Annotated in this window: 114 protein-coding genes and 4 pseudogenes (2 of these 118 running past the window's edge); 56 read left to right on the plus strand and 62 right to left on the minus strand. The window is 69.8% G+C overall.

From position 1 onward, the window contains the following. A protein-coding gene (locus MFF26_RS04065) for a YihY/virulence factor BrkB family protein (RefSeq protein ID WP_373324353.1) crosses the window boundary here: on the minus strand, positions 1-226 show its 5' portion. The gene continues 878 nt to the left of window position 1, outside the view; the window shows 226 of its 1,104 coding nt (coding positions 1-226); the start codon lies at positions 224-226; the stop codon falls past the left edge of the window. 563 nt (positions 227-789) lie between these two features. On the opposite strand from MFF26_RS04065, the gene MFF26_RS04070 reads away from it, so the two are divergent. After that, the gene (locus MFF26_RS04070; RefSeq protein ID WP_308447729.1) at positions 790-3,084 is read left to right on the plus strand and encodes a PAS domain-containing protein; all 2,295 of its coding nucleotides are present in this window, start codon (positions 790-792) and stop codon (positions 3,082-3,084) included. Positions 3,085-3,122: 38 nt separating this feature from the next. Here MFF26_RS04070 and MFF26_RS04075 read toward each other — a convergent pair whose 3' ends face one another. The 5 genes from MFF26_RS04075 to MFF26_RS04095 form a co-directional block, all read right to left on the minus strand. Next, positions 3,123-4,865 (minus strand): methyl-accepting chemotaxis protein, encoded by a 1,743-nt coding sequence (locus MFF26_RS04075; protein WP_238307540.1) that lies wholly within the window; start codon positions 4,863-4,865, stop codon positions 3,123-3,125. Then, the gene (locus tag MFF26_RS04080; RefSeq protein WP_238307541.1) at positions 4,862-5,236 is read right to left on the minus strand and encodes a hypothetical protein; all 375 of its coding nucleotides are present in this window, start codon (positions 5,234-5,236) and stop codon (positions 4,862-4,864) included. Before MFF26_RS04080 ends, MFF26_RS04075 begins: the two co-directional genes overlap by 4 nt. 73 nt (positions 5,237-5,309) lie before the next feature. Next, positions 5,310-7,697 (minus strand): bifunctional diguanylate cyclase/phosphodiesterase, encoded by a 2,388-nt coding sequence (locus MFF26_RS04085; protein WP_238307543.1) that lies wholly within the window; start codon positions 7,695-7,697, stop codon positions 5,310-5,312. A 141-nt stretch (positions 7,698-7,838) separates the two neighbouring features. Beyond that, positions 7,839-8,030: a type 2 periplasmic-binding domain-containing protein gene (locus MFF26_RS04090; RefSeq protein WP_012452097.1), complete on the minus strand. Its 192-nt coding sequence runs from the start codon at positions 8,028-8,030 to the stop codon at positions 7,839-7,841. A 12-nt stretch (positions 8,031-8,042) separates the two neighbouring features. Continuing rightward, positions 8,043-8,555 (minus strand): DUF892 family protein, encoded by a 513-nt coding sequence (locus tag MFF26_RS04095; protein WP_238307545.1) that lies wholly within the window; start codon positions 8,553-8,555, stop codon positions 8,043-8,045. 259 nt (positions 8,556-8,814) lie between these two features. Between MFF26_RS04095 and MFF26_RS04100 the strand changes: the two genes are divergently transcribed. Continuing rightward, the gene (locus tag MFF26_RS04100) at positions 8,815-9,963 is read left to right on the plus strand and encodes an acyl-CoA dehydrogenase family protein (protein WP_238307546.1); all 1,149 of its coding nucleotides are present in this window, start codon (positions 8,815-8,817) and stop codon (positions 9,961-9,963) included. After that, positions 9,960-10,529 (plus strand): cytochrome b, encoded by a 570-nt coding sequence (locus MFF26_RS04105; RefSeq protein ID WP_373324354.1) that lies wholly within the window; start codon positions 9,960-9,962, stop codon positions 10,527-10,529. Before MFF26_RS04100 ends, MFF26_RS04105 begins: the two co-directional genes overlap by 4 nt. Positions 10,530-10,560: 31 nt before the next feature. Here MFF26_RS04105 and MFF26_RS04110 read toward each other — a convergent pair whose 3' ends face one another. Beyond that, positions 10,561-10,773 (minus strand): hypervirulence associated TUDOR domain-containing protein, encoded by a 213-nt coding sequence (locus MFF26_RS04110; RefSeq protein ID WP_238307548.1) that lies wholly within the window; start codon positions 10,771-10,773, stop codon positions 10,561-10,563. 216 nt (positions 10,774-10,989) lie between these two features. Between MFF26_RS04110 and MFF26_RS04115 the strand changes: the two genes are divergently transcribed. Both MFF26_RS04115 and MFF26_RS04120 read left to right on the plus strand, forming a co-directional pair. Then, a complete protein-coding gene (locus MFF26_RS04115) occupies positions 10,990-12,510 on the plus strand; it encodes an ATPase domain-containing protein (protein ID WP_238307549.1) in 1,521 nt (506 codons plus the stop codon). Further along, complete coding sequence (locus MFF26_RS04120) at positions 12,507-14,558, plus strand: ATP-binding protein (protein WP_238307551.1); 2,052 nt, start codon at positions 12,507-12,509, stop codon at positions 14,556-14,558. The genes MFF26_RS04115 and MFF26_RS04120 overlap by 4 nt, the downstream gene beginning before the upstream one ends. Positions 14,559-14,568: 10 nt before the next feature. Here the strand turns inward: MFF26_RS04120 and MFF26_RS04125 are convergent, their stop codons facing one another. From MFF26_RS04125 to MFF26_RS04155, 7 genes are all read right to left on the minus strand, one after another. After that, positions 14,569-15,372: a Crp/Fnr family transcriptional regulator gene (locus MFF26_RS04125; protein ID WP_238307552.1), complete on the minus strand. Its 804-nt coding sequence runs from the start codon at positions 15,370-15,372 to the stop codon at positions 14,569-14,571. A 667-nt stretch (positions 15,373-16,039) separates the two neighbouring features. After that, positions 16,040-16,858, minus strand: coding sequence for a universal stress protein (locus MFF26_RS04130; RefSeq protein ID WP_238307554.1), 819 nt, complete (start codon positions 16,856-16,858; stop codon positions 16,040-16,042). A gap of 71 nt (positions 16,859-16,929) precedes the next feature. Next, entirely contained in the window at positions 16,930-17,922 is a 993-nt protein-coding gene (locus MFF26_RS04135) for a glucokinase (protein WP_238307556.1), read from the minus strand. Between the two features lie 31 nt (positions 17,923-17,953). Then, a complete protein-coding gene (locus tag MFF26_RS04140) occupies positions 17,954-18,202 on the minus strand; it encodes a hypothetical protein (protein ID WP_238307557.1) in 249 nt (82 codons plus the stop codon). Continuing rightward, entirely contained in the window at positions 18,202-18,588 is a 387-nt protein-coding gene (locus tag MFF26_RS04145; protein WP_238307558.1) for a c-type cytochrome, read from the minus strand. The genes MFF26_RS04140 and MFF26_RS04145 overlap by 1 nt, the downstream gene beginning before the upstream one ends. Then, the gene (locus MFF26_RS04150) at positions 18,585-18,962 is read right to left on the minus strand and encodes an SPW repeat domain-containing protein (protein ID WP_238307560.1); all 378 of its coding nucleotides are present in this window, start codon (positions 18,960-18,962) and stop codon (positions 18,585-18,587) included. Before MFF26_RS04150 ends, MFF26_RS04145 begins: the two co-directional genes overlap by 4 nt. Before the next feature lie 63 nt (positions 18,963-19,025). Further along, positions 19,026-19,265 (minus strand): biotin/lipoyl-containing protein, encoded by a 240-nt coding sequence (locus MFF26_RS04155; RefSeq protein ID WP_238307562.1) that lies wholly within the window; start codon positions 19,263-19,265, stop codon positions 19,026-19,028. A gap of 189 nt (positions 19,266-19,454) precedes the next feature. Here MFF26_RS04155 and MFF26_RS04160 point away from each other — a divergent pair, with 189 nt between their 5' ends. From MFF26_RS04160 to MFF26_RS04190, 7 genes are all read left to right on the plus strand, one after another. Continuing rightward, entirely contained in the window at positions 19,455-19,973 is a 519-nt protein-coding gene (locus tag MFF26_RS04160; protein WP_238307563.1) for an ion channel, read from the plus strand. Positions 19,974-20,056: 83 nt separating this feature from the next. Then, entirely contained in the window at positions 20,057-20,272 is a 216-nt protein-coding gene (locus MFF26_RS04165) for a hypothetical protein (protein ID WP_238307565.1), read from the plus strand. 10 nt (positions 20,273-20,282) lie between these two features. Next, on the plus strand, positions 20,283-20,540 hold the full coding sequence (locus MFF26_RS04170) for a hypothetical protein (RefSeq protein ID WP_238307567.1): 258 nt from the start codon (positions 20,283-20,285) through the stop codon (positions 20,538-20,540). Then, the gene (locus MFF26_RS04175; protein ID WP_238307568.1) at positions 20,537-21,862 is read left to right on the plus strand and encodes an NRAMP family divalent metal transporter; all 1,326 of its coding nucleotides are present in this window, start codon (positions 20,537-20,539) and stop codon (positions 21,860-21,862) included. Before MFF26_RS04170 ends, MFF26_RS04175 begins: the two co-directional genes overlap by 4 nt. A gap of 70 nt (positions 21,863-21,932) precedes the next feature. Beyond that, a complete protein-coding gene (locus MFF26_RS04180) occupies positions 21,933-22,388 on the plus strand; it encodes a response regulator (protein WP_238307570.1) in 456 nt (151 codons plus the stop codon). Between the two features lie 49 nt (positions 22,389-22,437). After that, entirely contained in the window at positions 22,438-23,085 is a 648-nt protein-coding gene (locus MFF26_RS04185; protein ID WP_238307571.1) for a BON domain-containing protein, read from the plus strand. Between the two features lie 81 nt (positions 23,086-23,166). Next, a complete protein-coding gene (locus MFF26_RS04190; RefSeq protein ID WP_238307572.1) occupies positions 23,167-23,979 on the plus strand; it encodes a universal stress protein in 813 nt (270 codons plus the stop codon). 336 nt (positions 23,980-24,315) lie between these two features. Here the strand turns inward: MFF26_RS04190 and MFF26_RS26555 are convergent. The 6 genes and pseudogenes from MFF26_RS26555 to MFF26_RS04225 form a co-directional block, all read right to left on the minus strand. Further along, positions 24,316-25,177, minus strand: a pseudogene (locus MFF26_RS26555) (universal stress protein). Between the two features lie 13 nt (positions 25,178-25,190). After that, on the minus strand, positions 25,191-25,523 hold the full coding sequence (locus tag MFF26_RS04205; protein WP_238307574.1) for a c-type cytochrome: 333 nt from the start codon (positions 25,521-25,523) through the stop codon (positions 25,191-25,193). Beyond that, entirely contained in the window at positions 25,523-26,338 is an 816-nt protein-coding gene (locus MFF26_RS04210; protein WP_238307575.1) for a universal stress protein, read from the minus strand. Before MFF26_RS04210 ends, MFF26_RS04205 begins: the two co-directional genes overlap by 1 nt. Before the next feature lie 251 nt (positions 26,339-26,589). Next, the gene (locus MFF26_RS04215) at positions 26,590-26,844 is read right to left on the minus strand and encodes a hypothetical protein (RefSeq protein ID WP_238307576.1); all 255 of its coding nucleotides are present in this window, start codon (positions 26,842-26,844) and stop codon (positions 26,590-26,592) included. A 62-nt stretch (positions 26,845-26,906) separates the two neighbouring features. Then, positions 26,907-28,586, minus strand: coding sequence for a methyl-accepting chemotaxis protein (locus MFF26_RS04220; protein ID WP_238307577.1), 1,680 nt, complete (start codon positions 28,584-28,586; stop codon positions 26,907-26,909). A gap of 257 nt (positions 28,587-28,843) precedes the next feature. Continuing rightward, a complete protein-coding gene (locus tag MFF26_RS04225; RefSeq protein ID WP_238307578.1) occupies positions 28,844-29,902 on the minus strand; it encodes an HD-GYP domain-containing protein in 1,059 nt (352 codons plus the stop codon). A 229-nt stretch (positions 29,903-30,131) separates the two neighbouring features. Between MFF26_RS04225 and MFF26_RS04230 the strand changes: the two genes are divergently transcribed. Then, positions 30,132-31,226 carry a PAS domain-containing protein gene (locus tag MFF26_RS04230; RefSeq protein WP_238307579.1) on the plus strand — a complete coding sequence of 365 codons (1,095 nt, stop codon included), beginning with the start codon at positions 30,132-30,134 and terminating at the stop codon, positions 31,224-31,226. Between the two features lie 81 nt (positions 31,227-31,307). Here the strand turns inward: MFF26_RS04230 and cydX are convergent, their stop codons facing one another. The 3 genes from cydX to MFF26_RS04245 all read right to left on the minus strand — a co-directional run bounded on the left by cydX (position 31,308) and on the right by MFF26_RS04245 (position 34,299). Next, on the minus strand, positions 31,308-31,439 hold the full coding sequence (gene cydX / locus MFF26_RS04235) for a cytochrome bd-I oxidase subunit CydX (protein WP_238307580.1): 132 nt from the start codon (positions 31,437-31,439) through the stop codon (positions 31,308-31,310). 51 nt (positions 31,440-31,490) lie between these two features. Continuing rightward, positions 31,491-32,645, minus strand: coding sequence for a cytochrome d ubiquinol oxidase subunit II (gene cydB / locus MFF26_RS04240; protein WP_238307581.1), 1,155 nt, complete (start codon positions 32,643-32,645; stop codon positions 31,491-31,493). A 64-nt stretch (positions 32,646-32,709) separates the two neighbouring features. Next, complete coding sequence (locus MFF26_RS04245) at positions 32,710-34,299, minus strand: cytochrome ubiquinol oxidase subunit I (protein WP_238307583.1); 1,590 nt, start codon at positions 34,297-34,299, stop codon at positions 32,710-32,712. 98 nt (positions 34,300-34,397) lie between these two features. On the opposite strand from MFF26_RS04245, the gene MFF26_RS04250 reads away from it, so the two are divergent. Together MFF26_RS04250 and MFF26_RS04255 are read left to right on the plus strand one after the other, a co-directional pair. Next, on the plus strand, positions 34,398-36,047 hold the full coding sequence (locus MFF26_RS04250; protein ID WP_238307584.1) for an ATP-binding cassette domain-containing protein: 1,650 nt from the start codon (positions 34,398-34,400) through the stop codon (positions 36,045-36,047). After that, positions 36,044-37,672 (plus strand): ATP-binding cassette domain-containing protein, encoded by a 1,629-nt coding sequence (locus MFF26_RS04255; RefSeq protein ID WP_238307586.1) that lies wholly within the window; start codon positions 36,044-36,046, stop codon positions 37,670-37,672. The genes MFF26_RS04250 and MFF26_RS04255 overlap by 4 nt, the downstream gene beginning before the upstream one ends. 133 nt (positions 37,673-37,805) lie before the next feature. Here the strand turns inward: MFF26_RS04255 and MFF26_RS04260 are convergent. The 3 genes and pseudogenes from MFF26_RS04260 to MFF26_RS04270 form a co-directional block, all read right to left on the minus strand. After that, positions 37,806-38,789, minus strand: a pseudogene (locus MFF26_RS04260) (zinc-dependent alcohol dehydrogenase family protein). Between the two features lie 9 nt (positions 38,790-38,798). Then, on the minus strand, positions 38,799-39,446 hold the full coding sequence (locus tag MFF26_RS04265; protein WP_238307587.1) for a BON domain-containing protein: 648 nt from the start codon (positions 39,444-39,446) through the stop codon (positions 38,799-38,801). 26 nt (positions 39,447-39,472) lie between these two features. Continuing rightward, positions 39,473-39,673, minus strand: a complete 201-nt coding sequence (locus tag MFF26_RS04270) for a hypothetical protein (protein WP_238307588.1) — start codon at positions 39,671-39,673, stop codon at positions 39,473-39,475. A gap of 132 nt (positions 39,674-39,805) precedes the next feature. On the opposite strand from MFF26_RS04270, the gene MFF26_RS04275 reads away from it, so the two are divergent. The 3 genes from MFF26_RS04275 (at position 39,806) to MFF26_RS04285 (ending at position 43,836) form a co-directional block, all read left to right on the plus strand. Beyond that, positions 39,806-42,358: a phosphoketolase family protein gene (locus tag MFF26_RS04275; protein WP_238307590.1), complete on the plus strand. Its 2,553-nt coding sequence runs from the start codon at positions 39,806-39,808 to the stop codon at positions 42,356-42,358. A 9-nt stretch (positions 42,359-42,367) separates the two neighbouring features. Beyond that, positions 42,368-43,519 carry an acetate/propionate family kinase gene (locus MFF26_RS04280; protein WP_238307592.1) on the plus strand — a complete coding sequence of 384 codons (1,152 nt, stop codon included), beginning with the start codon at positions 42,368-42,370 and terminating at the stop codon, positions 43,517-43,519. A 119-nt stretch (positions 43,520-43,638) separates the two neighbouring features. Beyond that, positions 43,639-43,836, plus strand: a complete 198-nt coding sequence (locus MFF26_RS04285; protein WP_238307593.1) for a polyhydroxyalkanoate synthesis regulator DNA-binding domain-containing protein — start codon at positions 43,639-43,641, stop codon at positions 43,834-43,836. Positions 43,837-43,936: 100 nt separating this feature from the next. On the opposite strand, the gene MFF26_RS04290 is transcribed toward MFF26_RS04285, so the two are convergent. The 4 genes and pseudogenes from MFF26_RS04290 to MFF26_RS04305 form a co-directional block, all read right to left on the minus strand. Next, on the minus strand, positions 43,937-44,131 hold the full coding sequence (locus tag MFF26_RS04290; RefSeq protein ID WP_238307594.1) for a hypothetical protein: 195 nt from the start codon (positions 44,129-44,131) through the stop codon (positions 43,937-43,939). Then, positions 44,128-44,601 carry a hypothetical protein gene (locus MFF26_RS04295; protein ID WP_238307595.1) on the minus strand — a complete coding sequence of 158 codons (474 nt, stop codon included), beginning with the start codon at positions 44,599-44,601 and terminating at the stop codon, positions 44,128-44,130. Before MFF26_RS04295 ends, MFF26_RS04290 begins: the two co-directional genes overlap by 4 nt. 11 nt (positions 44,602-44,612) lie before the next feature. Further along, on the minus strand, positions 44,613-45,263 hold the full coding sequence (locus tag MFF26_RS04300; protein ID WP_238307711.1) for a BON domain-containing protein: 651 nt from the start codon (positions 45,261-45,263) through the stop codon (positions 44,613-44,615). 210 nt (positions 45,264-45,473) lie between these two features. Continuing rightward, positions 45,474-45,725 (minus strand): annotated as a pseudogene (locus tag MFF26_RS04305) (ATPase inhibitor subunit zeta); the annotation flags it as partial. Positions 45,726-46,158: 433 nt separating this feature from the next. Between MFF26_RS04305 and MFF26_RS04310 the strand changes: the two are divergent. Further along, positions 46,159-46,575: a heavy-metal resistance gene (locus tag MFF26_RS04310; RefSeq protein WP_238307597.1), complete on the plus strand. Its 417-nt coding sequence runs from the start codon at positions 46,159-46,161 to the stop codon at positions 46,573-46,575. A gap of 41 nt (positions 46,576-46,616) precedes the next feature. On the opposite strand, the gene MFF26_RS04315 is transcribed toward MFF26_RS04310, so the two are convergent. The 6 genes from MFF26_RS04315 to MFF26_RS04340 form a co-directional block, all read right to left on the minus strand. Then, complete coding sequence (locus MFF26_RS04315) at positions 46,617-47,789, minus strand: phospholipase D-like domain-containing protein (RefSeq protein ID WP_238307598.1); 1,173 nt, start codon at positions 47,787-47,789, stop codon at positions 46,617-46,619. 228 nt (positions 47,790-48,017) lie between these two features. After that, entirely contained in the window at positions 48,018-48,704 is a 687-nt protein-coding gene (locus MFF26_RS04320) for a helix-turn-helix domain-containing protein (protein ID WP_238307599.1), read from the minus strand. A gap of 122 nt (positions 48,705-48,826) precedes the next feature. Then, positions 48,827-49,045, minus strand: a complete 219-nt coding sequence (locus MFF26_RS04325; protein ID WP_238307601.1) for a hypothetical protein — start codon at positions 49,043-49,045, stop codon at positions 48,827-48,829. Between the two features lie 265 nt (positions 49,046-49,310). Beyond that, positions 49,311-49,703 (minus strand): response regulator transcription factor, encoded by a 393-nt coding sequence (locus MFF26_RS04330; protein WP_238307602.1) that lies wholly within the window; start codon positions 49,701-49,703, stop codon positions 49,311-49,313. A 94-nt stretch (positions 49,704-49,797) separates the two neighbouring features. Next, a complete protein-coding gene (gene fixJ, locus MFF26_RS04335) occupies positions 49,798-50,406 on the minus strand; it encodes a response regulator FixJ (protein ID WP_238307604.1) in 609 nt (202 codons plus the stop codon). Then, positions 50,396-51,946, minus strand: a complete 1,551-nt coding sequence (locus MFF26_RS04340; RefSeq protein WP_238307605.1) for a PAS domain-containing sensor histidine kinase — start codon at positions 51,944-51,946, stop codon at positions 50,396-50,398. The genes fixJ and MFF26_RS04340 overlap by 11 nt, the downstream gene beginning before the upstream one ends. A 232-nt stretch (positions 51,947-52,178) precedes the next feature. Here MFF26_RS04340 and MFF26_RS04345 point away from each other — a divergent pair, with 232 nt between their 5' ends. Further along, the gene (locus MFF26_RS04345; protein WP_238307606.1) at positions 52,179-53,039 is read left to right on the plus strand and encodes a universal stress protein; all 861 of its coding nucleotides are present in this window, start codon (positions 52,179-52,181) and stop codon (positions 53,037-53,039) included. 294 nt (positions 53,040-53,333) lie between these two features. Here MFF26_RS04345 and MFF26_RS04350 read toward each other — a convergent pair whose 3' ends face one another. The 3 genes from MFF26_RS04350 to MFF26_RS04360 form a co-directional block, all read right to left on the minus strand. Further along, entirely contained in the window at positions 53,334-53,663 is a 330-nt protein-coding gene (locus MFF26_RS04350; protein ID WP_238307607.1) for a c-type cytochrome, read from the minus strand. Beyond that, positions 53,663-54,475, minus strand: a complete 813-nt coding sequence (locus MFF26_RS04355) for a universal stress protein (protein ID WP_238307608.1) — start codon at positions 54,473-54,475, stop codon at positions 53,663-53,665. The genes MFF26_RS04350 and MFF26_RS04355 overlap by 1 nt, the downstream gene beginning before the upstream one ends. Positions 54,476-54,566: 91 nt before the next feature. Further along, positions 54,567-56,489, minus strand: a complete 1,923-nt coding sequence (locus MFF26_RS04360; RefSeq protein WP_238307712.1) for a heavy metal translocating P-type ATPase — start codon at positions 56,487-56,489, stop codon at positions 54,567-54,569. Between the two features lie 129 nt (positions 56,490-56,618). Here MFF26_RS04360 and MFF26_RS04365 point away from each other — a divergent pair, with 129 nt between their 5' ends. After that, positions 56,619-57,479 carry a universal stress protein gene (locus MFF26_RS04365; protein ID WP_238307610.1) on the plus strand — a complete coding sequence of 287 codons (861 nt, stop codon included), beginning with the start codon at positions 56,619-56,621 and terminating at the stop codon, positions 57,477-57,479. 281 nt (positions 57,480-57,760) lie between these two features. Here MFF26_RS04365 and MFF26_RS04370 read toward each other — a convergent pair. The 3 genes and pseudogenes from MFF26_RS04370 to MFF26_RS04380 form a co-directional block, all read right to left on the minus strand. Beyond that, a pseudogene (locus MFF26_RS04370) lies at positions 57,761-58,036 on the minus strand (IS21 family transposase); the annotation flags it as partial. A gap of 192 nt (positions 58,037-58,228) precedes the next feature. Then, positions 58,229-58,732, minus strand: coding sequence for a hypothetical protein (locus MFF26_RS04375; RefSeq protein WP_238307612.1), 504 nt, complete (start codon positions 58,730-58,732; stop codon positions 58,229-58,231). Positions 58,733-58,913: 181 nt separating this feature from the next. After that, positions 58,914-59,195: a hypothetical protein gene (locus tag MFF26_RS04380; RefSeq protein WP_238307614.1), complete on the minus strand. Its 282-nt coding sequence runs from the start codon at positions 59,193-59,195 to the stop codon at positions 58,914-58,916. Between the two features lie 44 nt (positions 59,196-59,239). On the opposite strand from MFF26_RS04380, the gene MFF26_RS04385 reads away from it, so the two are divergent. After that, positions 59,240-59,506 carry a hypothetical protein gene (locus MFF26_RS04385; RefSeq protein ID WP_238307615.1) on the plus strand — a complete coding sequence of 89 codons (267 nt, stop codon included), beginning with the start codon at positions 59,240-59,242 and terminating at the stop codon, positions 59,504-59,506. 12 nt (positions 59,507-59,518) lie between these two features. Here the strand turns inward: MFF26_RS04385 and MFF26_RS26440 are convergent, their stop codons facing one another. After that, the gene (locus tag MFF26_RS26440; RefSeq protein WP_283207389.1) at positions 59,519-59,641 is read right to left on the minus strand and encodes a hypothetical protein; all 123 of its coding nucleotides are present in this window, start codon (positions 59,639-59,641) and stop codon (positions 59,519-59,521) included. Positions 59,642-59,988: 347 nt separating this feature from the next. On the opposite strand from MFF26_RS26440, the gene MFF26_RS04390 reads away from it, so the two are divergent. From MFF26_RS04390 to MFF26_RS04405, 4 genes are all read left to right on the plus strand, one after another. Continuing rightward, on the plus strand, positions 59,989-60,327 hold the full coding sequence (locus MFF26_RS04390; protein WP_238307617.1) for a type II toxin-antitoxin system RelE/ParE family toxin: 339 nt from the start codon (positions 59,989-59,991) through the stop codon (positions 60,325-60,327). Between the two features lie 17 nt (positions 60,328-60,344). After that, positions 60,345-61,439 (plus strand): HigA family addiction module antitoxin, encoded by a 1,095-nt coding sequence (locus MFF26_RS04395; protein ID WP_238307619.1) that lies wholly within the window; start codon positions 60,345-60,347, stop codon positions 61,437-61,439. A 107-nt stretch (positions 61,440-61,546) separates the two neighbouring features. Further along, a complete protein-coding gene (locus MFF26_RS04400; RefSeq protein ID WP_238307620.1) occupies positions 61,547-61,738 on the plus strand; it encodes a hypothetical protein in 192 nt (63 codons plus the stop codon). A gap of 288 nt (positions 61,739-62,026) precedes the next feature. Beyond that, positions 62,027-62,320, plus strand: a complete 294-nt coding sequence (locus MFF26_RS04405) for a hypothetical protein (protein WP_238307621.1) — start codon at positions 62,027-62,029, stop codon at positions 62,318-62,320. Positions 62,321-62,471: 151 nt separating this feature from the next. Here the strand turns inward: MFF26_RS04405 and MFF26_RS04410 are convergent, their stop codons facing one another. Both MFF26_RS04410 and MFF26_RS04415 read right to left on the minus strand, forming a co-directional pair. Then, positions 62,472-63,035, minus strand: a complete 564-nt coding sequence (locus MFF26_RS04410) for a hypothetical protein (protein WP_238307622.1) — start codon at positions 63,033-63,035, stop codon at positions 62,472-62,474. Between the two features lie 72 nt (positions 63,036-63,107). Beyond that, on the minus strand, positions 63,108-63,698 hold the full coding sequence (locus MFF26_RS04415) for a hypothetical protein (RefSeq protein WP_238307623.1): 591 nt from the start codon (positions 63,696-63,698) through the stop codon (positions 63,108-63,110). A gap of 153 nt (positions 63,699-63,851) precedes the next feature. On the opposite strand from MFF26_RS04415, the gene MFF26_RS04420 reads away from it, so the two are divergent. The 13 genes from MFF26_RS04420 (at position 63,852) to MFF26_RS04480 (ending at position 70,218) form a co-directional block, all read left to right on the plus strand. After that, complete coding sequence (locus MFF26_RS04420) at positions 63,852-64,046, plus strand: hypothetical protein (RefSeq protein ID WP_238307625.1); 195 nt, start codon at positions 63,852-63,854, stop codon at positions 64,044-64,046. Then, positions 64,039-64,512 (plus strand): hypothetical protein, encoded by a 474-nt coding sequence (locus tag MFF26_RS04425; RefSeq protein ID WP_238307627.1) that lies wholly within the window; start codon positions 64,039-64,041, stop codon positions 64,510-64,512. Before MFF26_RS04420 ends, MFF26_RS04425 begins: the two co-directional genes overlap by 8 nt. Continuing rightward, entirely contained in the window at positions 64,482-64,904 is a 423-nt protein-coding gene (locus MFF26_RS04430; RefSeq protein WP_238307628.1) for a hypothetical protein, read from the plus strand. Before MFF26_RS04425 ends, MFF26_RS04430 begins: the two co-directional genes overlap by 31 nt. Then, positions 64,901-65,245 carry a hypothetical protein gene (locus MFF26_RS04435; RefSeq protein WP_238307629.1) on the plus strand — a complete coding sequence of 115 codons (345 nt, stop codon included), beginning with the start codon at positions 64,901-64,903 and terminating at the stop codon, positions 65,243-65,245. The genes MFF26_RS04430 and MFF26_RS04435 overlap by 4 nt, the downstream gene beginning before the upstream one ends. Before the next feature lie 40 nt (positions 65,246-65,285). Then, positions 65,286-66,029 (plus strand): hypothetical protein, encoded by a 744-nt coding sequence (locus MFF26_RS04440; RefSeq protein ID WP_238307631.1) that lies wholly within the window; start codon positions 65,286-65,288, stop codon positions 66,027-66,029. Positions 66,030-66,104: 75 nt separating this feature from the next. After that, positions 66,105-66,929 carry a hypothetical protein gene (locus MFF26_RS04445; protein ID WP_238307633.1) on the plus strand — a complete coding sequence of 275 codons (825 nt, stop codon included), beginning with the start codon at positions 66,105-66,107 and terminating at the stop codon, positions 66,927-66,929. 176 nt (positions 66,930-67,105) lie between these two features. Further along, positions 67,106-67,684, plus strand: coding sequence for a hypothetical protein (locus tag MFF26_RS04450; protein WP_238307635.1), 579 nt, complete (start codon positions 67,106-67,108; stop codon positions 67,682-67,684). Beyond that, on the plus strand, positions 67,684-67,935 hold the full coding sequence (locus MFF26_RS04455; RefSeq protein WP_238307636.1) for a hypothetical protein: 252 nt from the start codon (positions 67,684-67,686) through the stop codon (positions 67,933-67,935). The genes MFF26_RS04450 and MFF26_RS04455 overlap by 1 nt, the downstream gene beginning before the upstream one ends. Next, positions 67,928-68,449: a ribosomal protein L7/L12 gene (locus tag MFF26_RS04460; RefSeq protein WP_238307637.1), complete on the plus strand. Its 522-nt coding sequence runs from the start codon at positions 67,928-67,930 to the stop codon at positions 68,447-68,449. Before MFF26_RS04455 ends, MFF26_RS04460 begins: the two co-directional genes overlap by 8 nt. Positions 68,450-68,607: 158 nt before the next feature. Next, a complete protein-coding gene (locus MFF26_RS04465; RefSeq protein ID WP_238307638.1) occupies positions 68,608-69,021 on the plus strand; it encodes a hypothetical protein in 414 nt (137 codons plus the stop codon). Between the two features lie 134 nt (positions 69,022-69,155). Next, entirely contained in the window at positions 69,156-69,593 is a 438-nt protein-coding gene (locus MFF26_RS04470; protein WP_238307639.1) for a hypothetical protein, read from the plus strand. Between the two features lie 11 nt (positions 69,594-69,604). Then, a complete protein-coding gene (locus MFF26_RS04475; protein ID WP_238307641.1) occupies positions 69,605-69,904 on the plus strand; it encodes a hypothetical protein in 300 nt (99 codons plus the stop codon). Further along, a complete protein-coding gene (locus MFF26_RS04480; protein WP_238307713.1) occupies positions 69,904-70,218 on the plus strand; it encodes a hypothetical protein in 315 nt (104 codons plus the stop codon). The genes MFF26_RS04475 and MFF26_RS04480 overlap by 1 nt, the downstream gene beginning before the upstream one ends. Positions 70,219-70,275: 57 nt before the next feature. Here MFF26_RS04480 and MFF26_RS04485 read toward each other — a convergent pair whose 3' ends face one another. After that, positions 70,276-70,878, minus strand: a complete 603-nt coding sequence (locus MFF26_RS04485; protein ID WP_238307642.1) for a metallophosphoesterase — start codon at positions 70,876-70,878, stop codon at positions 70,276-70,278. A 580-nt stretch (positions 70,879-71,458) separates the two neighbouring features. On the opposite strand from MFF26_RS04485, the gene MFF26_RS04490 reads away from it, so the two are divergent. Beyond that, entirely contained in the window at positions 71,459-71,659 is a 201-nt protein-coding gene (locus MFF26_RS04490) for a hypothetical protein (protein WP_238307643.1), read from the plus strand. Here the strand turns inward: MFF26_RS04490 and MFF26_RS04495 are convergent. Then, positions 71,656-73,269 carry an integrase arm-type DNA-binding domain-containing protein gene (locus MFF26_RS04495; protein WP_238307645.1) on the minus strand — a complete coding sequence of 538 codons (1,614 nt, stop codon included), beginning with the start codon at positions 73,267-73,269 and terminating at the stop codon, positions 71,656-71,658. The genes MFF26_RS04490 and MFF26_RS04495 overlap by 4 nt on opposite strands. A gap of 288 nt (positions 73,270-73,557) precedes the next feature. Beyond that, on the minus strand, positions 73,558-73,887 hold the full coding sequence (locus tag MFF26_RS04500; RefSeq protein WP_137830150.1) for a hypothetical protein: 330 nt from the start codon (positions 73,885-73,887) through the stop codon (positions 73,558-73,560). 229 nt (positions 73,888-74,116) lie between these two features. Here MFF26_RS04500 and fabD point away from each other — a divergent pair, with 229 nt between their 5' ends. From fabD to mltG, 5 genes are all read left to right on the plus strand, one after another. Beyond that, entirely contained in the window at positions 74,117-75,049 is a 933-nt protein-coding gene (fabD, locus tag MFF26_RS04505) for an ACP S-malonyltransferase (RefSeq protein WP_137830151.1), read from the plus strand. 21 nt (positions 75,050-75,070) lie between these two features. After that, entirely contained in the window at positions 75,071-75,811 is a 741-nt protein-coding gene (fabG, locus tag MFF26_RS04510) for a 3-oxoacyl-[acyl-carrier-protein] reductase (RefSeq protein WP_137830152.1), read from the plus strand. A gap of 260 nt (positions 75,812-76,071) precedes the next feature. Then, on the plus strand, positions 76,072-76,308 hold the full coding sequence (locus tag MFF26_RS04515; RefSeq protein ID WP_003599981.1) for an acyl carrier protein: 237 nt from the start codon (positions 76,072-76,074) through the stop codon (positions 76,306-76,308). 109 nt (positions 76,309-76,417) lie between these two features. Next, complete coding sequence (gene fabF, locus MFF26_RS04520; RefSeq protein ID WP_137830153.1) at positions 76,418-77,680, plus strand: beta-ketoacyl-ACP synthase II; 1,263 nt, start codon at positions 76,418-76,420, stop codon at positions 77,678-77,680. Positions 77,681-77,860: 180 nt separating this feature from the next. Further along, on the plus strand, positions 77,861-79,270 hold the full coding sequence (mltG, locus tag MFF26_RS04525; RefSeq protein ID WP_137830154.1) for an endolytic transglycosylase MltG: 1,410 nt from the start codon (positions 77,861-77,863) through the stop codon (positions 79,268-79,270). Positions 79,271-79,315: 45 nt separating this feature from the next. Here the strand turns inward: mltG and MFF26_RS04530 are convergent, their stop codons facing one another. Next, positions 79,316-80,086, minus strand: coding sequence for an NAD kinase (locus MFF26_RS04530; RefSeq protein ID WP_137830155.1), 771 nt, complete (start codon positions 80,084-80,086; stop codon positions 79,316-79,318). A gap of 101 nt (positions 80,087-80,187) precedes the next feature. Between MFF26_RS04530 and cutA the strand changes: the two genes are divergently transcribed. Then, on the plus strand, positions 80,188-80,514 hold the full coding sequence (gene cutA / locus MFF26_RS04535) for a divalent-cation tolerance protein CutA (protein WP_137830156.1): 327 nt from the start codon (positions 80,188-80,190) through the stop codon (positions 80,512-80,514). Between the two features lie 55 nt (positions 80,515-80,569). Here cutA and MFF26_RS04540 read toward each other — a convergent pair whose 3' ends face one another. Next, positions 80,570-80,731: a hypothetical protein gene (locus tag MFF26_RS04540; protein WP_238307646.1), complete on the minus strand. Its 162-nt coding sequence runs from the start codon at positions 80,729-80,731 to the stop codon at positions 80,570-80,572. A 307-nt stretch (positions 80,732-81,038) separates the two neighbouring features. Between MFF26_RS04540 and MFF26_RS04545 the strand changes: the two genes are divergently transcribed. The 3 genes from MFF26_RS04545 (at position 81,039) to MFF26_RS04555 (ending at position 83,506) form a co-directional block, all read left to right on the plus strand. Continuing rightward, positions 81,039-81,425: a PilZ domain-containing protein gene (locus MFF26_RS04545; RefSeq protein ID WP_238307648.1), complete on the plus strand. Its 387-nt coding sequence runs from the start codon at positions 81,039-81,041 to the stop codon at positions 81,423-81,425. 188 nt (positions 81,426-81,613) lie between these two features. Further along, positions 81,614-83,092 carry a glucose-6-phosphate dehydrogenase gene (gene zwf / locus MFF26_RS04550; protein ID WP_137830158.1) on the plus strand — a complete coding sequence of 493 codons (1,479 nt, stop codon included), beginning with the start codon at positions 81,614-81,616 and terminating at the stop codon, positions 83,090-83,092. Between the two features lie 168 nt (positions 83,093-83,260). Then, positions 83,261-83,506 carry a DUF6894 family protein gene (locus MFF26_RS04555; RefSeq protein ID WP_137830159.1) on the plus strand — a complete coding sequence of 82 codons (246 nt, stop codon included), beginning with the start codon at positions 83,261-83,263 and terminating at the stop codon, positions 83,504-83,506. Positions 83,507-83,597: 91 nt separating this feature from the next. Here MFF26_RS04555 and MFF26_RS04560 read toward each other — a convergent pair whose 3' ends face one another. Continuing rightward, positions 83,598-86,039, minus strand: a complete 2,442-nt coding sequence (locus tag MFF26_RS04560; RefSeq protein ID WP_137830160.1) for a PAS domain-containing sensor histidine kinase — start codon at positions 86,037-86,039, stop codon at positions 83,598-83,600. 185 nt (positions 86,040-86,224) lie between these two features. Further along, the gene (pepN, locus tag MFF26_RS04565; RefSeq protein WP_137830161.1) at positions 86,225-88,870 is read right to left on the minus strand and encodes an aminopeptidase N; all 2,646 of its coding nucleotides are present in this window, start codon (positions 88,868-88,870) and stop codon (positions 86,225-86,227) included. A gap of 155 nt (positions 88,871-89,025) precedes the next feature. Between pepN and MFF26_RS04570 the strand changes: the two genes are divergently transcribed. Further along, positions 89,026-89,466: a VOC family protein gene (locus tag MFF26_RS04570; RefSeq protein WP_137830162.1), complete on the plus strand. Its 441-nt coding sequence runs from the start codon at positions 89,026-89,028 to the stop codon at positions 89,464-89,466. A gap of 168 nt (positions 89,467-89,634) precedes the next feature. Here MFF26_RS04570 and MFF26_RS04575 read toward each other — a convergent pair whose 3' ends face one another. Next, a complete protein-coding gene (locus tag MFF26_RS04575; protein WP_171015496.1) occupies positions 89,635-89,799 on the minus strand; it encodes a hypothetical protein in 165 nt (54 codons plus the stop codon). A 103-nt stretch (positions 89,800-89,902) separates the two neighbouring features. Then, complete coding sequence (locus MFF26_RS04580; protein ID WP_238307650.1) at positions 89,903-90,415, minus strand: hypothetical protein; 513 nt, start codon at positions 90,413-90,415, stop codon at positions 89,903-89,905. Between the two features lie 597 nt (positions 90,416-91,012). Between MFF26_RS04580 and MFF26_RS04585 the strand changes: the two genes are divergently transcribed. The 3 genes from MFF26_RS04585 (at position 91,013) to MFF26_RS04595 (ending at position 96,504) form a co-directional block, all read left to right on the plus strand. Then, positions 91,013-94,687: a PAS domain S-box protein gene (locus MFF26_RS04585; RefSeq protein WP_238307652.1), complete on the plus strand. Its 3,675-nt coding sequence runs from the start codon at positions 91,013-91,015 to the stop codon at positions 94,685-94,687. A gap of 159 nt (positions 94,688-94,846) precedes the next feature. Further along, entirely contained in the window at positions 94,847-95,902 is a 1,056-nt protein-coding gene (locus tag MFF26_RS04590; protein ID WP_137830164.1) for a sensor histidine kinase, read from the plus strand. A gap of 170 nt (positions 95,903-96,072) precedes the next feature. Beyond that, entirely contained in the window at positions 96,073-96,504 is a 432-nt protein-coding gene (locus tag MFF26_RS04595) for a SufE family protein (protein ID WP_137830165.1), read from the plus strand. A gap of 30 nt (positions 96,505-96,534) precedes the next feature. Here MFF26_RS04595 and MFF26_RS04600 read toward each other — a convergent pair whose 3' ends face one another. Both MFF26_RS04600 and MFF26_RS04605 read right to left on the minus strand, forming a co-directional pair. After that, entirely contained in the window at positions 96,535-97,392 is an 858-nt protein-coding gene (locus MFF26_RS04600; protein ID WP_137830166.1) for a DUF6456 domain-containing protein, read from the minus strand. Between the two features lie 407 nt (positions 97,393-97,799). Next, positions 97,800-98,237 (minus strand): Ros/MucR family transcriptional regulator, encoded by a 438-nt coding sequence (locus tag MFF26_RS04605; protein ID WP_137830167.1) that lies wholly within the window; start codon positions 98,235-98,237, stop codon positions 97,800-97,802. Positions 98,238-98,653: 416 nt separating this feature from the next. On the opposite strand from MFF26_RS04605, the gene MFF26_RS04610 reads away from it, so the two are divergent. The 3 genes from MFF26_RS04610 (at position 98,654) to MFF26_RS04620 (ending at position 105,047) form a co-directional block, all read left to right on the plus strand. Continuing rightward, a complete protein-coding gene (locus tag MFF26_RS04610) occupies positions 98,654-100,813 on the plus strand; it encodes a S9 family peptidase (RefSeq protein ID WP_137830168.1) in 2,160 nt (719 codons plus the stop codon). 295 nt (positions 100,814-101,108) lie between these two features. Further along, positions 101,109-101,501 carry a hypothetical protein gene (locus tag MFF26_RS04615; RefSeq protein WP_137830169.1) on the plus strand — a complete coding sequence of 131 codons (393 nt, stop codon included), beginning with the start codon at positions 101,109-101,111 and terminating at the stop codon, positions 101,499-101,501. Positions 101,502-101,696: 195 nt separating this feature from the next. Next, positions 101,697-105,047, plus strand: coding sequence for a hypothetical protein (locus tag MFF26_RS04620; RefSeq protein ID WP_137830170.1), 3,351 nt, complete (start codon positions 101,697-101,699; stop codon positions 105,045-105,047). A gap of 284 nt (positions 105,048-105,331) precedes the next feature. Here the strand turns inward: MFF26_RS04620 and fliQ are convergent, their stop codons facing one another. The 6 genes from fliQ to flgK form a co-directional block, all read right to left on the minus strand. After that, positions 105,332-105,598, minus strand: a complete 267-nt coding sequence (fliQ, locus tag MFF26_RS04625; RefSeq protein WP_137830171.1) for a flagellar biosynthesis protein FliQ — start codon at positions 105,596-105,598, stop codon at positions 105,332-105,334. An 11-nt stretch (positions 105,599-105,609) separates the two neighbouring features. Continuing rightward, entirely contained in the window at positions 105,610-106,029 is a 420-nt protein-coding gene (gene flgD, locus MFF26_RS04630) for a flagellar hook assembly protein FlgD (protein WP_137830172.1), read from the minus strand. After that, positions 106,026-106,601 (minus strand): flagellar biosynthesis repressor FlbT, encoded by a 576-nt coding sequence (gene flbT, locus MFF26_RS04635; RefSeq protein WP_373324358.1) that lies wholly within the window; start codon positions 106,599-106,601, stop codon positions 106,026-106,028. Before flbT ends, flgD begins: the two co-directional genes overlap by 4 nt. Before the next feature lie 8 nt (positions 106,602-106,609). Continuing rightward, positions 106,610-106,960 carry a flagellar biosynthesis regulator FlaF gene (gene flaF, locus MFF26_RS04640; protein WP_137830173.1) on the minus strand — a complete coding sequence of 117 codons (351 nt, stop codon included), beginning with the start codon at positions 106,958-106,960 and terminating at the stop codon, positions 106,610-106,612. Positions 106,961-107,007: 47 nt separating this feature from the next. Then, positions 107,008-108,042 carry a flagellar hook-associated family protein gene (locus MFF26_RS04645; RefSeq protein ID WP_137830174.1) on the minus strand — a complete coding sequence of 345 codons (1,035 nt, stop codon included), beginning with the start codon at positions 108,040-108,042 and terminating at the stop codon, positions 107,008-107,010. A 107-nt stretch (positions 108,043-108,149) separates the two neighbouring features. Next, positions 108,150-108,783, minus strand: the 3' portion of a protein-coding gene (gene flgK / locus MFF26_RS04650) for a flagellar hook-associated protein FlgK (RefSeq protein ID WP_238307654.1). 836 nt of this gene lie beyond the right edge of the window; the window shows 634 of its 1,470 coding nt (coding positions 837-1,470); the start codon falls outside the window, past its right edge; its stop codon occupies positions 108,150-108,152.

Below are 108,783 nucleotides of genomic sequence, written 5' to 3' on the forward strand. Positions count from 1 at the left end.
TGTCCTTCCACCCCTTGGCCGGGATTTCGGAGGGTGTGTCCGCCTGCCGCCCGCGCCCCGGTTCGGCCTCCGCAACGCGCTCGGCCGCGGCGCCCTCGTGCGAGACGGGCCCGTCCTCGGTCCCGAGCTTTTGGCCGCTATCCTGAGTGCCTGTCGCAAGCGTCAGCGGTTCCGCCCGCCGCTTCGGCAGCGCCACCAAGCCGACAAGGGCAACGCCCAGGAACATGGTCCAGAGGATCGAGGAGGACTGCTCGGTCCGGGCGGAAGGAAGCGGAGGGGGAGTTTGTTCCGACATGGCTCACCGTGGCGCAGGGCTCACGGCCGGCCCTGAGGCATCGTCACAACGGCAACGGACACGCTTTGGTGCCCTGGAGGACGCCGCGTTTCGAGAGCCAAGGCGATGCAGCCTTGCGAGGGAGCGGTCGTTTGCCTGCGTCCGCACTATCTAGCGGGGCGGACCGAACAAGCGTGGCAGGCCAGGACGCCAGCCGGCGCCCGACCGAGAGGTAATGCCACCACGATGCCACGCTGGCTTCCCCGTTGCGCGATGCCCTCGGCCGCCCTGGTCCGTCCCAGTACCACGAGCGCCTCTCCGTCGCGTTGCGGAGGCGCCGGGATGCGGGGCCGTGCGCAGCATGGCTGACGCCTTCTCGTTCCTGCCCACCGGTGGACTGACCGACGCCGAGATCCGCTCCCGCGATTGGTCCGAAACCTCGCTCGGCCCGCCGGAGGGCTGGCCCCCAGCACTCCGCAATACGCTCTCGCTGACGCTGTCCCTCCCCCACGGCGATGTTCCTCGCCTGGGGGCCGGACCTGCTCTGCTTCTACAACGACGCCTACCGGCCGATCCTCGGCTACCGGCTGGACACGGCGCTGGGGTGCCCTTTCCGCGAGGTCTGGGCCAGCATTTGGGACGAGATCGGGCCGCTGGTCGACGCCACCCTGGCGGGCGAGAACCAGATCCTGACCGACGTCATGCTCGACCTCTCGCGCCAGGGCGAGCCCGAGCGGAGCTGGTGGTCCTTCACATACTCGCCCGTCCTCGACGAGTCCGGAGCCGTCAACGGCCTGTTCTGCGTCACCGCCGAGACCACGAACCGGGTGCTGGGCGAGGCGCGCTTACGCGAGAGCGAGGACCATTATCGGCATACGGTCGAGCTCAACCCGCAGGTACCCTGGACCTGCGACCCGGACGGCAACATCACCTCATACTCGAATCGCTGGCTCGAACTGACGGGCCAAGCCGCGGGTGAGCCGGACGGCTCCGGCTGGGCGAGATCACTCCACCCCGACGACGTGCCGTGGACCATGACGGCCTTCTCGGCGGCTCTGACATCCGGCGAACCGGTGGACGTCGACTATCGCATCCGCGTGGCGACTACCGGCGAGTACCGCTGGATGCGGGCCCAGGCCCGGCCGCGCCGGAACGAGGGCGGCGGCATCGTCCGCTGGTACGGCGTCGTCGAGGACATCCACGACCGCAAGCTCGCCGAGGAGCGCTTGCGCGAGATGAACGAGACGCTGGAGCAACGCGTCGTCGAGGCGCTCGCCCAGCGCAAGCTCTGGGCCGACGTGTTCGAGACGACCGACGCCTTGGTGAACGCCCTCGACATGGATTTCCGGGTGCTGGCCATCAACGGCGCCTGCGCGGACGAGTTCGAGGCGATCTACGGGGTCCGGCCGCGGGCGGGCGACAACCTGATTGATCTGCTTGCGCACAAGCCCGAGCATCAGGCCGCGTCCCGCGAGGTATGGGCACGCGCGCTGTCGGGGGAGGAGTTCACGCTCGCCGGCGAGTTCGGCGACCCGGCCCGGAGGCGGCGCTGCTACGAGCTGAGGTTCACCACGCTGCGGGACGGCGCTGGCAGGAGGGTCGGTGCCTTCCAATACGGCACCGACGCCACCGAGCGGCTGCGCGGCCAGGAGCAGCTCGCCCGTGCCGAGGAGGCGCTGCGCCACGCGCAGAAGATGGAGGCCGTCGGGCAGTTGACCGGAGGCGTCGCGCACGACTTCAACAACCTGCTCACCATCATCCGCTCGTCGGTCGAGTTCCTGCGCCGTCCGAACCTCGCCGAGGAGCGCCGAACCCGCTACCTAGAGGCGGTGGCGGACACGGTCGACCGCCCCGCCAAGCTGACGAGCCAGCGACTGTCCTTCGCACGGCGGCAGGCGCTGAAACCCGAGGTGTTCGACCTGCGGGAGCGCGTGCGGGGCATCTCGGAGATGCTGAACTCCGTTACCGGCGCGCGCATCCGCATCGTGACCGAGGTGACGGAAGGGCCATGCCACGTGCGGGCTGACACGAGCCAGTTCGAGACGGCGCTGGTGAATCTCGCAGTGAACGCCCGGGACACCATGGACGGTGAGGGCACGCTGACGCTCCGGCTCACCTGTGGCGAGGCGTTGCCCTCGATCCGTGGGCACGCCGGCGCACCTGGGCCCTTCGCGGTGGTGTCGGTCTCGGACGAGGGTGTCGGCATCGTGCCAGAACTCCTGGCGCGCATCTTCGAGCCGTTCTTCACGACCAAGGAGGTCGGCAAGGGCACGGGGCTCGGCCTGAGCCAGGTCATCGGCTTCGCCAAGCAGTCGGGCGGCGACGTGGACGTGGCGAGCGAGGTGGGGCGCGGCACGACGTTCTCGCTGTACCTGCCTCATGTCGACCCGCCGCAGGAAGGATCTGAGGCCGGCGAGGAGGAAGCCGACGAGCAGGAGGTGGGGCGGCCTCTGTGCGTGCTGGTCGTGGAGGACAACCTCGACGTCGGGCGCTTCTGCACGCAGCTCCTGGAGGATCTCGACCACGCCACGGTCTGGGCGCACAACGCGGAGGCCGCGCTCGCGGAGATGGAGCGTGTGCCGTTCCGCTTCGACGCGGTGTTTTCGGACGTGGTGATGCCCGGCATCGGCGGCGTCGAACTCGCTCGCCGGCTCCGGAAGGACCACCCGAGGCTGCCGGTCGTCCTGACGACCGGCTATAGCGACGTGCTGGCCCGCGACGACGCCCATGGGTTCGAACTCGTGCGCAAGCCCTACTCGGCCGAACAGGTCGCGCGGGCGCTGCAGCGGGTCACCGGCCGACGGTCCTGACAGGTCCGCCGAGCTCGCCGAGGGACGCGCGCCTCGGCTCAGGCCGTTAAGCCGGTTGCCCCGCCGAGGGCCGGGTGGCGGAGGCCGACGCGCACGTCGAGGCCCGCCGCCCCTCCTTCGCCCCAGGCAATTGTCGCCGGCATGCGGGCCCCGCCGGCGGTCTCGAACTCGACCTTGTCGCCGGGCGCGAGGAGCGGGCCGCCGGCGATGCGGGCGCCGTGGGAGGACACCTCGACGAGGCGCACCGGGTGCCGTCGGCCGCCCACGTGCAGGAAGCCCGCCTCGTCGACCGCGACGCGCACGTTGCCGCGGCGCTCCTCCAGGTCCGTCGTGACCCGTTGTACGAACAGGCCCACGGACGCCGCGAGGTCCGCCGCGACCGCCTTGAGGGATTCGGACGCGGACAGGGCGCCGTCGGCATGGCGCCGCGTCTCCTGTGTGGCCCGCGAGACCGACACCGCGCCGGCGTGCGCCTCCGAACTGCCTTCGGCGACCTGCGCCACCGTGCGGGAAATCTCCTGCGTGGCCGCCCGCTGCTGGTCCACCGACACGGCGATGGACGTCGTCAGCGCGTTCACCTCCTGGGTGGCGGAGGCCATCGCGTGGACGGAGCCGACGGTCCGCCGCGTCGAGGCCTGGATGGCCTCGACCTGGGACACGATCTCGTCGGCCGCCCTCATGGTCTGGCCCGACAGCGCCTTCACCTCCGAGGCGACCACCGCGAAGCCCCGGCCGGCCGCGCCGGCGCGCGCCGCCTCGATGGTGGCGTTGAGCGCCAGGAGGTTGGTCTGGTCGGCGACCGACTTGATCAGGCCCGTGACGGTGCCGATCCGGTCGGCCACGACCGCGAGCTGCTCGACCTCGTCGTTCGTAGTCCGCGCGATCTCGGTCATGTGCGCGATGAACTCGCGCGCCCGCTCGGTCTGGCCGGCGATGTCCGAGATGGAGGCGCTGAGTTCCTCGGCGCCCGCGGACACGGAGAGCACGTTCTGAGCCGTCGCCGACGCCGTGGCCTCCGACGCGGCGGCCTGACGGCTGGACCGCTCGGCGACGCCGCTGAGGGCGAGCGCGGTCTCGCGCATGCCGCCGGTCTCGCGCTCGACCTTATGCTCGATCTCGACCAGGGCGTCGCGGAACTCGGCGACGACCTCGCCGAGCCGGCGCTGGCGGTGAGCCTCCAGGTTACGGTCCTGACCCGCCGCTGCCTCGGCGCGGCGCTGGGCCAGCACGCTGTCGGCGGCTTGCCTGGTCGCCTCCTCGGCCGAGGAGAGGGCCTTGGCGAGCTGGCGGGCGGCCAGCACCAGGGCGGCGGCCTCGGTGACGAGGACGACGGCGTGCAGGACCACGCGCAGGTACTCGGCGCCGTTCGGGAATACGGCGACCGGGTAGAGCACGTTCAGCGCGAGGTGGTGGACGGCGACGACGCCGGCCGCCACGAGGATGGAGGACCAGCAGCACCAGCCCGCCGCAACCGCGAGGGCGGCGAAGAAGACCATATGCACGTCGATCTGGAGGTGCGTGCCCGAGGAGGCTAGGACCAGCAGGCCGACCAGCATCATCAGGGAAGCCGAGGAGAGGTGGCGCGTGATGGCCGTCGCCCCGTGCTGGCGGGCGGCGGCGAGGGCCGCGCCGGGTAGGAGGACCGCGAGGACCGTCACGGGCACGGGCATGACGTCCCGCCACCAGGCGAGCGTCGTGACGATGGCGGCGAGGACGCCGAGAGCGCCCAGCATGACCGGCAGGAAGGCGAGGCGGAGGCGGTCGAGGCTGCTTTCGGTCATGGCGTGGACGGTCCGGTGAGGTTGGCGGAGGGCCGGTAGCTTGGAAGGCAGGTGCCCAGGGGCCCGGCGGCGAGGACGAGGAGGGCACCGGCCCGGCGCAGGTGGGCGGCGACGTCGCGCCCGGGGGCGTAGAGCACCGCGACGTGCCCGCCGGCGGAGAGCCACAGGATGGGTGCGCCCGAGGCTGTGACGGCCTTAGGGACCGGTGCGTCCGGGAAGAGGGTGATGACGGCCACGGGCTCGCCGGGGCGTGGCGCGAGCGTGAGGGCGACCGGGGCGAGGCCGCAGCCGACGATCAGGGCGCAGGTCACGGCGGCGGCCCGGAGCGACGAGAGGGCCGGTGATGGAGTAACTGCCGTTCGCCCCCTCATCCTCCGCCTCCATCCCTGCCGATCCGACATCCGTTCACGGGCGAGGTTGACGCTTGCCCCTTCACCGACTGTCTCAGGCGCGTTTGCGGTCATCGGAGGTGACGGGAATCGTGCCATGCGTATGCCTGGCGAACTGCGCGATGGGTGACGGGCGGCCCATCAGGTAGCCCTGCGCGGCGTGGCACTGCTCGGCGGCGAGGAAGCCGAGCTCGGCCTCCGTCTCGACGCCCTCGGCCAGGACCGGCAGCCCGAGGCCGCGGCCGAGGCCCAGGACCGAGCGCACGATGGCCGCCGTCTGCTCGTTGCTGTCGACGGAGCGCACGAACGAGCCGTCGACCTTGATCTTGTCGAACGGGAACGAGCGCAGGTTCGACAGGGACGAGTAGCCGGTGCCGAAGTCGTCCATGGCGACGCGCAGGCCGAGCGATTTCAACTGCCGGAGGGTCAGGAGCGCCCGGTTCGGGTCGCTGATCAGCGCCGTCTCGGTGACCTCGACCTCAAGCCGGTGCGGGGCCAGCCCGGTCCTGAGCAGCACCTCGTGCACGAGGCCGACGAAGTGCGGGCTGTGGATCTGCACCGCCGAGACGTTGACCGCGATGGACAGGGGCTGCGTCCAGCTCGCGGCCTCCCGGCAGGCCTCGCGCAGCACCCACTCGCCGATCTGCAGGATGGCGTCGCTCTCCTCGGCGATGGGGATGAACAGGGCGGGCGAGACGTAGCCCCGCTCCGGGTGCTTCCAGCGCAGCAGCGCCTCGAAGCCGATGACGGCTCCCGTGCCGACGTCGGTCTGGGGCTGGTAGACGAGGTGCATCTCGCCGCGGGCCACGGCATGGCGCAGGTCGTGCTCCAGCAGTCGGCGCTCGCGCACCTCAACGCCCATCTTCGCCTCGAAGAAGCGGTAGGTGCCGCGCTCTTCCGACTTGGCGCGGTAGAGGGCGGTGTCGGCGTAGCTGAGGAGGGCGGCCCGCTCCTGCGCGTCGTCCGGGTACAGGGCGATGCCGATGCTGGTGGCGACCTGCGGGCCGTTGCCCCCCGCCTTCCCTGCGCGCAGCGCCTCCAGGATGCGCTCGGCGAGGCGGCCGGCCTCGGAGGGCCCGTCGCAGGGCGCCAGCACCGCGAACTCGTCGCCGCCCAGGCGGGCCACCATCTGCGCGTCGTCGAGTTCGGCCGAGACGATGCGGGCGACGCTCTCCAGCATGGCGTCGCCGGCGGCGTGGCCGAACAGGTCGTTGACCTCCTTGAAACGGTCGAGGTCGAGGCACAGCACCGCGAGCTTGCGCCCGCCCGCGTCGGCGGCGCGCATCTCCTGGTCGAGGCGCTTGCCGAAGCTCGCGCGGTTGGCCAGTCCCGTGAGGGCATCATGGTGGGCGAGGAACTGGATCTGGCTCTCGGCCTGGCGCCGGGCGCGGAGGTCGCGCACGGCCACCGCGTAGTGCGGACGGCCGGCGTGCTCCACCGGCTGCATGATGACCTCGACCGGCACGAGCGTGCCGTCGGCCTGGCGGAGCTCGGCCTCGACCGGGCGGTCGGGCTGGCCGGCCAGGGCGAGCCGGGCCGCGTCGCCCGGCAGGTACGCCGACAGGGCCGTCCCCACGAGCGCACCCTGCGGCAGGCCGACGAGCTTGGCGAAGCTCCGGTTGGCGCTCACCACGGTGTCGTCGGTGCAGACGACGAGCCCCTCGACGGCGGCGTTGGCGAGGCTGTGCAGGCGCTCCGCCTCCAGCTTGGCGTGACGACGGTCACGCACGTCGAGGGCGAGCGCGGCGCCGGCCAGCAGCAGGATGGCGAAGCTCGCGAGCGCCACGGCCACCGCAAGCCAAGCATTCGGGACGGCGGATGCCGACACCGCGAGCGTCGGGTCGGGCGTGACGGTGACGGCGCCCATCGCAGTGAAGTGGTGGCTGCAGATGGCCAGCAGCAGCAGGAGGGCGGCGGGCAACTGGCGGGCGAGCCCGCGGGCGCCGACCTGGGCCGCGAGCGCCGCGCCGCCGAGGATGCCTCCCAGGGCGAGCGAGACGCCGACCGTGGTCGGGTCCCACGCCTTCTGGCCGGCGACATCGTAGGCGGCCATTCCGGTGTAGTGCATCGCCGCGATGCCGAGGCCAAGGACCGCGCCGCCGGCCCAGGCCGCGGCGCGCCCGCCGACGAGGACGGCGAGCGAGAGGCCGGAGCCGGCGAGCGCGACGGCGATGACCAGCGAGAAGCCGGTGAGAACGACGTCGTAGCCGCTCGGCACGCCGGGCGCGAAGGCGAGCATGGCGATAAAGTGGGTCGCCCAGATGCCCGAGCCGCCCGCCGCCGCCGCGACGGCGAGCCAGCCGCCTTGCGCCCAGCCCTCCGCCCTGCGGGCGTGGCTGACGATGCAGACCGTGGTGAGCGCGGCGAGCGCGCAGGTGGCGGCCGCGAGGGCGACGAGGCGGAGGTCGTGGGATTGGACCAGACAACCGACGACGGTGAGCATGGGACGGCCCCGGGTAGGTTCGAATCCCCACCTTGGGCGAAGGCCGTTGAGACCGATTTAATGGAGCGCGACGGACGCGCGAATCCACAGGCGAAACGCTGGTGAGCAGATGCGGCGTGCCGCCGCGGGGCTCGCCCGCGCTCAGGCCCCGGCGACCGCCCCGAACGCAGCGAGCGCCTCCTGCCCGGCCGCTCCGGCGTCCTCCGCCGTAGCGAAGGGTTCGGGCGAGACGCAGATGGACACGCCATCCGCGTCGGTCAGGTGCCAGCGGAAGCGCTCGTGGCTGTCCCCGCACGCCTCTACGGTGACGGCGACCGGCATGGGGTCGTCCATGGCGCCCGCCCCTCAGCTATCCGCCTTCGCACCGCTGAGCGTCAGGTCGAGGTAGGTCTTGGTGACCGGCTCGATCAACCCTGAGATCTCCTCGGCGGCCTTCGTCTCCTCGTCGACTGCCGCGCGGAAGCCAGCGACCTTGTCGGACTCGCCCGCTCGTTCCGCGATGACAGCGAGCGAGCGGTAGGCGGCGACCTGGTCGTACTGGTAGGCGTAGCCCGCGTAGAGGTTCTTCAGGGTCTCGTCCTGCGCCACGGCGTGCACGGCCGCGCCGATGGTGCCGGCGACGCTGGTCGCGGTCTCCTTCAGAGTCGAGGCGGTCTCCCCGACGGCCTCCAGCGCCTGGTCGAGGCGGGCGATCTGCCCCTTCGTGGTCTCGACGTGACGACGCAGGACCGCGGCGTAGTCCGGGTAGCGCTCAAGGCCTGAGAGTTGGCGCTCCATCTGCTCCAGGCCCTGCCGCTCCAGGGCGCGCGTGTTGCGCAGCGCGCCCGCGTAGATCGTGCCGATGTCCGTGCTGGCCATGCCTTCGTGGCTCCTCGTCGGTGTGGGTTCGCCGGCCAACGTGGGCAGGATGGCGCCGTTCCTGGGCACCCCTGCGGCGGAAGCGCCGCGCCAAGCCTGTTCCTCAGGCAGACTGTTTGACACGGGCCCAGCCACCCCGATGCACGAGCTTTCGGTCCGACGACCATATGTCGCCCTACGGCCGAGGTGTGCCTCATGTCAGGATCGACGCACCCGGACGGGCTTAGCTCCGCCGTAACTTCAGGGGGAGCAAACGAACATGGACCACGTAACCCCGCTGGCCCTTGCCTACGATGCGGTCGCGGCCGCCCGGCAGGTGGCGGCGACGGCGGCCATGCGGGCCGCCGACCAGGACCGCGACCAGGGCTTCCCGGCCGAGGACGTCGCCGACCTCGCCCGCCTGGGGCTGCTCGCGGCGCCGGTCCCGTCCATGGCTGGGGGCGCCGGCCTGGGTGAGGAGCCGGGCGCCCGCAGGCTTGCCGCGGTGCTGCGGCTGGTGGGCTACGGCAGCCTGGCGCTCGGGCGCCTCTACGAGGGGCACGTCAACGCGCTGCAACTCGTCGGCCTCTACGGCGGGCCCGAGCAGCGGGAACGGCTGTTCGCCGACGCCCGCGACGGCCACCTGTTCGGCGTCTGGAACACCGAGCCTCCCGAAGGCGGCCTTACCCTGGAGGACGGCGCCGGCGGCCTACGGCTGGCCGGCGTGAAGACCTTCGCCTCGGGCGCGGGCTACGTCACCCGTGCCTTGGTGACGAGCCGGGGCCCGGGTGGGAGCGGGACCCTGATGCTGGTCGTGCCGCTGAAGACTGGGACCAGGGCCGACCTGTCGGCGTGGCGGTCCCACGGCATGCGCGCGTCGGCCACCGGCACCCTCGACTTCGCCGGCATCGCGGTGGCGGCGGAGGACATCCTGGGCGGCCCGGACGACTACTTCCGCCAGCCGGATTTCTCGGGAGGCGCGTGGCGCTTCGCGGCGGTCCAGCTCGGCGGCATCGAGGCCGTATTCGACGTTTGGCGGGGGCATCTCGCGGCGACCGGCCGCGGCGGCGACCCGCACCAGCTCGCCCGCCTCGGCGAGGGTGCCATCGCGGTTGAGGGAGCCCGGCTCTGGGTGGAACGCGCCGCTCAGGCGGTCTCCGATCCCGCCCTGCCGCCTGAGCGCGTCGTCGCCCTCGTCAACCTGGCGCGGCTCGCCGTGGAGCGGGCCGGGCTCGACGTGCTGCAGCTGGCCCAGCGCTCGGTCGGCCTACAGGGATTCCTACGGCCCCACGCTCTGGAGCGGCTGTCGCGCGACCTCGCCACCTACCTGCGCCAGCCCGGACCGGACCGGGCCCTCACCGCGGCCGCCGAGGAGATCCTTCGCGCCGGCGGCAGGGCTGGGGACCTGTGGGACGGGGCGGCGGCATGAGCATGCCCGGTGGCGGCGACGCGGTCCCCGCCGGGGACGGGTGGTTCGACACGCCGCGGCGCTATGGCCGCGTCAGCCGCGGCTTCCACTGGCTGATGGCGGCGCTCTTCGCCTGGCAGTTCGCCGGCGCCCTGCTCTACGTCGCTACCGGCGAAAACGCGGTGACGCGTTTGGTCGGCGGCAGCCACTTCACCCTGGGCTTCACCCTGTTCGCGCTCGTGCTGCTGCGCGGGGCCTGGGGACTGGCGAACCTAACCCGGCGCCCGCCGCATCCGGGGCGCCTGGGCCGTGCCGCCGTGGCCGGCCACCTTCTCATCTACGCGCTGATGGTCATCGTGCCGGGCATCGCGCTGCTGCGGCAGTACGGGTCGGGCAAGCCGTTCACGCCCTACGGCATCCTGTTGATGCCCGGACGCGACGACAAGGTCGCCTGGATGGTCGCTCCAGGCGACCTGCTCCATCACTGGCTGGCCTTCACGCTCCTAGCGGTGCTGGTCGGCCACGTCGCCATGGCCTTCCTGCATCGCAGGTTCAATGGTGAGGACGCGCTCTCCAGGATGACGTGAGGCCGTCGCGCCCAGGCGGTGCGGACGCGCGTCACGCCTTCTTGAGTTCGTCGGCCTTGTGCACGGCCTCCTTGCCGGACTTAGCACTTTTCACGCGGTACTGGGGCTCGGCCTTGAACGCCTTGGCGGTGTGGCCCTTCACCTTGGTCGTGCCGGTCTTCTTCTTGACGACCGTGCCCTGGGTCGTACCGCCGGCGCTGTCCCACTTCACTTTGTCGCCTGCCTTGAGGCTCTTGCCTGTCATCGCGCGTCTCCCTGGTTCAGGAGGCAATGCCGCCGAGGACCCCTCGTTCCGTCTGAAGGTCGACTCCGCGGGAGCCGCGTAACGGGGGACGCCACCCGTGACGCGTTACGCTTCCCGGGATCCCCACCATGCGGCGGCGCGGGCGCTGACAAGGGCTTGGCCGACCGCTACCGTACCGGCCGGGCTGCCCCCCCGCCGCAGAGACCGACCGAGCCGATGACCGACGCGACGCCCAGCACGCCCCCCGCGGAGGGGGCGAGGATCTCGACCGGGGTGCCCGGCCTGGACGACGTGCTCTGCGGGGGCCTGACGCCAAGCCGGCTCTACCTGCTGGAGGGCACGCCTGGGACCGGCAAGACGACGCTGGCGCTGCAGTACCTGCGGGAGGGCATGGCCCGCGGCGAGCGCGCCCTTTACGTCACCCTGTCCGAGACCACGGAGGAGCTTCGCGCCGCCGCGGCGACCCACGGCTGGGCCCTCGACGGCATCGACGTCCACGAACTCGTCGACGAGGACGGCCTGGACCCGGACGGCGAGCAGTCGATCCTGCACCCGTCCGAGATCGAGCTCGGCGAGACGGTGCGCGAGGTCATCGCCCGGGTCGACAAGACCAAACCCGACCGGGTGGTGTTCGACAGCCTGTCCGAGCTGCGGCTTCTGGCACAGAACCCCCTGCGCTACCGGCGCCAGATCCTGGCCCTCAAGCGCTTCTTCGCCAAGCGCGCCTGCACGGTGCTGATGCTGGACGACAAGACCTCGGAGACCGGCGACGTCCAGCTCCACAGCATCGCCCACGGGGTGGTGTCGCTGGACCAGATGCCGCGCGAGTACGGCTCCGAACGCCGCCGCCTGCGCATCGTGAAGATGCGCGGCATCAAGTTCCGCGGCGGCTACCACGACTTGGTGCTGGAGACCGGCGGCATCCAGGTATTCCCGCGCCTGGTGGCGGCCGAGCACCACGCCGACTTCGACCCGGCGGGCAAGTCCACCGGATCGGCCGAGCTCGACCTGCTGCTCGGCGGCGGCCTCGTGCCCGGGACCAACACCCTGCTGCTCGGGCCCTCCGGCGTCGGCAAGACAACCACCGCGGTCCGCTTCATGGTGGCGGCGCTGGAGCGCGGCGAGAGCGCGACCTACTACCTGTTCGACGAGGGGCTGGCGACGCTGATGGCCCGCTGCGCCACGCTGGGCATGGACCTGCGGCCGCACGTCGAGGCCGGCCGGCTGACCATCACGCAGATCGACCCGGCCGAGGTCTCGCCGGGCGAGTTCGCGACGATGGCCAGGCATGCGGTCGAGGAGCGCGGGTCGGCCTTCGTGGTCATCGACAGCTTGAACGCCTACCTGCACGCGATGCCGGGCGAGGAGTACCTCATCCTGCAGATGCACGAACTCCTGAGCTACCTGAACCAGCAGGGTGTCACCACGCTGCTGGTGCTCGGCCAGCACGGGGTCATTGGCGAGGTCCGCACGGACGTCGACCTGAGCTACCTGAGCGACTGCATCCTGCTGTTCCGCTTCTTCGAGGCCAAGGGTCAGATCCGCACGGCGCTCTCGGTGGTGAAAAGCCGGGTCAACGCGCACGAGCGCACCATCCGCGAGTTGCGCTTCTCCGGGGGCGGCATGCAGGTCGGCAAGGCGCTCTCCGACTTCGAGGGCGTGCTCACCGGCCTGCCGGCCTACCGGGGCGAGGTCGCGATGCTGACGGGCCAGGCGGTTCCGGGCGACGAGGCGTGAGCGTTTCCATCGCGGACGAGGAGCGCGTCCTCATCCTCGCGCCGCGCGGACGCGACGCCGCCGTCACGGGGCAGGTGCTCGCCCAGGCGGGCACGGGGACCGAGCCGTGCCCGGACATGGCGGCGTTGCTGGACGGGTTGGCTGCCGGCGCCGGCGCGGCGCTCGTCACCGAGGAGGCGCTGGACGGCGACCTGGATGCCCTGTTCGCTTGGCTGGACGCTCAGCCGGCGTGGTCGGACTTCCCCTTCATCGTGCTGGCGACGCGCCAGGCCGGGCGCCGCCCGGAGCGCGCCGCGCGCCTGCTCGCACGGCTCGGCAACGTCGTCCTGCTGGAGCGCCCGGTGAACGCCGAGACGCCGGCGAGCGCCGCGGCCTCGGCCCTGCGGGCGCGCCGCCGCCAGTACCAGGCCCGCGAGTACCTCCTGGAACGCGAGCGCGCCCAGGAGCAGCTCCGACGCTCCAACGAGGACCTGGAGCGGCGCGTGGCCGAGCGGACGCGCGAGGTCGAGGCCGCTCACGAGACCCTGGCCTTCGCGCTCGACGCCGCCGGCATGGCCTCGTGGGACCTCGACTACGTCACCGGAGTTTCGCGTCGCTCGCCGCGCTACGACGCCGTCTTCGGCTACGCGGGTGAAGGGCCCGCCTGGGACCGGCAGGTCCTCCTCTACCACATCGTCGAGGAGGACCGCGGCATCGCCGAGCGCGCTTTCGCGGCGACCTTGGAGACCGACGCGCTCGACCTCGAATGCCGCGTCCGGCGCGTCGACGGGGCCATCCGGTGGATCGCCCTGCAGGGCCGGATCAAGCGCGACGCCTCCGGCGCGCCCTTGCGCATCGCCGGCATCCTGATGGATCGGAGCGACCAGCGGCTCACCGAGGAGGCGCTGCGCCAGGCCCAGAAGATGGAGGCCATCGGTCAGTTGACCGGCGGCGTGGCGCACGACTTCAACAACCTGCTCACCGTCATCGTCGGCGGCCTCGACATGATGCTGCGCCGGCCCGAGCAGGTCGACCGCGTCAAGCGCCTGGCCGAGGCGGCCATGGGGGCGGCCCGTCGCGGCGAGCAGCTGACCCAGCAGCTCCTGGCCTTCTCGCGCCGGCAGATGCTGCGGCCCCAGACCCTCAACCCGAACCGGCTGCTGCTCGACTTCAAGCCGCTGGCCGAGCGCGCGGCGGGCGGGGCCGTCGAGCTCGCCTTTGACCTCGACCCGGCCCTCGATCCGATCCGCATCGACCCGGCGCAGTTCGAGGCGGCGGTGCTGAACCTGATCGTGAACGCGCGCGACGCGATGGAGGGGCGGGACGGGCACGCCCGCATCGCAATGACGAGCCGCAACGCCCGCCTCGACACGGCGGCCGTCGCCGACAGGGGCGTGCCGCCCGGGCCCTACATCGTGGTCTCGGTGACCGACACCGGGAGCGGCATCCCGCCCGACAAGCTCCAGCGCGTGTTCGAGCCGTTCTTCACCACCAAGGAAGTGGGCAAGGGCACCGGGCTCGGATTGAGCCAGGTCTACGGCTTCACGCGCAGCGCCGGAGGGTTCGCTCACATCGATTCCGTGGTCGGTGCAGGCACGACGGTGAGCCTGTACTTCCCGCGCTCGGCCGACCCTGCGGGCGAGGAGGTCGGCACGGGCCCGGCCGCGGCCATCCCGTTGCGCCGCGCCGGCGAGGGCGAGACGGTGCTGCTGGTCGAGGACGACGAGCAGGTGCTCGCCATGGCGACAGAGAGCCTGGAGGAACTGCGCTACCGGGTCGTCGTCGCCCGCAACGCCGCCGAGGCGCTGGGGCACCTCACGGGTGTGGAGCGTATCGACATCCTGTTCTCGGACGTGGTGATGCCCGGCGGCATGAACGGGTCGCAGCTCGCGGTCGAGGCGCAGCGGCTCCGGCCCGGCATCAAGGTGCTGCTCACCTCGGGCTACGTGGCCAACCTCGACGAGGGGCAGGTCATCGGGCGCGGCGAGCTCCCGGTGCTCAACAAGCCCTACCGCCGCGACGAGCTCGCTCGCTCGCTGCGGCTGGTGCTCGGGGGTGGGGAGCGCTGACGCCGGACGGCTAGGCCCTTGCCTCGGGCGGGACTGCATCCCGGAGGGCGGCGTCCGGGAGGGCAGTTCCGCGCAGCCCGGGGTCCGGTCGGGGGTCGGGCGTAGCGCGGTGCAGGTATCCCGAGTCGAAATCAGCCGCCGCCTCCAGGGCTGCCAAGTCCGGGATGACGACGCGGCGGCCCCGGATCTCGATCAGCCCCCGTTTCCGCAGCGACTGCAGGGACCGGTTGACGTGGACGGACGTCATCCCGGTCGCGTCGGCGAGGTCGACCTGCGTGAGTAGGAGGTCGTACCCCACGTCGGAGGCCAGCCCCACGGACCGGAGCCGCACCAGCATCTCGCACAGGATGTGGGCGAGGCGCCGCTCGCAGGAGCGCCGGCCGACGTTCACGAGCCACTGCCGCGCCGTCGCGGCCTCGACCAGGGCAGCGAGGCGCATGGCCCGGGCGATGCCGGGATGGCCGTCGAGCAGGTCCCCCACCGTCCGGGTCGGGATGTGCGCCACGCAACAGGGGGACAGCGTGCCGATGGCGTGGTCCATCGCGTTGAGCAAGCGGACGTCTAAGTCGCACAAGTCGCCAGGGATGAGGAAGGCGAGCACCTGCCGGGTTCCGTCCGGCAGGATCTTGTAGCGGCAAGCCATGCCTTCGAGGACGAGGAACACGCCCCGCGGCGTGTCACCCTCGCGGATCAAGTCCGTCCTGGCGGGGACCGCGACGGGGTGGGCGGCGACCTGCGCCAAGTGGCGTCGGTCCTCGTCCGATAACGGCGACAGGGCGGCGAGCTTCCTCAGCAGCGGATTGTGGTCTGGCATCGATTCGGCGCCCCGTGGGGCTTGTGCCCCACGAGTGAACTAGAGCGGACGAAGGCCTTCGGCACCAGCACATACGTCTCGCGGCGCTCCGGCGGCGCCTCGCACCAGATGTAGGTGGTCAATACACCTGGGCCGTCAGGTTCCTACGCACGTGGAACCAAGGAAACGAGGCCGTTCAGGGCATGCGACCCGCTCAGATCGACTGCCTATCACTAGCCGTGAGTTGCGCGAGTCCCGATGGCGCCAGGCCTTTATCCCACGGCGGACGCGGCTCTCGTCGCAGGCTCGGAGACGTTCGTCAATTTGCCCCAACCTGCTGATGTCATGGCCGCCGCAGACAGGTCCGCTTCTTCGTAACGAGCGGACATCTGGGTCGGCACAATTGAAAGCCTGCTATGGGTCATGAGCCGCCTTGGCAGCCAACAAGGCTCCAGCGCAAACTTCGAAACTATTGAGCGCCCGAAAAGGGCAATTTTCATGCATTCGCTCTCATCAGCCACCGGTGCAGCGTGAGCCACTGATTCATGGCGGCTTTGCCCTATGCTCTCGGGGAGCCGCATTGCGCCATGAGCTGACCTTTGCCGTCAGCCATTCGAAGGGCTGGTCATCGACCGAGAGCAGACGCGCGCGACTATAGGCCCGGGCGGTCCCGACTGTCGCGACCTCCTCAGTGGGACATCAGGCAACAGACGGTCGTCTTGCTCAGCAGGTCGCGCGTGACCCCGCCGAAGAACCACTCACGCAGGCGGCTGTAGCCGTAGCCGCCTGTTACGATAAGGTCCCCGTCAATCGCGCGGGCGGCCTTCTGCAGGTCCTCGGCGACGCTCCAGCCAGAACGCACCGCCACGCTCGCGCTCGCGTTGACATCGTGCAGGGTGAGGTAGCGGACTACATCGTCGACCTCTGCCCGGTCCTCGGCATCCGTGACCCGAAGGACCTGGACCTCCTCCGCACGCCTGAGTAGCGGCAGGGCGTCCGAAAGCGCCCGGCGGGTCTGGGGGGTGTTCTTCCAGCCGACGACGATGCGCCTGGCCTCCAGGTGCTCGATGCCGGCCGGAACCACGAGGACGGGGCGCCCCAGGCCCATGAGCGCGTCGCCGAGGTCGACGGCCATGCCCGGCCCGACGCCCTCGTCCTCAGCGTAGCGACCGACCACGACGAGGTCCGCGGCCCGGGACTGCCCTGCCAGGAACGGGACCGGACCGGCGATGTCAGAGCGCCACTCGACGCGGTCGTTCAGGCAGGAGCCATGGCGGAAGACCTGTTCGGCGGCCGCGCACCTGTCGAGGGCGGCTTGGCGGATTTCCTCGATGACCATGCCCATGGGCACGGCGGTCTCGCCGTAGCCCTGCGGGTAGTCGGGTATGCAGGCGGCGGCCCCGACGAGGCGGGCGCCGAGGCGGTGAGCCAAGTCCGCGGCGAGACGGACCCGGGTCCTGGCGTGACGCCCGTCGTCGACCGCGACCATGATGCTGGCAATTGACACGGGAGCCTCCCTCGACCCGGAACGGGCAACAACAGGATGCGGGCGCCCGTGCCGGGCGGCGTTGATCTGCCTCAAGCCCGCCAGTCCTGGCCGGGGAACAGGAATCGGTCCGCCGCGCGCAGGAGCGCCGCCAGGCCGTCGATGGCCGGCTCGGGCCTCGTGATCACGAAGCGGGGGATGGCCTGCATCACCTCGCGGAACGGGGGCTTGTCCTCGAAGGCGTCCCGGAACGCTTCCCCCTTCAGGGCCTCGACGATGCGCGGCGCGATCCCGCCGGCCAGGTAGACCCCGCCCGTCGCCGAGAACAACAGGGCGAGGTCGCCGGCGAACCGGCCCAGCAGGCGCGCGAACTGACGGACGGCCTCCCGCGCGAGCGGGTCGCCGACCTTGGCCGCTTCAAGCACCTCCGGCGGCGCGTCCCAGGCTGCGGCCACGCCGCGCGCCGCCGCCAGCGCCCGCGCGAGCCTGGTGAGGCCGGGACCGGACAGCAGGCCCTCGGCGGTGAGCCTCCCCTCCGCCAGCATCAGGACCTGCCACGGCAGGTCGTCGCGCTCGCACGGGCCGAAGCCGACATGGCCTGCCTCGGTCGTCTGGATCAGGAGGCGGTCGCCCGCCGGCACCAGGGCCGCGGCGCCCAGGCCGGTGCCTGGCCCGAGGACGAGGCGGGGCCCCCGTCCGGCCGCGACGGGCCCGAGCCGCGCCAGGTCGGCCGCGTTCGCCTCGTCGAGCACGTGCAAGGCGGCCGCCTGCGGCACGTAATCGTTGACCAGCCGCGCCGCCTCCAGCCCGAGGGCGACGCCGATGTCGCCGAGGTCGATCAGCCAGGGTGCGTTGGTCAGGCGCGTGACGTGCCCGTCGACACGCCCCGCGACGGCGAGGAAGGCGGAGCGCGGCCGCGGCGTCCCCGGACCGTCGAGACAGGCTTCGACGGCCGCGATCGGTCCGGGGAAGCCGGCCGTCGGCACCTTCCGGATCGGCCCGGGGCATGCTCCCGGCGCGCGGAGGACGGCGAAGCGGGCGTAAGTGCCGCCGATGTCGGCAAGGAGCACGGGATAGGGCAACATGGCCGCATGCCTCCGTCGCGAGCGCGGCGGCCTAGCCGAGGGGCTTGCAGCCGGAGGCTTGCGGCTGCCGGCAGAAGGTCAGTCCTTCGTCGTCCCAGACCACGATGCAGCCGTGGCCCAGCGCGAAGTTGCGCACCCGGCCGAGGAGCGCGTCGTTGACGCCGAACAGGCGGTCGCAATCCGCGTTCGTCAGGCGCAGGGCCTGTCCGGTCCCGAGGCCGTCCAGGGATGCCTGCAGGGCCGGAAGCGTGTCCGTGGGCTGAACCGTCATCTCGTTCATCACGGCCGCTCCGTAAATGTCCCAGGCTCACGGATGTGAGGCTGAGGCCCCTTCAGGCTGAGGATGTAGTCGATGACCGCGTCCAACTCGTCGCGGTCGAGGCGCAGGCTCGGCATCCGGTCGTGGTGGCTCTGCAGGAAAACCGCGAGGGCCGGCCCCGTGGTCGAGGGCATGTTGGCGACCCGCAGGAAGGCCGGGCCGACGAACTCGCCGGGCTGCGCCGCGCGGTCGATGACGTGGCACTGGCTGCAGAGCTGCGCGGCGATGGTCCAGCCGCGGACGCGATGGTCCTCGGCCGGACCACCCCCGGCCGGCGCGCCCGCGGCGGTCGCGAGCAGGCCACCCAGCGCGAGGAAGCGAGCCGACCGGTGCGACGCGGCCGTCATGACGCGCTCGCGATCCTGAGCCGCGCCGCGGCGGCCGCTGCGGTCATGCCTCCGGCCACGACGTGCGCCCAGGTGGCGGCATCGCCGGCCGCGAACCCGAGCAGGAAGGGCGCGAGGAACGTCCAGGCCCCGGCGAGCGCGACCGCCCGTTCGAGGGCGGGGCGGAAGCGGACCTGATTGTATCCCGTGAGCGCGAGGATCACCAGGCCGGGCACGAGCGCGGAGAAGGCCGCCCGGCCCTGGTCGGCGAACACCAGCACCCATGCCGCCAGCACCAGCGCGGTGCCGGCCGCGTGCTGCAGGACGTCGGCCAGGATCTCGTCCGTCCGCCAGCCCGACGGCGAGGGCGCGGCCTGCGTGTCTACCCGGGACATGGCCCGTCTCCTCGATGTGCCCGTTGCCAGGGCGCCCCGGCCCGTGCCCGGGGCGCCGACCCGTCACGCATGGACCTCGGCGATGATGCAGCCGGGGTCGACCACCTCGTTGGCCGGCGCGAGGACCATCAGGCGGCCCTCGGCGGGCGAGGCGATGTCGTGCAGGGCCTCGCCGATGCGCACGGCGGCCACGGCCTCGCCGGCCCGCACGCTCGCCCCGTCCGGGACGAGCCACCGCTCCAGGACGCCCTCGGGCAGCATGCCCGTGGGCCAGAGCCCCTCGGCTACGTGGATGTCCGCCATGACCGCCTCCTCTCCTGTCGCCCGCCGACGGACGACCGCAGGCATCGGACGCCATCGCACCGGGGGCCGCGTTGATCTGGATCACGGCGTGGCGGGCACGGTCCCGGGATGGAGCGGGCTTGAGGCAGGTCAAGGCGGCCCCCCGGCGGTCGGGCACGGTCCCTTGGGCCACTCCTTCGGACCGGAACCATGCTCGTCGTCCTGGCCGCCAGCGTCGTCCTGGTGATGGTCACCATCCTGACGCTCTACGAGACCCTGCGCCTGACCTCGGAGCACCTCGCCGACCTGCCGGTGCCGCCGCGCTGGCGCATCGTCGCCGTGGTGCTCGCCGCCTTCGTCGGCCACACGGTGGCGGTCTGGATCTACGCCGGCGCCTACTGGCTGCTCGTCCTACGGCTCGGGCTCGGCGCCTTCTCGGGCGTGCCCATCGAGACCTTCGAGGACTGCCTCTTCGTCTCGGTGGTGGCCTACTCCTCGCTCGGCTACGGCGACCACGCGCCGGTCGGGCATGCCCGCCTGCTCACCGGTGTCGAGGCACTCAACGGACTCCTCCTGATCGGTTGGTCCGCCTCGTTCACCTACCTCGCCATGGAGCGCTACTGGCCGATGCACGGCAAGTCCCGCGCCCACCGCGCCGCGAAGGCCCGCCGCCCGGCGGACGGGGAGCTCGGCCGCGAACGCCTCTTCCCGCCGGCGACCGGCACCTGAGCGCCGGCGCCCTTGCGCTGGATCAAGGCCGGCCACCCCGGCCGGCCCCAGGTTTCGCCCCCACCGGCAAGCGGAGGCGAACCATGCGCGAGTACCTCGTCACCTTCCACAAGACCGTCCCCGATGACACCGGCCACGACCATTGCGTCCTGCAGCGGCAGGCGGTGGTCCGCGCCCGCTCGGACGTCGCCGCCGCCTACGCGGCCAAGGCGATGCTCTGCGAGGCCGACGGCGTTGTCGACTGGCGGATGCGGGCCGACACCTGCGAGGTCGTCGAACTCACCCGGAACGCGGCATGAGGAGGCGGGGATGAGCCACGAACTCACCGAACCCGTGCACTGGCAGGGCCGGCAATGGGCCGTAACCGGCTACGGCATCGAGGCGCTCGACGGGATGTACCACGTCCCGTTCGCCGACATTCCGGACGAAGGGGCGGAACGCCCCGGGTGGCTGGAGGACCTCTGCCGGCGATACGGCACTGACGGCGACGACCTTGCCGCGGCTCTGAAGGTCGCGCGCTCGATCCAGGCCGCCGTCGCGGACGGCACGTCGAAGTCGGCCGCATGAGCACCGCGCCCCTCGCCGCGGCGGAGGCCGACGACCCGGAACTGCCGAGCCCCGCCGTCGGCTCCTCGAAGCCGCGCCTGCTGCGGGTCCTCGGCCCCGGCCTGATCACCGGCGCCTCGGACGACGACCCCAGCGGCATCGCGACCTACGGGCAGGCCGGGGCCCAGCTCGGCTACGGCTTGTGCTGGACCATGCTGTACACCTTGCCGCTGATGGCGGCGGTGCAGATGGTCTCGGCCCGGATCGGCCGCACCACCGGCCACGGCATCGCCGGCGTGCTGCGCCAGCACTACCCGAACAGCCTGCTCCAGGCCGTGGTGCTGCTCCTCCTGGCGGCCAACATCCTGAACCTGGGAGCCGACCTCGGCGCCATGGCGGATGCCCTGAACCTGTTGCTGCCGGGCCCGCGCTGGCTCTACGTCGTCCTCTTCGCCGGCATCTGCGCCTTCATGCAGTTGGTGCTGCAGTACGCGCGCTACGTCGCCGTGCTGAAGTGGTTGACGCTGAGCCTGTTCGCCTATCTCGGCGTGGTGATCTTCGCGCGCGTCTCCTGGTGGGATCTCGGGCTGGCCTTGGCCGTGCCTAGGCTCGACCTCAGCGGCGGCGGCCTCACCACGCTGGTGGCGCTCTTCGGGACCACGATCAGCCCGTACCTATTCTTCTGGCAGGCCGCGGAGGAGGCGGAGGACCTGCACGCCTTCCCACGCCGGCGCGACCTTCTGCACGCGCCCGAGCAGGGAGGGGCAGCGCTTCACCGCATCGAGGTCGATACGCTTGTCGGGATGGCCTTCTCGAACTTGGTGGCGCTCGCCATCATGGTCACCACCGCGGCGGTGCTCCATCCGCGCGGCATCACCGACATCCAGACCTCGGCGCAGGCCGCGGAAGCGCTGCGTCCGCTGGCCGGCCCGTTCTCCGCGACGGTCTTCGCGCTCGGCATCGTCGGGACTGGACTTCTGGCGGTCCCGGTACTCGCGGGCTCGGCGGCCTACGCGGTCGGCGAGGCGCGGCGCTGGCCCGTGGGTTTCGGCCGACGCCTCCTGGAGGCGCGGGCATTCTACGGCACCGTGGCGCTCGCCACACTGGTGGGCATGATCATCAGCTTGGGCGCGGCCGACCCGCTCCGGGCGCTCTACTGGAGCGCGGTGGTCAACGGCGTCATCGCGGTCCCGGTCATGGCTGTGATGATGCTCGCGGCAGCGCGCGCCGACATCATGGGCGCCTTCGCGGTGCGCGGGCCGCTGAGGCTGCTCGGCTGGATCGCCACGGCCTGCATGCTGCTCGCCATCCTCGCCATGCTGGTCACCGCCGCGCTCCCTTGATCCATCGCAAGGTGGCCCGGCCCGCCCGGTCCATCCTTCATGCACCGCGACCGGGATAGGGAGTCGTGCAATGCAAGCAATCGGCCGAGAGGGGTACCCCGTCGTGCTTGTGGCCGAGCCGCAGGCGCTACCCGGCATGTGGCCGGAAGACGTGCTCACCGGCGCCGGCTGCGCCGTCAGCGGCCCCTACGGCACCTGCCGGGAGGCCGCCGATAGCCTGGACGGGACGCCGCCGGACTTCGCGGTCGTGAGCGTCGACCTGAACCAGGGATCTTGCTTCCCGCTCGCCTGTGCCCTGCGGCGGCGGGGCGTCCCCTTCGCGCTGATCTCCGGCAATGCGCGCGTCCCGGACGCCTTCGCGGACGTGCGCCTGTTCGACCGGCTGTTCGATGCCCGGGACATGGTCTCGGCCGTGGCCGCCTCCTGCTCCGTCGCGGGCTGCCCACGGACTTGCCCGATGCTGGGGCGGATCGCGGCCGGGGAGGAGCTTGCGATGGATCAATGCCCGACCGCATGCCGCGCGTAAGCGTCGGCTTCGGCCAAGCACGGCCTGGGCCTCATCGAGGAGACGGACCATGGGCGACAAGCTGATCCGCCATAACGTCATCGACGAGCTCGACTTCGACCCCAGCATCGACGCCGCCCACATCGGCGTCGCCGTGGAGAACGGCATCGTCACGCTCACCGGCCACGTCGGCAGCTACACCGAGCGCGTCGCCGCCGAGAAGGCCGCCCAGAAGGTGCGCGGCGTGCGCGGGGTGGTCGAAAAGATCAAGGTTCGCTTCGGTGGCGAGACGCCGCCGCGCGACGATGACATCGCCCAGCGCGCCGTGCAGATGCTCGATTGGTCGGTCACCGTGCCCAAGGGCACCGTGCAGGTGAAGGTCCAGAACGGCTGGGTGACGCTCTCAGGCAAGGTCGACTGGCAGTACCAGCGGGAGGAGGCCTACCGGGCGATCCGGCGCTTGGCAGGGGTTGCGGGCATCATGAACACGGTCGAGGTGACACCGAAGGCGAGCGCGCCCGACGTGCGCTCGAAGATCATGGCGGCGCTTAAGCGCAACGCCGAGCTTGAGGCCGACGCCATCAAGGTGACGGTGAAGGACGCCAAGGTCGTCCTGGAGGGCAAGGTGAACGCCTGGTACGAGCGCCGGCTAGCCGAGAACGCCGCCTGGTCGGCCCCGGGCGTGCGCGCCGTCGAGGACCACCTCACGCTGGGCTGAGCCCTGCCGAATGGTTGAGGCCGCCGGCCCCGCCCATCGAGTATTCCCTTCCCGTCTGCGCCTGTCGGCCGGAGACCTTCCATGACTTTTGCCAGCATCATGGTGGCGATGGACCTTTCGCCGGAGGCACGCGACCGCGTGCGCCTGGCCGGCCACCTCGCCGACGACTTCCGCGCCCGCCTGATCGGCGTGGCGGCCGAAACCCCGGCCTACGCCGTCCCGCCGGTGGGACCGACGCCGGCGAGCGCCTACGCGCTGACCGCCTCGAACGAGACCGTCCTGAACGACCTCAGGCAGGCGCATGTCGCCTTCGAGGAGGCGGCCGGCAATCGCAGCCGCGTCGAGTGGCGCTCCAACATCGAGCTCCCGCTGCCCTTCCTCGTCGCGCAGGCCGCCGCTGCCGACCTTGTCGTGGTCGGGCGCAAGACTGAGCCCGGGCCCATGCTGTTCTCGGTCGACCCGGGAGACCTCGTCATGCGTCTCGGGCGGCCGGTCCTGGTGGTGCCGCCCGGGGTCGACCACCTCGACGCCAAGCGTGTCGCAGTGGGCTGGAAGGACACCCTTGAGGCGCGCCGGGCGGTCTGGGACGCGCTGCCCTTCCTGAAGCGGGCGTCCCAGGTCGTCGTGATCTCCGTCGACGACGGGGACGGCGCGGCCGACCCGCGGGACATCGTCGGGCTGCTGCAGGCCCAGGACGTCTACGCCACGTCCGTCCAGAAGGACGCTTACGGCTCCGCGGCCTCCGAGGCCCTCGTGGACGCCGCCTCCGAGCAGGCCGCCGACCTCCTCGTCGCGGGTGCCTACGGCCACGGTCGGCTCCGCGAATGGGCCTTCGGCGGCGTCACTCGCGACCTTCTGGCATATGCCCCTATCTGCTGCCTGATGAGCCACTGATGTCCGCCGTCGCGCGTACAGCCGCGGCACGCGCCGCCCAACTGGGCCTCGCCGCGGTCATGGTGAGCGCATCGGCTATCCATGCACAATCGAGGCCGGGCTCACCCGATGCGAGAGGAACCTTCGTCGAGCCGGCCAACGCGCCCCATCGTCACTGCTCGGGCTCCTGCCTGAAGAGCGGAACCCTGCGGTGGTTCTGCAAGCCCCACCAGACCTGCAGCGTGGACTGCGGCACTGCGCCCCCGCATATGCACTGCCACGACCCCCAGCGGTGAGTGGAGGCACAGGCCTGGGCTATAGCGTCCGTCGGCTCCGCCTCCTTGCACTCACAGTCGGTTAGTGGGCCATGAGCACTGGGATGTGCGCGTGCTCGATGACATGGCGGGTGACGCCGCCGAGCAGGAACTCGCGCACGCGGCTGTGGGTGTAGGCGCCGAGCGCCAGCATCGAGGCGTTCCGCTGCCCTGCCTCGGCTAGGATGGCGGCGCCGACCGAGGTCCCGTCCCCGACCTCCAGGGTGGCGGCCTCCGCTACGATGCCGTGCCAGCGAAGGTAGGCGCACAGGTCCGCGGCTCGTGCCTGCTCAAAGCGCTCGGTCCGGGCATGTACGACAGTGACCCGGGCGGCCTCGTGCAGCAGCGTGATGGACTGCCCGATCAGGCGCGTCGCCTCCAGGCTGCCGTTCCAGGCGACCACGACGTGGTCGAGCAGGTCGTAGGGGACGGTCTCGCCGACCATCAGCGTCGGGCGCCCGACCGAGAACAGCGCCGTGTCGAGCGCCCGCCCCGTGGAACGGCACCTCCGGGTCGGGCCGATCGACGATGACGAGGTCGTTGACCCGGCCCGCCAGGGTGAGGAGCGGCTCGACCTCGCCAGAGAGCTCGGTCCAGGTCACGAAAGTGGCGTCGAGCCGGCCACCCTCCGGCATGAACGCCACACCCTCGCGCTCGCACCAGGCTTCCAGGGCTGCCTGGCCCTCGGCCGCGGACTCGCGCACGCCCCGCTCGATGGCCTCGACGGTCGCGCAGTCCATGGGAACCAAGCTCGCCATCGCGGCCAGTACGTGCTCCGGACCCGGCCCCATGAAGCTGACGGCGATGTGGGCCCGCAGGCGCCGACCCAGGCGCAGGGCGGCGTCGAGCCGGCGCGTGGCGTCCACGCCGGGCGCGGTCGGGACGAGGAGGCAGCGCAGGAACATCGGGTCTCCTCGCTCAGCGTCCCAGGGTCTTCAGGTAGGCGATCAGGGCCTCGGCCTGGTCCGGGTCGAATCGGAACTCGGGCATGCTGGGATGGCCGGTGCGGATGCCCTCGACGAGCGCCTCGCCGAGATCCTCCACGGGGTAGCGCGCGTGAAGCTCGCGGAAGGGCGGCGCCTCGCGCAGTGGGCTCGCGCCGACGCGCCCCACGGCATGGCAGCGGGCGCAGTTAGTCCTTGCGAGCGTCTCGCCCAGTTTCACTTGCCGGTCCCAGGCCTGCGCCGGGCCGGCGAGGAGGACGGGCAGCAGCGCCAGGGCACCCGCCGCGATGGTGATTGCCGGGCGCATCAGTGGCTCATCAGGCAGCAGACGGGCGTCGTCGTCAGGACATCGCGGGTGACACCACCGAAGACCCATTCACGCAGGCGGCCGTGGCCGTAGGCGCCCATCACGACGAGGTCGGCGTCCTCCCGTCCGGCGAACCGGAGGATCTCGTCCGCGGCGCTGATCTCCGGGCTCCGCAGCAGGTGCGTGGTCACGGACACGGAGTGTCCGGAAAGGTAGGCGGCCACGTCCTCGGCGCCTTCCCGATCGGCATCGGGGCCGACCACCACGACGTGGACCTCGTCGGCCCGGGCGAGGAACGGTAACGCGTCGTGGACGGCCCGGCGCGCCTCGCGCGTGTCCTTCCAGGCCACGACGACCCGTTTCGCCGAGAGCCGCTCGATTCCGGGCGGCGCGACTAGCACCGGGCGCCCGACCTCCATCAGGAGCGCTCCGGCCGGGACGCCCATCGGGCCCGGGTCGCCGTCGGCCGGCCCCTGCCGGCCGACCACCACCACGTCGGCGGCGCGCGCCTGCCCGACGAGGTAGGCAAGGGGTTGGGCCGGCGCCGAGCGCCATGCCGTCCCCTGAGCGGCCCCGGCCTCGCGCTCGAACAGGGCCTTGGCTTCCGCGAGTTGCTCGTCCGCCAGGCGCTCCTCGATGGCCCAGACCCGCTCGACCTCCAGCATGTCGCCGACCGGCACGGGGGCCAGGACCGGGCGCGCGGCGACGCCGGTGAGCTTGGCCTCGAACCGCTCGGCGAGGCCGGCGGCCAGCTGGACCCGGTCCGCTGCCGCGGCCCCGAGGTCGACCGAGACCATGATGTTGGAGATCCGCATGACCGCCTCCCGTGGCCGGCGTTCCGGCGCTGCGGCGACCTTGGCCCCCAATCGCGATACCGACGTTGATCCATCTCAAGGGTCTCGTTCACGCCGCGCCGGTCGCGAACGGGCCCGATGCATTTCGGCGAAACCCGGGTCCCCGGACCCTTGCGGACCCGACACCCCACCTGACCTCGGGTCCGGGTCGCGGCCGGGGGCGGACGCCCTTCGAGCCGACCCGGACCTGGCGTTCGGCCCAACTGGGCCCGCTAAGGTCCCCGCGGCCCAAGGGCGCGGAGCAGTTCGTCGGCCTTCTCCAAGTTTCGCTCGGCCAACGCGAGCGCCGTCTCGGCGACCTCGCGAACGGCCTCGCTCGACGGCACGGCCGGATCGAGAGCCGCCAATTGCCGGCGGAGCCCGCCGGTCAGGCTCCTCAACCCGGCCGCGACCTGTGGGATGTGCTCCGCACGGGAGCCGAGATCCTCACCGGCCTCATGGCGACGGCGGAGTTCGAGCAGCGCCAAGCGGACGGCCTCGGCATCCGGGGCGACGCCAAGCGGGACGACGTTGGTTATGCGACCAACCCTCAGGCCGCCCGAACGGTGGCGAGGAACCTCTTCATCTCGCCCGATAGCCGCTCGGCGTGCTTCGCGACCTCGCCCGAGGAGCTCAGCACCTGCGTCGCGGCGGCGCCCGTCTCGCCGGATGCGGTCGCGACCGCCGCCATGCCCGAGGTCACCTCGCCCGAGCCCTGGGCCGCTTGCGACACGCTGTGCAGGATCTCCCGCGTCGCCGCACCCTGCTGCTCCACTGAGGAGGCAATCGAGCCGGTCGCGGCGTCGATCTCGCGGATGCGCGCCACGATCCGCCCGATGGCGTCGACCGCCTGCCGCGTCGTATCCTGCATGGCCGCGATCTGTCGCCCGACCTCCTCGGTCGCGCGCGTTGTCTGTCCGGCCAGCTCCTTCACCTCGCTTGCGACCACCGCGAAACCCTTGCCGGCCTCGCCTGCCCGGGCAGCCTCGATGGTGGCGTTGAGGGCCAGGAGGTTCGTCTGCGAGGCGATGCCCGAAATCATGCCGACGACGTCGCCTATGCGCGCCGCGCCCTGGCTCAGCTCCCTCACGAGCCCCGAGGTCTGGTCGGCCTCGCCCACCGCGGCGCCGGCCAGCGCGACCGAGCCTTCCACTTGGCGCGCGATTTCCGTGACCGACGCGCCGAGCTCCTCCGCGGCGGCTGCAACGGTGGACACGTTGGCGGAGGTTTGCTCTGCCGCCGCGGCGACGCTTGCGGATTGCTGGGCCCCCTCCGTCGCGCTCCCCGTCAGGCTCTGCGCGGTGACATGCAACTCGGTGGCCGCCGCCGAGAGCATGCTCGCGATGGAGCCGACCGCGGTCTCGAAGCCCGCGGCCATCTCGTCGAGGCCGGCCTTGCGTCGCGCTTCCGCCTCGTCGCGGTTCCTCGCGACCTCGCCCTCAAGCTCGCGGGCATGGATGAGGTTGTCCTTGAAGACCTGCACGGCGCGCGCCATCGCGCCGATCTCGTCGCCGCGCTCCCGGCCGCTTACCTCGACCGCGGTGTCGCCGGCCGAGAGACGGCTCATCGTGGCGGTCATGCGGTCGATCGGCCGGGCGACGCGCAGAAGGCTGAAGAGGACCGCCGCGAGGCCGACCACCAGTAAGGCTGCCGAGTTGCCGAGCGTGACCAGCCTCGCCCGCTCGCCGACCGCGACGGCCTCGTCGCGCGCGGCGTCCGCCTGCCGGCGGGCAAACGCGAGACCTTCCTCCAAGGCCACCAGGGCGGCATCGTAGGTCTTGCGTCCCTCGTCGCGGAAAAACCGCATCGCCTCGTCGTGACCGACCGCGCGGTCCATCCGGACGACCTCGGCCCAAGTCGCCTCGCTCGTCGCCCAGGCCTTCTTGAAGCGGTCGAGGAGAGCCTTCGCCTCCGCGGTCGAGGCGAGCGCCTCGTACTCGCCGAGCATCTGGCGAAGATGGTCTGCCTCCTTGCGGATCATGTCGAGTGACCCGGCCCGGATCTCCTGCGTTTCGCTGCTCATGTAGCGGTAATGCCGGACGCGATGCGTGGCCACCGACCTCTCAATGCCGCCGAGCACGGCCGTTGCGGGCAGTTGTTTCCCCGCGAGTTCCGCAACCCCCTCGTTCAAGAGGCCTATGGAGCGGAGCGCCCACCCGGTTGCACCTACTGAGAGCAGGCAGAGCGTCAGGACGAGTCCGACAAGCGTGGTCTTGAGAGAGAGTTTCACGGCCCCTTCACCCCTGTTTCGATTGGACGTGGCTAGAATGGCCGTGAGGTCTTGATGGTGCGCTGACACGTTCTCCTGTTGTCGGCTGCATCGCCCTGAATATGAGACAGAAATTCTGTCAGAACGTTCCGGGGTCGACCGGCATCCGGATGGAATGCGATATCATGTGTCAGGGGCCCGAGCTTGAGGGCTTGGCGCGGCATGCCCGACGCCGACGCCTGCGGGACTCTAAGTTGCTGCCATGCGGGAATGCGGCCTCAAGGGACCGCCGCCCTCGCGACCGGTGCGAACGCACGAACGAGGTCGCGGTCCAGCTTGGCCCCCATGCCTTGGAGGACGGCATACGCCCCATCGGCCGGCATCGGGGCCTTGTAGGGGCGACGCTCGACGAGGGCGGCAAAGATGTCGCACACGGTCACCAGGCGAACCAGGTCCGGCACCTCCGCTCCCCACAGGCCGTCCGGGTAGCCCGACCCGTCGAGCATCTCGTGGTGCGAGCGCGCCACGGCGAGCATTTCGCCGGCGTATGCCTGGCCACGCAACATCTCGTAGCCGAGGACCGGATGCGCACGCATCGCCGCCGCCTCGGCCTCGTCCAGGCGACCGGGCTTGCTCAGGATGGCATGTGGCACGAGCGACTTCCCGATGTCGTGCAGGAGCGCCGCCTCGGTCAGGCGACGCAGATCCTTGCTGCGCAATCCGATGCGGATGCCGAAGCCCGCCGCGAGGCCGGCGACCAGGAGGCAGTGCTGATGCGTGCTGTCGTCGAAGCGCCGGACCACGTCGAGCCACGCCGGAAGGTCCGCGCGGCGCAGGGCGCCCTCGATCAGCGCGGCACCCGCCGCGACGGTCTCGGGCTCGACGGTCCCTCCGCGGCCGAGTGCCAGTATCCGCGTGAGGACGGCGTCCGCCCGGGCCACGGCCTCGGCGGGCGCCAGGTCGGCCCCTTCGATGTCTGGGACCGGACGGAACGCCTCCGCCAGCAGCGCGGGCGCCTTGTCGGCGGGTAGCAGATGCGTCGCCCCGAGGGCGAGCGCCTGGGAGCGGGCACGGGGCGTGTCCTCGTGCAGCAGGCACACCAGGGGCGGACGACGTTCACCGAACCGGTCGAGGTGGCGCCTGATGCCCGCCACCGGGGCCGAGCCCCGGAACGTGACGTCGGCAACGACGGCCCGGACGGCTGCGGGATCGGGCAGGAGCCCGGCTTGGCCGGGGTCGAGCAGGTCGATGACCAGGCTGGGGCCGAGGTCGGTGAGATCGCGGGCGAGCCGGCCGGCCCGCGCGGGCGTGTCGGTCAGCAGGAGAAAGGCGCTCACGGCACGCTCCGGCGCAGACCCGCGCCTGGGCGAGCCTGTGGTTCAGGGAGGCCCACCCTAGCGTTCCGCCGCGGTCGTTCTCTTAAGTTGATTGTAGGAACCACGGCGATTGCCGGCGTCGATGTAGCCCTTGGTGACAGAGCTCGTGCCATTTAATCGGTTGGTGACGGAAACCGTGACACGAAGCCTTCCAGCAAATAGGCCGGTTGCGCCTCGGGAGGGGAACGGGATGCCGACACGAGCGCTGATGCGACCGCAGGCGGCGGCCGAGGGCGGTGCGGCCCCGCGCGCGTACTCCTCCCGCCATTTCCTCAAGCTCATCGAGGACACGGGCAAGGTGAGCTTCTGGTCGGCGGATCTCCGCGCCGAGCGGCTGGACGCCTCGCCAGGCCTCTACCGCATCCTCGGCCTCGATCCGGCCTCGGAGCTGACCTTCGGCTTCGGCCTCGACATGATCCATCCCGAGGACCGGGCCGAGCACGGGGACCAGATCGCGGTCCTCCGGTCCGGCCAACCGGTCAGCCGGGAGTTCCGCATCATCCGGCCGGACCGGACCCAGCGGTGGATCCTGCACCATGCCGAGGTGATCCTCGGCTCGGACGGGTCTCCTGGCCAGGGCTTGGGCGTGGTGTTCGACGTCACCGCCCGGCACGAAGCCATGAACGCGCTCATGCAGCGCCATGACCGGCTCAATGCCCTGGTCGCCGCCACGGCATCGGTCTTCTGGGTCAACAAGGCCAACGGCGAGCCCAGCGAGATGCCGCAGTGGATGGCCCTGACGGGCCAGAGCCACGCGCAGATGCAAGGGTTCGGCTGGCTGGACGCCGTCCACCCCGACGACCGGGCACGCACCCAGGCGGCCTGGACGACGGCGGTCGAGCACTCGGCACCCTACAACACGGATTATCGCGTCCTGTGTGCGGACGGGATCTACCGCTGGTTCAATGCCCGCGGCGCGCCGGTCCTCAACAAGGACGGCTCGGTGCGCGAGTGGGTCGGTGTCTGCCTGAATGTCCCGGGGCGGAACCGATACGGCGGGTCTTCGCCCGACGCGTCCTCCCAACCGACGGCGCACCCGCTCTCGGCGGAAGGGGACCTGACCCCGGCCCAGGTCCGCGCGGCGCGGGCCATGGCCTGCCTGTCGAAGGAGGAGCTCGCCAAGTTGGCGAACGTGTCGGTCTCCACCATCAACCGGCTGGAGGATGCCGGCTCCCCTATCCGACCCCGGCTCGATACGGTCCTCGCCGTACGCCGGGCCCTGGAGGAGGCCGGCGTCGTCTTCACCTTCGAGCCCGGGGCCAAGCCTGGCGTCCGCGAGGCCTGAGAGCGGGGCGTCCCTTGGAAGCGCCGAACGTCGCCCCCGGCCGTTTCGGGCGCCCGCTCCGGTTGGAGGCTTCGCCCGAAGTCAGGGTGTCGGGAGGGGCACGGCGATGTCGTGCGGTGCGTCCCGGACCGAGCGCAACTCGTACCAGAGGGCGTTCAGGACCCCGGCGGCCGCGGCCAGTCCGAGGCCGAGAACCCAAGCAAAGTACCACATCGTCGATTCCTTCGAGGTTGGTGGGGAGGCCCGTCAAAACGGGGATGTGCCTCAGTAGGCCGGCGAGCCGGGAGCGGTGATGTCGCGCTCGGAGACCTTGCCCCGGAGCACCCGGTAGACCCATGCCGTGTAGGCGAGGATCAGCGGCAGGAAGACCACCGTCGCGATGAGCATGTTGCGCAGCGTCGCCAGGCTGGAGGAGGCATCGAACACGGTGAGCGCGTGGCCCGGATGCGTGCTCGACGGCAGGATGACGGGGAACATCGCGAGGCCGACGGTGGCGATGATGCACGCGATACCGAGCTTCGAGGCCAGCAGCGTCAGGCCTTCCCGGCCGGCGCGAAAGCCCGCCGCGGCGAGAAGCGGGGCCATTGTCCCGATGAACGGCACGAGGGCCAGCGCCGGATGTGCCCGGAAGTTCGCGAGCCACGCGCCGGCCTCCGTGACGACCTCCTTGGCCAGCGGGTTGGAGGGGCCGTCGCCGGAAAGCTGGGTCACCACCCGGTAGCCGCCGAAGGCACCGGCCCAGACCAGCAGGCCGCCGAGCGCGAAGAGCGCCGTGGTGGCGAGCGCCGCCTTCACCCCGACGGCGCGGGCGCGCGCTGCGACCGGTCCTTCCGCCTTGAAGGTGAGCCAGGCCGCCCCGTGGGCGACCAGCATCGCGACCGAGAGGAGGCCGCAGAGAAGGGCGAGCGGGTTGAGCAAGTCGAGGAGCGTGCCCCCGTAGATCGGGCGCAGGTCGTCCGTGAAGTGGAAGGGAACCCCCTGGAGGACGTTGCCGACGGCGACGCCGAAGATCAGGGCCGGCACCGCCCCGCCGACGAAGAGCGCCCAGTCCCAGCCCGAACGCCAGGCCGGGCTCTCGTTCTTCGAGCGGTACTTGAAGGCCACCGGCCGCAGGATCAGCGCCAACAGCGCCAGGAACATGGCGAGGTAGAAGCCGGAGAAGCTGAGAGCGTAGAGCGCCGGCCATGCGGCGAAGATCGCGCCGCCGCCGAGCACCAGCCAGACCTGGTTGCCTTCCCAGGTCGCGGAGACGGTGTGGATGGCCACCCGCCGCTCGACATCGATGCGGGCCACGAAGGGCAGGAGCGCACCGACGCCGAGGTCGAAGCCATCGGTGACGGCGAAACCAATCAACAGCACACCGAGGAGCACCCACCAAGTCAGGCGAAGCGTCTCGTAGTCCGAGAGGAATGCGAACATCGTGGGGATTCCTATGCGAGGGCCATGCAGGGCCGAAAGAGGAAGGAGGACGGTCCGCAGCCGGTCACTCGGCCGCGGCCAGGCGCGCCTCGTCCTTGGTCACGCCGACGCCCGGAAACAGCGCTGCCGGGTCCTCGGCCAGTGTCTCGGGGCCCTTGGCGATGGCCCGCAGCATCAGCCGGACCTCCACCACCGCGAGCGCGCCGTAGACGAGGGTGAAGCCGGCGATGGTGATCAGCAGGGACGGGATGCCGAGCTCGGAGGTGGCGAGCGCGGTCGGCAGCACGCCCTCGATGATCCAGGGCTGACGGCCGAACTCGGCGACGAACCAGCCGAACTCGATGGCGATCCACGGGAGCGGCAAGGCGAGCAGCGCGGCCCGGAACAGCCAGCGCGGCGCCCCGGCCTCACGCGCCGTGTACCAGAGCGCGGCGCCGAACAGGGCGATCAACAGGAACCCGCAGGCCACCATGGCCCGGAAGGTGAAGAAGATCGAGGGCACGTGCGGCACGGTCGACCACGCCGCCCGCTCGATATCCGCGTCGGTCGCCTTCAACGGGTCGCCGATGAGCGGCTTCAGGAGCTGGGCATAGCCGAGATCCTGTTGGGTTCGGGCGAAGGTTGCGCGGGCGTCGGCGTTCGTGCGGTCGGCCTTGATCCGCTCCAGCGCGTCGTAGGCGACGAGCCCGTTACGGATGCGACCTTGGGCGTGTTCGACCAACTCGGTGATGCCGGGGATCTGGGTGGTGAGTGAACGCGTGCCGATCAGGCCCATGGCCCACGGGATGTGGACCGCGTAGCGGGTCGTGCGGCTCTCCAGGTCCGGGATGCCGACCGCCGTGAAGGCGGCGGGCGCCGGCTCGGTGTGCCACATCGCCTCCATGGCGGCGAGCTTCATCTTCTGGTGGTCGGTGATGGCGTAGCCGCTCTCGTCGCCGAGCACGACGACGCTGAGAGCGGAGGCGAGGCCGAAGGCCGCCGCGATGGCGAACGAGCGCTTGGCAAGCTCCAGGTGCCGGCCCCGCAGGATGTAGAAGGCGGAGACGCCGAGCACGAACACCGCGCCGCAGACATAGCCGGCCGAGACCGTGTGGACGAACTTCGCCTGGGCGACGGGATTGAAGATCACCGCGGCGAAGTCGGTCACCTCCATGCGCATCGTGTCGGGGTTGAACAGGGCGCCGACGGGGTTCTGCATCCAGCCGTTGGCGATCAGGATCCAGAGCGCGGAGAAGTTCGTGCCGAGCGCCATCAGCCAGGTGACGACGCAGTGGGCGAGCGCCGTGAGCTTGTCCCAGCCGAAGAAGAACAGCCCGACGAAGGTCGCCTCCAGGAAGAAGGCCATCAGGCCCTCGATGGCGAGCGGGGCCCCGAACACGTCGCCGACATAGTGGGAGTAGTAAGCCCAATTCATCCCGAACTGGAATTCCATGGTCAGGCCGGTGGCGACGCCGATGGCGAAGTTGATGCCGAACAGGAGGCCCCAGAACTTGGTCATGTCGCGCCAGACCTTGCGGCGCGTCATGACGTAGACGGTCTCCATCATGGCGACCAGGATCGAGAGCCCGAGCGTCAGGGGCACGAACAGGAAGTGGTACATCGCCGTCAGCGCGAATTGCAGGCGCGACAGGTCGACGAGCAGCGGATCGGTCATGGAGGTCTCCTGGTCCGGCCGTATCCCTCGCCCCGCGACGTCCCCGGGGCCTTGAGGCAGATCAAAGCCGGCCCAGGCCGCGCACCCCACAAGGCGGCATGCCCCGCCAGAGAACATTCCGCGCCCGTCCGGACCGCGCGTCGCCCGAGCCCGCCGCCCTCGGCCTCGCCCGTCGGGAGGCGCGGGCGGGACTGCGCCGCATCCACGGGCTGCACGCCCTGCGTTCCGCCACGACGCTCGCCGGCGCCGTGGCGCTGGCGCGGTTCGCCGGCTCAGTCATCGAGACGGGGCATCTCGACGGCCCGGCCGTCGGGCTCGCGGTGGTTTGCGCCCTCGGCGGGGCCTGGCTGGGTGCCGTGACCGAAACGCGCGGTGCCTGCCTGGAGGCGGAGGTCGGCGCGAGGCTCATCGACGCCGCGGAGGCGCAACTCGCGACCATGCCGGCGCGCGCCGCGTGCGCCCTGCCGCGGGGCGCGGTGGTCGCCGGGATGCTGCGCCACCCGGGGGCGCTCGCCCGCCTCGTCGTCGGGCACGCCGCGGCACGCCGGATGATGGCTCTCGGACCCATGCTGACGGCGGCCGCCGTCGCCCTGGTATCCTGGCAGGCCGCGATAACCCTCCTGCTCGCGACGCCCGCGATGGTCGTCTTCTTCGCCCTCGTCGGCGGGATGATCCGCGACCGGGCCGCGGCGCAGGAATCGGCGCTCGGACGGCTCGCGACCCAATTCGCCGACCGGGTGCGCACGCTACCGACTGTCCTCGCCGCGCACGGGCTCGCCCGGGAGACGGCTAAGCTCGACCGGCGGCTCGGGGCCTATGCCGACGGCACCATGGGCGTGCTGGCGGTCGCCTTCCTCAACGCGGGCGTGCTCGACTTCTTCTCCTCGCTCGCCGTCGCGATCCTCGCGGTCTTCCTCGGGCTCGGCCATCTCGGCCTCGCCGAGGTGCCGGGCTTCGCCCACTTGGCACTGTGGCAGAGCCTGCTGATCCTGCTGCTCGCGCCCGAGTATTTCTCGCACTTCCGTCGCTACGCCGAGCTCTACCACGCCAAGGCCGAGGGCGAGGCCGCCGCCGATGCCCTTGCCTGGGCGTTCGCGCCGGACGGCGCGGCCGGGACGTCGGACCCGACCTCCAGCCTGGGGTCGCCGGGCACCCGCGGCCTCGTCCTGCCACATGCCGGTCCGGTACCGGATTTTGGCCTGCCGCGAACGGGTCTCGTCGCGCTCACGGGGCCGAGCGGTGCCGGCAAGTCCACCCTGCTGCGGGTGCTCGCCGGGGTCGAGGCGCCGCTCGCCGGCACGGTGCTGCTGCCGTCGGAAGGGCCGAGGACCTGGGTTTCCCTGGAGACGCCCGTATCGGCCGGAACGCTCCTTCACGCGCTCACCGAAGGCTCGCCCGCCACGCCCGAGGCGGTTGCGGAGGCAGCCGCGGCGCTCGGCCTCGCGGACGATCCGCACTGGCCCGGGGGCCTCGACGCCCCGGTCGGGGCGGGCGCGGAGAACCTCTCCGGCGGCCAGCGCGTGCGCGTCGGGGTGGCGCGCCTCCTGCTGCGGCCAGGCATCGCCTTCTGCGACGAGCCGACCGCCAAGCTCGATTCCGTCAACGCGGGGCGGGTTCGGCGCGCCCTTCGGAGGGCCGCCCAGAGCCGCCTTGTCGTCGTGGCGACCCACGATCCCGCGCTCATGGCCATAGCCGACCTGCGCGTGAGCCTCGGAACCGCACCCCTCCCTGAAAGGCAGGCCGCATGATCCGCCTCGGCAACGACCCGGCTTCGCCCGGGAACCGCCGCGCGTGGCGCCTCGCCTTCGGACTTGCGGCGATGGCGCTCGCCGCGAACGTGGCACTCGCCGGCACCGCCGTGACCTTCCTGGCGGCGGTGGCGCTGGCCGGCGCCGCGCCGGCGGCGTTCGCCTTCAACTTCCACCATCCGGCCGCCATGGTCCGTCTCCTCGCGCTGCTGCGCACGGGCGCGCGCTACGGCGAGCGCATGGCCGGCCACAGGGCGGCGCTCGCCGACCAAGTGCGGCGGCGGGCGAGCCTGTTCGCGGCGCTGGCGCGGGCGCCGGAGAGCCGCGGCGCGGGCTGGCAGCTCGGTCGCCCGGAGCGGCTGGCCGACTACATCGACGACGTCGCGGACGTCGATTACGCCCGGCTGCGCGTCGGGTTTCCCCTAGCCCTCACCGGGACGGCGCTGCTCGCGCTCTTAGCCGCGACCGCGTTCGTCGCGCCCCTCGCCCTTCTGCCGCTCGCATTGCTCGCGACGACAAGCCTCCTTCTCGCGCGGCGCACGGCCGACCACCTCGTTGCCTGCGAGGTGCGGATGCGGGCCACGCGCCGGGCGGCAGCCGCGAATCTCGGCGCGGCGCTCGCGGGCGCCGTGCCACTCGACGCGGAGGGCCGACGCGCGGCCGCCCTGCGGAGCGCACTCGACCAAGTTCGCGACGCCGAGCGGTCGGCGGCTCGCGAGCGGCGGGCGCTCGCGCGGTTCGAGGCATTGTTGGCGCTCGCCGGTCCAGCCGCCGCCCTCGCCGTGCCGGCGGCCGCCTGTAGCGCCGGGGCGCGCGGCATGGGCCTTCTGCCCGCGGCCTTCCTCGCCTTCGCCTGGGTCGGGCTCGCCGAGCCGCTGCTCGCGCTTCCCCGCGCACTTCTCGGCGCCGTCCGCGGTCGCCTCGCCCGGGCCAGCCTTGCTGCCGGGGAAGGCGCGGGCACGGAGATGAACCCCATGGTTGGAACAACGTCGGGCTCGCTTACCCTGTACGGCCTTCGGCTGCGTGCCCCGGATGGGCGGGACCTCGGCCCGGCCCCGGACCTGTCGATGGAGCCCGGCCTCGCCCTGGCCGTCGTGGGCGCCAGCGGCTGCGGCAAGACCACCTTGCTGAAGGCGCTCGCGGGCTGGTGCGAGGATCGGCCCGGCGAAGTGGTCCGGCTTGGCGGGGCGGTCGTCCCCGCCGCCCGGCGGCGCGCGCTGACCTACCTCGGACTGCACGACGCGGCAGTGCTCGCCGACACCGTCCGGGAGAACCTGTTCGCGCCCGCGGCGTCCGACACGGAACTGTGGGCGGCGCTCGCGGCGGTCGAGCTCGATGCCCGCATCCGTTCGGCGGGAGGCCTCGATGCCTGGATAGGGGAAGGCAGCCTGTCGCTCGGCGAGGCCCAGCGCCTCAACCTAGCCCGCGCGGCCCTGTGCGCAGCTCCCCTCATCCTGCTCGACGAGCCTGCCGAGCATCTCGGCGACGACCAGGCCGGGCGTATCCTGCGACGCCTCCTGGCGGGCTGGCGCGACCGTGTCGTCGTGCTCACGAGCCACCGCCGGGACCTCGACCTTCCGGCGCGTGTCGTGGCGCTGGAGCCGGTGGCGTCCGCGCCGTGTTGAGGGTCGATGCCGGGGTTCGTGGCGGTGCGTAACTCGACGCCCCGGACCCCGCGACCGCTGCGGTTGACCTCCGCTAGCCGGCGCGTGACCGGCAACCCACGATGCCGCGCACTTGCCCCCTGTTGGACGATGATCAGGGAACGAGAACGGCCACGCCTCGCAGGGTCCCGGACCGCTGCGCCGCGATGGCCTCGTTCACCCGAGCCAGCGGATAGGTGTGCGTGTGGGTCACGATGCCAACCTGCGGCACAGTCGCGAAGAAGGAGAGCGCGTCCTCGCGGGTTAGGTTCGCCACCGAGAGAACGGCTCTCTCGCCCCAGAGCAGGTTGTAGGGGAAGGCGGGGATGTGGCTCATGTGGATGCCGCCGCAGACCACTCGTCCCCCCTTCCGCAGGGCCCGAAGGGCCGTTGGCTCCAGGCTTCCGTCGGGCGCGAAGATGAGGGCGGCGTCCAGTGGTTCGGGCGGCGGGCCGTCGGAGTCCCCGGCCCATACCGCGCCGAGCGAGCGGGCGAAGGCCTGCGCCTCCCGGTCGCCAGGGCGGGTGAGCGCGAACACGCGCCGTTCCTGCCAACGGCAGACCTGCGCGACGATGTGGGCGGCCGCCCCGAAGCCGTAGAGCCCCACGGTCCCGGCCTCGCCGGCCATCCGCAGGGTGCGCCAGCCGATCAGCCCAGCACAGAGCAGCGGCGCCGTCGCGACCGGGTCGAGGGCAGGGTCGAGCGGGACGGTGAAGGCAGCCTCCGCCGCGAGTTGGCTCGCGAAGCCACCGTCGCGCGTGCAGCCGGTGAAGCCGGGCGCGTCGCAGAGGTTCGCGCGGCCAGTCGCGCAGTACCGGCAATGCCCGCAGGCGTGCCCAAGCTATGGGACACACACGCGAGCACCCGGTAGAGGTGCCCTCAAGCCTTTACCGACTGCTTCCACCGTGCCGACGACCTCGTGGCCCGGCACGATGGGATAGACCGCCTGGGGCAAATCGCCGTCGATGACGTAGAGGTCCGTGCGGCAGACCGCGCAGGCCTCGACCCGGATGCGAACCTCGCCGGGCCCGGGCTCAGGGTCCGGCCGCTCCTCGGGAACGAGGGGACCGCCGACCTCGCGCAGCACCATCGCCAGCATCGGCGAACCTCAGCATGCGAGGGTCAAGCGGTCCTCGACGGCCCGGACGCCGGGCGCGGACCAAGCGGCGCGCTCCGCGAGCTCGCGCTCGCGCCAGACGTCGACGCAGCCGTCCAGGGTGACCTTGTCGCCGTCCACGCGCACGCGAATGGTATCCGGGTCGCGCGCGCTCCGCCGCAGGGCCGCGAGGATGCGGGACTTCACCTCGGTGGCCTGGGCCGGCGGCTTCGCGGCGATCTTGTTGACGATGTCGGTGACCCCGGCGAGACGCCGCAGCGCCTTATCGACGGCCGCCTTCTGGTGGTAGTACGGCACGCACCCGTCGAGCGTGACGCAGCCCTTCTCGACCTTGAGCGTGACCGAGTCCTCCGGGATGCGCACGTCCCATTCCAGCACCCGCGCGCAGCGCTCGGCCAGGGCCTCGTCGCCGACGCTGGGATTGTCGGGGTAGCGAACCTCGATCCGCTCGACCACGCCCCGGACGCCGCGGACCCGGAGCGTGACGCGCTCGGCGATGCCCTTCTCCGCGTAGTTCCGGACGTGCCCGGTCAGGGTCACGATGCCGTTCTCGACCGTGACGCCGATCTGCGCCGCGTCGATCATCGGGGCGTATTCCAGCTCGTCGAGCACGTGCCGGTGCACGGTGATGTCGTCCATCGCCCGTCTCCTCGGTTCGGTAGGGTTCAGAGGGCGAGCCAGAGCAGCGCCGGCGTCACCGCCGACGCCGCAATGGCCAGGGCCAGGGCCTGCAGGCTTCCGATGCTCCGGTAGCGATAGCCGTCCGCGACGAACCGGGGGCCCGCGTCGTTCCGCGGCGCCAGCCTGACCGGTACCCGCACGCGGCGCACCGTCTGGATGTAGGTGGTTCGAAGCACCAGGGTCATCGTTCGCTCCCGTCTTGCTTGACGAAAGCCATCCTGCCGGCGCGCACCTAGGGCGCCTTGATCCTCCTCAACGCCGCCTGCCCCGTCCGCCGGCACGGTCGACGCCGGGACCAGCCCCGCCGGGAGGCCGACATGGACGCGACGCTTGGAACGAGGGAGCGCCACGAAGGCGGTCGTCGGGGCGACGGATGCGCACTGGCGTTCGTGCCCGGGCCGCTCGGACCGGACAGCCTCCGGCGGATCGACGCCTACTGGCGCGCCGCGAATTACCTGTCGGTCGGGCAGATCTACCTCATGGGGAACCCGCTGCTGCGCGAGCCGCTCAAGCCCGAGCACGTCAAGCCGCGGCTTCTCGGGCACTGGGGCACGACGCCCGGCCTCAACTTCATCTACGCGCACCTGAACCGGGTCATCCGCCAGCGCGACCTCGACATGATCGCGGTCTGGGGACCGGGACACGGCGCGCCGGGGCTCGTGGCCAACGCGTACCTAGAGGGCACCTACGGCGAGATCTACCCGGACGTGGTGGGGGACCTCGACGGCATGGCCCGGCTGTTCCGGCAGTTCTCGTTCCCCGGCGGCATCCCGAGCCACGCCTCGCCCGAGCTGCCCGGCTCGATCCATGAGGGCGGCGAGCTCGGCTATTCCCTAGCGCACGCCTTCGGCGCTGCCCTCGACAACCCGGAGCTGGCCGTCGCCTGCGTGGTCGGCGACGGCGAGGCCGAGACCGGGCCGCTCGCCGCCGCGTGGCACTCGAACAAGTTCCTCGACGCCCGCCATGACGGGACCGTCCTGCCGATCCTGCACCTCAACGGCTACAAGATCGCCAATCCGACCATCCTGGCCCGCATGCCGCCGGAGGAGCTGCGGAGCCTTCTCGTCGGCTACGGCTACGAGCCGACCTTCGTCGAGGGTGACGAGCCGGCCCCGATGCACCAAGCTATGGCCACGGCCCTCGACGCGGCCTTCGACGCCGTTGCGGAGATCCGGAGGCGCGCCGGCCGAGGCGAGGCCGGGCGACCGCGCTGGCCCATGATCGTGCTGCGCAGCCCCAAGGGATGGACGGGACCGAAGGCCGTCGACGGCAATCCGGTCGAGGGGACGTGGCGCTCGCATCAGGTGCCCGTGGCGGCCACGCGGGAGAACCCGGAGCATCTCGCCATCCTGGAAGCCTGGATGCGCTCCTACCGCCCCGAAGAACTGTTCGCGGAGGACGGCTCGCTCGTGCATGACCTCGCCGCGCTGCCGCCGAAGGGACAGCGTCGCCTCTCGGCAAACCTGCACGCGAACGCGCACCAGAGCGCGCCCTTACGCCTGCCGGATCTTCGGCGCTTCGCCGTCGCCGTGCCCGAGCCCGGCCGATCCCGGGCCGAGGCGACGCGCGCGCTGGGCACCTACCTGCGGGCAGTCCTCTCCCTCAATGCGGAGGCGCGCAACTTCCGCATCATGGGTCCCGACGAGACCGCCTCGAACCGCCTCGACGCGGTGTTCGAGGTGACGAACCGGGCTTGGCAGGAGGAGATACTGCCAGGCGACGACCACCTCGCCCGCGACGGCCGGGTCATGGAGGTGCTGAGCGAGCATCTCTGCGAGGGCTGGCTCGAAGGCTACGTCCTCACGGGACGGCACGGCCTGTTCGCCACCTACGAGGCCTTCGCGCACGTGGTCGATTCGATGGTGAACCAGCACGCCAAGTGGCTGAAGTCCTCGCGCGACCTGCCCTGGCGCCGGCCGGTGCCCTCGCTCAACATCCTGCTGTCGTCACACGTCTGGCGCCAGGACCACAACGGCTTCAGTCACCAGGACCCGGGCTTCATCGACTTCGTCGCGAACAAGCGCGGGGACACGGCCCGCATCTACCTGCCGCCGGACGCGAACACGCTGCTCTGCGTCACGGACCACTGCCTGCGCACCTACGACCGCATCAACGTCGTCGTGGCCGGCAAGCAGCCGGCCCTCCAATGGCTCGGCCTGGACGAGGCCGCGAGGCATTGCACAGCCGGCGCCGGCATCTGGGACTGGGCCACGAACGAGGGCGAGGCGGAACCGGACGTCGTGATGGCCTGCGCGGGTGATGTCCCGACCATGGAGACCCTCGCCGCGGTCGACTGGCTGCGCCGGCATGTCCCGGAGCTGCGGGTGCGGGTCGTGAACGTCGTCGACCTGATGACCCTGCCCGCGCGCGAGACGCACCCGCACGGGCTCGACGACCCGACCTTCGACAGCCTGTTCACGCGCGACCGGCCGGTGGTGTTCGCCTACCACGGCTGTCCATGGCTCATCCACCGGCTGACCTACAAGCGCACGAACCACGGCAACTTTCACGTGCACGGGTTCATCGAGGAGGGCACGACGACGACGCCCTTCGACATGTGCGTGCTGAACCGGCTCGACCGCTTCCACCTCGCGCAGGCCGCCCTGCGCGCCGTCCCGCGTCTGGGAGCCCGGGGCGAGCACGCCGAAGAGGCGCTCCGGGATGCGCTGGCTACCCATTGCGAGCATGTCCGACGGACCGGTGACGACCTGCCGGAAGTGCGGGACTGGGCCTGGCCAGCGAGCCACGCCCACGAGCATCCCGACCGGCGCAGCATCGAGGGCGACATCATGCAGTGCGGCCCGGCCGAAGCCGGCACCGGGGAGCCCAAGCCGGGCGAGACGGTGGACGACTGGACGATCATCGCCTGAGGCCAAGCGATGATCCTCGTCCTCAACGCCGGCTCCTCCAGCCTGCGCTGCGCCCTGTTCCGGCCTGGCGTGGGAGCGCCGGCTTGGCGCGCCCACGTGGCCGGGATCGGGTATGAGCCGCACCTCGCCGTCGATGGCGCCCCTCGGGAGGGCGAGCGCCCCCCGGTGGGCTGTCACGCCGCCGTCGCCCGCTGGCTGTTCGAGCGGCTGCCCGCGGCGCCGACCGCGGCCGGGCACCGCGTCGTCCACGGCGGCCGGCAGCACGCGGCGCCGGTGCGCCTCGAAGCGGAAGTGATGGCAGCGCTGGAGTGTCTCGTGCCGCTGGCGCCGGCGCACCAGCCGCAGGCGCTCGCCTGCATCCGCGCGGCCGGTGAGACCTGGCCCGGCCTTCCCCAGGTCGCCTGCTTCGACACGGCCTTCCACCGAACCCAGGACAGGCTCGCGCAGCTCTACCCGCTGCCGCGCGCGCTTGTCGACGAGGGGCTCGTGCGGTTCGGCTTCCACGGCCTGTCTTACGCCCACGTCGCCCGGACGTTTCCGCATGGCCGTGTCCTGGCGGCCCATCTCGGGCACGGGGCCAGCCTGTGCGCGATCCGCGACGGGCGCAGCGTCGCCACGACGATGGGCTTCACGACGCTCGACGGGCTGATGATGGGCACCCGCAGCGGAGCGGTCGACCCGGGCCTCGTGCTCCACCTCATCCGCGGGCGCGGCCTGTCGCCCGACACGGTGGCCGAACTCCTGAACGAGCGGTCGGGGCTGCTCGGCGTCTCGGGCCTCAGCGCCGACGTTCGGGTCCTGGAAGCCAGCGAGACACCGGAAGCGCGCGAGGCCCTCGACCTGTTCGCCTACAGGATCGTGCGCGAGGCGGGCTCCCTCGTCGCGGCGCTCGGTGGCCTCGACGCCCTCGTCTTCACCGGCGGCATCGGTGAACATTCGGCGCAGGTTCGGGCCGCCGTTTGCCGGGGGCTCTCCTTCGCCGGCGTCGTCCTCGACGTGGCCGCCAACGCCCGTGGCGGTGAGCGCATCGAAGTCCAGAGGGCGGCGGTAAAGGTCCGGATCGTGCCCGCGGACGAGGAACGCGAGATCGCACTGTCGATGGCCGGCCTGCTGGCTCAGTGGCGTAACGGCCGGGACCGCTTGTGGTTCGGGCGAGGATGATCTGGGCCCAGCCGGCGCGTAAGGGGCAACGTCGTTGCGCAGCTTGGGATCAGACTTTAATTATTCCAACTCGAAGAGAGCCGTGAGAAGGGGGTGCGTCCGTCCGTGCCATTGTGAGAATGAACCGCAGGAAGCCCTCATCCATTCGCCACCTGAGACGGTACGGCGGTTGCAGGCTCTACGACCCCGAGAGCCAGGCTCACCTGTCGGCGCATGACGTCGAGCGGCTCATCCGTCAGGGCGTCAGGATCAGCGTGCGCGAGGTCGAGACGGGGCAGGACGTGACCCACGAGATCCTCCCGCCGAACCTGCAGTAAGGGTCATGCCGGGCAGGGAGATCCGACACATGACTGCCCCGGTGCGCTGGGCGAGGACTTTCGGGGGGTGGCTGCCGTGGCCAAATGCCGGAGGTGACGTTCAAGGCGTGTCCGTCTTGCTCGACCCGTACGCCGGCGCCTGCAGGCACCGCAACGACAAGCGGCCGATCTCGTGGGCGCATGCGACCGGCAGGTCGAGCCAGAACGCGCGCCACAGGGCAAGCCATTCCGGCTCGGCCACGGGCAGTTCCGGGCGGGGAGATCCCACCGGCAAGGTTCGGGACGTCGGGGTCATGGATGGCCTCCCACGCCTGCCGCGTCGACGCGGGCGACCGTGAACGTGCGGTACACCTCGTCCCCCGTTTCGCGGATAGAGACGTACTCGCCCTCGATGAAGGCGTGTGTGCCAAGCCGGTAGCCGGGCTCGTCGTACTCGTTCGTCCAGTCCTCGTAGTCGATCAGCCAGGTGGCGCCGCCATCGCCGCCGGCGCGGTGCACGAGGCGACCGTGCCGGTCGCGTTCGCCCGTCCAGAAGCGGCGCACGCGGCAGTGGTCACGGGCGTCACGCCAGAGCACCGAGTCGAGGCGTCCGTCTGGGCTGAGCGGTGCCACGATCTCGTAGCCGCGGCCCGCGCTGCCGTCGGGATGCTCCGGGCAGCGCGCCAGCGTCAGGGTCACCCGGTGCAGCGTCGCCGGAGCACCCGGCTTCCCGGGCCGCACGAACCGCGAGGCGATGGCGTCGATGCCGTGCGTTCCATGGGACATGGCGGATCTCCTCAGCTCAGGGCGACGATGCGGTCCTCGACGGCGCGCACGCCCGGCACCGACCAAGCCGCGCGCTCGGCGGCGTCGCGCTCGGCCCACGCCGTCACGGCACCTTCCAGCGTGACCTTGTCGCCCTCGACCCGGACGGTGATGCTGTCGGCCTCGAACATCGCGCCGCGCTTGAACGCTTCCAGGATCTTGTCCTTGATCAGGGTCGGCCGGACCTCCGGCCTGACCTCGATGAGGTTCGACACGCCGACGACGCCGGAGAGCTTCCTCACGGCGGCCTCGGCTCCCATCGCCTGGTACTGCCAGGGCACCGCGCCGGTGAGCGTGATCCAGCCCTTTGCGACCTTCACCTGGATGGCGCTTTTCGGGAGGTGAACCGACCAGTCGATGATGGCGAGCGCCCTGGCGGCGATCTGGTCGTCCTCGATCTTCTTGGCCTCGGCGTACCGGACCTGGATCTCCTGGGCGATGGCGCGCACGCCCTTCACGCGGCGCGCCGCGTTCTCTGCCTCCACCTTCTCGGCGTAGCTGCCGACGTGGCCCGTCAGGGTGACGACCCCCTCCGAGACCACGACGCCGATCTCGGCCGCGTCGAGGCTGGGGTCGAAGTCGAGCTCGTCGAGTACGTCGCGGCGCAGGTCCTTGTCGGTCATGGCGTCCCTCCCGGTTGCCGTCCTTGTCGAAGCGATGTCGAGTCTGGACGCCTCAGGCGGACGAACCTTGATCCAGCGCAACGCCGACGCGTTCCGCGGCCCGGGCGAGCGCGGCGCATTCCTCCATCTCCCTGCGGAGGGACGGAGCGTCTCGTCGATGCCGGCGGCTCCGAGTTCCGCCTGAAGCATCTCCAGGAGCGGCTCGTCGGCGGTGACGACGCCACGGTCCGTGAAGGACTCGATGAAGCGGCCGGCCGCATCCTTCTCCAGGCGCATCCGCTCGCAGGCCCAACCCGCCAGGAGCAGGTTGCGCCGCGTGCGCACGCGGAAGCGCCGCTCCTCGTCGTGCACGAAGCGGCGCTCGAAGGCCTGCTCGCGCTCGTCGAAGGTGGTCATGGGGAACGTCCATATCGCTACCACGGGGACCATGCCGGGCGTGCCCGCCGACCGACGGGCGATCATCCGACGGCTGCGGAGGCCGGCCTTGATCTGGCTCAAGGCCCAGCGCTCCTCTGGCGGCGGCGTCCGGGTCCGGCCCGAACCTCCCGATTGACCGCCGAGCTTTGACGCAGATCAAGGCCGGTCGGGAACGCCCGTCGTTCAAGCAGCGGAGACCGCAATCTGTCTGGCAATGCCCTCGGAGCCAGCCATGCCCGAACGTCGCCAGGTCACCCCCGCGCCGTCGCACCCGCAGGATCAAGGCATCCCGGCGAAACCATCCTAGGACGGGGGCGCGAAGTCCGACGACCAGGGCGTTCCCCTGGCGGCCTCGGCCCTCGTCATCGCGGTGGTCCTGCTCGTCGTGAGCACCATGGCCTGACATGGCGGCGGGTTCGCGCCGCCCCGATGCGACTCCCGCCGCGGCGGGTCACCCATGAGCCCTACGGAGCCCGCCATGCCCTCTTCCGCCGACAAGCCGGAGCCGTTCGATCCCCTCGGCATCGCCGCCGCCATGGGCGAGTGGTGCTGCCTTCTCAAGGCGGCGCAGGAACTCCGGGACGTCGACGCGGAGATGATGGACACGATGCTGGAAGCCGACGCGGCCGGTACGACGCCCGTAGGCCCGGAAGCCGCCACGAAGGTGCGCAGCATCGCGAACCTGATGCGAAGCCTGAACCTCGACCCCGAGGCCATCCGGCGGAACGAGCCCGAGACCATGCGCAGGCTTGAGGCGGCTTGCCTGGGCTGCACGGAACGCAGGCGCTGTGCCCGCGAGCTCTGGGTCGGGACCGACGCCGGCACCTACCAGGAATTCTGCCCGAACGCGGCCCCGCTTGACCACCTGCGACGCCTGCGCAGGGGTTCGTGCTAGGGGGAACGAAGGTTTGAGTGCCAGAGCCGTCGCTGCCTGCCTTAGGCCGCGATGCGCGACCCTTGCTGCTGGAGGCAGGTCCATCGACCGTCCTCCGACTGCCTGATCAGCGCGAAATAGGCGCATCGCGGCTCCACCTCTGGCAAGGCCACGCCCAAGCGGTCGAGATACTTCACCTTGAACGACGCCATCGATTGCGCCCGGAAGCTCATGTTCTCAAGTGAGGGTCCCTTGAGGAGGTTCGCCGACCCGGAAAAAACCTCGCAGCCCGTGTCCGACATCCCGGCGTAGAACTTGGCGTGGAAGTCCTGCTTGCGCAGGTTGGCGGCGACGAGCTTGTTTTCGAGGCCGTACTCGGCAAGGAGTCTGTGATCGAGTCCGTCCACCTCCTCCAGTACCTTCTTGTAGCTGGTGAACGAGGCGCTTCGCGTCACGAACGCCGATTTCCTGGGATCGAGCAGCGAGAGGACCGCTTGCCAGGCATTGAGCTTCTGCGCCGCCTTGAGGTACTGGTGCCCCACGAAGGGGACGGTCACCAGAATGCGGTCCACGGTCAGGTGCCACCGGATCGCAAGCTTGTGCAGGAAGGACATCGCCTCGTCCTTGCTGAAAAGTCCGTCGAGCGTCTCGGGCAGGTCGGCCCCGGACACGTCGGCGAGGAGAAACTCATCGACGGGCTGAGGCTCCCCGTCCCACGCGAACTTGGCGTAGAAGGTCGCGCGATGACCGGCGCCGCACGTGCAGGGTACGTCGACATGAGCGACGACGTGCTCGTACTCCGGCACTCGGTTGCTCGCCAGGCAGTGGGTTATCGCCGAGCCGTACGCGGCCTGGATGTCGCCGGCGGCCGCCAGCAGGGCCGCCCTTGCGGCCTGTTCAAGGTTTTCACCGACTTCGCCGCAGACGTAGAGCGGCTTGGCGCCGTAATCGAACCGGTGGCGAACCTCGTTCATCTTCAGGTTGTGCTGAACAATGGCCGTCGCCAGGATCGCGGGGTCGCCCTCGTAGGCGCCGTCGTGCCTTTCCGCGATGTGGTACGCGGCCCCCGACTCATCGGGGTTCATCACTTGAATGACGAACCGCTTCGAGCAGGAGCAGCAGTCCAGCCCCCACCACCCCTTATCGTTCACGGCAGTGAACTTCACTTCCGTGTAAGGGTGCGGCGTCGCGCAGTGCGGACACTTGGCAACCCTCTCGCGGCGTCCGTGAACCATGTAGCGACCATCCGATGCCGAGACGCCCGTCGGGCTTCGGCCGTCAGGATATCACGGTGGCGGTCGTGGAAAGGCATGGTGCTGCCCCTGCGCCGCGATGACGCCCCGGATGGGTGAGCCGCGACGCCTCTCTCACGGCGACCGGCAGGTATCGCCGCGCACGGGAGTCCTTGCCGGGCTTGGCTCGTTCTCGTTGACCCGCGCCTGGCCCCTGCAAGGCGGCCTCGCTCAATCCTCGACCACGCGGCGGAGCCGGGCCCGGCGGAGGCTGACCTGCCGGGCGCCGATGCGCTGCAGGGCCCCGTCCTCCTCCAGTTCCGTGAGGGTGCGCGACACGGTCTCGATGGTGAGGCCGAGGTAGTCTGCGATGTCGCGCCGGGTCATAGGCAGGTCGAAGGTGCCGGTGCCGCCCAGGCGCCCGTCGACCTCCATCAGGAAGGTCGCGACGCGCTCCACGGCCGAGCGGCGCCCGAGCAGCAGCATGTGGTCCTGTGCGTAGCGGAGGCCGCTCGCCGCCATGCCCCAGAGCTGGCAGGCGACCTCGGCGCTACGGGTCGCGGCACGCTCGATCCCGCGCCGGCGGAAGACGAGCACCCGGGTGTCCGACAGGGCCTCGGCCGTGTGGCGGTGGGTCTCGCCTTGCTCGAACTCGAACAGGTCGCCGGGCAAGTGGAAGCCGGTGATCTGGCGCCGGCCGTCGCTCAGCACCTTGTGGGTGCGCACCGCGCCGCCGAGGACCTTGTAGACGAACTCGGCCTCCTCGCCCTCGCCGTAGACCTCTTCCTCGCGTGCGTAGGAGAAGGGCGTCCCGATGAGCTCGGGGCAGCCGGCGAACAGAAAGCACTCCGGCTTGGCGCCTACGGGGATGTTCGTGATGACATGCGGAACGCCGGAAAGGGTGATCTCGTTGGCCATCGCTCGTCTCCTCGACCGCATCGGATGGACGGGAGAGTGACGGGGCCGCGGCGAGGGCGAAATTCCGGTCGGTCTCTTAAGCAGGCTCGCGTAAGGGCATCTACGTAGGTCCGGCTCACCGCTCAGCCGAGCGCCGCGTACATCCAGCCGCCCGCATGGTCCGGGACCATGACCAAGCCGAAGCGGGACGCGAGCAGCGAAGCGACGGCGGTGGCGAGCCCGTAGGCCACCAAGGCCAGGATGAGCGTGACCGCGTCGGCTTGACGGCGCAGTCCATGGACCGACGCGCAGCCGGAGGTGAACGCAGCGGCAGCGACGAGCGCGAAGGGGTCGAATGGCATGGCGGTCCTCGCGGATGGATCGGTCGTGCAGAGCATCATTCCGGCGGGCGGCATGGAATTGACTGAGGTCAACTAGGCTTGCGGCGAAGGCACAGGCTGCACCTGGACGCTTGGCCGGTTGAGCTGGATCAAGGGAGAGGGACCTCGTCCCTGCCAGCCTCGGCGGACAGCCGGACCGGGGAAAGCGCACGGCGACCCCCACGCTGCGCCCTGGGCCGATCCGCGCAAGCCGCCGCGCCCGCCAAGACCCGCGGCGGGCTGTTCCTCAAGCCTGGAAGGGGTGGCGAGTGCGGTCGTCCTCGGCGGCGATCATGCCCGCGAGCGCATCGAATGCGAGCGGCTTCTCGATCAGGGGAAGACCTGCGGCGCGCGCCCGCGTCCGGATACGCGGGTCGGGGTGGCCGGTGACGAGGACCACGGACACGCGCGGATCGAGGTCGCGCAGCCGGGCGAACACCTCCAGACCCTCCATGCCCGGCATGACTTGGTCGAGCAGCACCATGGCAGGGCTCGGGCCTGGAAAGGCTGCCAGCAACTCGCGGCCGCAGGCGAAGGTCTCGACCCGGTGGCCCTCGCTCTCAAGCAGGAAGCGGGTGGAGTGCAGGACGGCCGCGTCGTCGTCCACGACGTAGATGAGGGCTGAAGGGGCTGACGGCATGGCGGTCGCCGGGGCTGCGCTATTCTCGGCCGGTAGGAAGCCGCCACCATGCGGGACCGCCCGGCCCCCTGCCTTGACCTGCCTCAAGCCTCGTTCATGCGATGCCGGCCAGCACCGCCCAGCGCACCAGTTCCTGCAGGTTCGCGGCCTGCGTCTTGGCCATGAGCTTCGCCCGGTAGATCTCGACGGTGCGCGGGCTGATGTCGAGGACGCGGCCGATCTCCTTACTGGTGCCCCCGGCGACGAGCTGGTCCAGCACCTGCCGCTCGCGCTCGCTCAGGGTGCCGATACGGCGCACGAACTCCCGAAGGCCCGGGTCGGCGGGCGCGGCCGGCCCCGCGCGCTCCAAGGCCGAGCGCAGCGCCTGGAGTAGCGCCTCGTCGTCGAAGGGCTTCTCGATGAAGTCGCAGGCACCGAGCTTCATCGCCTCGACCGCGAGCGGGACGTCGCCGTGCCCGGTCATCATCACCACCGGCAGCGCGTGGCCCGCCGCCCGCAGGCGGCGGAGCAGCTCCAAACCGTCGACGTCGGGCATGCGGATGTCGGTCAGGACGGCTCCTCCGGCCGGCTTCGGGAGCCTGTCGAGCAGGTCTGTGCCGGCCTCGTAGAGCCGCACCTCGAAGCCCTCGGTGCCGAGCAGGAAGGCGACCGAGTCTCGCATGGCCTCGTCGTCGTCGACCACGTGCACGAGCTCATTTGCCATGCCCATCGTCCCCCTCTTGCGCCGCCGGCAAAGTCAGTCGGAAGGTCGCCCCGCCGGCGTCGTTGCGCGCGACCGTCAGGCGACCGCCATGCGCCTCGACGATGGTGCGGCAGATCGAGAGCCCGACGCCCATCCCGCTTGGCTTGGTCGTGACGAAGGGCTGGAACAGCCGGTCCGCCACCTCGTCCGAGATGCCCGGCCCCGTGTCCGACACCGCGATCTCGACGGTCTCCGGCCCGACCGGGCCGGCCTCGACCGTCAACTCGCGCCGGTCGCCGTGCTGCATCGCCTCGCGGGCGTTGCGCATCAGGTTGACCAGGACCTGCTGCACCTGCACCCGGTCGGCCAGGACCGAGCCTGTCCCCGGGGCGAGCGCGACGCGTGCCGTCACCCCGTGCTCGCGGGCGCCGACGAGGGCGAGGGCGCTGGCCTCCTCGATCAGCCGCGCGACCGGCTCGACCCGCTTCTCGGTCTCGCCGCGGGCGACGAACTCGCGCAGGCGCCGGATGATCTGCCCGGCCCGAAGCGCCTGCTCGGCCGTCTTGTCGAGGACCTCCATCGTCCGCGCGGCGGTGTCCGGACCGGGCCGTGCCAGGAGGCGCTTGCAGCCCTTGGTGTAGTTGGCGATGGCGCCGAGCGGCTGGTTCAACTCGTGCGCGAGCGTGGCGGCCATCTCCCCCATCGCGCTCAGGCGCGAGACGTGCACGAGCTCGGACTGCAGTTCCTGAAGGCGGGCCTGGGTGTGCTGTCGCTCGGTCAGGTCGTTGATGAAGCCGGTAAAGTAGACCTGCTCCCCCGAGCGCATCTCGCCGATGGCGAGTTCCATCGGGAAGGTCGAGCCGTCCCGCCTCTGTCCCGTCACGACCCGATTGGTGCCGATGATGCGCCGCTCCCGCGTGCGCCGGTAGCGGTCGAGGTAGCCGTTGTGCTCGCCCCGCATCGGCTCGGGCATCAGGATGCGGACGTTCTCCCCGACCGCCTCGGCCGCCGCGAAGCCGAACAGGCGTTCGGCCGCCGCGCTGAACGAGTGGATGAGCCCGGCCTCGTCGATGACCACCATGGCCTCGGGCACGGTGTCGAGGATGGACCTCAGGTGCGCCTCGCGGGCACGCAGGTCCATCTCGGCCCGCTTCTGTTCGTCGATGCTGAGCACCACCCCGCGGTGACGGTGGGGACGGCCGTCCGCGTCGAGGCGCACGCGGCCGCGCGAGCGCAGCCAGTAGACATGCCCGTCGGGCTTCACGACGCGAAAGTCGACCTCGTAGCTGCCGCCCTCCCGCAGAGCCTTCTGAATGGAGTCGGCCCGGGCCCGGCGGTCGTCCGGGTGCACGAGCGCCTGGGTCGCCGCGAAGGTGGTCAGCCGTTCGGGCGGCACGCCGAAGAGGCGCTCGCAGGTCGGCGAGACCGTCACGCGGCCGCTCGGGATATCCAGGGACCAGATGCAGACGCCGACCTCGTCGAGGGTCTGCCGCAGCTCCTCGACGGTCGACGTGCCGTCGCCGGCCTGAATCACGCTGGGCGCGTCGAGGGTGCCCGTCATCGCTCATGCCCCAGGGGAACCGTCCCCGCGCCGGGCCTGTGGAGGCGCCTGCCGCGGCTTGGCCGGCGCGCCGACCGATGGCGGACCCCCGGGTCCGGGGCCACCTCGGCTTCGCCGTTGCGAAGCTACCTCATGTCGAGGGTCGCGAACAGCCGTTCGGGGGACTTGAGGTGGATCAAGGCCGGCGTACCGGCGCGGGGCCAACCATGGGGTCCCGGTCCGGAGACGACCCATGTCCAAAACCTCCCCATCCCCCCTCGCGGGCATCCGCGACGTCCTCGTTGGCACCGCCGTTGAGGGTGAGCGCGAGCCCGCCTCGTCGGCCATCGGCTACGGCCTGACGCTGGCCAAGGCCGCCGGCGCCCACCTCACCGTCCAATCGGCCTCCTGGCGCCTTTCCGGCGACGACGCCTGGCTCGGCGACTTCGATTACGAGGGGGTCTCCGTCATCGACCGCCGCCTCGACGCAATGGCCCGCTCCATCGCGGAGCGCTCGGCCGGCGACGCCGCTCAGGCCGGGGTGGTCTGCACGACGGAGGCGCCGAGCCTGCCCTACCCGGACATCGTAAGCCGGCTGGCCGGGCGCGCCCGCCTGCACGACCTGACCGTGCTGGACATCGGCCCGCGGACCTACGACCTCGACCGCGAGATGATCGAGAAGGCGCTCTTCCACAGCGGCCGGCCGGTCATCGCGGTCCCTCCGGGCCATGCGGCATTCTCCGCCCGGCGGATCATCGTCGCCTGGGACGGCAGCGCCCAGGCCGCCCGTGCCGCCAACGACGCGTTGCCGTTCCTGCGCGCGGCCGAGGCGGTCGAGATCGTCTCGGTCGGGAACGAGGCGGAGATTCACGCCGAGGTGCCCGGCGCCGAGTTCGCGCCCCACCTTGCGCGGCACGGGGTGAGCGTCAGCGTCAACGACCTTTCGAGGGGCGAGGGTGTCGCCGCCACCCTGCGCGCGCAAGCCGGGCTGTTCCGGGCCGACATGATCGTAATGGGCGCCTACCGGCACTCCCCCATACGCGAATACTTCTTTGGCGGCGTGACGCGGTCCTTCCTGCGGGGCAGTCCGGCCCCACTGTTCCTCGCCCATTGAGCCCAGGGAGGCCGCGATGCCCAGGCGAAAAACCACGCGACGCGGCGCGGCCGGTTGCGTCGCGCAGACGCGAAGTCCCGGGCGTCGGCCCGCTCGATCCACGCCGACGACGCCCGAACCCCGCGAGGAGCCAGCCCAAAGGCGGGCACCGAACCGACCGGAATGGGCGGACCCGCTGAACGAGGAGGAGCTCCGCGCCCTGGAGGCCGGCTGGGGCTTCGTCGAGTAAGCCGGCCGGGCCGGTCCAGGCCGCCGCGGACGGGATCCGTGGCGGTCGGTCCGCGTGGCGGTCGCTCAAGGTCGCAGCGTCTTCAGGTAGGCCGTCAGGTCGGCGGCATCCGCGGGATCGAGCCGGAAGTCTGGCATGGCGGGATGCCGGCGGTCGACGCCCTCGGCCAGCACGTCGGCGAGGTCGTCGACGGGGAAGCGTCGGGCCAGCGTGCGAAAGGGCGAGGCCTGCCGCAACGAGCCCGCTCCCCGGGATCCGGTCGCATGGCACCGGGCGCAGTGCGCGCGGGCGAACGCCTCGCCCCGTGCCGCCGACTCGTCCCGGGCCGCGGCGGGCGAGGCGACGAGAAGGCCGGAGGTGACGGCGGCGCCGATGCGTTGGCCATACCCGCGCATCAGTGGCACATCAGGCAGCAGACCGGGGACCGTTCGAGGGCGTCGCGGGTGACGCCCCCGAAGATCCACTCCCGCAGGCGGCTGTGGCCATAGGCGCCCATCACGATCAGGTCCGCGTCCTGGCGCATGGCGAAATCGAGGATCTCGCCGCCCTCGTTCCCGACCGCCCGCAGCAGGTGGGTGGTGGCGTGGGCGCCGTGCCGCGCGAGGTGGCCGGCCACCGCCTTGGCACCCTCGTGCCGCGCGTCGGCCCCTACCGTCGCGACGAAGACCTCGTCCGCGCCGGGGATGAGGGGCAGCACGGCCGAAACCGCCCGCCGCGCCTCCACGCCGTCCTTCCAGGCGACGACGATGCGGGTCGCCTTCAGGTGCACGAGCCGCGGCGGCACGACGAGGACGGGCCGGCCCGCCTCCATCAGCACGGGCCCGGGCGGCACGCCGAGGGGGCCGGGGTCCTCGTCCTCGGGCCCGCGCCGGCCGACCACGACGAGGTCGGCGGCGCGCGCCTGCTCGACGAAGTGCGTGATGGGCCCGGCGAGGGCAGCTTGCCAATCGGTGCGCGTCTCCTCGCCGGCGCTGCGCTCGAACAGGACGCGCGCCTGTTCGAGGATGCCGAGGACCTGGGCCTTGTTGCGCTCCTCCTGCTCGGCGGCGTCGTAGACGTCGCGCACCAGGATGGGCGCCGGCACTTTGTGGGCGGCCACGCCCGTGAGCGTGGCCCCGAAGCGCCGGGCGAGGCCCGAGGCGAGGCGTATCCGGTCCGGTGCCGCGTCGCCGCGGTCGGTGGATACGAGGATGTTCGCGTAGTCCATGGCCACCTCCGTCGTGCGTCGATGCCGACGATGGCAGCCTGGCCACGGTTAGGATGGCGCACCTTGATCCAACGCAAACCCGCGGGCGGGGTCACGTCGGCTTCGGTACGCCCGGCACCGGGAACTCGCGAGCGGTCCGGGCGCCGCCGAGCACGCGCATGGCGTTGAGGATCACGGCCACGTCGATGGCCTCCTGGAGCAGGGCGCCCTGAAGGGGCGTGAGATGGCCTAGCGCGGCCGCGACCATGCCGGCGAGCGACAGCCCGATCCCGGCCCACACGCTCTGCAGCGCGATGGCGCGGGCCCGCCTGGCGATGCGCACGGCCTCCGGCAGCGGCGCGAGGCTATCGACCAGCAGGACGACGTCCGCCGCCTCGGCCGCCGCCGCAGCGCCCCGGGCGCCGAGCGCCACGCCGAGGTCGGCCGACGCCAGCGCCGGCGCGTCGTTGACCCCATCGCCCACCATCATCACGGGACCGTTCCGCCGCTCTGCGGCGACGGCGCCCGTCTTGGCGGCGGGGTCGAGGTCCGCGGCGACGGCATCGACGGGCAGGCCGGCGACGAGCGCCTCCGCGACGGCGCGACGGTCGCCGGTCGCGAGCACCACGCGCTCGATCCCGCACGCGCGCAAAGCCGAGAGTGCCCTGCCGCCGTCGGTCCGCAACGGGTCCGCGAGTTCCAGGACGGCGGCCGGCATGCCGTCGACGGCAACCAGGACCGTCGCCGTCGTCGCGCCCGCATGTCCGGCACCGTCCGCCGGCGGGAAGCGGACGTCGTGCATCCGCATCAGGCGGGGCCCACCCACGAGGACATGTCGCCGCTCGACCCACCCGCTCACGCCCTCGCCGGGATGCTCGATGACCTTCGTGGGCTGCGACAGCGCCAGGCCGCGCCGGCGCGCCTCCTCGACCAGGGCCCTCGCTATCGGGTGGCCCGAGGCTTGGTCGAGGGAGGCGGCCAGCCTCAGCGCCTCCGGCTCGCCGAACGGGGCGAAGGCTCGCGCCGAGGCTAGCCGAGCTGTGCCATGGGTCAGGGTACCGGTCTTGTCGACCACGAGCACGCGGACCTTGGCCAGCGTCTCCAGGGCGCCGCCGCCCTTGACGAGGACGCCGATTGCGGCCGCGCGCGACAGGCCTGAGACGAGCGCGACGGGCACAGCCAGGATCAGCGGGCAGGGCGTGGCCACGACCAGCACGGCCAGGGCCCGCACGGGGTCGCCGCTGGCGGCCCAGGCGCCCCCGGCCAGCAGGAGCGTGAGGCCGAGAAAGGCGAGGCCGTAGCGGTCGGCCATGCGCGCCAACGGTGCTTTCCGGGTCCGGGCCGCCTCGACGAGTCGGACGATGCCGGCATAGGTGCTCTCGGCCGCGGGTCGCTCGGCCAGCAGCGTGAAAGCTGTGCCGACGTTCACCGAGCCGCTGAGCACCGGGTCGCCCGTCTCGACAGCGACCGGAAGCGCTTCGCCGGTGAGGCTCGACCGGTCGAGCACGGCGCGGCCCGCGGCGACCCGCCCATCCACCGGCAGGACGTCGCCGACGCGCACCAGGACGCGGTCGCCCGGAAGCAGCGCCGCGATTGGCACCTCCGTCAACGCGCCGCCGTCCTCGCGCAGGGCCATGCGAGGTTGGCGGGCGATCAGCGCCGTCATCGCCCGCCCGGCACGGCCCGCGGCGTAGGCTTCGAGCGACTGGCCGCCGGCGTACATCAGGGCGATGACGGCTCCAGCCAGCGGCTGCGACAGGGCGAGCGCTCCGCCCATCGAGAGCAGGGCGACGAGGTCGAGCCCGACGTCCCCCTTCGCCAGGCTGGTCACGACCTGGGACGCGAGGACGGCGAGGACCGCCAGGGTCGCGAGCGTCCATGCCGTCGCCGCGATGTCCGCCCGCGCGAGCGCCTGAGCTAACAGGCCGGCGCAAAGGCCGGCCAGCGGCAGGACCGCCAGCCATCCCCGCAGCCGCGGCATCCATCTGGCCGCCGGCATTGCTGTCTCAGTCGAGCCCAGGGCCGCCGTCGTCATCATCGGGGTCGCTCCCGGTAACTGCGTCTCCGAGGTGCGCCTGTCCTGCCCGGGCGGCCTTGCGATGGATCAACGCGCGCCCGCGTCGAGGGGGGAGATTAGGACGAGGCAACCGCGCGGAGCGCTCCGATGTCAGTCTCGACCGCGTCCCCTCTTACGGGCATCCGCGATGTCCTGGTCGGCCTTACAGAGGAGGGCCGCGGGGACGAGGCAGCGGCCTCCTTGGGCTATGGTCTGGCGCTGGCGCGGGACGCGGGCGCCCATCTCACCGTGCAGTTCGCCGCCCTCCGGCTCATGACCACCGGCCTGCCACTGTGCTGGTTCGCCGACGAGCTCGTCGGCACCGAGAACGGTCGCCTGGCCCTCCTCGCCCGGAAAGCGGCGGAGCGGATCAGAGAGGACGCGGAAGGTGCGGGCGTCGTTTGCACGGCGGAGTCTCCGAGCCTCATGCACCACGAGGTCATTGCCCGGCTCTCGGCCAAAGCCCGCCTGCACGACCTGACGGTCCTCGACGCGGATCCCTTCGCGGCGATGCCGGACCGCGACCTGATGGAGGGCGTGCTCTTCGGGAGCGGGCGCCCGGTCATCGTGGTGCCCCAGGGCTGGGACACCTTCCGGGCGCGTCGCGTCGTCGTTGCCTGGGACGGGAGCGCGCAGGCAGCGCGGGCGGCGAACGACGCGCTGCCGTTCCTGCGCGCGGCGGAAGCGGTCGCCGTGGTCTGCGTCGAGGACACCGAGCGGCTGCTGTCGACGGTGCCCGGCGTGGAGTTTGCTCCGCACCTCGCACGCCACGCCGTTGAGGTCACGATCGATGACCGTCCGGTCGAGGTCGACGTCGCCGAGACCCTGCGCAGGGCGACCGAGCAGTTCGGGGCCGACATGATCGTGATGGGCGCTTACCGGCACTCGCGCATGCGCGAGTGGTTCCTAGGCGGCGCCACGCAATCGCTGCTGGCCCAAAGCGCCATCCCCCTGTTTTTGGCCCATTGACGAGCATTCGAGCTCGTTCGCACAAACTGATCTATTAGTCCAAGCTGCCAAGGCTCGTCCCTGTGACCGTCGCTGGCACTTCTGCTTCTCGCCTCGAAGCCGACATTCGGGAAGAGGGTGCAAAAAGTCTGCAAGGGGTCAGGAGTTAGCATGTTGGCTATTCGGTCGTGCACGACGGGCAGGCCCCTGCTCTTGTGCGCCTGCAGGTCGGCGGGCAGACGATGAGGGGGACGTCGCGATGGCTTAATACAGTGGCGGCTCTAGATACAGTGGCGGCTCTAGCCGAGTCCGCACAGCGCCTCGTAGATCCGGATCGGCGTTAGTCGCTCGCGGGCTGACCTGCCGGCGTTGGTGGTCAACATCCGATCGAGATCTTCGCGCCACGGCCCGAGCTTGGGCAGAGGCTGCACCTCACGCTCGTAGGCGAAGGCGGCGGCCCCCGACCGAATGACCTTCCGGACCGTGTTGCGCGAGACGTGCAGATCGCGGACGATGTCTTTGATCGAGCGACCGCGGGTGAAGAACTCGCGCCGGATGCGCGCAATCGTGCCGGACACCTCTCAAAGCTGCGACGTGGGCGTGGACCGATGTGGCTATCGGCCGGCCTCGCTGGAGGAGATCCGCTAGAGGATAGCGGCGACGCCCGCCGTGCCGGAGGAGATCCGGCTCGGGCGCGCGATGGAGGCTGGAGGTGAGGAATAGCGGGGCCTTGTGCCCCTGGAGCGTCCAGTATTTGGGCGCTTCATCGGTTACAGCAGATTGATGTTGTGCTTCTTCCTGATGCGGTGCGCTGTAAGGATCAACTTACGCACCGCACGCCATTCGTCTGAGAAAATGTCGCCGAGGATCTGCGTCGGGTCGTCGTACCAGTCCCGCTTGCTAGGCGGGATCGCGCGGAGTTCGAGATACCGCTTCGCGATTCCATTGAACGCCTGGCGCGCGTCCGCTTCGTCGAAGTGCGCCCCGCGCTCATACAGCATGATGGCGAACGGAAGGTTGCGTTCGAACGCTTCCTGCATGGCCGGCCCACCGGCGACGAGGTCACCCAGCCAGTCGTACAGGCACTCTGTCGCAACCGGGCTGAGGCTGTCGTAGACGCCCTCGTCAAAGTTGAGCGCGCGACAGCACTTGCCGCACAACGACGGTCCTGCCCAACCGCATCCCTCTTCGTCGTCGGCCTTCTCGCATGTGATGCCACAGACGACGCACGTGTCGTCTTCTTCGCGGCGGTACTCGGGGTCCGTATGCCTCATGGGCTCTCTCCATGCATGGCCGGGGTGGCCACGCATGCGAAGAAAGGCCAGAGGCTTTCGCCCGTCGAGTCGATCCAGTCGTCAACCTTAATGCGGTTGACGCACCTTTCCCGTCCTTCGGTGTTAGACCACGCATACTTGGTGGCGCAATAGGGTGTGCTGTTTTACGGTTAACGAGACTTCAACTCGCCAGGGCGATGTGCTCGTCGTACTCGGCCAGGAACTCGGTACTACCGCCGTCCCCGGCGATTACGTGGAGATAGGCCGAGAGCAGCGAATGCCGTGTTTCGTTCTCACGGCCCATTAGGTACTCGCGCAGGACCAGGTGCCGCTGACCGGCCGGTATGGTCCGGCGGGTCCAGTGGTCGGTCTGCGGCGTCGAGGCCCGCGCAACGCGGCGCGAGATCTCGTGCTCCATCGCCTCGTCGAAGGGCTCCATCTGCAGCACGACTTTGGCGGACATCGCGGCGGCGCGGATCTCCAGGAAGCCGGACCCAATTCGGTGTCGTGGATGAGGTACGCCTGCGTGCCGGCAACCATGCGCACCTGCCGGTGCGTCCGGAAGCATCGCACCTCGACGGCATCGAGGTTACCGACGTCGTCGGCGAACCGCGCTGCGGCTTCCTCGCGTGGGATCGGGACGCGCGGTTGCATGAATACGCCTCGCTCGTAGCCGAGCGCGACCGCGATCCGCTCAAGGCTCTCGCTACCGGCGGGCTCCGCCCTCTCGACCCGCTCGACGGTGGACAGCGAGACGCGGGCGAAGTCGGCTAGGGTTTCCTTCTTTCATTGCCGCAGCCCGCGAACAGTCCGCGTCATCATCGCCACCAGTTCGATGGGCGGCACCACGGGTACGCCCTGCGGCGGTTCCATCGCCGCCAAGCGTTCGATCAACTGCTTCGGCGTCATGACGGCCTCCTTTCGACACCTTGACGATGCCTCGGGCGATCCGCGCAAAGGAGGTTGGAAAAACCTTTAGATGCGGCGACACGCCGGTCGTCCCCCACCCCGTGCCTCGGGATACGTCCGATGCAAGCGCGGCAACGGACACGTCCTTCCTCGTGCCGGCAAACACAGAGGACCGATACGACATCGTGACCTCTCGCCTCCGTCCAACCTCAAGGCGAAGCGGGTTCGAACACGGCTGTTCATCGGTAGCGGGCACGGAACGGAGGCCATGGCGCCGGCGTTGCGATCATGTTACCCATTGGGTAATGACTTGGAGAGCATTACCTTGCAGGTAACGGTTTCGGCCTATGGATCTCGCCGTCAGGGGTAAGCGGCTGTGCAAGCAGCTTACCGACCCGAAGAAGATGGCCAAGGCCTTCGGCGACCGCGCGCAGCACATCCGGCTTCGGCTGGGTGTGCTGAGGCAAGCGAAAAGCCTGTCGGACGTCCCGACCGGCTCGCCGGACTACCGGCATATGCTGACGGGTGACCGGAAGGGCCAGTTCTCCGTCACCATCAAGGACAACTGGCGCATCGTCTTCGTGCCCGACCACGACCCGGTCCCGTCCCTCCCGGATGGCGGCGTCGATGTCGCGAGCGTCACGGCGGTCGAGATCGTCGAGGTCGTGGACCACCACGGGAAGTGAGCGTTAGAGGCGTGGACATGACGAGGAAGGAAGCCTTCGTCCCGCAATGGGCGACGCACCCCGGGGAACACCTTGCGGAGTACATCGATGAGCGCGGCTGGTCGCAGGCCGAGTTCGCTCGCCTGGCCGGCCTGACGCCGAAGCTCGTCAGCACGATCATCAACGGCACGAACCCTGTCACGCCGGAGACGGCTCTTCGGCTGGAGCATGTCCTCGGCTTGAAGGCATACATCTGGACGGGGCTGCAGGCCGAGTGGGACCTGTTCCAGGCCCGGGAGCGGGAGCGGGAGAGCGCCGAGCGGCAGGCCGATTGGCTGAAGCAGTTCCCGGTGAAGGAGTTGAAGGCATGCGGCCGGCTGCCCGACACGCGCGACATCGGCAGCCTGTTCGGCGAGATGCTGACGATGCTCGGCATTGGCACCGCGCAGGCCTACGACGCCAGGATCGGGTCGCTGGCGGTACATCATCGCCGGGCGCGTTCCGCGACGGCTTCCCCGCACCACATGTACTGCTGGCTGATGCTCGGGGAGGAGCAGGCCCGGAAGCGCGAGCTTCCGGCCTACGACGGCGAACGGTTTCTTCGGAGTTGCGCCGAGATCAGGTCGCTGACGGTGCATGGTCCGGACGTCTTCGAGCCGCGCATGCTGGAGCTTTGCCATTCAGCAGGCGTCGCCCTGGTGTTCCAGAAGCCCTTGAGCAAGACCTGCGTCTTCGGCTCGGCACGGTGGATGAACGACGAGCGGCCGCTGATCCAGATGTCGCTGCGCATGAAGAGCAACGACCATTTCTGGTGGACCTTCTTCCACGAGGCCGCGCACATCGTCCTGCACCGCGGGAAGAACTTCGTCGACGACCAGAACGGCGAGGGCGATGGGGTGGAGGCCGAGGCCGATGCCTGGGCCGAGGAGGTATTGGTCGGTCGGGAGCGGATCGAGTCCTTCGCCACGACATGTCCCTCAACTAGGCAGGAGGTCACCGCCTTCGCCGAGGAGGTCGGCTTGCACCCGGGCATCGTGGTCGGCATGCTGCAGCATCGCCACGCCGTACCCTTCAATCACCTCAACGACTTAAAGGTGCGTTTCGCGTGGGCGGACGAGGTTGCGCCGGCCTGACTGACGCGACCCGGCGACGTCGCCGAGGCTTAAGCTCGTCGATGGTGCGGGTCCGTGGCGTGCATGTAACCGGCAAGGTGCAGCGCTGCACTACGGCGTCGGGAAGGATGCTGACCCTGGCCCTGAACGGGTCGACCATCGGCACCGTGGCTTTCGCGGCCAGCACGGCCGTGGCCACGTTCACGACGACGAGCGGGATACCCTACCTCTTCGACCAGGGCGACGTCTTGACCCTCACGGCGCTCGCGACCCAGGACGCGGGCCTCGCTGACCTCGTCGGCTTTATCGCCCTGCAGTGAGGGCGGCGGCCGCCGGGGTTTCGAAAAATCCCGGCGGATTTCCGTTCTGATCTTCCGTTACTTAGTGCTGATGTGGCGTTATCGGGTGAGGCGGTAACGGGGCGCTACACAGGGCATACGAACGCTAGTCTCAGGCTGTGCTGTCGCCGGGAGAATTCGTACGCGTCCGGGGCTGACGCCATCCACAGGCGCCCAGGGTCTCGGTAACCACGACCGAACGAGGCCTCTGGACATCGATTCGGGGATCCCGATCTCCTGGGCGTATCCCAGCGACAGGAGGCCGCCCCGATGACGTACCACACCTCCGCCCACCAGGTTGCCGACACCTTCGCCACCGCCCTGACCGGCGGCGCCCTGGCGCTCGGGTCGATCCTCATCCAGCAGCAGCAGGCCCGCAACGCGGTCCGTCGCGAGGCCGCCGCGATCCGCGCGGTCGCCGGGCGCATGGCGTACCGCCGCGTGATGGCCGCCCACTACGCCGAGCAGGAGGCCAAAGCCATCGTCGATGCCCGCGCCGCCAGGTTCGCCCGGCAGCGGCAGCAGGCCATCGTCGAGGCGCGCCGGGCCGTCCTGGCTGGTTGATGCCATCACGTGCTGAGATGTGCGAAAAAGTGTGCGGCCCGTGAGAGTCAACCCCCTAAATGCAAGATAGACGTCGATCACGTCGTTTTGAACAAGAAGAATCCCGCCCTGGGGTGACCGAGGCGGGTTTCGTCGTTTCGGGATGGGGCGTTCAGGCCGGGAAGGCGGGCGGCCCCTCGTCGAGGACATCGTCGAAGATCGCCCTGATCCATCCGTTCTTCTCCATTTCGGCCCTGGCCGCCTCGGCGGCGGCGGCGGCCTTCTGGCCCTCCATGGCTGCGAACTCGGATGGCGACAGCGGCTTGGGCAGGCCCTGCAGGACGCGCTCGCCGAGGAGATGCTCGCCGATGTAGCGGGGCTCGTGCGCAATCAGGCTGGCGCGCTCCTTGGGCGACAGGCCGTCGAGATAGGCTGCGGCGGCCCGGTCGAGAATGCCCGGCGGGATCTCGCTGTCGACGCTGGGGTAGAGATGCTCCGCCGCGGCCAGCCCCCACTGCTCCGAGACCGGCAGCGCGTCGAACGTCGGCGGCGCCGCCGGGGCGGGCTCGGCGGCCTCCGCCTCGAACGCGGCCTCGGCCTCGGCGATGGGATCGTGCGGCGCCAGGGCCGAGCGGACCGCGCGCCAGACAAGGCGGCCGCCCTCAATGACCGGCACCAGCGTGACGCGCCCCAGCGCGGACAGCGCCCGGGCGATTGCCGCAAGAATTCCCTTCATCGTCCCCTCCTGGATTGACCTCCCGATAGTGCCGCGCGGGCATGCATACGACACGTCCGCGCCCTCGGTACGTCACGCCACCCCAAGGGAGACGGCCTCGGCATACGTCACGGCGCGGAGCCATACGTACCGGTCGGCGGCCTTGGTGCAGAGGGCGACGTGCTCCTGGCCGTACAGGCCGTAGACGACGTCGGCCTCGAAGCTGTGCCCGGGCTCGCGGCGAAACCGTCGGGGCGTCTCCGTCAGTCCCGTGGCGCGAATCCGGCGCTGCCACGCGCGCCGACCGGTCCCGGCGGGATCGATCCGGTCCCCCGCCTCGATGAACGAGATTTCGACCATCGCCCCGTCGGCGCCGGCGACGTACGCGCGGTGCGGCACGCGTCCGGACCCGGGGGCGACGACGACGACGGTCCCGGGCGCGAGCTCGTAGTGGGCGCGGGGATAGGCCTCCTCGTACCGGCCACGCCGGACCCGCTCCTCGGTCCTATCCACAGGGGAAAGGCGCCTCCCGAGGGCTACGCAGTCCTCCACCAGGATCGCCTCGCAGGCCTTCTCCCAGGCGGGAATGACAAGGACCGGGGACGCTATCCTTGAAGGACCGGGCACGCCGTTCTTCGCCGCCTCGCAGGCAATCATCATGTAATCCTTCGAAAGTCGAAGCATCAGGCTCGGGAACGATTTGCACACAGAAGGCCATTGTGTGTGCAGATTGTTCCCGATGCTGATTTTCTCCTCCGTCCTCTTGAGAGAGATAATTGAAGCGCTTACGCTTTAGCGCGTAAATAGCCAACGGAGGCGCCGGTGACGGCTGAGGACGTGAGGGAGCTGCTACGGCAGCGCGTGGAGGCTGAGGGGAGCGCGAATGCGTGGGCGCGCCTCAACCGGGTGTCCCACGCGTACGTGCTGGACACGATGGCGCGACGCCGGGCTCCGGGCCCGGCGATCCTCCACGCGCTTGGCATCGAGAAGGACGAGGCGACTTACCGCTTCAAGGAGGCCGCCCATGGCTGACAAGTGGACTAGCGGCCTCCGGGAACTCGATGCGCGCCAGACGCGGCAGCGCCTTGCCATGCTCATGGACGAGTGTCGATTCGTGTCCCAGGGCTTGGAGATCGCGCAGGGCGAGGGCCTGCGCGATCAGGTGACGTCGACCGAGCTCGCCCTGCTCAGGGCCGCCAAGGGCGAGATCGAGCGCTTGGCCGGCATGCTCGCCGAGTTCAAGAGCGGCCCGCCGCCGGCGCCCGCGCCCTACGACGCCTTTGCCGCCGCCCGGGCCCGCGCCGAGGCTAAGGCCGCCTCTGGAGAGGACGCGCCCGCGCCGGCGACGGAACCAGCACCGGCCCCGGTCGCCCCGTCCCGCCAGCAGATGCCGGTGCGCGGGGCCCGCCTGCCGCGCCTCCTCCCCGGGAGGCCTGCATCAGCAAGGGCACGCCAAGCGAAGGGCCCATGGCGGTCTACAAGGCGCCCGATCCGGTAGCCGCTGCGCGCCTCGTCGAGACCCACGGCATGGATGGGGCGGCCGGACGCTACTACTGGCTCAGCCGCGACGCGGTGGTGAAGATCGTCCAGCACGGTCGCGAGATCCTGCGCGGGCAATCGGGCCAACCCATCCCGGCCCGGGGCAAGCGCCGGACGACGACGCCCGAGGCGGAGGACGCCGCGGTCGCCGCCGCCCTCCGGCTGGGCTCCGTGCATCGGGCAGCCCGGGAGACCGGGTACCAGCACACGTTCATCCTGACGCTCCTCCGGGAGCGCGGCATCCCCGTACCCCGCCTCAGCCGCGAGGAGCGCATCGCCGCCGTCAAGGCCGGCCAGGCGCGCGTCGCAGCCGCCGCCGAAACCCCCACCGCCACCGAGAGGGCAGCATGACCGACATCACCACCAAGGCCCGCGGTTTCATCGCCGGCGAGATCGCCGCCTCGGGCACACGCCCGGCCGCCGACGTCGCCAGCGGCATCCTCGCCCGCCTGCAGCGCCAGGGCCTCGCCGTCGTCGACGCCAGCCAGGCGCAGGCCGTTAGCGCGCTCGCCGGGCTCGATGCCATCCTCGACCTGCGCGGCGCCGCGGGGGACGAGGAGCTCGTCCGGGAATGGGCCGGCCAGATGGGCATGGACGACCCGTCAGGCCTGATGGCCGCCCTCGTCGCGGTCCGCGAGGTCCTCGACGGCCCGCGGAACGCCGAGCTCGTCGCCTCCTACCACGCCGCCTGATCCACCCTTCCCGCAACCCCGGTTTACCCAGGAGCGCCCCATGCGGCGCGAGATCACCACCACCCCCTACCAGCCCCACCGCTGGGTCGACGAGCTCCCCGACACCGCTTTGGCCAACTACGGCGTCTGGCGCGACCAGGCCTTCCGCTGCGAGGGCGACGCGCAGGGGCTGGCCTACCGGCTCGATACCCACGTCTTCGGTTGCGACAACCGGGGCGCCCGCATCGCCGAGCTTTGGCCCGCCGACAAGCTGTTCGAGGACCTCGCCGTCGGCATCTTCCGCACCGAGACCGACAAGCTCCGGCGCAAGGCCCTCGTCGCGATCTTCGGTTCCGCCGCCGAGCAGGACGTCTGGGACCTCATCCAGGACTGCGTCGAATTGCCGGGCACGCCCGAGGGGGCCTACGACCTGCAGGATCGCATCTGCGCCCGCATCGACCACGGCACGTTCAACGACGCCGACCTTGCGTGGGTCCAGGCCGCGGCCGCGCGGCAGGTCACCGACGAGGACCTGCTCGGCATGCACCCGTTCGACGGCGACCAGGGCGACGCGAAGAAGCTCTCCCGCCGGGTCGTGCGCGGCCGCCGGGACCACCGCTGCCACTGGACCAGCCTGACCATCCCGGCCGGCGAACCGCGCCTCGTGATCAAGGAGGTCATGGACGGCGAGTTCATCGCCACCCGGCACTCGCGCGTGGCGGCCTGGTTCGATGTCTACGCCTTCAACGGCAGCCTCGCCGAGATGCTGAAGCGTGACGAGGCGCCCCTCGCCGCCGCGGCCTGAGGGCCTCCGTCGCGCGCCAGGCGGCAGTGGCGCTCTTCCACCACCCCCAGCAACCCCGGTTTCAGGAGCGCCACCGTGCGCCAGCTCAACCTCAACGCCATCGGCGCCTCGGCCATCTACAAGGCCGTGTCCGAGTTCACCCTTTTCGAAACCGCCCCGGAGCGCACAGACCGCATCCTCGCCGCCTTGGCCAAGGCCGACCTCGTCATCGTGCCGAAGATGCGCGGCAACCCAGACGCCGTCCGCGAGGCGGTCCGGACCGGCAACTGGTCCGCCGTCTCGGAGCGCGATCTCCTGGCTTGGCGTGACGCGCCCCGCGAGGAGGAGACCGCTCCCGTCGCAGAGGGGTCCGAACGCGACAAGCCCTTCCCGACCGGCCGCGTCCTCGAAGTGGTCTACGCCAAGCCTGACGGCACCACCGAGACCGTCCGGCACACCGAGTTCATGCGGCAGGGGGGCCTCTCCTTCGACCCGCCTTCCGTCGTCGGGATGAGAGCCTTGGAGGTCCGGGTTTCGGGCGCGACGGAGACCGTGGCGCTGGTGCCTGGCAACACGTTCGAGCTCCCGCCCGGCACGGAGATCCGGGCCGCCGACGCCGCGGCCCCGGAGCCCGAGCGGGACTACTCTGGCCTGCGTGAGAACGGCGCCGACGACCTCGCGGCCCGGTACGGCTGTCGCGTCGAGATCGTCGGCATGGACGACGCCGACATGCCCCTGACGGACGAGGGCATCGTCGGCGACCCGCAGTACGTCGTCGTCACGGAGCGCGCGACCGGTCGCCATGTCGCGCTCGTTGAGGCGTGGGAGACCGAAGACGGCGATCCGATTGTGCCAAAGCGGTGGCTCGAAATCGTGCTGGGGGCCTGGGACGCGGCGCGCGACCCGCAGCAGGCCGCCTGAGGCATCGCCCTCCGTCGCGCGCCAGGCGGCAGTGGCGCACCCCCGATTCCTCCCCTCCACCCCGGTTTCTCAGGAGCGCCATAGTGCGCCAGACCAGCTACGACAAGCTTGTGGCCAGGACAGCCATCCAGAACGCGTACGAGGCATCCAAAGGGGACAAGGGCCCCGAGGCACTCGTGAGGTTCGCTTTCACTGTCGAGAAGCACCTCCACGACGCCGGCTTCGAGATCGTGCGGAAGCCGGAGCCGGCCTCGGGCCCTGGCATCCTCGGCGCGAAGGAGACCCCGTGGCCCGAGGGCGGCTTGTCGGAGGACGAGACCGGCTACAGCAAAGCCCTCGCCATGCTGCGCGGCTCCCGCATTCCCGGCGTCGCACAGGTCGCGGTGGCGCTCGGCGAGGCAAGCCCGAACGGGCCCGAGGGCAACATCTGGAAAGTGCTCGACCAGCGCTATGCCACGACTCGACTTGGGCGCGGCCTGTTCACGGAGGAGTCCATCCGTCGCGACGTGATGGAGGTGCGGGACGGGATGCTCCGCGTTCGACCGGGCTCGCCCATCGCGCTGTTGTTCGCGGATCTCGACACACTCATGCAACGGGGCGGCAAGCCCATGAAGCTGGAGCCGCGCGCTGGCGCCGTCCGGGACCTCATCGAGGCGCATCGGCTGATCGCGGACGCCACGGACATCCTCGGTCACGACGCCGTCGACGAGATCCTCAACAACCTCGCCGATCCGGTTCGCGGGGAGGCCGCCTGATGCGCGCCGCCCTCGCCCTCGTCGCAGGAGGCCCCGGGCGGGTCTCCATCAGCGCGGCCGCCATCGTGGCCATCGCCTTCGTCCTGGCCGGGCACGGCTGGGACCTCGCCCGCGCGGCTTGGCACGCCTCGCTGTTCGTCTCCGGCTTCGTCGGCGTCTGGGCCGTCCTGGCGCTGATCGCGCAGGCCGCCGGCGTCGCCGACGACACCACCCCTTCCTCAACCGCCGCCAAGGAGGCGTCCCATGATTGACCTGCAGTCCATCGTCCGCCTCGCCATCCGCTCGTCCGAGCAGACCGCCCACCCGAAGATCGAGGCCATCAAGTGGCTCCGGCGCGCCCTCGGCGTCGGGCTGAAGGAGGCCAAGGACATGGTCGAGGACGCCTACATGTGCGGCCCCGTCCGGTTCGCCGAGAAGCACGCCCACATCGTCGGGGTGCAGGACACCTGCCCGAACCGCCCGCTGGAGAACCTGGAGAAGGACGAGCATGCCGAGATGGAGGCTGCCCGCGCCCGTATCCGGGTCCTGGCCGCCGCGGTCGGCATGAAGGCGGAGGTCCTGCTCCAGCCGGCCTACCTGACCCCAGAGCAGCGCACCCGGAATTGCCGCATCGAGGCACGGGCCCGGGACCTCTACGAGGCGGGCCGGAAGCGGGTGAGCGGGCGCCCGGGATGGGACCATCTCGACCCGAACTGCCCCTACGACATGGGCATGCGGAACCACGCCTTGACCGAGGCCAAGCGCGAGCTCGGCGAGGCCGCTTAAGCTCGATCCGTAGTTCTGATCATCCGTTACACTGTGCTGATCTCGCGTTACACTCGATGAATGCGCAATTTATTCTGACGAATGCTTGACCTGTGCCATGGCCGGGGGCATATTCCGGTCATGGGCAGGTACAGCCTCCCATCAGCAGGAGCATCCTAATGAACGCTTACACCGACATCAGCCCCGCAGCCGTCACCGCCGCCTTCGAGTGCGCGCGCGGCTCCTACCAGCGCGCCGTTCTCAACGGCACCGAGGCCTGGTCCGGCTCGACGCTGACCGGCCGCGCCGCCCGCTACGGTTCTAAGTACCGGACCAGCCGCGAGGAGCTCCTCGCCCGCCTCGAAGCGCATCCCGACCTCGCCGTCGAGGAGCGCTTGGCCCGCCGCCGGACCGTCGCCATCGTCACCCGCCAGGAGGCCGAGGCCGCCGGCGGCGCCTACGCCCACATCGAGGCCGAGGCGGAGCGCCAGCGCATCGAGCAGGAGCAGGCCGATGACGAGGCCCAGCGGCTCGCCTTCCTCCAGCGTCTGGAGGATCACCGCCTCGACATGCTCGCCCTCGCCGAGATCTGACGCCACCACCAGCCGGGGCAATCGCCCCGGCCTCTCGCGGGCCACCTCATGGGGCGTCCCGCCAGGGGCCGGATTCCTTCTCCCCCTCGGGCCGGCATGAGCCGCCCGCCACCGACACCGCAGGAGCATCCTCGATGCGTCAGTCTCTCCGTCCCGCGTCCTCGCGGCGCCCCCTCCGCGAGGACGAGGCCGGCCCCGCCCGGACCCGTTCCGAGAACGTCGCTCACTACCTGGCCCTGGTGCTCGGTGAGCCCGAGGTCCACATCTGCCGCCCCGTCGATCCCCGGACGCAGGAGCCGATGCACGAGGACCTCGCCATGGAGGTCTGGGCCCGGTCGCACGACGAGGCCCGCATCATCTGGCAGCAGGCGGTCCTCGCCGACCACTTCGACGCCATCCCCGACGGCGCGCTGTATCTCCTCGTCGAGACCACCCCGCTGGAGACCGTCCCGACCGGCCGGCGCAAGCCCCTGCCGGCGAACAGGTCCGGCTATCACGTCGACCTGCTCAACCTTGCGTTCCTCGCGGAGCTGGAGCCCGAGGTCGTCCGCGCCCGCAGCCTCGGCATCTAAGGAGCCCCGCCATGATCGTCGCCGAGATCCCCGCCCGCTACCGCGTCCCCGCCGTCGAGAGCGTCCAGCACGCCCTTCGCGACGCCGTCACCATCGAGGACGCTCGCGCCCGCGTCGCGCAGTTCGACCTGGCCACCGGCCGCCCCCGGCCCGCCTGGTACCGCGAGGAGCGCCCCGACGATGCCCACGGCGCCACGCTCGTCAGCGGCGCCGTCCTGGCCTGGGGTCGATTCGCCCCGTTCGAGCCGTGGGAGTTGTTCCTGTGGTTGGATGCCGACCGCGGCACGGTCGTATGGCGGGAGAAGCTTTGATGACGCCGCGCGAGATGCTGGCCCGCGCCGGCGAGGCCCTGACGGGCGACGACAACTGGGCGAAGGCGCTGGCCCGGGCCCTGGGGGCCCACCATCCGGACGGCCCCCGCGAGACCATCGACCCGAGGTCCGTCAGCCGGTGGCGCACGGGCGCGATGGAGATCCTGCCCTGGGCCATCGAGGCTCTGCCGGCCATCCTCCAGGACCACGCGGACGCCCTTGAGACCGAGGCCGGCCACCTGCATGACGCCGCCGACGACGCGATGGTGGCGGCGTACGAGATCGAGCAGGGGCTCCGGGGGCCACGCCCCTGATAGCCAGAGAGATGGATAGGCGAAGGGCCCCCGGGATGACCGGGGGCCCTTCTCGTTTCAGGCCTGGGCCTCGCGCTCAGCGGCCCGCCAGCGCTCCTCGGGCTGATCGGGCGTCGCCTCCATCCGGGCGATGACGTCCTCCAGCCGGGCCGTCGCGTAGCCCCAGACGTCGACGCCGACGTCGCACGACTGCGACGTCCCGGGGAGCGTCCCGTGCGTGTGGCCGTGGACGTGCAGGACGCCTCGGAACGACCCCGGCCAGGCCCTGAGAGGGTAGTGGTCGCAGACGACGCGGCGGCCCGCGGCATGGACGGTCAGCCGCTCCTGGACGCTCTCCCAGGGGAGCGAAGTCACGCGGGGGCGGTCGTGGTTGCCGACCACGAGATGCTTATGCCCGGGGAGCGCCGCGAAGATCTCGGCGACCCTCTCGGGCGTGTGCCCCCACTCGAAGTCGCCGATATGGACGACGGTGTCGGTGGGGCGGACGCGCGAGACCCAGGCCTCGATGATGAGGGCGTCCATCTCGGCGACGTCGCGGAACGGCCGGCAGGATTGAGCAATGCTCCCCGCGTGGCCGAAATGGCTGTCTGCGGTCAGCCAGACCTGCCCCTTGGGCGGCGTCAGGTTGCGGTGGTGCGTGAGGGGAGCGTTGGTCTTCATCAGGGCAGCCTCCGTGGAAGGGGGGCTGCGCGCGCGGCGTCACGCCCCCGGGATGGTCGGTCTCGTCGGTTTGGGGGCTATTCGGCGTTTCACGGGTGCCTCTCGGTCGCGGTGTGGGACCAGGGATCGCAGCTCCAGATTCGACCCGTCAAGCGGGGTCGTGCGGCAGGGTTAACGGAAAGCCTGGGCGGGGGCGGCCGCTGCAAAAGCTTCACCCGGCCGGGCCGTCTGGTGAGGGTTGTGCAGCCCCGGGCACGTCGCGGTCCGGAGGGCGCCGGCTCCCGAGGTCGGCGAACCGCGCCCGGCACCAGGGCACGTACTGCGACGGCCCCCGCTTGCCCCAGGCCTTGGGCCACCGGCACGACACCAGTGCCAGCAGGACGTCCTCCTGGCTCGCCCGCGGTCCAAGGCGGGCGATCAGCCTCTCGGTGTCGTAGGAGCCCTGGCGCCGGGGGCACCAGGGGCAGACGATGACGACCCGCCGGTAGGGGAACGCCCCCAGCGTGCGCGGCACCTCCATCCGTCCCTCCGTTGACCCGATCCGTCCGTTCCCTATCTGTTCTCATAGGCGGAGGGGTCAATGCCAAGCTGGGACGACATCGCGGCTGCGGCCGCCGGGGACGAGCGGGACGCGCTGCGGAGGGCGATGGCGGAGGACCTGGAGACGGCCGCTGCGCGCCGGGGCGGGCCGGGATTCCTCCGCGCCGAGCGCCCGGCCGATCTGGCGAGGGCGCTCGGGCGGGACCGGCGCGGACGCCGGCTGCGGCGGCTGGCCGGTTAGGCGGCGATCTTCCGGGGGCGACCGGGGTTGCGCTTGGCGGGCTTGCGCTTCGGGCGCGCCCGCGGCGCCGGCAACGGCTGCAGGGCAAGCGATGCCCGCTCCCGCTCGACCTCGGCCAGCAGCGCGTCGCACCACAGCGCCATGCCCTCGGCCTTGAGCGCGATCCGCTGCGCGGTGTCGTAGTGCAGCCGCGTCACCGACGCCGTCTGCTCCCGCAGGTCCTTCGCCCCCGCGATCTCGTGGTCGAGGATGGCCGAGGCGGCGCCGCCGAGCCTCCGGTTGACGAGGAACTCGGTGATGCTCCTTCTGACGTCATGAAGCGTCCACTTGCGGATGCCGTGCTCCGTCAGGAGGTCCGGGATAGGCTCCTCCGGGGAGACCCGCTTCGGATCGGGCTGCTTATGGCGCTTGCCGGCAAGGCGGAAGAGGACCTGGTTCATCGACCCGGCGCTCGCGTGGCCCGCGCCCCGCTTTGGCGGGAAAAGCCACCTGTTCGACTTGGCGCGGGCGGGCGCGAGCAGGCCTTCGAGCTCTCGCCAGGCCGCGGGGGGCAGCGGCAGGACGTGCTGGCGCCGCGACTTCATCTGCGGCCCCTGCCACGTCACCGCGACCCAATCGCCTCCCGGGACTCCGGCGTCCTGCGAGATGTGGCCGACCTGATCGAGCTCCGTCTTGGCGACCTGGCCCGTGCGCTGGCCCGTGAGGACAGTGAACCACAGCAACCCGAGCGTGCCGGCCGACGTCCCGTGCTCCGTCTGCCCGAGGGAGCGGTGGCGCTCGGCCAGGGCGAGGGTGCGGGCGAGCTCCGTCAACGTCGGCGTGTGCTTGCGCTTCCCGGACTTGTACTCGACGTGCCATTGCTCGCGCCACATCGGCCACTTCTCCTCGGCCCTGGCCAGGCCGCTCTTGCCGCTGTGCGTCCGCCAAGTCCAATCGAAGGCGTCCCGGGCCTGGTTCACGCACCGCGCGGCGGTCGACAGGGAATAGTTGGCGATGATCTCGTCCCTGATCTCCTGCAACCTCTCGACGCTGATGGTGCAGACCAGCATTCCCTCCAAGCATGCGTAGCCGGGGTGCCGCAGGTACTTGGCGTACTTGGGTAGATAGCTCGCCTCGACCTTGGTCGCCTTGTAGTCGAGGAACTCCTCGATCATGTCCTCCCAGAACCACGGCCCGTTCCGGCGCCGGATCATGCTCGGCACCGGCGGCGGCTCCGAGCGGTCCGGGAAGGCGACGTCGCCGACGACTTCGAGGTCGCCGCCGGTCCGCGCCATGATGTTATGGAAGACCGACATCTCGAACTTCATGTTGTCGCCCTGCCGCAGGCCGACCTTCGCCTTCTCGGCGGCGAACCGGGCCTGGGTGACGTCGAGAAGGTGGTAGGCGCCCAGCTTCACCGTGTCAGTCCTGGTGCGCAGGTACCAGGTCAGGGCCTGGGGCGTGAGGCGCAGCGTCAGCCCGCGCTCCTCCGTGTCGCCCCATTCCATGCCCCGGCCAGGGACCTTGCCGTCCAGCAGCATCCGCTCGGCCTTGTTCACGTGGTTCTTCGTCAGCTTCACCGTCTCGCGCGTGTAGCCCCGCTTGGCCTTCGTCGTCGCCCCCGCCGCCATTCCCGTCCCCCGCGATACAACACCGATACAACGCGGGTCCCGAGAGACCCCGCAAGCCCGGCGTAGGCCGAAAGGCGGGAAAACCCCAATGGATTCAATGGGTGGTTAACGACCGATGGCCGGCGCCCGGCGGGGGCGTTAGGTGGTCAACAAGCCTTCCAAGCTGAATACGAGGGTTCGATTCCCTTCACCCGCTCCATTCCGCCTTTGTGATCCTCGCGTCGGCCCATCCCGTTCGGCCGCAGAACGCGATTCAAGGGACGCAAACCCCAGTAGCTGCGAAACGACTTAGAGCAGCAAGTCGCGGGCCTGCGCTTCGGTTCGGACCGTATCGAGCAGGGCGCGCGAGGCGATGAGCCTGCGGTCCAGCATCGGATCGGTCAGCCGATCGATGAAGATCGGTGCGGTCCCGCGGGCCTCCCGCGTCCGCTTCTCGAGATCGTAGCGCAGGGCGCGCAGATACGGGATGCCCATCGGGCCGAGGCGGTCGAGGGCCGGACCGAGTTCCGAGAGAAAGTCCCGCGAGAGGCCCGCGAGCCCGACCTGAGCGCTCGCGTAGGCTCCGATCAGGCTGTGCGCGCGCCCGACCGCTTCCTGGGGAAAGGGGGTTCGGAACATGATCGAACGGATCCCGCAAGCGACGGGGACTCTGGAGCAACGCGCGGAATCACGGCCGGTTCGAGCCGAACCGTTCCGGCATGCGAAGTCGGCCGAATGATTGGCGGAACCTTCGGTCTTGTGCGTTGCATTGTTGACACCCGCTTTCGGCGATGCCAGTCCGCCGCACCTTGAGCCGCCGGGGCGCCCGCCTCGGACCGGCGAGTGACGGCAGGGGCGACGGAGCGTCATGACGCGGGCCTTCATCTTTCCGGGGCAGGGCAGCCAAGCTGTCGGCATGGGCAAGGCGCTCGCCGAGACCTCCCCGGCCGCGCGCGCGGTCTTCGAGGAGGTCGACGAGGCGCTCGGCCAGAACCTTTCCCGTCTGATGTTCGAAGGCCCCGCCGACGAGCTGACCCTCACCGCCAATGCCCAGCCGGCGCTGATGGCGGCGAGCCTCGCGGTCCTGCGCACGCTCGAAGCCGAGCGCGGCCTCGACCTCGCCCGCGACGCGGCCTTCGTCGCCGGCCACTCGCTCGGCGAATATTCGGCCCTCGCCGCTGCCGGCGCGTTTTCCATCGCCGACGCTGCCCGCCTTCTGCGCATCCGCGGACAGGCGATGCAGAAGGCGGTCGCACCCGGCATCGGTGCCATGGCCGCCCTGCTCGGACCCGATCTCGAGACCGCCCGCACCATCGCCGAGGAAGCTGCCGAAGGGATGGTCTGCGGCGTCGCCAACGACAACGGCGCCGGCCAAGTCGTGCTGTCGGGCCACAAGGAAGCGGTGGATCGGGCGATGGCGCTGGCGCAGTCCCGCGGTGTGCGCCGGGCCGTGCTCCTCAACGTTTCCGCCCCGTTCCACTGCGCCCTGATGGCCCCCGCGGCCGAGACCATGAAGGCGGCACTCGCCGACGTGGCGCTGAAGGCCCCGATCGTGCCGGTCTATGCCAACGTCACCGCCGGCCCGCTGACCGAGCCGGCGGCGATCCGCGAAGCCTTGGTGGTTCAGGTCACTGGTACCGTGCGCTGGAGCGAGAGCGTCGCCGCCATGGCGGAGGCGGGCGTCGACCGTTTCTATGAACTCGGCGCCGGCAAGGTGCTGAGCGGCCTCGTCAAGCGGATCGCGCCGGGCGCCACGGCAAGCGCCGTCGGCACGCCCGACGATGTCGCCGCCTACGCCTGATCAAATCCCGAGGGGAGCCCCATGTTCGACCTCACCGGCCGCAAGGCCCTTGTCACCGGCGCGACCGGCGGGCTCGGCGGCGCCATCGCCCGGGCCCTGCATGCCCAGGGAGCGCATGTCGCCCTGTCCGGCACGCGCAAAGCGGTGCTCGACGAACTCGCGGCGGAACTCGGTGGCGAGCGCGTTGCCGTGGTGGAGGCGAATCTCGCCGACAAGGATGCGGTCGAGGCGTTGCTTCCCGCGGCCGAATCGGCCCTCGGCGGGCTCGACATTCTGGTCAACAATGCCGGCATCACCCGCGACAACCTCTTCATGCGGATGAAGGACGAGGAGTGGGAGGCGGTTCTCAACGTCAACCTCACCGCCGCCTTTCGGCTGTCGCGCGCCGCGCTTCGGGGCATGATGAAGCGCCGCCATGGCCGCATTATCGGTATCGGTTCGGTCGTCGGTGCCACCGGCAATCCGGGCCAGGGCAATTACGCGGCGGCGAAGGCGGGCCTCGTCGGCATGACCAAGGCCCTCGCGGCCGAGGTGGCCACCCGCAACATCACCGTGAATTGCATCGCGCCGGGCTTCATCGCATCGGCCATGACCGATGCGCTCAACGAGAAGCAGCGCGAGACCATCCTGACCCGCGTGCCCGCCGGCCGTCTCGGCACGGGTGCAGAGATCGGCGCCGCCGCCGTCTACTTGGCGTCGGACGAAGCGGCCTACGTCACCGGTCAGACCCTCCACGTCAACGGTGGTATGGCCATGTATTGAGCGCGTCCACAGACATGGTTTCTGACCAAGAAACCACGCCTCTGAACGCTTTCTGAACCGCCACTCGCCAGCGCAGAAACCCTGTGTTAACACCCGGCTCAGCCGTGCAGGGGAGTTGACGGTTCAGCGGGTTGCGGCTTTCCAAACCACGCGTGATCGAACAACGGCCGTTCTTTAAAAATCCCCCAAGCGGGAAGGCGGCCACGGCGCTTTCGTCAAAGCACACACCACCACGATCGAGAAGACGAGGACCAACAACGATGAGCGATATCGCCGAGCGCGTGAAGAAGATCGTCGTCGAGCACCTGGGCGTCGAGCCGGAGAAGGTCACCGAGGCCTCCAACTTCATCGACGATCTCGGCGCCGACAGCCTCGACACTGTCGAGCTGGTGATGGCGTTCGAGGAGGAGTTCAACGTCGAGATCCCGGACGACGCCGCCGAGACCATTCAGACGGTCGGCGACGCGATCAAGTTCCTGGAGAAGAACTCGGCCTGATCAGGCGTCCTCGTGCGGGCGGGGTCTTTCGACCCCGCACGCCGATTCCATTTGAGGCAACGGAGCCCCGGCCGCAGGGCCGGGTCAGCGGATCGATCGGGAACGTGCGATGCGTCGGGTGGTGATTACGGGGCTGGGCATGGTCACGCCGTTGGGAGGCGGCGTCGAACACACCTGGAGCCGGCTCATCGCCGGCGATAGCGGCGCGTCCCAGGTTGCGTCCTTCCAGACCGACGACCTCGCCTGCCGCATTGCCTGCACGCTGCCCTTCGGCGACGGCACCAACGGCACCTACAATCCCGATCAGTGGATGGAGGTGAAGGAGCAGCGCAAGGTCGATCCGTTCATCGTCTACGCCATGGCCGCCGCCGGCCAAGCGCTCGACGACGCCGATTGGCACCCGAAATCGGACAGGGACCAGGAAGCCACCGGCGTCCTGATCGGCTCTGGCATCGGCGGCATCGGCACCATCTACGACGCCTCCGTCACCCTCCACGAGAAGGGTCCGCGGCGCATCTCACCGTTCTTCATTCCGGGCCGCATCATCAACCTCGCCTCGGGCCAGGTTTCGATCCAGCACGGGCTCAAGGGCCCGAACCACGCGGTCGTCACCGCCTGCTCCACTGGCGCGCATGCCATCGGCGACGCCTCGCGGCTGATCGCCCTGGGCGATGCCGACGTCATGGTGGCCGGCGGCACCGAGGCTCCCGTGAACCGGCTCTCCCTCGCGGGATTTGCCGCCTGCCGGGCGCTCTCCACCGGCTTCAACGACCAGCCGACCAAGGCTTCGCGCCCCTACGACCGTGACCGTGACGGCTTCGTCATGGGCGAGGGCGCCGGCGTCGTCGTGCTGGAGGAATACGAGCACGCCAAGGCTCGCGGCGCGAAGATCTACGCCGAGGTGATCGGCTACGGCCTGTCGGGCGATGCCTATCACATCACCTCGCCCGCCCCGGACGGCGACGGCGGCTTCCGCTGCATGACGGCGGCGGTGAAGCGGGCCGGCATCCACCCGTCCGAGATCGATTACATCAACGCCCACGGCACCTCGACGCCGCTCGGCGACGAGCTCGAGCTGAAGGCGGTCGAGCGGCTCCTCGGCGACGCCGCCTCGAAGGCCTCGATGTCCTCGACCAAATCCGCCATCGGCCATCTGCTCGGGGCCGCCGGCGCGGTGGAGGCGATCTTCTCCGTCCTGGCGATCCGCGACGGCGTGATGCCGCCGACGCTGAATCTCGACAATCCCTCGGTGGAAACGGCCATCGACCTGATTCCGCACGAGGCCAAGCGCAAGCGTGTCGATACCGTCCTGTCGAACTCCTTCGGCTTCGGCGGCACCAACGCGTCGCTGCTGATGCGCCGGGTGGACTGAGCGCGCGAGCGGGCTTCGGGCCCGCTTTCGTGGGCGCGGTCGCCGCGTTAACGCCATTTCGCCACAAAACAGCATAAGGGTCCGGCTCGACACGCGCGGCCGGCCGTGAGCTTCATTGGCTCCCGGATGTCCGGCGACGATCCCGAAACGGGGTCGCGTGCGACTCGCAGCAGGGTCCCGATGTTCCGCAGACGACAAGCGCCGCCCTCGCCGCCGCCCGCCCAGGACGAGCCGTCGCTGCCCAACCGCCTGTCTCCGCTCAGCCCGAGCGAGGCACTGAAGCCCACGGTCGCTCCGCCCCCGCCCGAAAAGCCCGAGCGCCGTCGCGGCGGGCTTCTGTCCGCGGTGAGCGGCTTCCTGACCTTGGCCGTAATCGCTGCCTTGGGCGCGATGGTGGTGGTCACGCTGTTCAATCGGCAGGCCGGCGAGCCCGGCCCCCTCCAGGCCGACAAGGTCGTGGTGATCCCGAGCCGCAGCGGCACCTCCGAGATCGCGCAGCTTCTCGCCCGCGAGGGCGTGATCGAGCATCCGAACCTGTTCGAGTTGGCCGCGCGCTTCGGTGGCAAGGGTCCGCTCAAGCATGGTGAATACGTCTTCAAGGCCCATGCCAGTGTTCGCGACGCGATCGACACCCTGGCGAATGGTCGGCAGGTCCAGCACGCCATCACGTTCCCCGAGGGGCTGACCTCGGAGCAGATCGTGGGAAGGCTCAACGAGAACGATGTCCTGTCCGGCGAAATTTCCGAGACGCCGCCGGAAGGCTCCCTTCTGCCCGACACCTACAAGTTCGAGCGCGGTGCCACCCGCCAACAGATCGTCAATCTCATGCGCGCCAAGCAGCGCGAGGTGCTGAATCAGATCTGGCAGCGCCGCAGTCCCGACGTGCCGGTCAAGACACCGGCCGAGATGGTGACGTTGGCCTCCATCGTCGAGAAGGAGACGGGGCGCGCCGACGAGCGCCCGCGGGTGGCCGGCGTCTTCGTCAATCGCCTGATGAAGCGGATGAAGCTGCAATCCGACCCGACTATCGTCTACGGCCTCGTCGGGGGGCGCGGCACTTTGGGCCGCGGTATTCTCCGTTCGGAGATCGACCGTCCGACGCCCTACAACACCTACGTGATCGAGGGCCTGCCGCCGGGGCCGATCGCCAATCCGGGCCGGGCGGCCTTAGAAGCGGTCGCCAATCCGTCGCGCACCAAGGACCTCTACTTCGTCGCCGACGGCACCGGCGGCCATGCCTTCGCCGATTCGCTGGAGGGTCACCAGCGCAACGTGACGCGCTGGCGGCAGGTGGAGCGCGCGCGCCAGCAGGCGCCGCAGCCGGATGCGGGCAGCGTCGACAAGGTCGATCCGAACAGCGCCGAGCCGAATGCGAACCAGCCGGCGGGGACGCCCGGTCGCGCCTCGGCCTATGCGCCGCCGGGCACCAATTCGGCGTTCGCCCTCGACGGCGCGACCGTCGACGGCAACAACGGCGGCCAGCGCTCGAAGGCCTTCGATGCGTCCGAGGGCACGCGCCTCGATCCCCTGCGCAACAAGACTTACGATCTCGGTTCGCCCAAGACCGTACCGGTTCTGCGCAATCCGTGAGCAAACCCTTCGCGTGACGCCGGCCTCGTTACGGTGGCAGCTCCCTCAGCCGAATTGCTCGCGCAGGATGCGCTCTTCGAGGCTATGACCGGGGTCGTGCAGCAGGACGAGGCTGGTGGCATGGTCGAGCCAAGTTTCGACGGTGCAGACCCGGCGAAACTCCGTGTGGTCGGCGACGGCCGCCACGGGACGGTAGGTGGCGTCGATCACGTCGATGCGCACCCGCGCGTGGTTCGGGAGAAGGGCTCCGCGCCAGCGCCGGGGGCGGAAGGCTGAGATCGGCGTCAGAGCCATGAGCTGGGCGTTCAGCGGCAGGATCGGCCCACCGACGGAGAGATTGTAGGCGGTCGATCCCGCCGGAGTCGCCGCCAGGATACCGTCGGCAATGAGTTCGGGCAGGCGGACATGGTCGTCCACCGAGACCTTGAGCTTGGCCGTCTGGTGCGTCTGGCGCAGCATGTAGACTTCGTTGATCGCCCGCGCCGTATGGCTGCGCCCCTCGGTATCGGTCGCCACCATGGTCATGGGGTGGATCGTCGAGCGCTTGGTCGCCTCCAGCCGCTCCAGCAGGGCGTCTTCCCGAAATTCGTTCATGAGGAAGCCGACCGTGCCGCGATTCATGCCGTAGATCGGCTTCGGGTCGTTCATGAATCGGTGGAGGACCTGCAGCATCAGGCCGTCGCCACCGAGAGCCACGACCACATCGGCCTCCTCCGGCGGAACGTGGTCGTAGCGGCGCATGAGCGCCTCGGCCGCCTCCCGCGCTTCCGGCGTGGGGCTCGCCACGAAGGCGATCCGTGAAAAGCGCCGCGGCATCGGTTCGGTCAGCCCCGTTGACGGATACAGGCCGCACCGGCTCCACTGGGGATCCGGATGGCGCACTGCTAGGCGCCGACCTGCTGTAGGAGAGCCATAGCATGGAGCGACCGCTCCTCGTCTACACGACCTTTCCCGATGCCGCGACGGCGCTCTCCATCGGCGAAGCCTTGGTACGCGCCCGCTTGGTGGCCTGCGTGAACGTGTTGCCCGACATGCAGTCGGTCTATTCCTGGAAGGGAACGGTCGAGCGGGCGACGGAGGTCGTCGCCATTCTCAAAAGTCGCGAAGGGCTGGCGGAGGCACTCGGAGTGGCTCTCAAGGAGCGCCATCCCTACGAGACGCCGATCATCCTCCATTTGCCGGTCGCGGGCGCCGACCCGGACACCGCGGCCTGGATTCGGGAGGAGACATCCGACCGGACATGAGAAGGGCGCGGCCCTCAGCGGCGCCGCGCCCTCGACGATCCAGCAGTGAGACGGCTTAGCCGGCGACGATCGCCGTGGCCGTGCGCGGCCGCCCGGCGATGCTGGCCTCGTAACGTTCGGCTTGCAGCCGGGTGAGGCCAGAAACGAGGGCGAGGGCACCGCGATAGACCGTGTAGGTGCCGTCCTGGGTTGGTTTCACGCGTATATGCTCGGACATGGGACCACTCCCTGCCTGGGGCTGAACTTCGAACGCGTCGGAACGGAGACCACGTTAATCAGTCATTCTCAACTTGCAAGCTCTGAATGCTTTGTGTGTCGCAGCGTTTTGATGTTGCGACGCAAGATGAGTTGCCTAACCGAGTGCGGAGGCGAGCGCCGGAGAAGCCGGGGGCGGTAAGCAATCCAAATGTTAGTGAGCGCCTTACAACTTTGTGGAAACACTTTGCCAATATGCATTTCCCGACAAAGGCGATGCGAACCGCTCGATGCCGGATCATCTTAGCCAGGACGCTCCTCATCCCTCCATGGCGGAGCACGCTTCGGAGGTGAATGCCGACCCGAAGGGGCTGGTGCAGCGCCGTGAGACACGGACCTCGACCAATTGGATCGCGATGATCCGGCTGTTCGACGGCACCGAGATTCCCTGCAACGTCAAGGACATCTCAAAATCCGGCGCCAAGCTTGGCGTACCCAGCAGTTGGGATCTGCCGTCGGCCTTCATGCTGAAAATCCTTGGCCGCGACTTCGTCATGCGGGTGACACTCGCTTGGCGTCGCGGCAATTATGCCGGCGTCCATATCGACCGGATCGCCAAATTGCCTCCCGCCGTGGAGACGACAGCGCCGGTCGAGACGACGAAACCCGATTACAGCTCGATCGGTACCCGATCCCGCCGCTTTCTCGGCGAGTGATTCGGCGAGTGGCCGGCGAGGGTGGTCGCAGGCCTTTCGGGAAATTTCCCGATTCGCGTCAAGCCGCGCCTCCGGGCGGCCGATCCGTTTCGGCCAGGCCTTTGCATTCCTCCGCCCGCGACCGATAACCCTCCGGCCAGACGCCGCGGTCGGAAGGAGCCCGTCCGCGCGAACCATGGGAGCCGTGCTTGGCCACCATCATCCCCGTCTCGTCCTTCGACTACGTCGTCTTCGGCGCCACCGGGGACCTGACGCAGCGCAAGCTGCTACCCGCCCTCTATCAGCGCTTCCGCGACGCGCAGATCCCGGAATCGAGCCGCATCATCGGCGCCTCGCGGACCGAGATCAGCACCGAGGTTTTCCGCGAGCGGGCCCGCGACGCGCTCAAGCGCTACGTTCCGGCCGGCGACCTCGACGAGGTCAAGCTTCAGGGCTTTCTCGACCACCTGTTCTACGTGGCGATCGATGCGCTGGGCGATGACGGGTGGAGTGATCTGAAGGGATTGCTCGACGAGCGGCCCGACCGGATCCGTCCGTTCTACCTCGCGACCTCGCCCGATCTCTACGGAGCGATCTGCCGGAATCTCGACCGCTACGGCTTGATCGGCGAGAAGAGCCGCGTCGTGCTGGAGAAGCCGATCGGCAAGGATCTCAAATCCGCCCGCGCCATCAACGACGCGGTGGGTGCCGTCTTCCCGGAAAGCCAGATCTTCCGGATCGATCATTACCTCGGCAAGGAGACGGTCCAGAACCTGCTGGCCCTGCGGTTCGCCAACACGATCTTCGAACGGCTGTGGAACGCCGACGTGATCGATCACGTGCAGATCACCGTCGGCGAAACCGTCGGCGTCGAGGGTCGTGGCGGCTATTACGACACCTCGGGCGCGCTGCGGGACATGGTGCAGAACCATATTCTGCAACTCCTCTGTCTCACCGCCATGGAGAGCCCGATCTCTCTGGACGCCGATTCCGTGCGCGACGAGAAGCTGAAGGTGCTGCGCGCCCTCAAGCCGATCACCGCCGCCGATGTGCAGAGCGTGACCGTGCGTGGGCAATACGCTGCGGGGGCCGTCGGCGGCCAGCCGGTGGCGGGCTACCAGAGCGATCTTGGCGATCATCCCCCGAGCCGGACCGAGACCTTCGTCGCCCTGAAGCTCGAAGTGCAGAGCTGGCGCTGGGCCGGCGTCCCCTTCTACGTGCGCACCGGCAAGCGCCTGCCGAAAAAGCATTCCGAGATCGTGGTGCAGTTTCGCGCCTCGCCCTTCTCGATCTTTCCGTCCGAGGCGTTCGGCCGCGAGCCGAACCGCCTCGTCATCCGGCTCCAGCCGGAGGAGGGGATGAAGCTCGAAGTGATGACGAAGGATCCGGGGCCCGGCGGCATGCGTCTGCGCCCGACCAACCTCGACATTTCCTTCGAGGAGACCTTCAAGCAGCGCTATCCGGATGCCTATGAGCGCCTCTTGATGGATGTCGTCCGCGGCAACGCCACCCTGTTCATGCGCCGCGACGAGGTCGAGGTCGCCTGGGCCTGGGCCGATACGCTGCTCAAGGCCTGGGCCGACCGGCCCGAACCACCGCGCCCCTATGCGGCCGGAAGCTGGGGACCGACCGCCGCCATTGCCCTGATCGAGCGCGACGGGCGCACTTGGCACGAGGAACTGCCCTGACGGAGAAACGAACGACGCGGTTCGCCTCGTCCCGGAGCGGCGCGTCGCTCGATATCGCGGTGCGCGCAGCCGCCTCGCCGACTGAGCGGCTAGATTGCAGAGGCGGCGGAAACCCGAAGGCCCATCCCGGTTATCTCAGGACAATGTCGGGGTCGGGATTCGAGAGACATGTCGCGGTATTTCTTCGACGTCGAGAACGGGGGTCTCACGGTCGATGAGGAGGGGACGGAACTCGACGGGGACGAGGCGGTGGCGTCCTTGGCGATGCGGACGCTCCTCGATATCGCCCGCTTCGAGGTCTTGGCCCATGACGAGCGCCAAATGTCCGTGACCGCCCGCGACGAAGCCGGGATGCCTGTCTACCGGACGGAATTGACGGTGCGGGCGGCATGGCTCTTGGCGCATCCCGGCTGAGAGCCCTGCGCTGTGAACCTCAAGGGAGCGACTCCCGGTCTGCGAACCGTTCGTGAAGCAGTGCGCCGGCACGTGCCGTCGGTCGCGTGAGTCAGACGAAATAAGCGAGTTCCCTGACGGGTCGGCTCATGGCGCCGCGGGGAGGGCCCGACGGCATCGACCCCGACCCGAACAGCGGCCCGGTGAGCCCATGGATCGGCTCGCCGGGGCGGCTGGTGGCGCGGCTTCGGTCTTGCGGACGCGACATCTCGCGCTGCGGCTCAGGCATCACCGTCACGCCGTCTTTCGGTGTGGGCTGGGGAAGGCGTACGAGCACGATCGTGCCTTGGCCTTCCTCGGACCGTATGCGCAGACCGCCCCCATGCAGTTCGGCGGTGGAACGGGCGATGGCGAGGCCGAGGCCGGAACCCTTGTAGCTCCGGGTCAGATTGGTCTCGACCTGCTCGAACGGCCGCCCGAGCTTGGTGATGGCCGATTTCGGAATGCCGATGCCGGTATCAGTGACGAACAGGTGCACGAAGGCCCCGCAGGGGCGCCCGCGCAGCCCCACCCGACCGCCCTCCGGCGTGAACTTCACGGCGTTCTGGACGATGTTGAGCAGGATCTGTTGCAGAGCGCGCTCGTCGGCGAAGACCCGAAGGCTGGCCGGCACCTCGATATGGATCGTCACCGATTTGCTGGCCGCTTCCTTGGCGACCATCACCACGGCCGCCGAGATCGCAGCATCGAGGGCGATCTCGCGGGGAACCAGCTTCACGCGCTTCGCCTCGATCCGCGACATGTGGAGGATGTCGTCGATCACGGAGAGCAGGTAGGTCCCACTCTGCTGGATATCGCGGCAGTAATCCCCGTAGCGCGGTGAACCCAGGGTTCCGTAGACCTCGCTCTCCATCAATTCGGCGAAGCCCATGATGGCGTTGAGCGGCGTGCGCAGCTCGTGGCTCATATTGGCCAGGAACTCGGACTTCGCTTGGTTCGCGATCTCGGCCTGGGCTTTCTGATCCAGATGACGCTCGGCCAAGTCGGCGAGCTGCTGCGTCTGGAGTTCGAGGGTGCGGCGGGAGCGCTTGAGATCCTTGACCGTCTCGATCAGCTCGCGCTCCGAGGCGACGAGCTGCTCCTGATGCCGCTTGAGGCTGGTGATGTCGGTCCCGACCGACACATAGCCGCCATCCTTGGTGCGCCGCTCGCTGACCTGAAGCCAGCGGCCATCGGTCAGTTCGAGTTCGAAGGTGCGGGCCGGGCCGCGCTCCGGTCCGGGAATGCCCCGGCGTACCGGGGGCAGCGCACCTTGGCCCATGATCTCGTCATAGCGCCGACCCGGCACCGCATCGTCGCTGCTGAGGGCGTGAAGATCGCGGAACTTGGAATTGCAGAGAACCAGACGGTTGCCCGCGTCCCAGAGAACGAACGCCTCGGAGACCGCTTCGACCGCGTCGCGCAGGCGCATATCGGCGGTGGCATTGGTCTCGGCGAGGCGACGCTGATCCGTGACATCCATGGCGATGCCCACGAGGTGGCGGCTGCCATCGGCGCTATCCTCGACGACCTCGGCGCGGGTGCGCAGCCAAATCCATCCCCCGGACGCGTCACGGATGCGGAACTCGTGGTCGAGGGTGGCATGGCTCGCGGCCAGCTGGTGGGCCAACTGATAGAGGTCGCCATCATCGGGATGGAGGAGGGCGTTCACGTCGCCGAACGACAGAAGATCCTTCTCCGGCGTGTAGCCGAGCAGGACATACATCGAGTCGGACCAGAAGATCGTTCCGCGGGCGATGTCCCAATCCCACAGGCCGCAGCGTCCTCGGCCCAGGGCCGTGTCGAGGCGTTGCCTGACGAGGTCGCAGACTTGGTCGGCTGCCCGGGCCCGGCGGGTCTGGATGATGTAGGCGGCGGCGATCCCCGTCAGCATGAGGGTGACGGCGCAGAGCACCACGGCGTGGCTCCAGAACGAGCGCCACCACGCGGCATCGATCGGGGCCAGCGGTTGGATCACGGCGATCTGCAGATCGGATCCGGGACGTCGCATCACGGCGGCGATGGCCTGCCCGCCGCCATGCAACCCCACGGTCATGGCGCCGGTGCTCGCCCCGAGAATGGCGAGGGGGTCGCCGCTGGCGAGGAGGGCCCCGAACGAATCCGCTCCGTGCGGCAGGGCCGGATGGGCGGAACGGATCGCGCCGGCGCCGTCGATCACGAGGAGGCGACCACCCACCGGCAGGAGATGCAGCGGCAGGCCTTGATCCGGAGGCACTCCGATGTGTTGCGACGGGAGGGAGGCCGCCAGCCGAGCGAACGTTTCGACCTCCCGTTGGGCGGCCGCGATCGCCGCCTCGTAGGGCCCGCGCAACTGCAGGGCCGACAGCGTGCCGAAGCCGAGCAGAAAGACGAGAAGAAGCGCCGGCAGGGCATAGCGCAGCCAGACTTCCGCCTGCACGAGGCGGACCTGCGCGGTTCCGGTGGGACGCTGGACCCCGAGAATCGTGTCCGCGCGCGCACGCGCGGACAGGGACGCGGAAACCGCCCCCGGCATATCGGAACCTCGCGTTTCAGACTGAATCCGACCCGGTCGGTGCCGTACCGGCTGCTCTCGAATCGTATTCATATTGAGCATTCGGAGGGGCTGTTTGTCCACGCCCAATTTGGGGGAGGGCGTTGACGAAAGCCGCGATCGGAGTCCCTGCGCCGAGGGTATCGATTCTCGAAATGCGTTCTGCGTCAGGCGGTTACTGATTCGCCGAGGCTCCGCCCGGCAATGTCGGTGACGTCACGAGAGAGGCCGGGCGTGGCAAGGATGCGACGCAGGGCAGACTCGGCCATACCGCGCCGCACCGGCTCGAGGCGGCGCCACGAACCGAACGCCGTCATCAGCCGCGCCGCGATCTGCGGATTGGCGCGATCGAGGGCGAGAACGGTGTCGGCGACCAGGGTGAAGCCGGCCCCGTCGCTCCGGTTGAACTGGGTCGGGTTGGCCAGGGCGAAGCTGCCGACGAGGGCGCGGACGCGGTTCGGGTTGGTCATCGCGAAGGCCGGGTGTTCCTGGAGGCGGCGCACGCGCTCGACGGTGCCGTCCTCGGGAATCATCGCCTGGATCGCGAACCATTTGTCGAGCACGAGGGGCTCGTCGGCGTATCGTTCCGCAAAGGACGCGAAGGCGGCTTCTCGGGTCTCCCCCGGCAGGAGGGCGAGGGTGGAGAGGCCGGCAAGCCGGTCGGTCATGTTGCCGGCGGAGTGGATCTGCGCGTCGGCACAGGCGGCTCCTCCGGTCGGGTCCGCCGCCGCGATCAGATCGAGGGCTGCATTGCGCAGGGCCCGGCGTCCGGCGGAGGCGGCGTCGGGTGAGAACGGCGTGCCGGCAGGTTCGGACAAGGCGTCCCGCAGGGCGTGCAGCCGATCCGTAAGCGCGGTGCCGAGGCGGGTGCGCAGGTCGTACCGCGCCGCGTGGATCGCATCGGGGTCGATCTCGCTGCCGATGTCATCGGCGAGATCGCTCTCGCTCGGCAGAGACAGAACCAGGGCGGCGAAGGCGGGATCGGCCAGGGCACGCGCGTCGAGGAAGGAATCGAGCGCCGCCGCGAAGGCGTCGGCCCCCACCTCGGTCGCTTCTCCGCGCAGGGCGCCGATCATCAGCCGCGCGGCGACGCGCTGGGCTGCCTCCCAGCGATTGAAACCATCGGTGTCGTGACGAAGCAGCGTGAGGCGCTCCGTATCGTCCATCGCCATATCGACCCGTACCGGGGCCGAGAAGCCGCGAAACAGGGAGGGCACCGGGGCGGTGGCGACGTTCTCGATGGTCAGGACGTCGTCCCATCGATCGAAGACGAACACGCCGTCCGTCACCCGTGAGGAACGGGCATCGTCGAGGGGGCCATCCTGGCCAATCAATCCGAGACGGATCGGGATGACGACCGGGGGGGCGTCACTTCCGGCTCCGGGACGGGTCTGGCGCAGTTCGAGGCTGTAGGTCTGCGCGCCCGCATCGTAATGACCGGAGATGGCGACCCGCGGCGTGCCGGGGCGCTCGTACCATTCCGCGAACCGTGACAGATCGCGACCCGTCTCCGCCTCGAAGGCGCGGAGGAAGTCTTCGACGGTCGCCGCCGTCCCGTCATTCTCCGCGAAGTAGCGATCCATGCCGGCGCGGAAGGCGCGTTCGCCGATGAGCGTGCGCAGCATCCGCACGATCTCGGCGCCCTTCTCGTAGACGGTGGCCGTGTAGAAGTTGTTGATCTCGGCATAGCGCTTCGGCCGCACCGGATGGGCCAGCGGGCCCGCATCCTCCGGGAACTGGCGGGCGCGCAGGGTGCGTACCTCGCCGATGCGGTGGACATCGCGCGAGCGCATGTCGGACGAGAATTCCTGGTCGCGGAAGACCGTGAGGCCTTCCTTCAGGCAGAGCTGGAACCAGTCGCGGCAGGTGACGCGATTGCCCGACCAATTGTGGAAATATTCATGGGCGATGATCGCCTCGATGGCGGCGTAGTCGGCGTCGGTCGCCGTGTCGGGCGAGGCCAGAACGTACTTGTCGTTGAAGATGTTGAGGCCCTTGTTCTCCATCGCGCCCATGTTGAAATCGGACACGGCGACGACGTTGAACACATCGAGATCGTAGGCGCGGCCGAAGGTCCGCTCGTCCCAGGCCATGGATCGCTCGACCGCGTCGAGCGCGTAGGCGGCCCGGTCGCCCTTGCCCGGCTCGACATAGACCGCGAGCTCGACCGCCCGTCCGTCCATGGTGGTGAAGGTGCTCGACACCCGGTCGAGCCGTCCGCCGACGAGGGCGAAGAGATAGGCAGGCTTCGGGTGCGGGTCGTGCCAGACCGCGAAGTGACGCCCGGTCCCCTCGATGCGGCCCGCCTCGACCGGATTGCCGTTGCCGAGAAGCACGGGGGCCGCGGCTTCCTCCGCCTCGATCCGGGTCGTGTAGATCGACATCACGTCGGGCCGATCGAGGAAATAGGTGATACGCCGGAAACCGTCGGCCTCGCATTGGGTGCAGTAGACGCCGTTCGAGCGATAGAGCCCCATCAGCTTCGTGTTGGCGGTCGGATCGAGGCGCGTCTCGATGGTGAGGGTGAAGGGCCGCTGCGGCGGTTCCGGCAGGGTCAGGGCCGAGGGGGCCACGCGGAAAGCGGCGGGGGCGAGCGATTGTCCGTCGAGGTCGAGGGCGAGAAGCCGCAGATCGTCTCCGTCGAGGATGAGGGGGGCGCCCGGCCGTCCGGCGGGGTTCGGCCGGACCGCGAGGCGGGCGGTCACGCGGGTGTCGTGGGGATCGAGGCGGACGTCGAGCTCGACGCGGTCGATCAGGTGGTCGCTCGGGCGATAATCTTCCAGGCGGACAGTCGGGGGCGTGTCGGTGCGCATGGATTCGTACGGGGCTCGGCCAGGGCTTCGTCCCGTCTTCTAGAACTTTTCGCCGCCGCCGAAACCTCGTCTGCCCGATGCCGGCGACCCCGTTGACGCTGTCACGCCCTGGGCCAGATAGGCGCCATCCTCACGACAATGCCTCCGGAGCCGCCATGGAATACCTGCACACGATGGTCCGCGTGGCCGATCTCGATCGAGCGCTGGCCTTCTACGTCGATGCGTTCGGACTCGAGGAGGTTCGGCGCATCGAGAACGAGAAGGGACGGTTCACCCTCGTCTTTCTCGCCGCCCCCGGTGACGTCGATCGCGCGAAGTCGGAAAAATCGCCGATGGTCGAACTGACCTACAATTGGGACCCGGAGGAATATTCGGGTGGGCGCAATTTCGGCCACCTCGCCTATCAGGTCGAAGATATCTACGCGTTCTGCGAGAAGCTGAAGAACGCGGGGATCACCATCAACCGTCCCCCGCGCGATGGGCATATGGCTTTCGTCCGCTCGCCGGACGGTATCTCGATCGAGATCCTGCAGAAGGGACCCGCCAAGCCGCAGCAGGAACCCTGGGCGTCGATGGAGAATACGGGAACGTGGTAGTTGCCGCGCTCCGCTCTCGGACGGACGGCGCTGCAGCCAGTCGCTCATGTCTGAGCGCCGAGCGTCGGTTCGGTCGATCGCGTGGCGAATGCGACTCGGCTCGCGCCCTCTCTCCGCGTGCGGGGAGAGGGCCTAGGCTCAAAGCCTGATCTCGGACGGAAAGACCGATCAGGCTTCCACCTTGGGCGTGATGCCGAGTTCCGTAAGTTTGGCACTCACGGCCTCGACCGGCCGCTTCAACCGCAGGCTGATGACGGAAACCGATACGCCCTCGCGCGCCATGGTGCGCAGGCTCTGGACGGCGTCGAGGCTCCAGTTCGTTTCGATCGACATCGGTGTTCTCCTGTCGTTCGACGTGACACCGGTACGATCCGGACGATGCACCGGTCCGGATCGAGGTGGATCGCCGACGATGCGGTGACAACGCTCGCGCCGATTATCCGTGCATGCCTGCGAAACGAGCAGGGCGGGCATTCGACGCGACCCGCAATCCGGCCCCACCACCGCGGGTCGCCACGTTGCGTCGCGGTGCCCGCTCGATTTTCAGCAGAATGTTCGAACCGCCGACCAGCATGCCGGTCCTGTCACGCAGCAGGGTCGGATAGGGCATGAAGGCGGCCCGGTTCCCGTCCGGTCTTTCCAGAACCGCCTGTGCGCCACGGAGAGCCGCGCCTTCGCGCAGGGCGATCGCCAGCGCGCAACGATCGTGGGGCAGCTCCAGCCCGTCCGTGTCGTAGAGGCGCCACGCGCCACACCACCGTGCCTTGCCGAGGATCGGCCGAAACCCCCACAACTCCGCCGCCGCGTCGTTGTAGTAGGTCAGCCAGCCCTGGACATCGGTGGTGTAGAGCGGCGCGCTGACCTGCCGGAACAGGTCGGCCCGCGACGGTTCGTAGTTCCAATCCGAATCGGGGGCGTCGAAATCGTAGGCGAAATCGTCTCTCACCATCCGTGCTCCCCTTCATGCCGTCATGCCCGCTGCCAGCATGACGCTTCCTCACTGCACCGGGCTCCGAGGCCCACCGGACGGAGATCGTCCAGGCAGGGCGGATGGACCGATGTCCCGGTGGCATCCGCACACCATTGCGTCATCGCGCCGTGAATCCCGCAAACGAAGATTCTTCGACACGGCAAACGTTCGACTTCGCGGTGTCTCGTCGTTTCAACAGCTGCGGCCAACAGGCGAAATCAAAAGCACGCCGTATCCTTGGATGCAAGTTTTTTCTCAGTTTTGGTGCTCTTCCGCGCTGGTTGGAGCGGCGGTTGACTGACTATTTTGCAATGCAAAACAATTCTAATGTGAGATATGGCCGGGTAATTTGGCCGAGAATGGGCACATTCGGCATCGCACATGTTGCGAATTGTGCGGCCTGAGCATTGTGCGGCGCCGGTCGACTTGTGGACAATCGAAAGCATTGGGGATGGCGGTGCCGGCCTGGCCGCGCTTACGCAGGCCATGGGAATTCGATATAGCTCGCCCCGTGCCTCGACCCCGTCCGGTTGCCTTGTCCGTTCCCATCTTCGGTCCCGCCCGCTGGGACAGCCAATGAGCGTTCCGTCGCCGGAGGGTGTGCCCCTTTCCCTCGCCTTCCTCACCGAGGGTGGGCAGACCGGTCGTGAGATCCTGGACTACGATTGGTCCGGGCACAGCCTCGGCCCGCTCGCGACTTGGCCGATCAGCCTGCGCAGCACCTTGGCCACGATGTTGGCTTGTCCGGCGCCGATGTTCCTGTCCTGGGGGCCGGACGGCACAGTGTTCTTCAACGATGCCTATCGCCCGATCTTCGGCTACCGACAGGAACGGGCGCTCGGGGCACGCTTCCGGGAAATTTGGGCCGATCTCTGGGACGATATCGGCCCGCTGGTCGAGACGACCCTGTCCGGCCGCAGCGTTTCCCAGCGCAACCTGCCGCTGACGATGCATCGCTACGGCCGCCCCGAAGAGACGTGGTGGAGCTTCACCTACTCTCCGGTGCGGGACGACGCGGGCGCCATCGCCGGATTGATCTGCATCACCGCCGAAACCACCGCCGAGGTTCTGTCCGAGCGTGCCCGTCAGCGCAGCGACGAGCGCCTCGACATGGCGCTCGCGGCCGGTGGCAGCATCGGGATCTGGGATTGGGATGTGGCCGCCGACCGGATCACGGCGGATGCCCGCTTCGCCCGCCTCTACGGCGTCGATCCCGCCCTGGCCGAAGCCGGTGCGCCGATCGCCACCTTTTTCGGCGGCATCCACGGGGACGACCTGCCGGAGGTTCGGCACAGGATCGAGGAGGCCCTGCGCACGGGCGAACCCTTCTCTGCCGAGTATCGTCTGATCCAGGCCGATGGCAGCGTGCGCTGGGCCGCCGCCGAGGGGCGCTGTGCCCATGACGCACAGGGGCGCCCGACGCGGTTTCCCGGGGTCAGCTTCGACATCACCGAGCGCAAGCGCACCGAAGCGGCCTTGCGCGAGAGCGATGACCGTTTCCGCGGCATCGCCGACACCGTCGAGCAGATGATCTGGTCGACGAGGCCGGACGGCTTTCACGATTATTACAACGCTCGCTGGTACGAATATACCGGGATGCCGACCGGCTCGACCGATGGCGAGGCCTGGAACGGTATGTTCCACCCGGAAGACCAGGAGCGCGCCTGGGCGACTTGGCGCCACAGCCTCGCGACCGGTGAGACCTATCGGATCGAGTACCGGCTCCGCCACCGCTCCGGCCGGTACCGATGGGTGCTCGGCTTGGCCAAGCCCCTGCGCGACGGGACCGGCCGCATCATGCGCTGGTTCGGCACCTGCACCGACATCCACGACCGGAAGTTGGGGGAGGAGCGGCAGGCCTTCCTCCTGTCCCTCAACGATCTGCTCCGCGAGGCTCCGGATCCCGTCGCCGTCACGCTCGCCGCCGCCGCGGCGCTCGGCACCCGATTGAACGCGGCGCGGGTCGGCTACGGTGCGGTCGACGAATCCGGCGAGGTCGTTCGGGTCGAGCGCGACTGGGCCCGCGACGGTGCGATGGCGAGCCTTGCGGGGGAATCGCGCATCCTCGACGGCTTCGGGCCGGAGCTGGTCGCCGAAGCGCGGGCGGGCCGCACCGTGGTGGTGGAGGATCAGCGCGTCGACCCCCGCGCCGGCCCCCCATACGCCGCCGCCTGGGAGTCGATCGGCTGCCATGCGCTGATCGTCGTGCCGTTGATCCGCGACGGGCGATTGCAGGCGATCGTCTATCTGCACGAGCCGGCGCCGCGATCCTGGTCGCCCGAGGAAGTTTCCCTCGTCGAGGATGTGGCGCAGCGAGTCTGGGATGCCGTGGAACGCGCCAAGGCGGAACTCGCCGAGCGGGCCCGTGCCGGCGAGCTGCGCCTGATCGCCGATTCCCTGCCGGTGCTGATCGCCCTGTTCGACGATGAGGGCCGCTGCCGCTTCGCCAATGCCGCCGGGGCGGACTGGTTCGGGACGGACGACGCGACGCCGGACGGGCGCAGCCTCGCCGACTTGATCGGCGACGACTACGAGCTGGATCGTTTGCGCTTCGAGGGCGCGCTCGCGGGTGTGGAGGCCCGGTTCGAGCGGGCTTGGCCGCATCGGGACGGGCGGCGACGCGTCGCCGAGATCCGCTACCGCCCCCGGTCGAGGCCCGATGGCACCACCGACGGCGCCTACCTGTTCGCCCTCGACGTGACCGATCGCAAGCGCATGGAGGAGGTGCTCGCGCGCGAGGTCGATGCCCGCACGCGCGAGCGCGACCGGCTGTGGCAGACGACCACCGACCTGATGGGCACCGCCGGGCTCGACGGCTATCTGCGCAGCGTCAACCCGGCCTGGACACGCCTGCTCGGTTGGAGCGAGGCCGAACTCCTGGCCCGCCCGTTCCTCGACCTGATCGCCCCGGACGACCGGGACCGGACCGGCGCCGTTCTGCACCGTCTCGCCGCCCACGAACCCGTGACCGACTTCGTCGATCGCGTCCTGCGCAAGGACGGGCAGCAGCTCACGGTGATGTGGACGGCGGTGCCCGAGGGAGATCGGTTCCACATGGTCGGCCGCGACATCACCCAGCAGCGCCTCGCCGAGGAACAGCTGCGTCAGGCCCAGAAGATGGAGGCGGTGGGACAGCTCACCGGTGGAATCGCCCACGACTTCAACAATCTGCTCACGGGCATCGTCGGCTCCCTCGACCTCATGCGCACCCGTATCGGCCAGGGTCGCATCGAGGCCATCGACCGCTACATCGAGGCCGCTCTCTCCTCGGCCCACCGGGCGGCGGCGCTGACCCATCGCCTGCTCGCCTTCGCCCGCCGGCAGCCTCTCGAGCAGACGCCAGTCGATGTCACCGCGCTCATTTCCGGGATGGAGGCGATTCTCCGCAGCACTCTCTCGGAGGGCGTGCGCCTCGCGATCGATGCCGTGCCGGATCTCTGGCCGACCCTGTGCGATCCCCACCAGCTCGAGAACGCGATCCTCAACCTTGCCATCAATGCCCGCGACGCGATGCCGGAGGGCGGCAGGCTCGTGATCCGCGCCGACAACGCGACCCTCGACGGCACGGGAGCGGGAGTACCGGCGGATGTCGTGCCGGGGGACTTCGTGTGCCTGAGCGTGGGCGACACCGGCTTCGGCATGGAGCCGGAGGTGGTGGCCCGCGCCTTCGAGCCGTTCTTCACCACCAAGCCGATGGGGCAGGGCACCGGCCTCGGGTTGTCGATGATCTACGGGTTCGCCCGCCAATCCGGCGGCCATGCGCAACTCGAATCCGCGCCGGGCCGGGGGACTGTCGTGCGGCTCTATCTTCCCCGCTACCTCGGGCAACTTCCAGCTACGGCTGCGGCTGCGCCCGCGGTGGCCGCAGCGCCTGCTCCGGGGCGAGGCGAGACGGTGCTGGTGGTCGAGGACGAGCCGGTGGTGCGCGACCTCGTCATCGAGACGCTGCGGGAACTCGGATATCGCGCGATCGAGGCCCCGGACGGGCCGTCGGGCCTGCGCATCCTGCGCTCGGTCACCCGCATTGACCTCCTCATCACCGATGTTGGCCTGCCCGGTCTCAACGGGCGTCAGCTTGCCGAACAGGCCCGGGCCGGTCGACCGGACTTGAAGGTCCTTTTCATCACAGGTTACGCCGAAAATGCCCTGTTCGGCGGCGACCGCCTCGATCCGGGAATGCAGATGATCACGAAGCCCTTCCCGGTAGAGGTGCTCGCCGCCCGCATCCGCACGATGATCGAGCTATCGTGAAAAAAAAGATGCACCGTGAAAGGGTGCGACCGGATCAATCTTGCGGCCAAGCTCGGTCGACTTGTGGACAGGTCGGAACGGGCCTTGTTCGCGTACGTTGAACGGCGCGTAACCCGCGAAACGGCGCGTTCGAGGCGTCAGGCAGAGCGAACACACCGGATGGCAGCGGAGATTCCATCGGAGGCGACACACGGGTCGGGTCCGTTCGACTTGGGCGACGGCTTTCGCCGGTTCGCGGACCACGTGCCGCTGATGATGTGGCGCACGGACCATCACGGCCGGAGCGTCTATCACAACGAGTCCTGGCTTCAGTTCACCGGGCGTTCGCTGGACGACGAACTCGATGATGGCTGGCGTCGGGGGCTTCACCCTGATGATTTCGAGCGTCATGCCCGCATCGTCGCGGCGGCGTTCGAGGCCCGTATCCCCTTCACCATCGAGTACCGGCTCCGGCGACATGACGGAGCCTATCGGTGGTTGCTCGATACCGGGCGACCGCTCCAGGATGGTGGCGAATTTCACGGCTATCTCGGTTCTTGCTTCGACATCACGGACCGCAAGAACGCCGAGGAAGAGTCGGCGCGCGCGCTCATCGAGAAGGAGACGCTGCTCGCCGAGATTTATCACCGGGTCCGCAACAACCTTCAGGTGATGGTCAGCCTGATCGGCCTCTACGGTCGTGCGGCGCCGGAAGCCTGTCGCGGGAGCTTCGATGCGCTCGGACAGCGCGTGCGGGCGATCGCCCTGGTGCAGCAGCACTTGCACGAGGCGCCCCATATCGCCTCCATCGATCTCAGGGATTACCTTCGCCGACTCGCCTCCGGGCTCGGCAGCCTCCGTCGGCCTGGCCGCATCGGGGTGATGGTTGAGGGGGCAGGCACGAGTCTCGTGGAGCCCCGGACGGCCAATGCCCTCGGCATGATCGTGGCGGAAGTGGTCGCCGAATGTCTCGATGCCACCACTGAGACGGTGAGCTGCTCCATTGCCATCGCCGTCGAGGCCGATGTCGGCGCACCCGTGCGCCTCACCATCATCTCGGGAAGTGGTGAGGCCGCGGCGGCGGGAAAGCCCGGTGTACCGATGCTCGGCCCCCGGCTGATCGCCGCCTATGCCGCCCAGGCGGAGATCGCGGTGAGCGGCACCGCCACCACCGCCGACCCGCTCATTCTGCAACTCCCCGAGGTTCGACCCGTCACGGCACCCTCGGGGTCGTAACGGCCCGTCGCGAGCCAATCCTTTGGGACGAGGTCACCGGCGGGACGCATGTGACCGGCGCGCCGCCTCGTTCCAGGTTCGGGGCGGCTTTTGTCACGCAGGGGGGCGATCTAGGCTCCAGCGGGCATCAGGCCTATATCGGGCGGGTCCCCTCGCATCCTCCGTGAGCCATGCTGCCGAACCTCGACACGATTATCGAAAACTTCGAAATTCTTGACGATCCGATGGATCGTTACGAGTACGTGATTGAACTCGGCAAGACTTTGCCGGCCCTGCCGGCCGATCGGCATGTCGATCAGTATCGCGTCCATGGCTGCGAGAGCCAAGTCTGGCTCGACGTCTCCGTCGACCGGGCGGCGGATGCGCCGCGCCTGACCCTCGCAGGCGACAGCGATAGCCATATCGTCAAGGGCTTCGTCGCTTTGATGGTCGCCCTCTACAGCGGCCGGACCCCCCAAGAGGCGCTCTCCGCCGATGGATTCGAGCTGCTGAAGCGGCTGGATTTCGGCGCCCACATCACCTCCAAGCGCTCCAACGGCGTGCGTGCCATGGTGGAGCGGATTCATCGGGATGCGGGACGCCTCTCCTCGGCGCAGGCCTGACAAGCGGCCGACCCTCACCGTCGCAACAGCTCAGTCTTCTCGATCCCCCGTCTCGGTTCGGGCACGCCACAGCCGCGTCCGCCCGCGCTCGGGGCCACGGGCCTGCACCTCGATTCCATAATGCTCCGCCAGCCGCCGAAGGGCGATGCGCGCGACGACCTTTGCCGACCGGGCTGGCCATTTGCGCTCCGCCTCGATCCGCTCCAACCCTTTCAGGAAGCCGCAGAGATCGATCAACAGGCCTGAAAGATCGGCCCCGACGGCGGCGAGGGCTTGGTCGACGCGCTGGCGCGCCGCGATGGTTCGGTCGGTCGCCGCCGATGGGTCGCGCGGACCTCCGCCATCGACCCGCTGGGCCGACCAATCGGCAGTGACGCTCGGCAGCATCTGCGCTGCGGCGAGGTCATCGCGCAGCCGCTCGCCTGCCGCGAAGGCAGCCGCATCGATCATCGGTTCGCCGTCGCGGCCACGTCGGCGCGCCATCCAGGCAAGGGGGCTCTCGGCGGCATCGCGCAGCCGCTCCTCGGAGCCCGACCCTTCCCTGATCGGGGCGAGGTGCTGCCATCGGAACGCCTCGTCCCGCGGCTCCATCGCCCGCCGAAGCCGGGCACGGCCGGCGGCGCCGATGACGAGACGGTTGCGGCGTCCGTCGTCGCGGGCAACGAGGTCTGCGGCGACCAGCGCTTCCCCAGCCTTCGCGGGAAATCGTCCGGCCCCGAGGGAGACGCCTCGACCGCCCCCGCGCACGATCAGCGTCTCCGGCATCGATGGATCCGGGAAGGCATAGGCCCCCTCCGGTGCCAGAGCCGCCAGCAACCGTTCCGCTTCGCGACCAAGCCCGCGCCCCACCGCGTCATCAAGATTGTTCGTGTTTTGTTCTATAGCCATCGCGCCACCCGAGAGACACCGACATCCGAAGGCTAAAGGACAATGATCCTAATACAAGCCTTGACACACTTGCGCTGCGCCTCTGGGTTGCAGCGTCACGCTGTGTTCTGCCGGCCAAAACCGTCGTTCGCAACGGGGGATCGAGCAATGATGCACGCGCTGCCGTACAGGGCGCACGCGACGACGCAAGGACGAGTGGAAATCACACTGGCATTGGCCGGCAAAGCTCCGTCGGACTGCAAAATGCCTTGAGCGATGGCCGCGGACTTCGCTGTTGATAACGTGAGTCGGCCCGGCCCAAGAAGAAACCCGCCGCCCCGGATCTCGGTGCGACGGGCTGTTCGATGCTCAGAAATGCTTCGGTCTATCGGTCAGCGCAGGCCCGGAGGTGACCGAGGTTTTCGGGGTCAAGCCGCCTCGTCGTAACTGCCCGGCCGGGGCTGGCCGAGCCCGATCGCCTTCGCAAGGTCGGAGCGAGCCTTCGCGTAATTCGGCGCGACCATCGGGTACTCGGGCGGCAGGCCCCACTTGGCGCGGTACTGCTCCGGCGACATGTTGTACTTCGCCCGGAGATGGCGCTTGAGCGACTTGAAGGTCCGTCCGTCCTCCAGACAGACGATGTAATCGGGCTGGACCGACTTCTTGATCGGCACCGCCGGCTGCTGCGGCTCGCTGGGCTCGATCTTGGCCGCAACCTGACCGGTGCCGATCTGCAGCAGCGCGCCGTGGACCGCGCCGATCAGGTGGCCAAGCTCTCCCGCCGGCACCGGGTTCTTGCTGACGTAGGCAGCGACGATGTCGGCCGTGAGGACGACGAAGTCGACCGGCGTCTCGGTTTCGTTCATGGTTCGATACTGTCCCTTGATGCGGTGCCCGCACACGACGCAGCGCGACCGTCTCCCAAGAACGACGCTGAGTTCGAGCAGGAAAGGGCGGCTCTGTGCGCGCGGCCCGCACGTCTTCGATTGAGTGTGACGCCCCCCGCAATCACGCGCTCCAATTAGAGCACTTAAATTAGACCTGCAAGACAGGCCGGGTATGCAGGATGTGTCATGCGCATGGTTTCCCCAACACGGTCATCGCCTTGGGGAGACGATCGATTGACATTCGCAATGCCTGCGGAGTTCGGTTTTTTGCACGCATTGGCGAGTGCGCCGAATCGATATTCGCTGGTCTTGCGAAGCGAGTCCGCGACCGTTGGCGTCTTGCGGGCGAGCGTCGCGCGCGGCACACCCGGCGCACACGATGCTCAGGCCTGGATATGACCCTCGCGATCCCCCCGTTCACCCTGCCCGCCGACGCCCCGAAGGCGGAGGCGCGTCCCCACACCTTCACGGTGCACGGCCGACAGATCGAGGATCTCTTCGCGTGGTTGAAGGCCGAGAATTGGCGCGACGTCCTGAAGGATCCTTCGACGCTGCCCGCCGATATCCGCGCCTATCTGGAAGCCGAGAACGCCTATGCCGAGGCGGCTTTGAGCTGGGCGGGCGACCTGCGCAAGGCTCTGGTGGCGGAGATGCGGGGGCGGATCCGCGAAGATGACGGCTCGGTGCCCGATCCGGACGGCCCCTTCGCCTATTACACCCGGCATCGTCAGGGCGGGCAGCACCCGCTGATCTGCCGTCGCCCGCGCACCGTCCATCGCATCGCCGAGGAGGCGGGCGACGGAGAGACCGGAGAGGAGATCCTGCTCGACGGTGATCGCGAAGGTGAAGGGCTCGCCTTCTTCGAGATCTCGGGCGCCGCCCATTCCGACGATCACCGTCTGCTCGCCTGGGGGGCCGACACGAAGGGCTCGGAACTCCACACGCTGCGCGTGCGCGACCTCGACACCCTGACGGATCGCCCTGAGCGCGTCGAGAACACCGCCGGCGACGCGGTGTGGAACGCCGCCGGTACCGCGTTCTTCTACGTGGCCCTCGACGAGAACCACCGTCCGGCCCGGGTGATGCGCCATCGCCTCGGCACCGATCAGGCCGAGGACACGATCGTCTACGAGGAGGCCGATCCGGGTTTCTTCGTGAATATCGGTCGGACCCAGTCGGGCACCTATCTCACGATCACGGCGAGCGATCACGAGACCGCTGAAGTCCACCTCCTCGACCGTGCCAACGACGAGGCTGCGCTCACCGTCGTCGCGCCCCGCGAGAATCGCCTGATCTACTCCGTCGAACACTGGGCCTCGCATCTCGTCATCCTGACGAATGCGGACGGGGCCGTGGATTTCAAGATCGTCACCTGTCCGCTCGAGACGCCCGCGCGCGCCCACTGGGTCGACGCGGTGCCCTACCGCCCCGGTGTCATGATCCGACACCTTCACGTGCTCGGAAACCACCTCGTCCGCCTCGAACTGGAGAACGCCCTCCCGCGCATCGTCGTGCGCGACCTCAAGGGTGAGGAGCACACGGTGTCGTTCGCCGAGGAGGCCTACTCGCTCGGCCTGCTACCGGGCTACGAGTTCGAGACCAACCGCATCCGCTTCGTCTACTCGTCGATGACGACGCCCTCCGAGACGTACGATTACGATTGCGTCACGCGGGCCCGTATCCTGCGCAAGCGCCAGAGCGTCCCGAGCGGCCACGAACCCGCCGACTACGTGACACGTCGCCTGTTCGCTACCGCGGAGGATGGCCAGACGGTCCCGATCTCGCTGATCCACCGTCGGGATCTCGCCTTGGACGGTTCGGCGCCCCTGCTGCTCTACGGCTACGGCTCCTACGGCACGCTGATGCCGGCCGCCTTCCGCACCAATCTCCTAAGCCTCGTCGACCGTGGTTTCGTCTACGCCATCGCCCATGTCCGGGGAGGCACCGAGAAGGGCTGGAATTGGTATCTCGACGGCAAGCGCGAGAAGAAGCCCAACACCTTCACGGATTTCGTCGCCTGCGGGCGCGCCCTGATCGAGGCGGGCTACACCGCCCAGGGGCGCATCGTGGCCCATGGCGGCAGTGCGGGCGGGATGTTGATGGGGGCGGCGGCCAATCTCGCGCCCGAATTGTTCGCCGGCATCGTCGCCGACGTGCCCTTCGTCGACGTGCTCAACACCATGCTGGATGCCGACCTTCCGCTGACCCCTCCGGAATGGCCCGAATGGGGCAATCCGGGTGAGAGCGAGGCGGCGTTCTCGACGATCCTGTCCTACTCGCCCTACGACAACGTCGCCGCCAAGCACTACCCGGCGATCCTGGCGCTGGGCGGCCTGACCGATCCCCGCGTGACCTACTGGGAGCCGGCGAAGTGGGTCGCACGCCTGCGCGCCACCATGACCGGGGGTGGCCCGATCCTGTGCAAGATCAACATGGAGGCCGGCCATGGCGGCGCCGCCGGCCGCTTCGACCGCTTGGAGGAGGTGGGGCTGATCTACGCCTTCGCCCTGATGGCGTCGGCGGCGGCCAAGGACGGCGTGCAGGCCGGACATTGACGTGTTGCCTGTCCGGGGCCCTCTCCACGGTCCCGGACAGTCCCGCGCTTCAATTCCAATTCGGTAGCCCGGTCGGCCAGACCATCTCCCGCGCGGGGGGGGATGCGCGTGATGGGGGTCGGTCGACGACGCGCGATCGGAAAAAGACGCTGCCAAGTCATGGCGTGATCGATGCGCAGCCTGCATCGACACCCGACGCGATGATCGTGCGGAAATCTCGGACGATCTCTGCTACGTTGCGGCTATCGACAATAAAGGCGGAATAATAAGTCCGTCGTGAGAGAGGAACGCGCCCATGAAGCATCGCACCGCCGCCGCGGCTTTTCTTTTCGTGCTGCCGCTGGCGGTGAGCGCTCAGGAGGCCCCCAAGAATTCCACGACGGAGGCGCCGGCGGCCAAGCCTGAGCCCGACCGTCAGCATGCCAATGCGGCGAAGCTCGCCGGACTCATCCGCTTCGTCGGTGAATCCTGCCAGGAGGTCCGGCCCGATTACGAGCGCTTCAAGGCTGTCGTCGCTGCCATGGGGGTCGACATCGATGCGATTTCCAAGGGCGAATTGCTGATGCGCAGCATGAGCTACACCGAGGCCTATCGGAAGAACGTCGACGAGAGCTGCCGAAAGGCGGCCGAATTGTTCGGCGAGAAGGGAACCAGCATTCCCGGCCTCGTCCTGCGCAAGGCCTCCTGATCGGCCCCGCTGCTTCTGAAGTCTCGTTCGCTCGAGCCTTCCAAAAGCCCAGCCAAGGTTCCTCGCGAGCGCTGCCACGAGGTTCGTGCGCCTTAAGCGCCCATTCACCGCGTTGCGCGAGAGTGCCCGGCACGAGTGGCGTATGGCGGTGCGGGCCCGGTTCGGTCCGTACCGCCGTGAGGTTGGGCGGGGGCGATGGAGGGAGGGTCCGGGCGAGCGCCGCGTCTACGGCCGGTTCGGACCGCATTGCGGGCCGGTTTCGCGCTCGGCCTCTGCTTGTCCGCCGCCGCGGCCGAAGCCGCCAAGCTCGTCGCCGCCAAGGGCAGCCAGTCAGAGGGCTACGGCCGCATCGTTCTCACCTTCGATGCCCCCGTCGCCGTCAAGGCGAAGCTGTCCGGCGCGGTCCTGGTGCTGGGGTTCAGCGAGGCGGTCACCGCCGGTCCGGAGCGGATCGCTGCCGGAATGCCGGATTACGTCGCAGCGGTGCGGCGCGACCCGGACGGCTCGGCGATGCGCCTCGCGCTTCAGAAAGGCTACCGGATCAACGTCCAAGATGCCGCCGAGCAGGTCTTCGTCGATCTTCTGCCCGACAATTGGAGCGGCTTCCCACCACCGCTGCCGCCGGAAGTGGTGGCGGATCTCGCCCGTCGGGCCGCCGCTGCGGAAGCGCGTCTGAAGGCGCAGACGCCCCCGCCGGTCTACCGTCCCCTGGAACTTGAGCTGTCGCACAATGCGGTGCGGACCCGGCTCAGCCTGAACCTGCCCGAAGGCAGCGCGGCGGCCTTCACGCCGCAAGGTTCGGGCACGCGGCTGACGCTGCCCGGCGCTTGGCGCATCGACGACCGCAGCCTTCGGGGACGGTTCGATCCGAAGCTCGGCCGCGTGTCCGTCGCGGCCGAGGGCGGAGAAGCCCGCATCCTCGCCATGCCGGCCGAGGGTGTCTCGATCGCCACGGCCCGAGACGGCGACCTTCTGACCATCGATTTCCTGACGAAACCGATCAAGCCGGCCGAACTCCCGGCCGTGCCGGCCGCTCCGGTCGCGGCTTCTCCGGCGGCTGCAGCTTCGGCGCAAACCCCGGAACCCGCCGCGTCGGTGAAGCCCGTTTCCTCCGCCGCACCGGCCCGAACCGTCGAGCCCACCTATCCCAAGGCGGGGTCGGGCTTCGTCTTCCCCTTCACCAAGCGGGTCGGGGCCGCCCTGTTCGAGCGGGCCGGTATCGTCACGCTGGTCTTCGCCACGACCGATCCGGTCGCGCTGCCGACCAAGGGCCCGGCCGACCTCGTCGCCCTCGGTGCGCCCGTGGTCAGCGACGGCTTCACCGTTCTGCGCTTCACCAAGCCCGCCGGTCGCCTCGTCGATCTCTTCCCAGTTGCCGAGCCGGATGGGTGGGAACTGGTCTCGGGTGAGAGCACCATGCCGAGCGAGAGCCTGACCGCGCAGCGGCGCCAGGCCCAGCGCGAGCGGCTCGACATCGCCGTCCCGCTGCCCGGCGTCGGCCCGGCGGGCTGGCTCGATCTCGACGGCGAGCGCATCGCCGTCGTCACCGCCGAGGGCCTGCCGCGGGCGGGGGTCGCGAAGGCTCAGCGCTTCGTCGACTTCGAATTGATCCCGAGCCGGGTCGGCCTCGCGGTGCTCGCCATTGCCGACGATGTGACGGTCCACCCGGATCTCGACGGCGTCATCATCGGCCGTGAGGGCGGCATGGCTCTGTCCGGCACGGACAATGTCATGGCGGCTGCCGCGAGCCTGCGCCCTGCCGATCTGCCGGTCGGTGCCGTGTCCCGGCTGGTGATCGACAACGATGCCTGGGAGCGGGACCGGCGCGGTGACGTCCGCACGGAACTCCGCGACGCCCTCGATCGTGTCAGTGAAGCGAGCCGTCGCGAACGGGGTGAACGCCATCTCGCGCTGGCCAAGATCCTGATGACCAACGGGCTCGACGCCGAGGCTCTGGGAGCCCTGAGCACGGCGGCCCGCGACGACGTGGTGATCGAGGGCGATCCGCTGACCGGATTGATGCGCGGCATCCTGCTCACGCGGATGGGGCGGTTTCAGGAAGCCCGCCCGCTGTTGACGGCGAGCCCGCTCGCCAACAACCCGGAGGCGCGGTTGTGGCGCGGTCTGCTCGATGCGGAGGCCGGGCGATGGAAGGACGCGCGAACCGCATTCCAGGCCGCCGCCGCCGTGCTGCGGCGCTATCCCGATGAGATCGTCTCTCAGTTCAACGTCGTCGCGGCGGAAACCGCGATCGAACTGGGCGACTGGGAAGAGGCGTCCCGCGCCTCGTCCGCCGCGAGCCGTGGGGCGAGCGATGCGATGCGTGACCGGATCGCCCTGTTGCGGGCCCGGATCGACGAGGCCACCGGCCGCGTCACCGCCGCGCTCGCGACCTACGAAACCCTGAGCCAGCAGGCCATCTGGCCCGTGGCGGCGGCGGCGACCTTGCGGGCGAGCTCGCTCGGCCATGCGCTCAGCAAGACGGCCGAACCCGACACGATCGACCGTCTAGAAGGCTTGCAGCTCACATGGCACGGGGGCCCGACCGAGATCGGCACCATCGCCGCCCTGGGTACGCTCTACGAGGAGGCGGGCCGCTGGCGTAAGATGTTCAGCATTGCGCGCCGCGGCGTCGCCCTGGCCCCCGACGCCTCCCCGATCCGAGCTCTCCGGGAACGCGTCCAGACCGTGTTCGAGGATCTGTTCCTCGGTGCCCGTGCCGAGAAGCTCGGTGGGATCGAGGGCTTGGCGCTCTATTTCGATTTCAAGGAATTCGCGCCCCCCGGACGGCGGGCCGACGAGATCGTGCGGAAGCTCGCCGACCGGCTGGTGGCGCTCGATCTGCTCGATTCGGCCGATGAGCTGCTGCAATACCAGATCGATCACCGTTTGAGCGGCCCAGCCCGGTCGTCCGTGTCCGCACGCTTGGCGACGATCCGGCTGATGGCCAACAAGCCGTTGGAGGCTCTGGCGACGCTGGACGCCACGCATGTGCCGGGCCTGCCCGAGGATCTGCGTCGGGCCCGTGCCCTGCTGCGCGCGCGCGCCTTGTCCGATCTGTCGCGCACCGATCTGGCGCTCGAGACGATCGAGGGTGAGACCGGCACCGATGCGGAGCGCCTCCGCGCCGACATTCTGTGGGCGTCTCGGCGTTGGCGCGAGGCCGGAGAGGCGCATGAATTGTTGCTCGGACCCGTATGGCGGGCCGGGAAGCCGCTCGACGAAGCGGCGCAGGGGGACGTGATCCGCGCCGCCATCGCCTACGGCCTCGCGGGCGAGGGCTTGGGTCTCGAGCGGTTGAAGGCCAAATTCTCGGGCCCCATGGCCGAAAGCGCGGATGCCCGCACCTTCGCGATGCTGACACGTCCCGATGCCGTCCGCAGCCTCGCCTTCCGCGACGCCGCGCTCAAGGCGACGAAGGCCAAGACGTTGGCCGCCTTCCTCGCCGAGTACCGCAAGCGTTATCCCGAAACCGCCGTCCCGGAGCGCGGCAGTGAGGCGCCGGGCACGCGGGCCGATGTTCCGGGGGCGCAGCCGCCAGGATGAGTTCCACCGAGGGCTGAATAGTCTGCATTTACAACAAAATTCCCCGCTCGCACCGTCCCGGATGCCGCTGCGAAGGGAACCATCGGGAAGCTTGGCGATTGAAAGCGGTGAACAGGGCCACGCGCGAGTGGTCCAAATCGGTTTTCGCCCTCACGGCGATATCGATATTGTGATATGAACTTAAGTCGAAGCTTTTGTCCTTCCCAAGGTCGAGGCTTTGAGGGACCGGGCGGCAAGTCTCGACAGCTTCAGATGCCCGGTCCCGCCCCTGCTCGATTGTCCGCTCAAAATCCTGTCGCGATCCGCCCGTAGGTCATCTCCGCGAAGGCGTGGATCTGTCCCCCGACGAAGGTGCCGGTCACGAGCAAGACCAGCAGGATGGCGACGATCTTCGGGATGAACGTGAGCGTCACTTCCTGGATCTGCGTGAGCGCCTGCAGGAGGGCCACGACGATGCCGACCAGCATGGCGGCGCCGACGCAGGGACCGGCACCGATCAGCACGGTCCAGATCGCCGAACGGACCAGTTCCAGTGCATCGACCTCGTTCATCCGTCCCGGACTCAGCGGATCGAGATGCCGGAGGCGACGAGCATTTCCCGGCCATCGGCGAGCTTGGCGATGGCCCCATCGCTCGTAACGCGCACCGAGCCGACGACGCCCGAGATCGTTCCGTCGCTCGACGTGATGGTGCGGCCGATGATGGCGTCCGCCTGATCGAGGAAGCTTGCCGAGAGCAGCGAGTCGAGCTTCTGATTGGTCTTGGTCGCCTGCTCGACCTGCGAGAAGGCCGCGAGCTGACCGACATACTCGGTCGAATCCATCGGCTTGGTCGGGTCCTGGTTCTGCAATTGAGCCATCAGCAGGCGCAGAAACGTGTCCGCATTCAGCTTGGACGCGACCGATGTGGCGGCCTTGGCCGCTGCCGCGGTGCTGGTTCCAGAGGAGGCGGTGGCGCTGTCGGTGCTGTTCAGAATGTTCATGGGCTGACTTCTTCCGCCATTCTGGAGACCTTCAGGTCGGGGTTGGGCACCGTGCGGTGGGTCCGACTGGCTGGTCGGCGGGGTTCGATCCGGTCGGAGGGCTGGAGGGTGGCCGGAAGGATCGGCGCGGGTTGCGCGCCGTCGATCAGCGCGGCTTCCGCCTTGTAAAGGGCGCGGATCACCTTGAGCGCTTCGAACGGACGACCGGCCTCGACGAAGGTGTGCGCCGTCGTCAGTCCGGACACGATCATGGACTCCGACGTTGCGGCGAGAATGCCGCCTCGCAAGGTCTCGAAGATCGTACGGGCGAGCGCGGCCTGGGCCGGATCGATCAGCATCGTCTGGGCCGCGAAGTAGAGCTGGCGCAGGGGGGTCGTCGCTTCCTCGGCCTGCAGGACATGGCCTTCGAGCAGGAAGGTCGCGTCGTTCATCAGTTCGAGGGTGACTTTGCGATCGGTCCGCACCACGGCGCCGTTGATGTAGACGCGCTCCCCGGCCCGCAGATTGAGGTGCATGGTCCGGGCCGTCGATCGCTGCGACGGTTTCTCCGTCTTGCCGTTCCCCCGTGGCATGGCCGACCTCACCTGAGACCGTCGCGGATCGAGGTGTTGACCTCGATCAACGCCGAAAGGCTGCGCTCGGGGGTGGTCAGGACCGCGCCGGCCTCACGCATGGTCCACATCCCGATCGAGACGAGGTCCGACCGTAGGCCGTCAGGCAGACCGTTCTCCGGATCGAGCAGGTCCGAGACCAGCAGGTTCCACAGGTTCTGGACGTAGCCGACCGCCTCCGAGCGCTCGGCGACGGCCTGCGGTCCGCGCGCCTCGGCGGAGCGGAGGAGATCGAGGGCGCGATTGAAGGCCTCGCGCTCCCGCTCACGGCCGAGATCGGGTGCGTCCTCCAGGATTTCCGAATAGGACAGGCGATACATCGGGGCCGATACTCCGTCATCTTTCGTAAATCGCGTGCGTGACGTAGCTACGAAAGGTAATTTATGAGGTTGAGGTTGCGCATTTGGGCCGTCAGTCCGTAGGACATCTGAATTTGCGTATTCAGTGCATCGACGCGGGACTTTGCCTCGACCGGATCAACATTTTCCCGCGAGAAAATCTGATTGGTGAGGATTTTGGATTGCTTGTCCATGCGCAGGTTGGCCTCGGTGATGCGGCTTTGGCTGATGCCGAGATCTGCCTGCATCTGCACGAGGCCCCGGCTGGCGCGGCCGAGGAGATCGATCATCCGGGCGCTGGCCGCGGCCTGCACCTCCGCGGGGAAATCGGAGAGGTCGATATCCGAACCGATCACGTAGGCCAGGGCGAGGTCCCGCAGCGGTGCGGCATTGGCCGAGGCCGAGGTCGTCGCGGTTTCCGAGAGCGAGATCCGGCTTTCAAAGGTTTGGTCCGACGCACCCGAGGATTGGCTCCAGCCGGTTGCACTGAACGGCCCGGCCTGCAGCGCATCGAGGAACGCCGTCATCTCCGCCGCGGTGGCATTGATCTTCCCCGAGGGGAAGGCCGCAGCCAAAGCCGTCTGTACCGCCGTCCTGGTGGCCGAGGCCGGGCTACCCCCGTAAGGGACCAGCGGCGGCGCCTCCGTGTCGATTCCGCCGAACACGAATTGACCGGCGGCGCTCGTGTTGAGCGAGGCGGCGAGCGTGGCGAGCCGGGTCGCGGCGGGCGTGACGATGGCCGCCGCGCGCTTGTCGACGGACAGAGCCAAAAGCTCCTCCAGCATCGCATCGGCATCGGTCTGGATCGCCTTGAGCGCGGCCTGACTCGTTTCGAGCCGGAGCGAGGCGGTCCCATTGCTCTCGGTCAAAGCTGCTAAAACCGCATTCTGGCGGCGCAAACTGAACGCCTCGGCGACCCCGCCGCCGAGGGTCGCGCCGATATCGGCGTGGCGTTGGGTGTTGGTTTCACGGAGAGCGTCGGCCAGCTCGTTCTGGAGCCGTGAGACGCCAGCGCGCGGTGCGTTCCACAGGTTGAGGCTGGAGATGAAGCCGGTGGTCATCATGGCGCGCGTGAAATCCCTTGGATTGGTCGCCGCTTCAGCGAGAGGAGAGGACGGACGGGCGGGACGGCCGGCTCACGCGATCGGATGATCAGGAAGGCGGCACAGGCTCATCGAACCGCGTCGAGAAGGGTCTTCAGAAGTTCGTTCACGACCGCGATGAGCTTGGCCGATGCGGCGAAGGAGCGTTCCAATCGCAGCGTCAGCTCGGTCGCATCGTCGCCGTTCACGCCCGCCACATTCGAGAGCGCCTCGTTCGCCCGGGACAGCAGGGTCTTCTGGTAGGCGGCGGCTTCCTTGATGTCCTTGCGCTGTCCCTCGATCCAGCCGGCCGAGGCCTCGGCTAGATCGGGCAGGCTGAGCGCCGCCCCCAATCCGATGGCCGGATCGACGGTCTGCCGTGCGGTCAGGGCTGAGACGAGGGCCCGCAGGCGGCCCGCATAGGCCGCATCGCTGCCCGCGCTCGGGTCGCGGTAATCGGCGCCGTTCATCCCCCCGGTGCGGAGGAGGGCGAGCTGGCCGCCCTGTGCGGGATCGACCGCGACGTTGACCGAGATCCGCGCGGCGAGGCCGAGCCGGCTGGCCGCCGTGCCATCCGGAAGGGTGGCGCTGGTGCCGATTGTGAACAGACCGGCGCGCGGGCCGCCATCGACGCCGACGAGATCGGCCTCGGCGAAGGCGGCGATCAGGCCGCCGGCCATGGCGTCGAGCTGCGCCTCGTAGGAAGGCGCCACCCCGTCGCGG

The organism is Methylorubrum suomiense (assembly GCF_022179765.1).
GTDB classification, from domain to species: Bacteria; Pseudomonadota; Alphaproteobacteria; order Rhizobiales; family Beijerinckiaceae; genus Methylobacterium; species Methylobacterium suomiense.

Excerpts from the sequence above, each read along its gene's own strand:
- MFF26_RS04070 (WP_308447729.1), top strand. The coding sequence starts at position 790 with ATGTTCCTCGCCTGGGGGCCGGACCTGCTCTGCTTCTACAACGACGCC.
- MFF26_RS04075 (WP_238307540.1), bottom strand. The coding sequence starts at position 4,865 with ATGACCGAAAGCAGCCTCGACCGCCTCCGCCTCGCCTTCCTGCCGGTC.
- MFF26_RS04080 (WP_238307541.1), bottom strand. The coding sequence starts at position 5,236 with ATGAGGGGGCGAACGGCAGTTACTCCATCACCGGCCCTCTCGTCGCTC.
- MFF26_RS04085 (WP_238307543.1), bottom strand. The coding sequence starts at position 7,697 with ATGCTCACCGTCGTCGGTTGTCTGGTCCAATCCCACGACCTCCGCCTC.
- MFF26_RS04090 (WP_012452097.1), bottom strand. The coding sequence starts at position 8,030 with ATGGACGACCCCATGCCGGTCGCCGTCACCGTAGAGGCGTGCGGGGAC.
- MFF26_RS04095 (WP_238307545.1), bottom strand. The coding sequence starts at position 8,555 with ATGGCCAGCACGGACATCGGCACGATCTACGCGGGCGCGCTGCGCAAC.
- MFF26_RS04100 (WP_238307546.1), top strand. The coding sequence starts at position 8,815 with ATGGACCACGTAACCCCGCTGGCCCTTGCCTACGATGCGGTCGCGGCC.
- MFF26_RS04105 (WP_373324354.1), top strand. The coding sequence starts at position 9,960 with ATGAGCATGCCCGGTGGCGGCGACGCGGTCCCCGCCGGGGACGGGTGG.
- MFF26_RS04110 (WP_238307548.1), bottom strand. The coding sequence starts at position 10,773 with ATGACAGGCAAGAGCCTCAAGGCAGGCGACAAAGTGAAGTGGGACAGC.
- MFF26_RS04115 (WP_238307549.1), top strand. The coding sequence starts at position 10,990 with ATGACCGACGCGACGCCCAGCACGCCCCCCGCGGAGGGGGCGAGGATC.
- MFF26_RS04125 (WP_238307552.1), bottom strand. The coding sequence starts at position 15,372 with ATGCCAGACCACAATCCGCTGCTGAGGAAGCTCGCCGCCCTGTCGCCG.
- MFF26_RS04135 (WP_238307556.1), bottom strand. The coding sequence starts at position 17,922 with ATGTTGCCCTATCCCGTGCTCCTTGCCGACATCGGCGGCACTTACGCC.
- MFF26_RS04140 (WP_238307557.1), bottom strand. The coding sequence starts at position 18,202 with ATGAACGAGATGACGGTTCAGCCCACGGACACGCTTCCGGCCCTGCAG.
- MFF26_RS04145 (WP_238307558.1), bottom strand. The coding sequence starts at position 18,588 with ATGACGGCCGCGTCGCACCGGTCGGCTCGCTTCCTCGCGCTGGGTGGC.
- MFF26_RS04150 (WP_238307560.1), bottom strand. The coding sequence starts at position 18,962 with ATGTCCCGGGTAGACACGCAGGCCGCGCCCTCGCCGTCGGGCTGGCGG.
- MFF26_RS04155 (WP_238307562.1), bottom strand. The coding sequence starts at position 19,265 with ATGGCGGACATCCACGTAGCCGAGGGGCTCTGGCCCACGGGCATGCTG.
- MFF26_RS04160 (WP_238307563.1), top strand. The coding sequence starts at position 19,455 with ATGCTCGTCGTCCTGGCCGCCAGCGTCGTCCTGGTGATGGTCACCATC.
- MFF26_RS04165 (WP_238307565.1), top strand. The coding sequence starts at position 20,057 with ATGCGCGAGTACCTCGTCACCTTCCACAAGACCGTCCCCGATGACACC.
- MFF26_RS04170 (WP_238307567.1), top strand. The coding sequence starts at position 20,283 with ATGAGCCACGAACTCACCGAACCCGTGCACTGGCAGGGCCGGCAATGG.
- MFF26_RS04175 (WP_238307568.1), top strand. The coding sequence starts at position 20,537 with ATGAGCACCGCGCCCCTCGCCGCGGCGGAGGCCGACGACCCGGAACTG.
- MFF26_RS04180 (WP_238307570.1), top strand. The coding sequence starts at position 21,933 with ATGCAAGCAATCGGCCGAGAGGGGTACCCCGTCGTGCTTGTGGCCGAG.
- MFF26_RS04185 (WP_238307571.1), top strand. The coding sequence starts at position 22,438 with ATGGGCGACAAGCTGATCCGCCATAACGTCATCGACGAGCTCGACTTC.
- MFF26_RS04190 (WP_238307572.1), top strand. The coding sequence starts at position 23,167 with ATGACTTTTGCCAGCATCATGGTGGCGATGGACCTTTCGCCGGAGGCA.
- MFF26_RS04205 (WP_238307574.1), bottom strand. The coding sequence starts at position 25,523 with ATGCGCCCGGCAATCACCATCGCGGCGGGTGCCCTGGCGCTGCTGCCC.
- MFF26_RS04210 (WP_238307575.1), bottom strand. The coding sequence starts at position 26,338 with ATGCGGATCTCCAACATCATGGTCTCGGTCGACCTCGGGGCCGCGGCA.
- MFF26_RS04230 (WP_238307579.1), top strand. The coding sequence starts at position 30,132 with ATGCCGACACGAGCGCTGATGCGACCGCAGGCGGCGGCCGAGGGCGGT.
- cydX (WP_238307580.1), bottom strand. The coding sequence starts at position 31,439 with ATGTGGTACTTTGCTTGGGTTCTCGGCCTCGGACTGGCCGCGGCCGCC.
- cydB (WP_238307581.1), bottom strand. The coding sequence starts at position 32,645 with ATGTTCGCATTCCTCTCGGACTACGAGACGCTTCGCCTGACTTGGTGG.
- MFF26_RS04245 (WP_238307583.1), bottom strand. The coding sequence starts at position 34,299 with ATGACCGATCCGCTGCTCGTCGACCTGTCGCGCCTGCAATTCGCGCTG.
- MFF26_RS04250 (WP_238307584.1), top strand. The coding sequence starts at position 34,398 with ATGCCCCGCCAGAGAACATTCCGCGCCCGTCCGGACCGCGCGTCGCCC.
- MFF26_RS04255 (WP_238307586.1), top strand. The coding sequence starts at position 36,044 with ATGATCCGCCTCGGCAACGACCCGGCTTCGCCCGGGAACCGCCGCGCG.
- MFF26_RS04265 (WP_238307587.1), bottom strand. The coding sequence starts at position 39,446 with ATGGACGACATCACCGTGCACCGGCACGTGCTCGACGAGCTGGAATAC.
- MFF26_RS04270 (WP_238307588.1), bottom strand. The coding sequence starts at position 39,673 with ATGACCCTGGTGCTTCGAACCACCTACATCCAGACGGTGCGCCGCGTG.
- MFF26_RS04275 (WP_238307590.1), top strand. The coding sequence starts at position 39,806 with ATGGACGCGACGCTTGGAACGAGGGAGCGCCACGAAGGCGGTCGTCGG.
- MFF26_RS04280 (WP_238307592.1), top strand. The coding sequence starts at position 42,368 with ATGATCCTCGTCCTCAACGCCGGCTCCTCCAGCCTGCGCTGCGCCCTG.
- MFF26_RS04285 (WP_238307593.1), top strand. The coding sequence starts at position 43,639 with ATGAACCGCAGGAAGCCCTCATCCATTCGCCACCTGAGACGGTACGGC.
- MFF26_RS04290 (WP_238307594.1), bottom strand. The coding sequence starts at position 44,131 with ATGACCCCGACGTCCCGAACCTTGCCGGTGGGATCTCCCCGCCCGGAA.
- MFF26_RS04295 (WP_238307595.1), bottom strand. The coding sequence starts at position 44,601 with ATGTCCCATGGAACGCACGGCATCGACGCCATCGCCTCGCGGTTCGTG.
- MFF26_RS04300 (WP_238307711.1), bottom strand. The coding sequence starts at position 45,263 with ATGACCGACAAGGACCTGCGCCGCGACGTACTCGACGAGCTCGACTTC.
- MFF26_RS04310 (WP_238307597.1), top strand. The coding sequence starts at position 46,159 with ATGCCCTCTTCCGCCGACAAGCCGGAGCCGTTCGATCCCCTCGGCATC.
- MFF26_RS04315 (WP_238307598.1), bottom strand. The coding sequence starts at position 47,789 with ATGGTTCACGGACGCCGCGAGAGGGTTGCCAAGTGTCCGCACTGCGCG.
- MFF26_RS04320 (WP_238307599.1), bottom strand. The coding sequence starts at position 48,704 with ATGGCCAACGAGATCACCCTTTCCGGCGTTCCGCATGTCATCACGAAC.
- MFF26_RS04325 (WP_238307601.1), bottom strand. The coding sequence starts at position 49,045 with ATGCCATTCGACCCCTTCGCGCTCGTCGCTGCCGCTGCGTTCACCTCC.
- MFF26_RS04330 (WP_238307602.1), bottom strand. The coding sequence starts at position 49,703 with ATGCCGTCAGCCCCTTCAGCCCTCATCTACGTCGTGGACGACGACGCG.
- fixJ (WP_238307604.1), bottom strand. The coding sequence starts at position 50,406 with ATGGCAAATGAGCTCGTGCACGTGGTCGACGACGACGAGGCCATGCGA.
- MFF26_RS04340 (WP_238307605.1), bottom strand. The coding sequence starts at position 51,946 with ATGACGGGCACCCTCGACGCGCCCAGCGTGATTCAGGCCGGCGACGGC.
- MFF26_RS04345 (WP_238307606.1), top strand. The coding sequence starts at position 52,179 with ATGTCCAAAACCTCCCCATCCCCCCTCGCGGGCATCCGCGACGTCCTC.
- MFF26_RS04350 (WP_238307607.1), bottom strand. The coding sequence starts at position 53,663 with ATGCGCGGGTATGGCCAACGCATCGGCGCCGCCGTCACCTCCGGCCTT.
- MFF26_RS04355 (WP_238307608.1), bottom strand. The coding sequence starts at position 54,475 with ATGGACTACGCGAACATCCTCGTATCCACCGACCGCGGCGACGCGGCA.
- MFF26_RS04360 (WP_238307712.1), bottom strand. The coding sequence starts at position 56,489 with ATGACGACGGCGGCCCTGGGCTCGACTGAGACAGCAATGCCGGCGGCC.
- MFF26_RS04365 (WP_238307610.1), top strand. The coding sequence starts at position 56,619 with ATGTCAGTCTCGACCGCGTCCCCTCTTACGGGCATCCGCGATGTCCTG.
- MFF26_RS04375 (WP_238307612.1), bottom strand. The coding sequence starts at position 58,732 with ATGAGGCATACGGACCCCGAGTACCGCCGCGAAGAAGACGACACGTGC.
- MFF26_RS04380 (WP_238307614.1), bottom strand. The coding sequence starts at position 59,195 with ATGTCCGCCAAAGTCGTGCTGCAGATGGAGCCCTTCGACGAGGCGATG.
- MFF26_RS26440 (WP_283207389.1), bottom strand. The coding sequence starts at position 59,641 with ATGACGCCGAAGCAGTTGATCGAACGCTTGGCGGCGATGGAACCGCCG.
- MFF26_RS04390 (WP_238307617.1), top strand. The coding sequence starts at position 59,989 with ATGGATCTCGCCGTCAGGGGTAAGCGGCTGTGCAAGCAGCTTACCGAC.
- MFF26_RS04395 (WP_238307619.1), top strand. The coding sequence starts at position 60,345 with ATGACGAGGAAGGAAGCCTTCGTCCCGCAATGGGCGACGCACCCCGGG.
- MFF26_RS04400 (WP_238307620.1), top strand. The coding sequence starts at position 61,547 with ATGCTGACCCTGGCCCTGAACGGGTCGACCATCGGCACCGTGGCTTTC.
- MFF26_RS04405 (WP_238307621.1), top strand. The coding sequence starts at position 62,027 with ATGACGTACCACACCTCCGCCCACCAGGTTGCCGACACCTTCGCCACC.
- MFF26_RS04410 (WP_238307622.1), bottom strand. The coding sequence starts at position 63,035 with ATGAAGGGAATTCTTGCGGCAATCGCCCGGGCGCTGTCCGCGCTGGGG.
- MFF26_RS04415 (WP_238307623.1), bottom strand. The coding sequence starts at position 63,698 with ATGCTTCGACTTTCGAAGGATTACATGATGATTGCCTGCGAGGCGGCG.
- MFF26_RS04425 (WP_238307627.1), top strand. The coding sequence starts at position 64,039 with ATGGCTGACAAGTGGACTAGCGGCCTCCGGGAACTCGATGCGCGCCAG.
- MFF26_RS04430 (WP_238307628.1), top strand. The coding sequence starts at position 64,482 with ATGGCGGTCTACAAGGCGCCCGATCCGGTAGCCGCTGCGCGCCTCGTC.
- MFF26_RS04435 (WP_238307629.1), top strand. The coding sequence starts at position 64,901 with ATGACCGACATCACCACCAAGGCCCGCGGTTTCATCGCCGGCGAGATC.
- MFF26_RS04440 (WP_238307631.1), top strand. The coding sequence starts at position 65,286 with ATGCGGCGCGAGATCACCACCACCCCCTACCAGCCCCACCGCTGGGTC.
- MFF26_RS04455 (WP_238307636.1), top strand. The coding sequence starts at position 67,684 with ATGCGCGCCGCCCTCGCCCTCGTCGCAGGAGGCCCCGGGCGGGTCTCC.
- MFF26_RS04460 (WP_238307637.1), top strand. The coding sequence starts at position 67,928 with ATGATTGACCTGCAGTCCATCGTCCGCCTCGCCATCCGCTCGTCCGAG.
- MFF26_RS04465 (WP_238307638.1), top strand. The coding sequence starts at position 68,608 with ATGAACGCTTACACCGACATCAGCCCCGCAGCCGTCACCGCCGCCTTC.
- MFF26_RS04470 (WP_238307639.1), top strand. The coding sequence starts at position 69,156 with ATGCGTCAGTCTCTCCGTCCCGCGTCCTCGCGGCGCCCCCTCCGCGAG.
- MFF26_RS04475 (WP_238307641.1), top strand. The coding sequence starts at position 69,605 with ATGATCGTCGCCGAGATCCCCGCCCGCTACCGCGTCCCCGCCGTCGAG.
- MFF26_RS04480 (WP_238307713.1), top strand. The coding sequence starts at position 69,904 with ATGACGCCGCGCGAGATGCTGGCCCGCGCCGGCGAGGCCCTGACGGGC.
- MFF26_RS04485 (WP_238307642.1), bottom strand. The coding sequence starts at position 70,878 with ATGAAGACCAACGCTCCCCTCACGCACCACCGCAACCTGACGCCGCCC.
- MFF26_RS04490 (WP_238307643.1), top strand. The coding sequence starts at position 71,459 with ATGCCAAGCTGGGACGACATCGCGGCTGCGGCCGCCGGGGACGAGCGG.
- MFF26_RS04495 (WP_238307645.1), bottom strand. The coding sequence starts at position 73,269 with ATGGCGGCGGGGGCGACGACGAAGGCCAAGCGGGGCTACACGCGCGAG.
- MFF26_RS04500 (WP_137830150.1), bottom strand. The coding sequence starts at position 73,887 with ATGTTCCGAACCCCCTTTCCCCAGGAAGCGGTCGGGCGCGCGCACAGC.
- fabD (WP_137830151.1), top strand. The coding sequence starts at position 74,117 with ATGACGCGGGCCTTCATCTTTCCGGGGCAGGGCAGCCAAGCTGTCGGC.
- fabG (WP_137830152.1), top strand. The coding sequence starts at position 75,071 with ATGTTCGACCTCACCGGCCGCAAGGCCCTTGTCACCGGCGCGACCGGC.
- MFF26_RS04515 (WP_003599981.1), top strand. The coding sequence starts at position 76,072 with ATGAGCGATATCGCCGAGCGCGTGAAGAAGATCGTCGTCGAGCACCTG.
- fabF (WP_137830153.1), top strand. The coding sequence starts at position 76,418 with ATGCGTCGGGTGGTGATTACGGGGCTGGGCATGGTCACGCCGTTGGGA.
- mltG (WP_137830154.1), top strand. The coding sequence starts at position 77,861 with ATGTTCCGCAGACGACAAGCGCCGCCCTCGCCGCCGCCCGCCCAGGAC.
- MFF26_RS04530 (WP_137830155.1), bottom strand. The coding sequence starts at position 80,086 with ATGCCGCGGCGCTTTTCACGGATCGCCTTCGTGGCGAGCCCCACGCCG.
- cutA (WP_137830156.1), top strand. The coding sequence starts at position 80,188 with ATGGAGCGACCGCTCCTCGTCTACACGACCTTTCCCGATGCCGCGACG.
- MFF26_RS04540 (WP_238307646.1), bottom strand. The coding sequence starts at position 80,731 with ATGTCCGAGCATATACGCGTGAAACCAACCCAGGACGGCACCTACACG.
- MFF26_RS04545 (WP_238307648.1), top strand. The coding sequence starts at position 81,039 with ATGGCGGAGCACGCTTCGGAGGTGAATGCCGACCCGAAGGGGCTGGTG.
- MFF26_RS04555 (WP_137830159.1), top strand. The coding sequence starts at position 83,261 with ATGTCGCGGTATTTCTTCGACGTCGAGAACGGGGGTCTCACGGTCGAT.
- MFF26_RS04560 (WP_137830160.1), bottom strand. The coding sequence starts at position 86,039 with ATGCCGGGGGCGGTTTCCGCGTCCCTGTCCGCGCGTGCGCGCGCGGAC.
- pepN (WP_137830161.1), bottom strand. The coding sequence starts at position 88,870 with ATGCGCACCGACACGCCCCCGACTGTCCGCCTGGAAGATTATCGCCCG.
- MFF26_RS04570 (WP_137830162.1), top strand. The coding sequence starts at position 89,026 with ATGGAATACCTGCACACGATGGTCCGCGTGGCCGATCTCGATCGAGCG.
- MFF26_RS04575 (WP_171015496.1), bottom strand. The coding sequence starts at position 89,799 with ATGTCGATCGAAACGAACTGGAGCCTCGACGCCGTCCAGAGCCTGCGC.
- MFF26_RS04580 (WP_238307650.1), bottom strand. The coding sequence starts at position 90,415 with ATGGTGAGAGACGATTTCGCCTACGATTTCGACGCCCCCGATTCGGAT.
- MFF26_RS04585 (WP_238307652.1), top strand. The coding sequence starts at position 91,013 with ATGAGCGTTCCGTCGCCGGAGGGTGTGCCCCTTTCCCTCGCCTTCCTC.
- MFF26_RS04590 (WP_137830164.1), top strand. The coding sequence starts at position 94,847 with ATGGCAGCGGAGATTCCATCGGAGGCGACACACGGGTCGGGTCCGTTC.
- MFF26_RS04595 (WP_137830165.1), top strand. The coding sequence starts at position 96,073 with ATGCTGCCGAACCTCGACACGATTATCGAAAACTTCGAAATTCTTGAC.
- MFF26_RS04600 (WP_137830166.1), bottom strand. The coding sequence starts at position 97,392 with ATGGCTATAGAACAAAACACGAACAATCTTGATGACGCGGTGGGGCGC.
- MFF26_RS04605 (WP_137830167.1), bottom strand. The coding sequence starts at position 98,237 with ATGAACGAAACCGAGACGCCGGTCGACTTCGTCGTCCTCACGGCCGAC.
- MFF26_RS04610 (WP_137830168.1), top strand. The coding sequence starts at position 98,654 with ATGACCCTCGCGATCCCCCCGTTCACCCTGCCCGCCGACGCCCCGAAG.
- MFF26_RS04615 (WP_137830169.1), top strand. The coding sequence starts at position 101,109 with ATGAAGCATCGCACCGCCGCCGCGGCTTTTCTTTTCGTGCTGCCGCTG.
- MFF26_RS04620 (WP_137830170.1), top strand. The coding sequence starts at position 101,697 with ATGGAGGGAGGGTCCGGGCGAGCGCCGCGTCTACGGCCGGTTCGGACC.
- fliQ (WP_137830171.1), bottom strand. The coding sequence starts at position 105,598 with ATGAACGAGGTCGATGCACTGGAACTGGTCCGTTCGGCGATCTGGACC.
- flgD (WP_137830172.1), bottom strand. The coding sequence starts at position 106,029 with ATGAACATTCTGAACAGCACCGACAGCGCCACCGCCTCCTCTGGAACC.
- flbT (WP_373324358.1), bottom strand. The coding sequence starts at position 106,601 with ATGCCACGGGGGAACGGCAAGACGGAGAAACCGTCGCAGCGATCGACG.
- flaF (WP_137830173.1), bottom strand. The coding sequence starts at position 106,960 with ATGTATCGCCTGTCCTATTCGGAAATCCTGGAGGACGCACCCGATCTC.
- MFF26_RS04645 (WP_137830174.1), bottom strand. The coding sequence starts at position 108,042 with ATGATGACCACCGGCTTCATCTCCAGCCTCAACCTGTGGAACGCACCG.